Origin of the sequence: Streptomyces sp. S.PNR 29, assembly GCF_030386795.1 — a bacterium.
GTDB lineage: Bacteria > Actinomycetota > Actinomycetes > Streptomycetales > Streptomycetaceae > Streptomyces.
Genome location: NZ_JANUQM010000002.1, coordinates 288225 through 400665, shown reverse-complemented (window position 1 = coordinate 400665; position 112441 = coordinate 288225). Strand labels below are relative to the sequence as shown.

106 protein-coding genes and 2 pseudogenes (2 of these 108 only partly in view) are annotated in these 112441 nt (G+C 71.0%); 68 read left to right on the top strand and 40 right to left on the bottom strand.

The window, feature by feature from the left end:
• The 7 genes from lpdA to NW895_RS06480 form a co-directional block, all read left to right on the top strand.
• Positions 1 to 231: the 3' portion of a dihydrolipoyl dehydrogenase gene (gene lpdA / locus NW895_RS06510; RefSeq protein WP_289934347.1), read on the top strand. Its footprint begins 1158 nt before the window's first position; the window shows 231 of its 1389 coding nt (coding positions 1159-1389); its start codon lies off the left edge, out of view; the stop codon is at positions 229 to 231.
• Positions 232 to 288: 57 nt separating this feature from the next.
• On the top strand, positions 289 to 2124 hold the full coding sequence (gene sucB, locus NW895_RS06505) for a 2-oxoglutarate dehydrogenase, E2 component, dihydrolipoamide succinyltransferase (protein ID WP_289934346.1): 1836 nt from the start codon (positions 289 to 291) through the stop codon (positions 2122 to 2124).
• A gap of 211 nt (positions 2125 to 2335) precedes the next feature.
• Positions 2336 to 2986: a GntR family transcriptional regulator gene (locus tag NW895_RS06500; protein WP_289934345.1), complete on the top strand. Its 651-nt coding sequence runs from the start codon at positions 2336 to 2338 to the stop codon at positions 2984 to 2986.
• Between the two features lie 124 nt (positions 2987 to 3110).
• Positions 3111 to 3551 (top strand): hypothetical protein, encoded by a 441-nt coding sequence (locus tag NW895_RS06495; RefSeq protein WP_289934344.1) that lies wholly within the window; start codon positions 3111 to 3113, stop codon positions 3549 to 3551.
• 372 nt (positions 3552 to 3923) lie between these two features.
• Positions 3924 to 6626, top strand: a complete 2703-nt coding sequence (gene aceE / locus NW895_RS06490; protein ID WP_289934343.1) for a pyruvate dehydrogenase (acetyl-transferring), homodimeric type — start codon at positions 3924 to 3926, stop codon at positions 6624 to 6626.
• A 55-nt stretch (positions 6627 to 6681) separates the two neighbouring features.
• Positions 6682 to 7668 carry a YafY family protein gene (locus NW895_RS06485; RefSeq protein WP_289934342.1) on the top strand — a complete coding sequence of 329 codons (987 nt, stop codon included), beginning with the start codon at positions 6682 to 6684 and terminating at the stop codon, positions 7666 to 7668.
• A gap of 56 nt (positions 7669 to 7724) precedes the next feature.
• Positions 7725 to 8243 carry a DUF4240 domain-containing protein gene (locus tag NW895_RS06480; protein ID WP_289934812.1) on the top strand — a complete coding sequence of 173 codons (519 nt, stop codon included), beginning with the start codon at positions 7725 to 7727 and terminating at the stop codon, positions 8241 to 8243.
• Between the two features lie 4 nt (positions 8244 to 8247).
• Here the strand turns inward: NW895_RS06480 and NW895_RS06475 are convergent, their stop codons facing one another.
• Both NW895_RS06475 and NW895_RS06470 read right to left on the bottom strand, forming a co-directional pair.
• Positions 8248 to 8478, bottom strand: a complete 231-nt coding sequence (locus NW895_RS06475) for a hypothetical protein (protein ID WP_289934341.1) — start codon at positions 8476 to 8478, stop codon at positions 8248 to 8250.
• Positions 8479 to 8625: 147 nt separating this feature from the next.
• Complete coding sequence (locus NW895_RS06470; protein WP_289934811.1) at positions 8626 to 9375, bottom strand: peptidoglycan recognition protein; 750 nt, start codon at positions 9373 to 9375, stop codon at positions 8626 to 8628.
• Between the two features lie 259 nt (positions 9376 to 9634).
• On the opposite strand from NW895_RS06470, the gene NW895_RS06465 reads away from it, so the two are divergent.
• On the top strand, positions 9635 to 10819 hold the full coding sequence (locus NW895_RS06465; RefSeq protein WP_289934340.1) for a MarP family serine protease: 1185 nt from the start codon (positions 9635 to 9637) through the stop codon (positions 10817 to 10819).
• 22 nt (positions 10820 to 10841) lie between these two features.
• On the opposite strand, the gene NW895_RS06460 is transcribed toward NW895_RS06465, so the two are convergent.
• Positions 10842 to 11330 (bottom strand): GNAT family N-acetyltransferase, encoded by a 489-nt coding sequence (locus tag NW895_RS06460; RefSeq protein ID WP_289934339.1) that lies wholly within the window; start codon positions 11328 to 11330, stop codon positions 10842 to 10844.
• A 72-nt stretch (positions 11331 to 11402) separates the two neighbouring features.
• Here NW895_RS06460 and NW895_RS06455 point away from each other — a divergent pair, with 72 nt between their 5' ends.
• Both NW895_RS06455 and NW895_RS06450 read left to right on the top strand, forming a co-directional pair.
• The gene (locus NW895_RS06455; protein WP_289934338.1) at positions 11403 to 12305 is read left to right on the top strand and encodes a TIGR01777 family oxidoreductase; all 903 of its coding nucleotides are present in this window, start codon (positions 11403 to 11405) and stop codon (positions 12303 to 12305) included.
• 152 nt (positions 12306 to 12457) lie between these two features.
• Positions 12458 to 13828, top strand: coding sequence for an NAD(P)/FAD-dependent oxidoreductase (locus tag NW895_RS06450; protein WP_289934337.1), 1371 nt, complete (start codon positions 12458 to 12460; stop codon positions 13826 to 13828).
• On the opposite strand, the gene NW895_RS06445 is transcribed toward NW895_RS06450, so the two are convergent.
• Positions 13825 to 15300 (bottom strand): regulator, encoded by a 1476-nt coding sequence (locus tag NW895_RS06445; protein WP_289934336.1) that lies wholly within the window; start codon positions 15298 to 15300, stop codon positions 13825 to 13827. The genes NW895_RS06450 and NW895_RS06445 overlap by 4 nt on opposite strands.
• Positions 15301 to 15553: 253 nt before the next feature.
• On the opposite strand from NW895_RS06445, the gene lipB reads away from it, so the two are divergent.
• The 6 genes from lipB to NW895_RS06415 all read left to right on the top strand — a co-directional run bounded on the left by lipB (position 15554) and on the right by NW895_RS06415 (position 20647).
• The gene (gene lipB, locus NW895_RS06440) at positions 15554 to 16375 is read left to right on the top strand and encodes a lipoyl(octanoyl) transferase LipB (RefSeq protein WP_289934335.1); all 822 of its coding nucleotides are present in this window, start codon (positions 15554 to 15556) and stop codon (positions 16373 to 16375) included.
• A gap of 394 nt (positions 16376 to 16769) precedes the next feature.
• The gene (lipA, locus tag NW895_RS06435) at positions 16770 to 17759 is read left to right on the top strand and encodes a lipoyl synthase (protein ID WP_289934334.1); all 990 of its coding nucleotides are present in this window, start codon (positions 16770 to 16772) and stop codon (positions 17757 to 17759) included.
• A 265-nt stretch (positions 17760 to 18024) separates the two neighbouring features.
• Positions 18025 to 18225, top strand: a complete 201-nt coding sequence (locus NW895_RS06430) for a hypothetical protein (RefSeq protein WP_289934333.1) — start codon at positions 18025 to 18027, stop codon at positions 18223 to 18225.
• A 68-nt stretch (positions 18226 to 18293) separates the two neighbouring features.
• On the top strand, positions 18294 to 18995 hold the full coding sequence (locus NW895_RS06425) for a DUF4191 domain-containing protein (RefSeq protein WP_289934332.1): 702 nt from the start codon (positions 18294 to 18296) through the stop codon (positions 18993 to 18995).
• 252 nt (positions 18996 to 19247) lie between these two features.
• On the top strand, positions 19248 to 19811 hold the full coding sequence (locus tag NW895_RS06420) for a DUF2243 domain-containing protein (protein ID WP_289934331.1): 564 nt from the start codon (positions 19248 to 19250) through the stop codon (positions 19809 to 19811).
• A gap of 11 nt (positions 19812 to 19822) precedes the next feature.
• The gene (locus NW895_RS06415) at positions 19823 to 20647 is read left to right on the top strand and encodes a cytochrome c oxidase assembly protein (RefSeq protein ID WP_289934330.1); all 825 of its coding nucleotides are present in this window, start codon (positions 19823 to 19825) and stop codon (positions 20645 to 20647) included.
• Positions 20648 to 20699: 52 nt separating this feature from the next.
• Here the strand turns inward: NW895_RS06415 and NW895_RS06410 are convergent, their stop codons facing one another.
• Complete coding sequence (locus NW895_RS06410) at positions 20700 to 21167, bottom strand: RDD family protein (protein WP_289934329.1); 468 nt, start codon at positions 21165 to 21167, stop codon at positions 20700 to 20702.
• Positions 21168 to 21386: 219 nt separating this feature from the next.
• Between NW895_RS06410 and glnA (NW895_RS06405) the strand changes: the two genes are divergently transcribed.
• The 4 genes from glnA (NW895_RS06405) (at position 21387) to NW895_RS06390 (ending at position 24798) form a co-directional block, all read left to right on the top strand.
• Complete coding sequence (gene glnA, locus NW895_RS06405) at positions 21387 to 22796, top strand: type I glutamate--ammonia ligase (RefSeq protein WP_289934328.1); 1410 nt, start codon at positions 21387 to 21389, stop codon at positions 22794 to 22796.
• Positions 22797 to 22932: 136 nt separating this feature from the next.
• A complete protein-coding gene (locus NW895_RS06400) occupies positions 22933 to 23193 on the top strand; it encodes a hypothetical protein (RefSeq protein WP_289934327.1) in 261 nt (86 codons plus the stop codon).
• 100 nt (positions 23194 to 23293) lie between these two features.
• On the top strand, positions 23294 to 24211 hold the full coding sequence (gene htpX, locus NW895_RS06395; protein ID WP_289934326.1) for a zinc metalloprotease HtpX: 918 nt from the start codon (positions 23294 to 23296) through the stop codon (positions 24209 to 24211).
• Positions 24212 to 24213: 2 nt separating this feature from the next.
• On the top strand, positions 24214 to 24798 hold the full coding sequence (locus NW895_RS06390; protein WP_289934325.1) for a hypothetical protein: 585 nt from the start codon (positions 24214 to 24216) through the stop codon (positions 24796 to 24798).
• A 10-nt stretch (positions 24799 to 24808) separates the two neighbouring features.
• Here NW895_RS06390 and NW895_RS06385 read toward each other — a convergent pair whose 3' ends face one another.
• Complete coding sequence (locus NW895_RS06385) at positions 24809 to 25090, bottom strand: hypothetical protein (protein WP_289934324.1); 282 nt, start codon at positions 25088 to 25090, stop codon at positions 24809 to 24811.
• A gap of 133 nt (positions 25091 to 25223) precedes the next feature.
• Between NW895_RS06385 and NW895_RS06380 the strand changes: the two genes are divergently transcribed.
• Positions 25224 to 26858 carry an alpha/beta fold hydrolase gene (locus NW895_RS06380; RefSeq protein ID WP_289934323.1) on the top strand — a complete coding sequence of 545 codons (1635 nt, stop codon included), beginning with the start codon at positions 25224 to 25226 and terminating at the stop codon, positions 26856 to 26858.
• A 73-nt stretch (positions 26859 to 26931) separates the two neighbouring features.
• On the top strand, positions 26932 to 28116 hold the full coding sequence (locus NW895_RS06375) for a winged helix DNA-binding domain-containing protein (protein ID WP_289934322.1): 1185 nt from the start codon (positions 26932 to 26934) through the stop codon (positions 28114 to 28116).
• Between the two features lie 244 nt (positions 28117 to 28360).
• Here NW895_RS06375 and NW895_RS06370 read toward each other — a convergent pair whose 3' ends face one another.
• Complete coding sequence (locus NW895_RS06370) at positions 28361 to 28675, bottom strand: hypothetical protein (RefSeq protein ID WP_289934321.1); 315 nt, start codon at positions 28673 to 28675, stop codon at positions 28361 to 28363.
• 175 nt (positions 28676 to 28850) lie between these two features.
• Between NW895_RS06370 and NW895_RS06365 the strand changes: the two genes are divergently transcribed.
• From NW895_RS06365 to NW895_RS06355, 3 genes are all read left to right on the top strand, one after another.
• The gene (locus NW895_RS06365) at positions 28851 to 29210 is read left to right on the top strand and encodes an arsenate reductase family protein (RefSeq protein ID WP_289934320.1); all 360 of its coding nucleotides are present in this window, start codon (positions 28851 to 28853) and stop codon (positions 29208 to 29210) included.
• Between the two features lie 58 nt (positions 29211 to 29268).
• Entirely contained in the window at positions 29269 to 30156 is an 888-nt protein-coding gene (locus tag NW895_RS06360) for a hypothetical protein (RefSeq protein ID WP_289934319.1), read from the top strand.
• A 140-nt stretch (positions 30157 to 30296) separates the two neighbouring features.
• Positions 30297 to 30989, top strand: a complete 693-nt coding sequence (locus tag NW895_RS06355) for a hypothetical protein (protein WP_289934318.1) — start codon at positions 30297 to 30299, stop codon at positions 30987 to 30989.
• A 3-nt stretch (positions 30990 to 30992) separates the two neighbouring features.
• Here NW895_RS06355 and NW895_RS06350 read toward each other — a convergent pair.
• Positions 30993 to 31223 (bottom strand): annotated as a pseudogene (locus NW895_RS06350) (alpha/beta hydrolase); the annotation flags it as partial.
• Here NW895_RS06350 and NW895_RS06345 point away from each other — a divergent pair.
• From NW895_RS06345 to NW895_RS06315, 7 genes are all read left to right on the top strand, one after another.
• Positions 31219 to 31620, top strand: a complete 402-nt coding sequence (locus tag NW895_RS06345) for a helix-turn-helix domain-containing protein (protein ID WP_289934317.1) — start codon at positions 31219 to 31221, stop codon at positions 31618 to 31620. The pseudogene NW895_RS06350 and the gene NW895_RS06345 sit on opposite strands and share 5 nt — an antisense overlap.
• 336 nt (positions 31621 to 31956) lie before the next feature.
• Complete coding sequence (gene glnII / locus NW895_RS06340) at positions 31957 to 32985, top strand: glutamine synthetase (RefSeq protein ID WP_289934316.1); 1029 nt, start codon at positions 31957 to 31959, stop codon at positions 32983 to 32985.
• Positions 32986 to 33322: 337 nt separating this feature from the next.
• On the top strand, positions 33323 to 33862 hold the full coding sequence (locus NW895_RS06335; RefSeq protein WP_289934315.1) for a winged helix-turn-helix domain-containing protein: 540 nt from the start codon (positions 33323 to 33325) through the stop codon (positions 33860 to 33862).
• Between the two features lie 60 nt (positions 33863 to 33922).
• The gene (locus tag NW895_RS06330; protein ID WP_289934314.1) at positions 33923 to 34939 is read left to right on the top strand and encodes an SDR family oxidoreductase; all 1017 of its coding nucleotides are present in this window, start codon (positions 33923 to 33925) and stop codon (positions 34937 to 34939) included.
• 52 nt (positions 34940 to 34991) lie between these two features.
• Positions 34992 to 36257, top strand: a complete 1266-nt coding sequence (locus tag NW895_RS06325; protein ID WP_289934313.1) for a sensor domain-containing protein — start codon at positions 34992 to 34994, stop codon at positions 36255 to 36257.
• Positions 36242 to 36895, top strand: coding sequence for a response regulator transcription factor (locus NW895_RS06320; protein WP_289934312.1), 654 nt, complete (start codon positions 36242 to 36244; stop codon positions 36893 to 36895). The genes NW895_RS06325 and NW895_RS06320 overlap by 16 nt, the downstream gene beginning before the upstream one ends.
• Positions 36896 to 37097: 202 nt before the next feature.
• Positions 37098 to 38648, top strand: a complete 1551-nt coding sequence (locus tag NW895_RS06315; RefSeq protein WP_289934311.1) for a DUF1996 domain-containing protein — start codon at positions 37098 to 37100, stop codon at positions 38646 to 38648.
• Between the two features lie 73 nt (positions 38649 to 38721).
• On the opposite strand, the gene NW895_RS06310 is transcribed toward NW895_RS06315, so the two are convergent.
• Positions 38722 to 39153 (bottom strand): hypothetical protein, encoded by a 432-nt coding sequence (locus NW895_RS06310; RefSeq protein WP_289934310.1) that lies wholly within the window; start codon positions 39151 to 39153, stop codon positions 38722 to 38724.
• Between the two features lie 135 nt (positions 39154 to 39288).
• Here NW895_RS06310 and NW895_RS06305 point away from each other — a divergent pair, with 135 nt between their 5' ends.
• The 3 genes from NW895_RS06305 to NW895_RS06295 all read left to right on the top strand — a co-directional run bounded on the left by NW895_RS06305 (position 39289) and on the right by NW895_RS06295 (position 42585).
• Entirely contained in the window at positions 39289 to 39789 is a 501-nt protein-coding gene (locus NW895_RS06305; protein ID WP_289934309.1) for a tetratricopeptide repeat protein, read from the top strand.
• Positions 39790 to 39862: 73 nt separating this feature from the next.
• Positions 39863 to 41788: a hypothetical protein gene (locus tag NW895_RS06300; protein WP_289934308.1), complete on the top strand. Its 1926-nt coding sequence runs from the start codon at positions 39863 to 39865 to the stop codon at positions 41786 to 41788.
• A 131-nt stretch (positions 41789 to 41919) separates the two neighbouring features.
• Positions 41920 to 42585, top strand: a complete 666-nt coding sequence (locus tag NW895_RS06295) for a TetR/AcrR family transcriptional regulator (RefSeq protein ID WP_289934810.1) — start codon at positions 41920 to 41922, stop codon at positions 42583 to 42585.
• Positions 42586 to 42591: 6 nt separating this feature from the next.
• On the opposite strand, the gene NW895_RS06290 is transcribed toward NW895_RS06295, so the two are convergent.
• The 8 genes from NW895_RS06290 to NW895_RS06255 form a co-directional block, all read right to left on the bottom strand.
• Positions 42592 to 42948, bottom strand: a complete 357-nt coding sequence (locus NW895_RS06290; protein WP_289934307.1) for a 5-carboxymethyl-2-hydroxymuconate Delta-isomerase — start codon at positions 42946 to 42948, stop codon at positions 42592 to 42594.
• A gap of 28 nt (positions 42949 to 42976) precedes the next feature.
• Positions 42977 to 48373 (bottom strand): pullulanase-type alpha-1,6-glucosidase, encoded by a 5397-nt coding sequence (gene pulA, locus NW895_RS06285; protein ID WP_289934306.1) that lies wholly within the window; start codon positions 48371 to 48373, stop codon positions 42977 to 42979.
• Positions 48374 to 48593: 220 nt separating this feature from the next.
• On the bottom strand, positions 48594 to 49964 hold the full coding sequence (locus NW895_RS06280; RefSeq protein WP_289934305.1) for a glycoside hydrolase family 30 beta sandwich domain-containing protein: 1371 nt from the start codon (positions 49962 to 49964) through the stop codon (positions 48594 to 48596).
• 201 nt (positions 49965 to 50165) lie between these two features.
• Positions 50166 to 51539 carry an alpha-amylase family protein gene (locus tag NW895_RS06275; RefSeq protein WP_289934304.1) on the bottom strand — a complete coding sequence of 458 codons (1374 nt, stop codon included), beginning with the start codon at positions 51537 to 51539 and terminating at the stop codon, positions 50166 to 50168.
• A 155-nt stretch (positions 51540 to 51694) separates the two neighbouring features.
• On the bottom strand, positions 51695 to 53386 hold the full coding sequence (locus NW895_RS06270) for a glycoside hydrolase family 13 protein (protein WP_289934303.1): 1692 nt from the start codon (positions 53384 to 53386) through the stop codon (positions 51695 to 51697).
• 147 nt (positions 53387 to 53533) lie between these two features.
• Positions 53534 to 54445 (bottom strand): ABC transporter permease subunit, encoded by a 912-nt coding sequence (locus tag NW895_RS06265; protein ID WP_289934302.1) that lies wholly within the window; start codon positions 54443 to 54445, stop codon positions 53534 to 53536.
• A gap of 13 nt (positions 54446 to 54458) precedes the next feature.
• The gene (locus NW895_RS06260) at positions 54459 to 55463 is read right to left on the bottom strand and encodes a sugar ABC transporter permease (RefSeq protein WP_289934301.1); all 1005 of its coding nucleotides are present in this window, start codon (positions 55461 to 55463) and stop codon (positions 54459 to 54461) included.
• Positions 55464 to 55584: 121 nt separating this feature from the next.
• A complete protein-coding gene (locus NW895_RS06255) occupies positions 55585 to 56856 on the bottom strand; it encodes an extracellular solute-binding protein (RefSeq protein ID WP_289934300.1) in 1272 nt (423 codons plus the stop codon).
• A 339-nt stretch (positions 56857 to 57195) separates the two neighbouring features.
• Between NW895_RS06255 and NW895_RS06250 the strand changes: the two genes are divergently transcribed.
• Together NW895_RS06250 and NW895_RS06245 are read left to right on the top strand one after the other, a co-directional pair.
• On the top strand, positions 57196 to 58230 hold the full coding sequence (locus NW895_RS06250) for a LacI family DNA-binding transcriptional regulator (protein WP_289934299.1): 1035 nt from the start codon (positions 57196 to 57198) through the stop codon (positions 58228 to 58230).
• A gap of 179 nt (positions 58231 to 58409) precedes the next feature.
• Complete coding sequence (locus NW895_RS06245; RefSeq protein WP_289934298.1) at positions 58410 to 59273, top strand: phosphatase PAP2 family protein; 864 nt, start codon at positions 58410 to 58412, stop codon at positions 59271 to 59273.
• A gap of 51 nt (positions 59274 to 59324) precedes the next feature.
• Here the strand turns inward: NW895_RS06245 and NW895_RS06240 are convergent, their stop codons facing one another.
• Positions 59325 to 62333, bottom strand: a complete 3009-nt coding sequence (locus tag NW895_RS06240) for a bifunctional [glutamine synthetase] adenylyltransferase/[glutamine synthetase]-adenylyl-L-tyrosine phosphorylase (protein ID WP_289934297.1) — start codon at positions 62331 to 62333, stop codon at positions 59325 to 59327.
• Positions 62334 to 62491: 158 nt separating this feature from the next.
• Here NW895_RS06240 and NW895_RS06235 point away from each other — a divergent pair, with 158 nt between their 5' ends.
• Positions 62492 to 63004: a pyridoxamine 5'-phosphate oxidase family protein gene (locus tag NW895_RS06235; protein WP_289934809.1), complete on the top strand. Its 513-nt coding sequence runs from the start codon at positions 62492 to 62494 to the stop codon at positions 63002 to 63004.
• Positions 63005 to 63052: 48 nt separating this feature from the next.
• On the top strand, positions 63053 to 63499 hold the full coding sequence (locus NW895_RS06230; protein WP_289934296.1) for a VOC family protein: 447 nt from the start codon (positions 63053 to 63055) through the stop codon (positions 63497 to 63499).
• A gap of 56 nt (positions 63500 to 63555) precedes the next feature.
• Here NW895_RS06230 and glnA (NW895_RS06225) read toward each other — a convergent pair whose 3' ends face one another.
• A complete protein-coding gene (glnA, locus tag NW895_RS06225; protein WP_289934295.1) occupies positions 63556 to 64917 on the bottom strand; it encodes a type I glutamate--ammonia ligase in 1362 nt (453 codons plus the stop codon).
• A 322-nt stretch (positions 64918 to 65239) separates the two neighbouring features.
• On the opposite strand from glnA (NW895_RS06225), the gene NW895_RS06220 reads away from it, so the two are divergent.
• From NW895_RS06220 to NW895_RS06210, 3 genes are all read left to right on the top strand, one after another.
• Positions 65240 to 65905, top strand: coding sequence for a DUF3105 domain-containing protein (locus NW895_RS06220; RefSeq protein WP_289934294.1), 666 nt, complete (start codon positions 65240 to 65242; stop codon positions 65903 to 65905).
• Positions 65902 to 66525: a DUF305 domain-containing protein gene (locus tag NW895_RS06215; protein WP_289934293.1), complete on the top strand. Its 624-nt coding sequence runs from the start codon at positions 65902 to 65904 to the stop codon at positions 66523 to 66525. The genes NW895_RS06220 and NW895_RS06215 overlap by 4 nt, the downstream gene beginning before the upstream one ends.
• A 164-nt stretch (positions 66526 to 66689) precedes the next feature.
• Positions 66690 to 68630 carry a S53 family peptidase gene (locus tag NW895_RS06210; protein WP_289934292.1) on the top strand — a complete coding sequence of 647 codons (1941 nt, stop codon included), beginning with the start codon at positions 66690 to 66692 and terminating at the stop codon, positions 68628 to 68630.
• A gap of 39 nt (positions 68631 to 68669) precedes the next feature.
• On the opposite strand, the gene NW895_RS06205 is transcribed toward NW895_RS06210, so the two are convergent.
• The gene (locus NW895_RS06205) at positions 68670 to 68822 is read right to left on the bottom strand and encodes a hypothetical protein (protein WP_289934291.1); all 153 of its coding nucleotides are present in this window, start codon (positions 68820 to 68822) and stop codon (positions 68670 to 68672) included.
• Between the two features lie 148 nt (positions 68823 to 68970).
• Between NW895_RS06205 and NW895_RS06200 the strand changes: the two genes are divergently transcribed.
• Positions 68971 to 70731: an NAD+ synthase gene (locus NW895_RS06200; RefSeq protein ID WP_289934290.1), complete on the top strand. Its 1761-nt coding sequence runs from the start codon at positions 68971 to 68973 to the stop codon at positions 70729 to 70731.
• A 91-nt stretch (positions 70732 to 70822) separates the two neighbouring features.
• Positions 70823 to 71209: a peptidoglycan-binding domain-containing protein gene (locus tag NW895_RS06195; RefSeq protein ID WP_289934289.1), complete on the top strand. Its 387-nt coding sequence runs from the start codon at positions 70823 to 70825 to the stop codon at positions 71207 to 71209.
• A gap of 180 nt (positions 71210 to 71389) precedes the next feature.
• On the opposite strand, the gene NW895_RS06190 is transcribed toward NW895_RS06195, so the two are convergent.
• The 4 genes from NW895_RS06190 to NW895_RS06175 all read right to left on the bottom strand — a co-directional run bounded on the left by NW895_RS06190 (position 71390) and on the right by NW895_RS06175 (position 76262).
• Positions 71390 to 72610: an MFS transporter gene (locus tag NW895_RS06190; RefSeq protein WP_289934288.1), complete on the bottom strand. Its 1221-nt coding sequence runs from the start codon at positions 72608 to 72610 to the stop codon at positions 71390 to 71392.
• 146 nt (positions 72611 to 72756) lie between these two features.
• Complete coding sequence (locus NW895_RS06185) at positions 72757 to 73809, bottom strand: endonuclease/exonuclease/phosphatase family protein (RefSeq protein ID WP_289934287.1); 1053 nt, start codon at positions 73807 to 73809, stop codon at positions 72757 to 72759.
• 182 nt (positions 73810 to 73991) lie between these two features.
• Positions 73992 to 74627, bottom strand: a complete 636-nt coding sequence (locus tag NW895_RS06180; protein WP_289934286.1) for a TetR/AcrR family transcriptional regulator — start codon at positions 74625 to 74627, stop codon at positions 73992 to 73994.
• A gap of 48 nt (positions 74628 to 74675) precedes the next feature.
• The gene (locus tag NW895_RS06175) at positions 74676 to 76262 is read right to left on the bottom strand and encodes an MFS transporter (protein WP_289934285.1); all 1587 of its coding nucleotides are present in this window, start codon (positions 76260 to 76262) and stop codon (positions 74676 to 74678) included.
• A 211-nt stretch (positions 76263 to 76473) separates the two neighbouring features.
• On the opposite strand from NW895_RS06175, the gene panB reads away from it, so the two are divergent.
• From panB to NW895_RS06145, 6 genes are all read left to right on the top strand, one after another.
• Positions 76474 to 77349 (top strand): 3-methyl-2-oxobutanoate hydroxymethyltransferase, encoded by an 876-nt coding sequence (panB, locus tag NW895_RS06170; protein ID WP_289934284.1) that lies wholly within the window; start codon positions 76474 to 76476, stop codon positions 77347 to 77349.
• 180 nt (positions 77350 to 77529) lie between these two features.
• The gene (locus tag NW895_RS06165; protein WP_289934283.1) at positions 77530 to 78546 is read left to right on the top strand and encodes an ATP-binding cassette domain-containing protein; all 1017 of its coding nucleotides are present in this window, start codon (positions 77530 to 77532) and stop codon (positions 78544 to 78546) included.
• Positions 78543 to 79349 carry an ABC transporter permease gene (locus NW895_RS06160; RefSeq protein WP_289934282.1) on the top strand — a complete coding sequence of 269 codons (807 nt, stop codon included), beginning with the start codon at positions 78543 to 78545 and terminating at the stop codon, positions 79347 to 79349. Before NW895_RS06165 ends, NW895_RS06160 begins: the two co-directional genes overlap by 4 nt.
• 514 nt (positions 79350 to 79863) lie before the next feature.
• Positions 79864 to 80268, top strand: coding sequence for a hypothetical protein (locus NW895_RS06155; RefSeq protein ID WP_289934281.1), 405 nt, complete (start codon positions 79864 to 79866; stop codon positions 80266 to 80268).
• Between the two features lie 81 nt (positions 80269 to 80349).
• Positions 80350 to 81327, top strand: coding sequence for a hypothetical protein (locus tag NW895_RS06150; protein ID WP_289934280.1), 978 nt, complete (start codon positions 80350 to 80352; stop codon positions 81325 to 81327).
• 104 nt (positions 81328 to 81431) lie between these two features.
• Entirely contained in the window at positions 81432 to 82232 is an 801-nt protein-coding gene (locus NW895_RS06145) for a site-2 protease family protein (RefSeq protein ID WP_289934279.1), read from the top strand.
• On the opposite strand, the gene NW895_RS06140 is transcribed toward NW895_RS06145, so the two are convergent.
• Positions 82222 to 82401, bottom strand: coding sequence for a hypothetical protein (locus tag NW895_RS06140; RefSeq protein WP_354670073.1), 180 nt, complete (start codon positions 82399 to 82401; stop codon positions 82222 to 82224). The genes NW895_RS06145 and NW895_RS06140 overlap by 11 nt on opposite strands.
• A gap of 52 nt (positions 82402 to 82453) precedes the next feature.
• Positions 82454 to 83158, bottom strand: coding sequence for an NADPH-dependent F420 reductase (gene npdG, locus NW895_RS06135; protein ID WP_289934277.1), 705 nt, complete (start codon positions 83156 to 83158; stop codon positions 82454 to 82456).
• 289 nt (positions 83159 to 83447) lie between these two features.
• Between npdG and NW895_RS06130 the strand changes: the two genes are divergently transcribed.
• The gene (locus NW895_RS06130) at positions 83448 to 84050 is read left to right on the top strand and encodes a hypothetical protein (protein ID WP_289934276.1); all 603 of its coding nucleotides are present in this window, start codon (positions 83448 to 83450) and stop codon (positions 84048 to 84050) included.
• 57 nt (positions 84051 to 84107) lie between these two features.
• Entirely contained in the window at positions 84108 to 85406 is a 1299-nt protein-coding gene (locus tag NW895_RS06125) for an MFS transporter (protein ID WP_289934275.1), read from the top strand.
• Between the two features lie 18 nt (positions 85407 to 85424).
• Here NW895_RS06125 and NW895_RS06120 read toward each other — a convergent pair whose 3' ends face one another.
• Positions 85425 to 85655, bottom strand: a complete 231-nt coding sequence (locus NW895_RS06120; protein ID WP_289934274.1) for a hypothetical protein — start codon at positions 85653 to 85655, stop codon at positions 85425 to 85427.
• A gap of 58 nt (positions 85656 to 85713) precedes the next feature.
• On the opposite strand from NW895_RS06120, the gene map reads away from it, so the two are divergent.
• Together map and NW895_RS06110 are read left to right on the top strand one after the other, a co-directional pair.
• Positions 85714 to 86571: a type I methionyl aminopeptidase gene (map, locus tag NW895_RS06115; RefSeq protein WP_289934273.1), complete on the top strand. Its 858-nt coding sequence runs from the start codon at positions 85714 to 85716 to the stop codon at positions 86569 to 86571.
• A 116-nt stretch (positions 86572 to 86687) separates the two neighbouring features.
• Positions 86688 to 87335, top strand: coding sequence for a biliverdin-producing heme oxygenase (locus tag NW895_RS06110; protein WP_289934272.1), 648 nt, complete (start codon positions 86688 to 86690; stop codon positions 87333 to 87335).
• Positions 87336 to 87431: 96 nt separating this feature from the next.
• Here the strand turns inward: NW895_RS06110 and NW895_RS06105 are convergent, their stop codons facing one another.
• Positions 87432 to 88076, bottom strand: a complete 645-nt coding sequence (locus NW895_RS06105) for a PhzF family phenazine biosynthesis protein (RefSeq protein WP_289934271.1) — start codon at positions 88074 to 88076, stop codon at positions 87432 to 87434.
• A 257-nt stretch (positions 88077 to 88333) separates the two neighbouring features.
• On the opposite strand from NW895_RS06105, the gene efeO reads away from it, so the two are divergent.
• The 4 genes from efeO to NW895_RS06085 are packed head-to-tail and all read left to right on the top strand — an operon-like array spanning position 88334 to position 92576.
• Entirely contained in the window at positions 88334 to 89485 is a 1152-nt protein-coding gene (gene efeO / locus NW895_RS06100; protein WP_289934270.1) for an iron uptake system protein EfeO, read from the top strand.
• 11 nt (positions 89486 to 89496) lie between these two features.
• Positions 89497 to 90744 carry an iron uptake transporter deferrochelatase/peroxidase subunit gene (gene efeB / locus NW895_RS06095; protein ID WP_289934269.1) on the top strand — a complete coding sequence of 416 codons (1248 nt, stop codon included), beginning with the start codon at positions 89497 to 89499 and terminating at the stop codon, positions 90742 to 90744.
• A 4-nt stretch (positions 90745 to 90748) separates the two neighbouring features.
• Positions 90749 to 91621, top strand: coding sequence for an iron uptake transporter permease EfeU (gene efeU / locus NW895_RS06090; protein WP_289934268.1), 873 nt, complete (start codon positions 90749 to 90751; stop codon positions 91619 to 91621).
• Positions 91581 to 92576 (top strand): hypothetical protein, encoded by a 996-nt coding sequence (locus NW895_RS06085; RefSeq protein WP_289934267.1) that lies wholly within the window; start codon positions 91581 to 91583, stop codon positions 92574 to 92576. Before efeU ends, NW895_RS06085 begins: the two co-directional genes overlap by 41 nt.
• Positions 92577 to 92588: 12 nt before the next feature.
• On the opposite strand, the gene NW895_RS06080 is transcribed toward NW895_RS06085, so the two are convergent.
• Positions 92589 to 93326, bottom strand: a complete 738-nt coding sequence (locus NW895_RS06080; RefSeq protein WP_289934266.1) for a bifunctional DNA primase/polymerase — start codon at positions 93324 to 93326, stop codon at positions 92589 to 92591.
• A 169-nt stretch (positions 93327 to 93495) separates the two neighbouring features.
• Here NW895_RS06080 and NW895_RS06075 point away from each other — a divergent pair, with 169 nt between their 5' ends.
• Positions 93496 to 94371 carry a glycerophosphodiester phosphodiesterase gene (locus tag NW895_RS06075; RefSeq protein WP_289934265.1) on the top strand — a complete coding sequence of 292 codons (876 nt, stop codon included), beginning with the start codon at positions 93496 to 93498 and terminating at the stop codon, positions 94369 to 94371.
• On the opposite strand, the gene NW895_RS06070 is transcribed toward NW895_RS06075, so the two are convergent.
• The 3 genes from NW895_RS06070 to NW895_RS06060 all read right to left on the bottom strand — a co-directional run bounded on the left by NW895_RS06070 (position 94341) and on the right by NW895_RS06060 (position 96693).
• Positions 94341 to 94955 (bottom strand): TetR/AcrR family transcriptional regulator, encoded by a 615-nt coding sequence (locus tag NW895_RS06070; protein WP_289934264.1) that lies wholly within the window; start codon positions 94953 to 94955, stop codon positions 94341 to 94343. The two genes, NW895_RS06075 and NW895_RS06070, sit on opposite strands and share 31 nt — an antisense overlap.
• A gap of 133 nt (positions 94956 to 95088) precedes the next feature.
• The gene (locus tag NW895_RS06065) at positions 95089 to 95502 is read right to left on the bottom strand and encodes a VOC family protein (protein ID WP_289934262.1); all 414 of its coding nucleotides are present in this window, start codon (positions 95500 to 95502) and stop codon (positions 95089 to 95091) included.
• A gap of 198 nt (positions 95503 to 95700) precedes the next feature.
• Positions 95701 to 96693, bottom strand: a complete 993-nt coding sequence (locus NW895_RS06060) for a small ribosomal subunit Rsm22 family protein (protein WP_289934261.1) — start codon at positions 96691 to 96693, stop codon at positions 95701 to 95703.
• Positions 96694 to 96957: 264 nt separating this feature from the next.
• On the opposite strand from NW895_RS06060, the gene NW895_RS06055 reads away from it, so the two are divergent.
• On the top strand, positions 96958 to 98055 hold the full coding sequence (locus NW895_RS06055; RefSeq protein WP_289934260.1) for a hypothetical protein: 1098 nt from the start codon (positions 96958 to 96960) through the stop codon (positions 98053 to 98055).
• 55 nt (positions 98056 to 98110) lie between these two features.
• Here NW895_RS06055 and NW895_RS06050 read toward each other — a convergent pair whose 3' ends face one another.
• Both NW895_RS06050 and NW895_RS06045 read right to left on the bottom strand, forming a co-directional pair.
• Positions 98111 to 99289: a serine hydrolase domain-containing protein gene (locus tag NW895_RS06050; protein ID WP_289934259.1), complete on the bottom strand. Its 1179-nt coding sequence runs from the start codon at positions 99287 to 99289 to the stop codon at positions 98111 to 98113.
• Complete coding sequence (locus NW895_RS06045; protein WP_289934258.1) at positions 99238 to 100545, bottom strand: multidrug effflux MFS transporter; 1308 nt, start codon at positions 100543 to 100545, stop codon at positions 99238 to 99240. Before NW895_RS06045 ends, NW895_RS06050 begins: the two co-directional genes overlap by 52 nt.
• 86 nt (positions 100546 to 100631) lie before the next feature.
• Between NW895_RS06045 and NW895_RS06040 the strand changes: the two genes are divergently transcribed.
• From NW895_RS06040 to NW895_RS06025, 4 genes are all read left to right on the top strand, one after another.
• A complete protein-coding gene (locus NW895_RS06040) occupies positions 100632 to 101663 on the top strand; it encodes a Gfo/Idh/MocA family oxidoreductase (protein ID WP_289934257.1) in 1032 nt (343 codons plus the stop codon).
• Positions 101664 to 101922: 259 nt separating this feature from the next.
• On the top strand, positions 101923 to 102243 hold the full coding sequence (locus NW895_RS06035) for a hypothetical protein (RefSeq protein ID WP_289934256.1): 321 nt from the start codon (positions 101923 to 101925) through the stop codon (positions 102241 to 102243).
• A gap of 33 nt (positions 102244 to 102276) precedes the next feature.
• Positions 102277 to 103227, top strand: coding sequence for a MerR family transcriptional regulator (locus NW895_RS06030; protein WP_289934255.1), 951 nt, complete (start codon positions 102277 to 102279; stop codon positions 103225 to 103227).
• Between the two features lie 17 nt (positions 103228 to 103244).
• Entirely contained in the window at positions 103245 to 103466 is a 222-nt protein-coding gene (locus tag NW895_RS06025; RefSeq protein ID WP_289934254.1) for a hypothetical protein, read from the top strand.
• Positions 103467 to 103608: 142 nt separating this feature from the next.
• On the opposite strand, the gene NW895_RS06020 is transcribed toward NW895_RS06025, so the two are convergent.
• On the bottom strand, positions 103609 to 104496 hold the full coding sequence (locus NW895_RS06020) for an MBL fold metallo-hydrolase (protein ID WP_289934253.1): 888 nt from the start codon (positions 104494 to 104496) through the stop codon (positions 103609 to 103611).
• On the opposite strand from NW895_RS06020, the pseudogene NW895_RS06015 reads away from it, so the two are divergent.
• Positions 104486 to 104724: pseudogene (locus NW895_RS06015) on the top strand (IS5/IS1182 family transposase); the annotation flags it as partial. The gene NW895_RS06020 and the pseudogene NW895_RS06015 sit on opposite strands and share 11 nt — an antisense overlap.
• 66 nt (positions 104725 to 104790) lie before the next feature.
• Positions 104791 to 105561, top strand: a complete 771-nt coding sequence (locus NW895_RS06010; RefSeq protein ID WP_289934252.1) for an SDR family oxidoreductase — start codon at positions 104791 to 104793, stop codon at positions 105559 to 105561.
• 262 nt (positions 105562 to 105823) lie between these two features.
• Here the strand turns inward: NW895_RS06010 and NW895_RS06005 are convergent, their stop codons facing one another.
• Positions 105824 to 106810 carry an aldo/keto reductase gene (locus tag NW895_RS06005; protein ID WP_289934251.1) on the bottom strand — a complete coding sequence of 329 codons (987 nt, stop codon included), beginning with the start codon at positions 106808 to 106810 and terminating at the stop codon, positions 105824 to 105826.
• 59 nt (positions 106811 to 106869) lie between these two features.
• Positions 106870 to 107196, bottom strand: coding sequence for a nuclear transport factor 2 family protein (locus NW895_RS06000; RefSeq protein ID WP_289934250.1), 327 nt, complete (start codon positions 107194 to 107196; stop codon positions 106870 to 106872).
• A gap of 156 nt (positions 107197 to 107352) precedes the next feature.
• On the opposite strand from NW895_RS06000, the gene NW895_RS05995 reads away from it, so the two are divergent.
• On the top strand, positions 107353 to 107898 hold the full coding sequence (locus NW895_RS05995; RefSeq protein WP_289934249.1) for a DoxX family membrane protein: 546 nt from the start codon (positions 107353 to 107355) through the stop codon (positions 107896 to 107898).
• A 57-nt stretch (positions 107899 to 107955) separates the two neighbouring features.
• Entirely contained in the window at positions 107956 to 108330 is a 375-nt protein-coding gene (locus NW895_RS05990) for a MazG-like family protein (protein WP_289934248.1), read from the top strand.
• Between the two features lie 61 nt (positions 108331 to 108391).
• Here NW895_RS05990 and NW895_RS05985 read toward each other — a convergent pair whose 3' ends face one another.
• The 3 genes in view from NW895_RS05985 to NW895_RS05975 are tightly spaced (each overlapping or abutting the next) and all read right to left on the bottom strand, a layout consistent with a single transcriptional unit that may run on beyond the window.
• Positions 108392 to 110734: a discoidin domain-containing protein gene (locus NW895_RS05985; RefSeq protein ID WP_289934246.1), complete on the bottom strand. Its 2343-nt coding sequence runs from the start codon at positions 110732 to 110734 to the stop codon at positions 108392 to 108394.
• Complete coding sequence (locus tag NW895_RS05980) at positions 110731 to 111879, bottom strand: hypothetical protein (protein WP_289934245.1); 1149 nt, start codon at positions 111877 to 111879, stop codon at positions 110731 to 110733. The genes NW895_RS05985 and NW895_RS05980 overlap by 4 nt, the downstream gene beginning before the upstream one ends.
• A protein-coding gene (locus NW895_RS05975) for an alpha-L-fucosidase (RefSeq protein ID WP_289934244.1) crosses the window boundary here: on the bottom strand, positions 111876 to 112441 show its end. 856 nt of this gene lie beyond the right edge of the window; the window shows 566 of its 1422 coding nt (coding positions 857-1422); the start codon falls outside the window, past its right edge; the stop codon is at positions 111876 to 111878. The genes NW895_RS05980 and NW895_RS05975 overlap by 4 nt, the downstream gene beginning before the upstream one ends.

The window sequence follows — 112441 nt, the reverse complement described above, 5'->3', positions numbered from 1 at the left end:
AAGACCGCGGGCGAGATCAAGCTCGTCCAGGTCAAGGACGGTGCCGTGGTCGGCGTCCACATGGTCGGCGACCGCATGGGCGAGCAGGTCGGCGAGGCCCAGCTGATCTACAACTGGGAAGCGCTGCCGGCCGAGGTCGCCCAGCTCGTCCACGCCCACCCGACGCAGAACGAGGCGCTCGGCGAGGCCCACCTGGCGCTGGCGGGCAAGCCGCTGCACTCGCACGACTGAACAGCCCTCGGGCGCGACGACACAGACTTCCGCACTTTGTAAGGAGCAACCGAAACCATGGCGGTTTCCGTAACCCTTCCGGCGCTCGGCGAGAGCGTCACCGAGGGCACTGTCACCCGCTGGCTGAAGGCCGAGGGGGAGCGCGTCGAGGCCGACGAGCCGCTGCTCGAGGTCTCCACCGACAAGGTCGACACCGAGATCCCGGCCCCCGCGGCCGGTGTGCTTTCCTCCATCAAGGTCGCCGAGGACGAGACGGTCGAGGTCGGCGCCGAGCTGGCCGTGATCGACGACGGCACCGGCGCCCCGGCTGCCGCCCCGGCGCCCGCCGCCGAGGCCGCCCCGGCTCCGGCCCCCGCCGCCGAGGCCCCGGCCCCGGCCGCCCCGTCCACCGAGCAGGCCGCCCCCGCTCCGGCCCCGACCGCCGAGGCCGCCGCCGGCGCCGGCACCGCCGAGGGCACGGACGTGGTGCTGCCCGCGCTCGGCGAGTCCGTCACCGAGGGCACCGTCACCCGCTGGCTGAAGTCGGTCGGCGACAGCGTCGAGGCCGACGAGCCGCTGCTCGAGGTCTCCACCGACAAGGTCGACACCGAGATCCCGGCGCCCACCTCCGGTGTGCTGCTGGAGATCACCGTCGGCGAGGACGAGACCGCCGAGGTCGGCGCCAAGCTGGCCGTCATCGGCGCCCCGGGTGCCGCTCCGGCCGCCGCCGAGGCCCCGGCCGCTCCGGCTCCGGCCCCCGCCGCCGAGGCCCCGGCCGCTCCGGCTCCGGCTCCCGCGGCTCCGGCGCCCGCGCCGACTCCGGCTCCGGCTCCGGCTCCGGCTCCGCAGGCGCCCACGGCTCCGGCCCCGCAGCAGCAGGTCACCCCGGCTCCCGAGCCGGCCCCTGCCGCTCCGGCGCCCGCGCCGACCCCGGCTCCGGCTCCGGCCGCCGCCGCTCCGGCCGCCGCCAAGCCGACCGACGAGGGCGCCTACGTCACCCCGCTGGTGCGCAAGCTCGCCGCCGAGAACGGCGTCGACCTGTCCACCGTCACCGGCACCGGTGTCGGCGGCCGCATCCGCAAGCAGGACGTCCTCGCCGCCGCCGAGGCCGCGAAGGCCGCCGCCGCTGCCCCGGCTCCGGCCGCCGCCGCCCCGTCGGCCGCGAAGAAGGCCCCGGTGCTGGAGGCGTCGCCGCTGCGCGGCCAGACCGTCAAGATGCCGCGCATCCGCAAGGTCATCGGCGACAACATGGTCAAGGCCCTGCACGAGCAGGCCCAGCTGTCCTCGGTCGTCGAGGTCGACGTCACCCGCCTGATGAAGCTGCGCGAGCGGGCCAAGGCCTCCTTCCAGGCCCGTGAGGGCGTCAAGCTCTCCCCGATGCCGTTCTTCGTCAAGGCGGCCGCGCAGGCGCTGAAGGCCCACCCGGTCATCAACGCCAAGATCAACGAGGCCGAGGGGACCATCACCTACTTCGACACCGAGAACATCGGTATCGCGGTGGACTCCGAGAAGGGCCTGATGACCCCGGTCATCAAGAACGCCGGTGACCTCAACATCGCCGGCATCTCCAAGGCCACGGCCGACCTGGCGGGCAAGGTCCGCGCCAGCAAGATCACCCCGGACGAGCTGTCCGGCGCGACCTTCACCATCTCCAACACCGGGTCGCGTGGCGCGCTGTTCGACACGATCATCGTGCCGCCGGGCCAGGTGGCGATCCTCGGCATCGGTGCCACGGTCAAGCGCCCGGCCGTGATCGAGACCGAGGAGGGCACGGTCATCGGCGTCCGCGACATGACGTACCTGACCCTCTCCTACGACCACCGCCTGGTGGACGGCGCCGACGCGGCCCGTTACCTGACGGCGGTCAAGGCGATCCTGGAGGCGGGCGAGTTCGAGGTCGAGCTCGGGCTGTAATCGCTGATCCGCTGCAACGCACTGATGCCCTTGCCCGGAAGCTCCGGGCAAGGGCATCAACCTTTGGGCAGGGCGCCGCGGTCAACGTGTAAGTCTCGTCTCACCTGCACCAAAGCGCCCCCACGCGCCCCTCCCGCGGAGCGAACCGGCCTTATTGTCTAAACGTCAAACGCCCTCAGGGGGCCACTGGGCCCCTCCCTAAGGAGCCCTCATGACCGCGCCCGTCGTCCACTCGCTGCGCGAACAGATCCGCGTGCACATCCTGGAAGGGATCATCAGCGGGCGCTGGCAGCCGGGCGAGCGGATCGTGGAGCGGCGGATCGCCGTGGAGCTGGAGGTCAGCCAGACGCCCGTACGGGAGGCCCTGCGGGAGCTGGAGGCGCTGCGACTGATCGAATCCGCGCCGAACAAGGGTGTGCGGGTCAGGAATCTCACCGCCATGGACCTGGAGGAGATCTACCCGGTCCGGGCCGGTCTGGAGCAGATCGCCGCCGAGCTGGCGGCGCAGCGGCTGGCCGGGGACACCTCGGCGCTGGAGCCCGAGGTCGCGGCGCTGTACGAGGCGGACCGCATGGCCGACGGTGAGGCGCAGGTGCGGCACACCGTGGCCTTCCACCGGGAGATGGTGCGCGCCGCCGGGAACAGCGTGCTGCTGCACACCTGGGAGGGGCTGGGCATCGAGGTGTTCACGGCGCTGTCGATCCGGTGGCTGGGTACGGCGCAGCAGTCGTACGCGGAGGAGCACGAGGCGCTGGTGGAGGCGTTCAAGCGGCGGGATCCGGACATCGGCCGCCTGGTGAAGGAGCACGTACTGGGCTGCGCTCCACGCGCCACCGACGAACGCGCCCAGGAGCCTGCCTGACGCGTACCGCCCCATCGATCCTGACTGCTTTTACCGATTTAGGTGGCTTGTTGGCGTTTCGGGCAGGAAGGTAGGAGGAGGGGGGACTTCTTCCACTCACGCTCCCCACCACGGGAGGACGGAGATGACTTCCCCACAGATGCGGCAAGAGCCGATCCAGGACGAGACGCCCCGGACCGCCCCCTCGGCCGAGGAGGCGCGCGGCCGGGAGGAAGCCAGGGGCGGCAAGGTGGTGCACCTGCACACCGCGCATCCCCGGGTGCCCATCCCCTATGTGACACCGGGCGACATGTTCCGGAGCACCCAGGGCGCCACCGGCGCGGTCATGGGCCTGCTCCCCTCACCCCGCAAGCTGGCCTTCTACGGGATCCTCGGCGGCATGGCCGCGGCCGGAGCCCTGGCGTGGCCGGTCGCGGTCACCGTCGGTGCCGCCACCGAGGTGATCACCCGGGAGCAGGCCGCACGGGAACGCGGCGAGCGGGAGAGGGAGCAGAGCCGGCAGTCCGCCGAAGAGCCCTCCATCCGGCCGGATCCCGCCGTGCCCGGGCAGACGGTCACAGGATGACGCGTCCGCGTCGCGCACGCGGGTGGGGCCGGACGGCGGACGGCCGACCGTCCGCCCCCACCTGCGTGCCGCACTCCAGGACCATCCCGGCAGGCGCGCACGTTAGCCCGCCGCAGCTCAGGTGAGCAGGTAAAAAGCGGCACCGCGTGCCCGGATCCACGGCACGCCATGCCAATTTCTCGGTACCAAGAGATTTTGGGCTTCAACCCTTTGATCGATCATCGATCAGGGAGTTACAGTCGCCGACGGGCCACGCGGCGGAGCCGCACAACGACTCCGCGCCAAAGCCTCACGCCCTGTCCTGCCAAAGACCAAGGGCACCCCCGAACCCTTACCGATGAGGGAACCCCTTCGACTGAGGAAGGCGGCGACATGACCGACCCCAACGCCATCCAGCCGAGCGAGCTCGACCAGCTCCCGGACCGGGACCCGGAGGAGACCGCCGAATGGCAGGCCTCCCTGGACGCGGTCGCCGAAGCGGCCGGGCCGCACCGTGCCGCATACCTGATGCGCCGCACGCTGGAGCGCGCCGAGGGGACCGGCGTCCCGCTGCCGAAGCTGCTGGAGACCGACTACGTCAACACCATCCCCACCGCCGCCGAGCCGGCCGTGCCCGGTGACGAGGCGATGGAGCAGCGGATCACCGCGTGGAACCGCTGGAACGCGGCCGCGATGGTCACCCGCGGCAGCAAGTACGGCGTCGGCGGCCACATCGCCACCTTCGCCTCCGCGGCCTGGCTGTACGAGACCGGCTTCAACCACTTCTTCAAAGGCAAGGAGACCGACGGTTCGGGCGACCAGCTCTACATCCAGGGCCACGCCTCCCCCGGTATCTACGCCCGCGCCTTCCTCGACGGCCGGCTGAACGAGACGCACCTCGACAACTTCCGCCGCGAGGCCGGCGGCGAGGGCCTCCCGTCGTACCCGCACCCGCGCCGCCTGCCCTGGCTGTGGGAGTTCCCCACCGTCTCCATGGGTCTGGGCCCGCTCTCCGCCATCTACCAGGCGCGGTTCAACCGCTACCTCGCCAACCGCGGGATCAAGGACACCTCCGGCTCGCACGTCTGGGCCTTCCTCGGCGACGGCGAGATGGACGAGCCCGAGTCGACGGCGGCCCTCGCGCTCGCCGCCCGCGAGGAGCTGGACAACCTCACCTTCGTCATCAACTGCAACCTGCAGCGCCTCGACGGACCGGTCCGCGCCAACTTCAAGATCGTGCAGGAGCTGGAGGCCCAGTTCCGCGGCGCCGGCTGGAACGTGATCAAGACGCTCTGGGGCTCCGCCTGGGACGAGCTGTTCCAGCTCGACACCACCGGCGCGCTCGTACGCCGCCTGCGCCAGGTGCCGGACGCGCAGATCCAGACGTACCAGACCCGTGACGCCGCCTACATCCGCCAGGACTTCTTCGGCGCCGACCCGGCGCTGGTGGACATGGCGAAGCTGCTGAGCGACGACAAGATCCTCGACTGTTTCCACCTCTCCCGTGGCGGTCACGAGCCACGCAAGGTGTACGCCGCGTACAAGGCCGCCGTGGAGCACAAGGGCGCGCCGACCGTGATCCTGGCGCAGACCGTCAAGGGCCACACCCTCGGCGAGGGCTTCGCGTCGAAGAACGCCAACCACCAGATGAAGAAGCTGACGGTGGACGAGTTCAAGGCGATGCGTGACCTGCTTGAACTGCCCATCCCGGACAGCCGGTTCGTGGACGGGGTCGTCCCCTACGCCCACCCGGGCGCCGACTCCCCCGAGGTCCGCTACCTCCAGGAGCGCCGCGCCGCCCTCGGCGGCCCCGCCCCGGCCCGCCGCGTCCACCCGGTGGCCCCGCTGCCGGCGCCCGCCGAGAAGGCGTTCGCGGCCTTCGACAAGGGCTCCGGCTCGCAGAACGTCGCCACCACCATGGCGTTCGTCCGCCTGGTCAAGGACCTGGTCCGCGACAAGGAGACCGGCAAGCGCTGGGTGCCGATCGTCCCCGACGAGGCGCGCACCTTCGGCATGGAGTCGCTGTTCCCGTCCCTCGGCATCTACTCCCCCAAGGGCCAGACGTACGAGCCGGTCGACCGCGACCAGCTGATGTACTACAAGGAGGCCGTCAGCGGTCAGATCCTCAACGAGGGGATCACCGAGGCGGGTTCGATGGCCGACTTCATCGCCGCGTCGACGTCGTACGCGACGCACGGCGAGCCGATGATCCCGTTCTACATCTTCTACTCGATGTTCGGCTGGCAGCGCACGGCCGACCAGATGTGGCAGCTCGGCGACCAGCTCGGCCGTGGCTTCCTGATCGGCGCGACGGCGGGCCGGACCACCCTGACCGGCGAGGGTCTGCAGCACGCCGACGGCCACTCCCCCGTGATCGCCGCGACCAACCCGGCCGCGCTGACCTACGACCCGGCGTTCGCGTACGAGATCGCGGTGATCGTCCGCGACGGCCTGCGCCGTATGTACGGCGAGGCGGCCCCGGGCGAGGACCAGAACGTCTTCTACTACCTCACCGTCTACAACGAGCCGCTGCCGCAGCCCGCGAAGCCGTCCGCCGACGGCGTCGACGAGGGCATCGTCAAGGGCCTGTACCGCTTCAACACGGCGGAGTCGGCGGGCGTGACCGTGCCGGCCAACGCCCCCCGGATCCAGTTGCTGGGCTCCGGTACGGCGATCCACTGGGCGCTGAAGGCCCAGGCGCTGCTCGCCGAGGAGTGGGGCGTGGCGGCGGACGTGTGGTCGGCGACGTCCTGGAGCGAGCTGCGCCGGGACGCCCTGGAGGCCGACGCGGCGCTGCTGCGGGGCGAGGAGCGGGTGCCGTACGTCCGCCAGGCGCTCCAGGGTGCCGAGGGCCCGGTGCTGGCGGTGTCCGACTACATGCGTCAGGTCCCGGACCAGATCGCGCAGTGGGTCGACCAGGACTGGTCCTCGCTCGGCGCCGACGGCTTCGGCCTGTCGGACACCCGCGAGGCCGCCCGCCGCCACTTCGGCGTCGACGCCGAGTCCATCGTGGTCGCGGCCCTGGCCCAGCTCGCCAAGCGCGGCGAGGTCAAGGCGACGGCGGTGAAGGAAGCGCGCGAGAAGTACGGCCTGTAAGGCCCCATCGCCGGCAGGCCCCCGCTTCGGTGGGGGCCTCCTGCATGATTGCTGCATGCGCGCTGCCCGGCTGATCAGAATGGTGCTGCTGCTCCAGTCCCGGCCCTCCATGACCGCCGCCGAACTCGCCCGGGAGCTGGAGGTGTCGGAGCGGACGGTGACCCGGGACGCGCAGGCGCTGAGCGAGGCCGGGGTTCCGGTGTACGCGGACCGGGGGCGGGCCGGCGGGTACCGGCTGATCGGCGGATACCGGACGCGGCTGACCGGGCTGCACCGCAGCGAGGCCGAGGCGCTGTTCCTGTCCGGCGTGCCGGGGGCGCTGCGCGAGATGGGGCTTCAGGACGCGGCCTCCGCGGCGCGGCTGAAGGTGTCCGCCGCTCTCCTGCCCTCCCTCCGCGACGCCTCCCGTACGGCGGCCCAGCGGTTCCACCTGGACGCGCCGAACTGGTTCAGGGAGCCCGAGACGCCCGAGCTGCTGCCGGCGGTCGCGGACGCGGTGTGGGACGACCGGCGGATCACCGCGCGCTACCGGCGCGGTGCGGAGGAGGTCGACCGGGAGCTGGAGCCGTACGGGCTGGTGCTGAAGGCCGGCGTCTGGTACCTGTGCGCGCGGGTGGCGGGCAACGGGGCGTTCCGGGTGTACCGGATCGACCGGTTCACGGCGGTGGAGCCCGGCCAGGAGCGCTTCGAACGCTCCGAGGAGTTCGATCTGCACGCCTTCTGGGAGGAGCGGGCCGAGCAGTTCGCGCGGTCGATCCTGCGCGCCGAGGTCAGGGTGCGGCTGTCGGAGGAGGGCGTGCGGCGGCTGCCGTACGCCCTCGGTCCGCAGTCCGCGCGGGAGGCGCTGGCGGCCGCGGGCGCGCCGGATGACGACGGGTGGGTGACGCTGACCCTCCCGGTGGAGTCCGAGGAGGTCGCCCACGCCCAGCTCACGGGACTCGGGCCCGAGGTCGAGGTGCTGGCACCCGAGGAGCTCCGGGCCCGGTTCGCGGCTGACGCGCGGCGGCTCGCCGGGCTGTACGGATCCCTGCCGGGGACATAACGATCCGCACTGCTCCACGTGCGTCCCATCCGCCCAGGGCCGATGCTTGACCCGTGATGGACGAGACGGAGTTCTGGGAGCTGATCGACGCCACCCGGGAAGCCGCCGACGGCGACCCGGAGGAGCAGGCCGACCTGCTCGTGGAGCGACTGCTGCGGCTGGACCCGGAGATGGTCCTGGACTTCGCCCGTCACTTCGAGGCCCGCTACAACCGCGCGTACACCTGGGAGCTGTGGGGCGCCGCCTGGGTGCTGCTGGACGGGGCGAGCGACGACGCCTTCGACTTCTTCCGGTGCTGGCTGATCGGCCAGGGCCGCGAGGTGTACGAGGGCGCCGTGCACGACCCCGACGCGCTCGCCGGCCTGCTGGACACGTTCGACGAGGAGCTCGACGGCGACGGCGAGGAGCTCGGCTACGCGGCCGACGAGGCCTACGAGCAGCTCACCGGCACGGTCGCCCCCGACCTGGGCATCCCGCCCGCGCCCCCGGAACCGGAGGGCACCCCGATCGACTTCGAGGACCGGCGGGCGCTCGCCGAGCGGTTTCCCCGGCTGTGGGAGCGGTTCGGCGGCTGACCTCTCAGGCCGCCGTCCGCCTGCGGCTCGTGTCCGACGGGATGTACGCCTGCGTCTGGTCCGCCTGCACCGCGTGGTGCATCGGCGCCGCGTTGGCCTGGTCGAGGGCGGACGCGGTGACCGCGGCCGGCCCCAGGACGACGGCCAGGGCCGCGCACAGCGCCGTCCAGGGACGGCCGGCCGTCTCCGCCCAGGTGCCGGTCTTCGTGCGCTGCGCAGGACTGCTGTTCCTCATGATCCCCACCTCCGGTCGGCTTCTGCCGGAACCGTAGGACGCGGGGATCTGAGGACCCTGCGCTCCCGCTGTGACGTTCCTGTGCACCTGGGCCCCCGAGCGGCACACCTAGGCCCTGTCGTTTGGATCATCCCGGCGTCGCAGGGCCTAGCCCGCTTCTGCCGGCGTCCTGCCCTGCAGCCCGGCCGCACGCTGTCTGATCTCGGGGAGGCGGGCGCTCAGGGACGCGCCGGGGCAGCTCGTCATGAAGGCGTCGTCGTGGCCCGCGACGGCGGGCATGGTGGCGGCGGTGCCGGCCGCGTACCGGCTGCGGTCGTTGCTGGAGACCAGGCGGACCTGTGCGCGCGGATCGGTGTCGGACAGGCCGAGTTTCCAGGCGGCCAGTGCGGCGATCGCCTCGGTCAGCTCGCGCGGCACGGGCACGCCCGCGGTGAAGGTGCCCAGGGCTGCGATGCCGGTGGTGCGGTGGTTGAAGCCCTGGGTGTGGGCGCCGGTGACGGGGCGGTCGACGCCGCCGGCCCGGCCCTCGTAGATGGTGCCGCAGCGGTCGACGAGGAAGTTGTAGCCGATGTCGTCCCAGTCGCGGGCGCCGGTCTGGCCCATGTACAGGGCGCGGATGATGCGGGGCGTGTCGGCGCAGTCGTAGCTGTTGGGCGAGTCGGTGTGGTGGACGAAGACGGCGGCGACCGTGTCGTCGTAGCGCGGGAGCGGCTGCCGGCGGGCGGCGGCGCCCAGCCAGGAGGACCTGGGCACGATGTGCGGTCTGGCGGCGAGGTGCCGGGGGTCGGAGCGGACCGCGGTGGACCGGGCCTGCGTCGCGACCGTGCGTTCGACGCCGTGCGCGCACAGCACCAGCGCGACGGCGGCGGCGAGGCCGGGCAGGCAGCCGAGCAGCACCAGGGCGGCGCCGGGCAGGCGGCCCCCGCGCCGTTCCCGTCTCCCCCGCCGCCCTCGGAAGACACGCATGGTCCCACTGTCCGCCCGATCCGGTCCGCCCGCGATGTGTGCTGTGCCACCCGGTGGAACCATCGTCCTGGTCCATGACGTTTTTCCGGATGCATGCGCGCGTGTGGCCGGTTTTCGGCCGCCACGCCGACGTAGCTGATCACCGGGCCCGTCCCCCACGTACTAAGGGTCCGAGAGAAAGGCGGCTTGTGTGGACCTGCTCGACATCCTGTTGGCGCTGGCGGTACTGGCCTACGCGGCGTCCGGCTACCGCCGCGGGCTGGTGGCCGGCTGCGTCTCGTTCGCCGGTTTCGTGGGCGGTGCGGTCGTGGGCGTGTGGGTCCTGCCCTGGATGATGAACCTGGTGGAGCCGGGGACGACGGCGGCGACGGTGACGGCCGTGTTCACGGTGCTGCTCCCGGCGGTGGTGGGCCACGAGCTGGCGGGGCGGCTGGCCCTCAGACTGCGCCGGGAGCTGGACCGGGGACCGCTGCGGGTGGTCGACGGGGTCGGCGGGGCGGTGGCCAACTCGGTGGCGGTGCTGATCGTGGCGTGGGTGGCGGCGAGCGTCCTGGCCGCGTCCTCCTCGCCGCTGCTGACATCGGCGATCCGGGACTCCCGGCTGCTCGGCGCGGTGCAGCAGGCCATGCCGGACACCACCCCCGCGTGGTTCTCGCGGGCCACGTCGGCGCTGACCCAGGCCGGCTTCCCGCAGGTCTTCAACCCGTTCGAGAACGAGTCGACCGCCCGGGTCGCCCGCCCCTCCGGCGACAGCGTCACACCGGCCGCCACCAACGCCGCCAAGCTCAGCACGGTGAAGATCGAGGGCGTCGCCGGCACCCAGGGCCGCGAGGGCTCCGGCTTCGTCTACGCCCCGCAGCACGTGATGACCAACGCCCATGTGGTGGCCGGCATCGACGAGCCGACCGTCAGGATCGGCGGGGTGGGACGCTCGTACGAGGCTCGGGTGGTGCTGTTCGACCCCGACAAGGACGTGGCCGTGCTGTACGTCCCCGAACTGCGCGCCCCCGTTCTGCGCTTCGACGACGGCGCCGAGCGCGGCGACTCGGCGGTGGTCGCGGGCTATCCGGAGGACGGCGACCTGAACCTGCAGGCGGCGACGGTGGCGAACCGGGTGCGGGCGAACGGCCAGAACATCTACAACGACGAGGTCGTCACCCGCGAGATCTACTCGATCCGCTCCACCGTCCGCCCCGGCAACTCCGGTGGCCCGCTGCTGACCACCGACGGCCGGGTGTACGGCGTGGTCTTCGCCCGCTCCACCTCGGACGCCGAGACCGGCTACGTCCTGACGGCCGCGGAGGTCGCCTCCGACGCCGCACGCGCGGCGGACGCGACGACGCCGGTGGACACGGGGGATCTGGTGACGTCGTAGGTCCCTCGGACTCGTAGGTCCCTCAGACCAGGGACTGGCCCATCAGCACGTCGTCGACGTACGTACCGTCGAGGCAGAACTCCTCCGGCTGGACGCCCTCGACGACGAAACCCTCGGACTCGTAGAGCTTGCGGGCCGCCGTGTTGTGGCCGAGGACGCGCAGGGTGATACGGCGGGCGCCCCGCTCCCGAGCCTCGTCGACGGCGGCACGGACCAGGGCGCGGCCGACGCCCCTGCCGCGCGCCTCGTCGGCGACGGCGAGACCACGGATCTGCCGTACATGCGCGTTGGAGGCGAGCTCCGTGGGGAAGCCGAGGCGGACGTAGCCCACGAGGCGGCCGGCGAGTTCGGCGACCAGATGGTCGAGCGGGCCCGCACGGTCCCTGAAGAAGGGGTCCTCCGGTCGTGGCGGAGGCGTGACCGCGTGCAGGTACGACCAGGTGTCCCGGTCGAGCCGCCGCAGCGCCTCCTCGTCCTCGGACCTGGCCTGACGTATGTACGGAACCGGCATGACGATCACTGTACGACGCGGGTACGACACCCGGTCCGGAGTTTTCCGGCCGGTACGCGGCAGGATGGGCGCATGGAACGTTCCCGCATCGCGGTGGCCGGCGCGTCCGGTCTCATCGGCAGCGCACTGGTGCGGTCCCTGACCGCCGACGGGCACGAGGTGGTGCGCCTGGTGCGCCGTGCGCCCCGGACGGCGGACGAGGTCCGGTGGGACCCCGAGCGGAAGCACGTGGACGCGGCCGGGCTGGCCGGGTGCGACGCGGTGGTCAACCTGGCGGGGGCCGGGGTCGGCAACCGCCGCTGGACCGAGGCGTACAAGGCGCGGATCCGTGCCGGCCGCGTCCTCGGCACGGCGGCGCTCGCCGAGGCCGTCGCCGCGCTGGAGAAGCGGCCGAGGGTCTTCGTGAACGGCAGCGCGATCGGCATCTACGGGGAGACCGGGGACCGGCCCGTCGACGAGAGCGCGCCCCCGGGTGAGGGCTTCCTGCCCCGGCTGTGCGTGGAGTGGGAGGCGGCCGCGGCACCCGCCCGGGAGGCCGGCGTACGGACCGTGTTCACCCGCACCGGGCTGGTGGTGTCCCGCGAGGGCGGGGCCTGGGGGCGGCTGTTCCCGCTCTTCCGGGCGGGACTCGGCGGACGGATGGGCGACGGGCGGCAGTACTGGTCGTTCGTCGCGCTGCACGACGAGGTGGCCGCGATCCGGCATCTCCTCGACCGTGACGACCTGTCCGGGCCGTTCAACCTCACCGCCCCGCAGCCGCTGACGAACCGTGAGATCACCGAGGCGATGGGCCGCGTACTGCACCGGCCGACGCCGTTCGCGGTGCCCGCGCCGGTGCTGCGGGCCGTGCTCGGCGAGATGGCCGGGGAGGTGCTGGGCAGCGCGCGGGTGCTGCCGGCACGGCTGCTGGAGTCGGGATTCGCGTTCGCCTTCCCGGGGATCGACGACGCGATCAGGGCGGCTTTGCGGCCCTGAAGGTCCGTATGCGACCGTCGTGCGACCGTGCCCTGTCGATGCGCGACTCCCTCTGACCGATCAGCCCCCTACCCTCGTGCCGGACTCGGGCATCCCTGGAGCCGGTTGGGGGCATGACGTCTCCAGCGCCCGCGCAACTTCGAGGAGGGCACGTGTTGGAGCCCACGTACCAGGCGGACGTCGTCGTCGTGGGAGCCGGAATCGCCGGACTCTCGGCGGCGCACCGGCTGACCAGCGCAGGAGTGACGACCACGGTCCTGGAGGCCGCCCATGGGGTGGGGGGCCGGATGGCGACGGAGAAGGTCGACGGCTTCCGGCTCGACAGAATCGGACAGCTGCTGTCCACGGCGTATCCCGACCTACGGCGCACCCCCGGCCTGGACAGGCTGGTGCTGCGCCCCTTCGCGCCCGGGGTCCTGTTGCACAGCGACGGACGCCATCACCGCGCGGGCGCCCTGACGAGCACGGGGCGTGCCCGGGGCGCACTCCACGCGGTGCGCGCTTTGGCCGCGCCCACCCCCCGGACGTCCCGGAGGCCGGTGCCGGTCCCCAGGAGCCGGGCGGGCGCCCCGCTGGGCACGGCCGTCGACCAGGCCCGGCTCGGCGCGGCGCTGACCCGGCTCGCGGGGACGCCCGTCGACCGGCTGCTGGCCCGTCCGGAGGTGCCCGCCGCCGAGGCCCTCGTGGCGCGTGGCCTGCCCGCCCGGACGATCGACGGCTTCCTGCGTCCGCTGCTGGCCGCGCTGCTGTGCGACCCGGACCTGACCACGTCCAGCCGGTGCGCGGATCTCGCGCTGCGGGCCTTCGCGAGCGGGCGGCTGTGTCTGCCGGAGGGCGGCGCGGAGGTCCTGCCGGAGCTGCTGGCGCGGACGCTGCCGCCGGGCACCGTACGGACCGGTGTGCGGGTCACCTCCGTGTCCACGACCTCGGTGACGACCGCCGAGCACGGCGAGATCCGCTGCCGTGCCGTGCTGCTGGCGACCGACGCCCGGGCCGCCGCCGAGCTGCTGCCCGGGCTGCGCGTCCCGGACTTCCACCCGGTGACCGTGCTCCATCACACGGCGGACGAGCCGCCGGTGGCCACCGGCGCGTCCCTGCTGCTCGACGCGGACCGCGGCGGCCCGGTCGCGCACACGGCGGTCGTCAGCCAGGTGGACCCGTCCCGCGCGCCCGCGGGCCGGAGCCTCGTCTCCTCGACGGTGCTCGGCCCGCCCCCGCCCGACGTCGACACCGCCGTACGCATCCATCTGTCCCGCCTGTACGGCACGTCCACCGCGCGCTGGGAGACGCTGGCCGTGCACCACACCGCCGAGGCCGTGCCCGCGATGCGGCCGCCGCACGACCTGCGCCGGCCGGTACGGCTGCTCGCCGGTCTGTACGTGTGCGGCGACCACCGCGACACCAGTACCGTCCAGGGGGCCCTGCACTCGGGGCACCGGGCGTCGGCGGCGATCCTGGCGGACCTGGGCGCCGACCGCCCGATGCACACGGCGGACCCCCTGCCGACGGCACGGGCGGCCTAGCCGAGGGCGGCGACCTTGTCCCGGTAACCCCGTACCGGTGCCGCGTCCTTGTACGGCTCCAGCCTGCGTTCGAAGTCCCTGACGTACTCCACCGCCCGCACCGACCGCATCTCGGCCGCCTGCCCGGCCGCCTCGGCGCCCAGCTGGCAGGCCTGGTCGAGTTCGCCGAGGCCGAGGCGGGCGGTGGCGAGGACGACCCGGCAGAACAGGCGGCTGCGGGCGTAGGAGGGCGCGCGCAGTTGCAGGGAGCGCTCGGCGTGCTGGGCGGCGGCGCGGAACTGCTGCAGGTCCCGGTGGCAGTGCCCGAACTCGTCGGCGAGCTGCGCCTCGTCGAAGCACCGCGCCCAGTGCGGCACCTCGTCCCCGGGCCGGGCGTTCTCCAGGGCGCGCTCGGCCCGCACCAGCGCGGCCGTGCAGGCCCGCACCTCGCCGAGCACACCGTGTCCGCGCGCCTCGGCCGCGTGCAGCAGCGCCTGCACGATGGGCGGCGCGGAGCCGCCCACACCCTGCTGCGCCACCCGCGCGAGCTGCACGGCCTCCCGGCCATGGCCGAGGTAGACGGCCTGCCGGCTCATGGTGACCAGCACATACGCCCCGTAGGCCCGGTCCCCTGCGGCCTGCGCGAGCCTCAGTGCCTGCACGAAGTAGCGCTGGGCGAGACCGTGCGCGGCGATGTCGTACGACGTCCAGCCCGCGAGCCGGGTCAGGTCGGCGGCGGCCGCGAACAGGCGGCGGCCGGTCTGCTCGCCGTAGGTGCCGCGCAGCATGGGCTCCAGCTCGTGTTCCAGATAGCGCACGAGGGCCTGACGGGCGTGGCCGCCGCCGTAGGCGTCGTCGAGGGTGCGGAACAGCTCGCCGACCGAGCGCAGGGCGGCGATGTCTCCGGCGGTGACCCTCTGGCCGGGGCCGCGTTCGGCCTGACCGCGCCGGCGGGGCGAGGCTCCCGCCTGCTCCGGCGGCACCGGGAGCCTGGGGGTCGGGGGGCGGCCCTGCGCCGGGACGCGGGCGGGCGCCTCGCCGCGGGCGACCTTCTCGTCGGCGCGGCCGATCAGCCAGTCCCGGCTGGGCACGACGAGGCCGGCCGGGGTGAAGGCGATCTTGCGCAGCTCGGCGTGGCTGCCGGAGTCCTTGCGCCACAGCCCGCTGACGATGTCGATGGCCTCCTCGGGGGTGGCCGCGAACTCCAGCCCCGCATAGACCGGGGCACAGGCGTCCAGGCCCAGGTCCTGGGCGGTGAGACGGCGGCCGAGGCGCCGGGTGAAGACCTCGGCGATCAGGGCTGGGGTGGTCCCGCGCGGCTGCTGGCCGCGCAGCCATCGGGTGACGGATGTCTTGTCGTATCTGAGATCCAGCCCGTGTTCGAGCCCGAGCTGGTCGACGCGACGGGCGAGACCCGCGTTGGAGAACCCGGCTTCTGCGATGAGCGCGGCGAGCTGGCGGTTGGGGGTGCGCTGCGCGGGTCGTTCCGTCATCTGCGGTGCGGTCTCCTGCCTTCCGGGCGTTGACGTGCCGGGATTGCCTGTGAGCAGCCCTTATGGCCGCGTGGACGGCGCGAATGTAGCGGAGAGTAAGCGGCCGATCGCATATTTCGTATGGCATTCATCCGATCGTGTGAGGATCGGCCATCTGGCTGACAGGGTCGGCCGGACGACTGACGGGCATCGACCGGACGTACAGTGGCGTGGGCACGCTATGTGCCTTACGACGTCCAGGGAGGCGCTTGCCGTGAGTGAGCTGCGGTTCGTCCGCATGGGATTCGGCGCTCAGATGGTCGAGTACCAGGAGGCGTGGGAGGAGCAGCGCCGGGTGCACGCGGCGCGGTTCGCCGACGAGGTTCCCGACACCGTGCTGATGCTGGAACACCCGCCGGTGTACACGGCCGGCCGGCGCACGGCGGACGACGAGCGGCCCCTCGACGGCACGCCGGTCGTCGACGTGGACCGCGGCGGCAAGATCACCTGGCACGGTCCGGGGCAGCTGGTGGGCTACCCGATCCAGAAGCTGCCGCGCCCGGTGGACGTGGTGGCGCACCTGCGCCGCCTCGAAGAGGCGATGATCCGGGTCTGCGCGGAGTTCGGCGTCGAGACCAGCCGTGTGGAGGGCCGGGCCGGCGTCTGGGTCCTGGGCGACCCGGTGGAGCAGCGGCCCGCCCTGGGCGGACTCGCCCTGGACTTCGACCCGCGGCTGACCGACGAGGAGTTCGACCCCCGCCTCAACGGCCCCGAGTACGCCCCCTCCAACGCCGGCCAGCGCCGCGAGGACCGCAAGATCTGCGCCATGGGCATCAGGGTCGCCAAGGGCGTCACCATGCACGGCTTCGCCCTGAACGTGAACCCGGACACCTCCAACTTCGACAAGATCATCCCCTGTGGCATCCGTGACGCGGGCGTGACCTCCCTCGCACACGAACTGGGCCGCGACGTGACGATCGAGGAGGTCCTGCCGGTGGCGGAACGGCACCTGCGGGACGTACTGGAGAACGCGGAGCTCAAGCCACGCGAGACCGGCGAGCACCGCACCGACGACCTCAGCCCGTCCGGCGTCTGAGGACGAGACCAGGTTCAGCCCGAACCGGAGGCCTGGGGTCGCGCGCGGTGCCTGGCGAGGGCGCGGCCCCAGCGGGGGTTCGGGGGTTCGGGGGCGCGGCCCCAGCGGGGGCCCGGGGCACGGCCACAGCGGGGTCCAGGGGCAAGCCCCGGCGAAGGCCCGAAGGCAATGGCCCCAGGGCACAGCCCAGGCAAGCCCCACGGGCTCAGCCCTCCGGGGTCCGGGGCGGCGCCCCGGGATGGGACGGGTAGGGGCGGCGGGGGCGAGAAACTCCCCGCCCCCCCCCCCGCACGCGGGAATGCCCGCCCGAAAGCCGAAGGTTGCCCACATCGGAGGCCGAGAACCCACGGGCGTACCCTGGTGTACGCCGAAGAATCGAAGCTAGGGAGCCGACGTGTCCGCAGTCGCACCCGACGGACGCAAGATGCTGCGCCTGGAGGTCCGCAACAGCCAGACCCCCATCGAGCGCAAGCCCGAGTGGATCAAGACCCGGGCGAAAATGGGTCCCGAGTACACGAAGATGCAGAACCTCGTCAAGAGCGAGGGCCTGCACACGGTCTGCCAGGAAGCCGGCTGCCCCAACATCTACGAGTGCTGGGAGGACCGCGAGGCGACCTTCCTCATCGGCGGCGACCAGTGCACCCGTCGCTGCGACTTCTGCCAGATCGACACCGGCAAGCCCGAGGCACTCGACCGCGACGAGCCCCGCCGGGTCGGCGAGTCCGTGGTCACCATGGACCTGAACTACGCCACCATCACCGGCGTCGCCCGCGACGACCTGGAGGACGGCGGCGCCTGGCTGTACGCGGAGACGGTCCGCCAGATCCACGCGCAGACGGCCGACCGCGAGGCCGGCCGGACCAAGGTCGAACTGCTCGCCCCCGACTTCAACGCGGTCCCGGAGCAGCTGGAGGAGGTCTTCTCCTCCCGTCCCGAGGTCTTCGCGCACAACGTCGAGACCGTCCCCCGGATCTTCAAGCGGATCCGCCCCGGCTTCCGCTACGACCGCTCCCTGAAGGTCATCACCGCCGCCCGCGACTACGGCCTGGTCACCAAGTCCAACCTCATCCTCGGCATGGGCGAGACCCGCGAGGAGGTCAGCGAGGCGCTCAAGCAGCTGCACGACGCCGGCTGCGAGCTGGTGACCATCACGCAGTACCTGCGTCCGTCCGTGCGCCACCACCCCGTGGAGCGCTGGGTCAAGCCGCAGGAGTTCGTGGAGCTGAAGGACGAGGCCGAGCAGATCGGCTTCTCCGGCGTCATGTCCGGCCCGCTGGTGCGGTCCTCCTACCGCGCCGGGCGGCTCTATCAGATGGCCATCGAACAGCGCCATTCAGCCGCTCCGCAGCGGGGCGAAACGTACGTGGCCGCCCAGGCCGGCTGACCCGCGGCCACCCGCCCGTTCCCCTGACCGGCGGGGACAAGCGTGTGAATTCGCGCACAAGAACCTACTCGCCGGTAGTGACCGATATGACGCGGTCCTGACCGTCCTCGCAGATGAGGGCATGTGTCAGGGCCGCGTCGGCTTTTCCGGCAGCGGAATCGAGGCTTCATGGGTGTTTGACCGGTCGGTCACGTCCTGGTAACACCAATCAGTGACTCTGGACTCACGCCACGTACAACAGCCATATCGAGGGGGGACCTCCACGATGCAGGCCGCGCCCGTCCGCGCCACCGCCATCCCGTCGTTCACCACCGCACTGCGCGCCGTCGAGTCGCTGCTCCTGAGCAGCGGCCAGCGCACCGCCCGCCGCAACGCCTGGACCTCCGTCCTGGAGGACCGCCGCCGCGCCAAGGACCGCGTCGAGGCGCAGCGCGTCCTGGAGCAGCGCCTGTCCGCCCGCCCCTGACCCGGCCCCGAGCCTTCCGCCGGACACTGCCGTCGTCCGCGCCTCGGGGGCCACGTAGACTTCGTGGCATGGCGAGGAAGGAAACCGCAGCGGACGCTGCGAACCCCGGGCGACTGAAGCAGATCGCCCTGACCTACAAGATGACCCGCAAGGCCGACAAGAAGATCGGCCTTGTGCTCGCGGCAGTCGGAATCGTCACCTTCGGTGTCTTCCTCGCGATCGGTTTCTTGATCGGTCACCCCATCTATCTCGGCATCCTGGGCCTGCTGCTCGCCTTCCTCGCGACGGCGATCGTCTTCGGGCGCCGCGCCGAGCGGGCCGCCTTCGGGCAGATGGAGGGCCAGCCGGGCGCCGCCGCGGCCGTGCTCGACAACGTCGGCCGGGGCTGGACGACGACCCCCGCGGTGGCGATGAACCGCAGCCAGGACGTGGTGCACCGCGCGGTCGGCAAGGCCGGCATCGTGCTGGTCGCCGAGGGCAACCCGAACCGGGTGAAGTCGCTGCTCGCCGCCGAGAAGAAGAAGATGAACCGCATCGTCGCGGACGTCCCGGTGCACGACCTGATCGTCGGCACCGGCGAGGGCCAGGTCGAGCTGAAGAAGCTGCGCACCACCATGCTGAAGCTGCCGCGCGTCCTGACCGGCCCGCAGGTGACGGCGACCAACGACCGGCTGCGCGCCATGGGCGACCTGATGAGCAACATGCCTCTGCCGAAGGGCCCGATGCCGAAGGGGATGCGGCTGCCGAAGGGCGGCCCGAAGGCCCGCTGATTCCCCGCGTACGGAAGAGGGGGCGACCGGTCACTCCGGTCGCCCCCTCTCTCGTACCAGCCTGGTGCCGTAGCGGCCTGAATCCATGCACAGGCCCCCTTGTGGCAAGAATCCTCATGTACAGGTCGAGTCGTGGTCTGAGAGCGTGACGGGGCTGGATGGAGGACATGGACGCGGGGTGAGCGCCACCGGGCAGGGAACCTGCTCTTGAGCATTCCCGGTGCACCCAGGGCGCAGGAGCGGAGACGAGCGATGGCCACCACGACGGGCGAGGCCCGGGCCGGCACCTCACAACCGGCGAGTATCCAGTTGCCGGGCATCGTGCTCGGGGTAGGGATGGGCGGGTTCGCCGACGGCATCCTGCTGCACCAGCTGCTGCAGTGGCACCACATGCTCAGCAGCACCAACGAGGACCACATCGGTGTGCGTTACTACAACCCCGACACGGTCTCCGGTCTGGAGATGAACACCGTGTGGGACGGCGTCTTCCACACCGTCTGCTGGCTCTCGGTGCTGCTGGGACTGGCCGTCCTGTACTCGCGGGTCACGCACAGCCGGCTCCGGGTATGGACCTCCCGAGTGCTGTGGGGCTGGATGCTCGTCGGCTGGGGCCTGTTCAACCTCGTCGAGGGCGTCCTGGACCACCACATCCTCGGCATCCACCACGTCTACGCCGGGGACGGCCAGGTCTGGTGGGACATCGGCTTCCTCGTCCTGGGCGCCCTGCTGGTCGCCGGTGGCTACCTGCTCCAACGCGGCGGCCGGCCCTTCGACCCCGATGCCCTGACCGGTCGGCGTGAGAGCCGGCGCCCCTGATGAACCACGACATGCCCGCACACGAGCACACGGCCGGCGGCGGGGCCCTGGAGGCGCTGCTGCCGGCGCTCGCCCTGTCGGCCGCCGTCGGCGCCTACCTGCTGCTGGCACACCGGGCACGCCGCCGCAACCCGGCCCTGGGCTGGAGCCGCCGGCGGACGACATGGTTCCTGACCGGGACTCTTCTGCTCGGCATGGCGCTGCTGCCGCCCGTGGCCCCCCTGGCCCATGAGGACTTCCGCGGTCACATGGTCCAGCACATGCTCATCGGCATGTACGCACCGCTCGCGCTGGTCCTGGCCGCCCCCGTCACCCTCCTGCTGCGTACGCTGCCCGCGGCCCGGGGACGGCAGCTGACCGCCGTGCTGCACAGCCCGGCCGCACGTGTGATCGCCCATCCCTGGGTCGCGCTCATGCTGTCCACGGGCAGCCTCGCGGTGCTCTACTTCACCCCCCTGTACAACGCGACCACGGGCAGCCCGGCGGCCCATTGGCTGCTGCACGCGCACTTCCTGCTGTCGGGATGGCTGTTCGCCCACGCCATCGCCGGCCCCGACCCCGCCCCCTCCCGGCCGGGCGTTCGCGCCCGGCTCGTCTGTCTCGGTGTCGCAATCGCGGCGCACGCGGTGATCTCACAGCTGATGTACGGCGGTTTCTGGGTCGACATCCACGCGCCCATCAGCGAGGTCAAGGGAGGCGCGGAGATCATGTACTACGGTGGCGACATCGCCGAACTGCTGCTGGCCGCGGCTCTGGTCGCCACCTGGCGCACCGACCGTCCTCGCCGGACGCCCCGCAGCCCTGTTGCTCCCCAGGAAATGTCGGCATCTGCCTGAGAACGGATGGGGACCCCGGCGTGGGGCGAGCATGTCGTAACCAGGCCAGAACCTAGATCCGCACCTCCACCGTGCGCGCCAGCCGGTCGTGCAGGCCCCGGCCGTCGCGGTCCCAGATCAGGGGCGGAATGGCGAGGAAGAGCAGGACCGTGCGCAGCAGGGCGCGCAGCGGGTTGACCTGGCCGGTGTCCAGAGCGACCACCCTGAGACCGAACAGGCGCTTGCCCGGGGTGAAACCGACCGTGCCGACCGTGAGGACGATCAGCGCGAAGAGGATGAGCGGCGCCCAGGTCTGGGCCGCGTCGTTATAGCTGTGCGTGATCAGGCCGTATGCGATCAAGAGGCTCAGGCCCCAGTCCACGGCGAGGGCGCCGAGCCGGCGGCCGGGGCGGGCGATCGAGCCCGGCCCCTCCTCGGGCAGACCGAGCTGCTGACCCCGGTATCCGAAGTCGGCACCGGCCTCTTCCATGGCCGCGCGGGGCCCGGAGAGCCACGATCCGATTGCTTGCCTGTTGTCCACCCGTCCACGGTACTGCGCCCGCATATGCCCGCCCGACGGAGGGGTGCGTACGAGCCGTCGCGGACTACTGTGGGATCTGGGCCGGTTAACTTCTGCGAAACAAATGGGTCACGCCCGAGAAATCAGCCGTCCCTAGGGTCGGGGTCAGCGTGTGCCACCGCACTGGCCGCACGAACGAACTACCACCCCGGCGGGATGGTCGGGAGTAGGAGGAGCTGGATGTTCCAGAACGCCGACGAGGCCAAGAAGTTCATCGCGGACGAGGACGTCAAGTTCATCGACGTCCGCTTCTGCGACCTCCCGGGCGTGATGCAGCACTTCACGGTGCCTGCTGAGGCGTTCGACCCGGACGACGAGCTCGCCTTCGACGGATCCTCGATCCGTGGTTTCCAGGCCATTCACGAGTCCGACATGGCGCTGCGCGCGGACCTGTCGACCGCCCGGGTCGACCCGTTCCGCCGGGACAAGACGCTGAACATCAACTTCTTCATCCACGACCCGATCACCGGCGAGCAGTACTCCCGTGACCCGCGGAACGTGGCCAAGAAGGCCGAGGCCTACCTCGCCTCCACCGGCATCGCGGACACCGCGTACTTCGGCCCCGAGGCCGAGTTCTACGTCTTCGACAGCGTCCGCTTCGCGACCAGCGCGAACGAGTCCTTCTACCACATCGACTCCGAGGCCGGCGCCTGGAACACCGGCGCCCTGGAGGACAACCGTGGTTACAAGGTCCGCTACAAGGGCGGCTACTTCCCGGTCCCGCCGGTCGACCACTTCGCCGACCTGCGCGCCGAGATCACCCTGGAGCTGAACCGGGCCGGCCTGAAGGTCGAGCGCCAGCACCACGAGGTGGGCACCGCCGGCCAGGCGGAGATCAACTACAAGTTCAACACGCTGCTCGCCGCCGCCGACGACCTCCAGCTCTTCAAGTACATCGTGAAGAACGTCGCCTGGCGCAACGGCAAGACCGCGACCTTCATGCCGAAGCCGATCTTCGGCGACAACGGCTCGGGCATGCACGTCCACCAGTCGCTGTGGAACAACGGCGACCCGCTGTTCTACGACGAGGCCGGTTACGCGGGCCTGTCGGACACCGCCCGCTACTACATCGGCGGCATCCTCAAGCACGCCCCGTCGCTGCTGGCCTTCACCAACCCGACGGTGAACTCGTACCACCGTCTGGTGCCGGGCTTCGAGGCCCCGGTGAACCTCGTCTACTCGCAGCGCAACCGCTCCGCGGCCATGCGTATCCCGATCACGGGCTCGAACCCGAAGGCCAAGCGCGTCGAGTTCCGCGCGCCCGACTCCTCCGGCAACCCGTACCTGGCGTTCTCCGCCCTGCTGCTGGCGGGCCTGGACGGCATCAAGAACAAGATCGAGCCGGCCGAGCCGATCGACAAGGACCTGTACGAGCTGGCTCCCGAGGAGCACGCGGGCGTCCCGCAGGTCCCGACCTCCCTCCCGGCCGTCCTCGACTCCCTTGAGGCCGACCACGAGTTCCTCCTCCAGGGCGACGTCTTCACGCCGGACCTGATCGAGACGTGGATCGACTACAAGCGCGCGAACGAGATCGCTCCGCTGCAGCTGCGTCCGCACCCGCACGAGTTCGAGCTCTACTTCGACGTGTGATCGACGCGCCTCACCAGCGCTTCGGGGCCGCCTCCCAGCAGGGGGGCGGCCCCGCCGCGTTGGGAACGCGCTTCACAGAGCGGGCACGGACGCGGGATATTGGTCCTGACACTGTTGTTCGAGAAAGGTAACGGGGATGCCCGAACAGGACGAGAACGAGCGGGAGTTCGACCTCAGATGGGCGGACAGCGCCGAGCACAAGGAGCCCTCCGCGCGGGCCCGGATGCTCGCGGCGCGCTGGAAGGACAACCCGCCCGGACCGGTCCCGTTCCGCGCCGACCCGGAACACGTGGGCTCCGGCCGCCGGTCGTCGTGGATATCGACGGCCGTGGTGCTCGGCTGTGTGGCGGCGGTGATCGTGCTGCTCGGGTACATCAACTTCCGGGCGCCGTACTAGACCGGTCTTTGCTGCCCCTAGGGCCGATCAAGGCCCGTTCATGGGAGTGGCCGGGTGCACACTGGCAGTGGGGCGATTGCCTGACTGCGGGGTGATGCAGATGCAGAGCCGTTTCCGGAGTGACCGGCGTCTGACCGTGCGGATGGCGGTCACGCTGTTCCTGCTCGGGCTTGTGTACGTGGCCTTCGTCGCCGCGTTGATCGTGTTGCTGAAGTCCTGGATCCTGGTCGTCGTCGTGGCGGCGGGGGTGCTCGGCGCGCAGTACTGGTTCTCCGACCGGATCGCGCTGTTCGCGATGCGCGGGCGGGTCGTGGAGCGTGAGGAGTATCCGGAGCTGCACGCGGTGGTCGACCGGCTGTGCGCGATCGCGGACATGCCGAGGCCGGTGGTCGCCGTGTCGGAGATGGACATGCCGAACGCGTTCGCGACCGGCCGGAACCCCGACAACGCCGTCGTCTGTGTGACGACCGGCCTGCTGCGGCGGCTGGAGCCGGCGGAGCTGGAGGGCGTGCTCGCGCACGAGCTGTCGCACGTCGCGCACAAGGACGTCGCCGTGATCACGATCGCGTCCTTCCTCGGTGTGATCGCGGGGCTGATCGTGCGGTTCGCCTTCTACTCCCAGCTGTTCGGCGGGGGGCGGCGGGACCAGAACACCGCCGTCGTCTTCGCCGCCGTACTGGGAGTGTCGGCGGCCGTGTACGCGCTGAGCTTCCTGCTGATCCGGGCCCTGTCCCGCTACCGCGAGCTGGCGGCGGACCGGGCGGCCGCGCTGCTCACCGGCCGGCCCTCGGCACTGGCGTCGGCGCTCACCAAGGTCACCGGCGACATCGCCCGGATCCCGACGAAGGACCTGCGCACGGCCCAGGCCTTCAACGCCTTCTACTTCACCCCGGCGCTCGGTGCCGAGCCCGGCCTCGCGAACCTCTTCTCGACCCACCCGAGCCTGGAACAGCGGCTCGACCAACTGGGCCGGATCTCCGCCGAGCTGGGTGAGGCGGCGACCCCCGGAAAGGCGTGAGCATGGGGCTGCTGGACATCCTGCTCGGCCGTACGAGGCCGGTGGCGCCCGACCTCGACCGGCTCTTCGCACTGCCCTCGGCGGCCGTGGCCCTTCAGGCCGCGACCGGCTTCACCCCGACCGGGCACGGGGCGGTGTGCTTCGCGACGGTCGAGGGCGCGGCGTTCGAGCAGACCCACCGCGAGGTCCAGGCCCTGCTGGACGCGGACGCCGACCGCGACGGGCCCCCGGTCCAGCTGCGGCAGGACGACTACGGCTACTCCTGGCTGGTCTCGCACCGCGCCCCCGACCAGCTGCCGCTCCTGGTCAACGACCTGCACGCGGTGAACGCCTCCATGGAGGTCAACGGATTCGGCCCGCAACTGCTGTGCTCACTGGCCGGTTTCCAGGGCGAGGGCGGACGGCGGCTGGCGCTGGTCTACCTCTACAAGAGGGGCACCTTCTACCCGTTCGCGCCGCTGCCCGGTGAGGGGCAGCGGCGCGACAACGCACTCGAACTGCGGGTGAAGGCGGCGCTCGGCGACGACCTGCGCATGGAGCAGGACCTCGGCCGCTGGTTCCCCGTGTGGGGAGCGCCCGGCCTGTGACCGGGGCGGACTACCTGCTCTTCTCCCGCTCCTGACGGCGGGCCTCGAAGGGGCGCTCGCGACGGTAGCGGCGCTCCCACCTGGCCTGCTGGTCACGGCGCTCGCGGTACGCCCGGTACGTCGTGGGCGCCGCCCCGGACGGGGCCGCCCCGGCCGACGAGGACGTCGAGGTCGCGTCCCGGCCGTACCGCACGTAGAGGGAGAGCAGGGCGACGGCGGCGAGCCACCAGATGTGGTTTTCGAATCCTAGGACCACCAGGACGGCGGTCCCGGAGAGGACGATGGTGCCCATCACGGACCTCCTCCGTTGGCGTGGGTTCGGCTTCGGGTTGGGTTCGGGTTCTGTCCGAGCGTAGGGATCCGGTCACACGACGTGCATCTGCTTTTCCACCCGCGGTGTCCAAGTGACATGAGTGAATGACCGTATGAGTGAGGGGATCTTCACGTACGAACACGGCGGTGAGCGGCTCAGCGGGGTGTACGGCGGTGGCGACGACGATCCGGGCCGGGTCACCGTCGTTCTGCTGCACGGTGCCGGCAAAGGCAGCAAGGAGCGGCTGCTGCCGTTGCTGGCGGAGTTCACCGCCCGCGGCTGCCGCGGCATCGCCTTCGACTTCTCGGGCCACGGCGACAGCACGGGCGCGCTGCGGGAGTTGAGTCTGCGGCGCCGGTTCGAGCAGGCGGTCGGCGTGATCGACGCTCAGGTGCCCGCCGGTGGTCCGCTGGTGCTGGTCGGGTTCAGCATGAGCGGCCAGACGGTGGCCGATCTCGCCCGGCACTACGGGCGCCGGGTCACGGCGCTGGGGCTGTGTGCGCCCGCCGTGTACGCGGCCGAGGCATGGGATGAGCCGTTCGGGACGGGGAACGGCCGGTTCAGCGAGATCATCCGCACCCCCGGCAGCTGGCGTGCGGCGCCCGCGCTCGGCGTGCTGCGGGCGTTCGAGGGCCGGGCGGTGCTCGCGGTGCCGGGCACGGACGCGGTGATCCCGCCGGAGGTGACCGAGGCCGTGCAGGACGCGCTGACCGCCCGGTCCCAGTACACGCGGTTCGAACTCCCCGACGCAAGCCATCAGTTGGGTCTGTGGTTCCGCGACCACGCCGACGCCCGGCGGGAGTTCGTCACCGCGCTCCTGACCGGCCTCGACGACCGCGGCTGGACGGCCACCCGGAGCTGGCTGGCCAAGCAGCTCCCTCAGGCCCGCACGATCACCGGCACCCGCTTCCTGGCCGGCGGCTGGAGCTCGCAGGTGCGCGGCCTCACCCTCGACGACGGCACCGGCCTGGTCCTGCGCTCCTTCGTGAAACCCTTCTTCCGGCACCACGCTCCCGGCCTGCTGACCCGCGAGGCGTCCGTGCTGACGCTGCTCGCCGGACAGGACGGCATCCCGGCCCCCGCGCTTCTCGCCGTCGACGCGACGGCCGAGCAGTGCGATCACCCGTCCCTGCTGATGTCCGCGCTCCCCGGCCGGGTGCGGGTGGACGAGGAGGACCTCGACCGGCGCCTGGACCTGCTGGCGGGCCTGCTCGCCCGGATCCACCGGGTCGTACCGGACGAGCGGCCGCGCCCCTACCAGGCGTGGACGTCCCCGGAGCGCGTGCGCACCCCGGCGGGTGCCCTGTGGGAGCGGGCCGTGGACGTCATCCGCCGTGACCCGCCGCCGTACGAGGGCTGCTTCCTGCACCGGGACTTCCACCCCGGGAACGTACTGTTCACGGGTGACGGCCCGGGGCTGCGCGTCAGCGGGGTCGTCGACTGGGTCGAGACCTCCTGGGGCCCCGCCGACCTCGACGTCGCCCACTGCTCGACCGCGCTCGCGCTGCTGCACGGGCCGGAGTACGGGCTCGGCTTCCGGGACCGTTACGAGGCCCACGGCGGCCGCCGCCCGGCCGACGGCCCGGACCACCTGTACTGGCGCCTCCTCGACGCCCTGGCCTACTCCCCCGACGCGGCCAGGCTGGCCGGCCCGTGGCGCGAGCTGGGGCGGACGGATCTGACGGCAGAGGTGCTGGGGGCACGGCTGGAGGCGTACGTGAGCGGGTTGGTGGAGCGGTACGGCTGAGGCAGGCCGGGCCCGATTGTCAGTGGTGTCGGAGAGGATGGCCGCAGGCAGGTCGTGACGGGTGGAGGCCGGTATGGGTGACGGGCGGCGGCACATCGGCGTGGCGGAGCGGCGGGCCCGCCTCGCGCTGCGACAGCGGCTGGCGGGTACGGCACGGGCGGCGAGCCCGGAAGAGATCGCCGGCTCACTGGTCGCGCTGCACGGCTCGGACCCGGCGACGGTGTACCTGGCCGTGGGCGCGCGCCTCACGGATCCGGCGCAGACGGTGGCGGCGACCGAGCGGGCGCTGTACGAGGACCGCACCCTGGTCCGGATGCACGGCATGCGGCACACGGTGTTCGTGTTCCCCACGGACCTGACGGCGGTGGTGCACGCCTCCACCGGTCTCGCGGTCGCCGCCCGGGAGCGGACCGCACTGCTGAAGGCCATGGCGGCGGCCGGGGCGCCGGACGCGACCTGGCTGAAGGAGGTCGAGGAGTCGGCCCTGGCCGCGCTGGCCCGGCGCGGGCAGGCGACGGCGGCCGAACTGGCCCGGGACGAGCCGCGCCTGCGGGAGCGGTTCGTGTACGCGGCCGGGAAGAGCTACGAGGGCGTCCACACCGTCTCGACCCGGCTGCTGAAGGTGCTGGGCCTCGAGGGAAAGGTCGTCCGGGGCCGTCCGCTGGGCTCCTGGACGTCCACCCAGTTCCGCTGGGCCCTGGCACCGGAGCATCCCGAACTTGAGCCCGCCGGGGCCCAGGCGGACCTGCTGCGGCGCTGGCTGGCTGCCTGCGGCCCGGCGACCGAGGCCGACCTGAAGTGGTGGACGGGATGGCCGGTGACGGCGGTGCGCAGAGCGCTCGCCGCGATCGGGGCGGAGCCGGTGTCCCTGGACGAGGGCACGGGGTACGTCGCAGCGGGCGACGCCGATCCGGTGGCCGGGCCCGCCGAGCCGTGGGCCGCGCTGCTGCCCGGCCTCGATCCGACGGCCATGGGATGGCAGCAGCGGGACTGGTTCCTCGCGCCGGAACTGCGGCCCCTGCTCTTCGACCGCAGCGGCAATGTGGGGCCGACGGTGTGGTGGGACGGGCGTGTGGTGGGCGGCTGGGCGCAGCGGGCCGACGGGGAGATCGTCTGGCGGATCCTCGACGGCGCGGGCGTCGGCCGTGAGGCGGAGGCGGCGATCGCGGTGGAGGCGGAGCGCCTGCGGGGGTGGGTGGGGACGGCGCGTGTGACGCCGCGTTTCCGGACGCCGCTGGAGCGGGAGTTGGCGGGGTAGGTCCTGCCCGCCCGACGGAGACCGCCGCCTGCCCTCGGCGCCGCCCAGCCCCGCGGCCCGCTCGGCCGGAACGCGCTGCCGAGGGCGCCGGCGGCCAAGCCGGACGACCCGCGGGCGACACTTCCCCGGCGGCCTCAGGTTGTCGGCGGCCGCAGCAGGTGCGGGCGGCCATGAGCCCCCCCCCCGGGGACGGCAACGACAGCGCCGGGCGCCCTCCGCAACGGAGGGCGCCCGGCGCCACGGTTCAGCGTGAGTACCGCATGAACGCCCGCACCATGTGGCATGTCGTGTCCGACGGCGGATGCACACCGATCGTCTCCGCCGTGCTCCGGATGGTCTCGTTGCGCGCCTGGTCGGGCACGTAGACCCCCGAGTCGAGCAGGGCGATCGCAAGGCGCATGGCCTTGAGGCGGCGGTTGTGCGTGACGTACCACTCGCGAGGACGCCCCGGCGGCAACGGCCGCTTCTCAAGGGGCGCGTACGGCAGGTCGAGCAGTACGGGCCGCTGGGCGGTCGACTGCGTGGGCAACGGCTTCGGCTTCAGTGCGGCAGCGGGCACAGGCATCCTCCTGTCGCGGTCAGGGCGTCGCACCGGAGACTTCGGCGACCCCGGCAACACCCTCGAACACTGCTTCTATTCTACTGCCCGGCACTGACAAAAGCCCCTGGCCACAAGGGCTTTCGGGGGTGCAGTGACGCAGGTGGAGAACGGGTTTTCGCGTACCGTGGGCGGCATGGAAATCTGGATCAACCCGGCCTGCTCCAAGTGCCGCAGCGCCATCAGCCTGCTCGACGCCGAGGGCGCCGACTACACCGTCCGCCGCTACTTGGAGGACGTACCGAGCGAGGACGAGATCCGGGACGTGCTGGAACGCCTCGGCCTCGAACCGTGGGACATCACCCGCACCCAGGAGGCGGCCGCCAAGGAGCTCGGCCTGAAGGAGTGGCCCCGGGACGACACGGCACGCGACCGCTGGATCACGGCCCTCGCCGAGCACCCCAAGCTGATCCAGCGCCCGATCATCACGGCGGACGACGGCACGGCGGTGGTGGCCCGCACCGAAGAGTCGGTCCGGGACGCCTTGTCCCGCTAGCCGACGGTTTGTCGAGCGGCGGGATGTCGAGGGGTTCCCCCTGGTACGTTCCGCCGCCATGACCTTTGGTGATCAAGGAACGCCGTACGGACCGTCCGACCCGCACGCCGGGTGGGCGCCCGACCCGCACGCCCAGTGGGCCGCCGAACAGCAGGCCAGGTGGGCGGCGGAGCAACACGCCCGGTGGGTGGCCGAGCAGGAGCACATACGCAGAAGACGGCGCGTGCGGCTGGCGGTCGGCGGCGGGGTCGGGCTCGTGCTGGTCGCGGCCACCGCCGCGGGGATACTGATGGCCGTGGGCGGCTCGGGCGGCGGCTCCGGCACGGCCGCCGCCCCCGCCACGGCGGCCACCTCCGGCTCACCGGCCCCCTCCGTCTCCGTCGGCATGCCCTCCAACGCCCCCACGGCGCTGCCCTCCCTGCTGGCCCGTCCTGTCATCCGGCCGGAGCAGGCGTTCCCGGAGAAGAGCGTGCGCGCGGCGGACGGCTCCCGGTACGAGCGCGTCGACCTGGCCACGACCACCGACTGCGCCCGTGGCATGTCGCCGGAGCTCGCCGAGCTGATCGAGCAGGGCGAGAAGTGCGCCCGGCTGACCTCGGCCCTGTTCACCGACGCCGGGCGGCGGTCGCAGGTGACGGTCACGGTGCTGAGCTTCCGGCGCGCCGAGGACGCCGGGCGGGTCTTCGCCATGGCATCGATGGACCCGGTGACGTATCAGGTCGTCTCCCTCGATCCGCCGCCCGAGGCGGGGATGCCGACCGTGCCGCCCGGCTCGCCGGGCATCTTCCAGCGCCTGATGACGGTCCGCTCGGTGGTGTTCGCCAACGGCCAGTGGGGGGACGGTGCGGAGACCGAGGAGGCGGCGCTCACGAAGCAGACGAAGAACCTGCTGGCGTACGTCAACGACAAGGTGGTGGCGTACGAACAGGGAGACGACGAGGACTGAGTCACCCGACGGGGACTGCGGTCCGGCTCAACTCCCCTGTGACGCACGTTACTCGAATTGACACCAGCAACTGCTGAGTAACCTCGTTCGGTATCTCGTACATAGCGGCGTACGCTCCCCTACCTCTTCAGGAGGCGCGCATGTCGCGTAGGAGAAGTCTCAGTACGAAGAAGAAGGTCGCGCTGTTCGTCAGTGCCGCGGCGGTGGCGGGCGGCGGGGCCTTCGCGATGGCGAGCACCTCGAACGCCTCGCAGACCCCCCGGGCCCTGTCCGCCCAGGACTCGGCCGTCTGCCAGGGGCTCGCCACCGCCCTCGCCAACAACCAGAAGTTCATCGAGGGTCAGCGGGCGGATCCGGACGCGCAGTCCGAGGCGCGGATCGCCAACCGCGAGGCGGTCATCGCCGAGATCGAGCGCAAGCAGGAGGCGTCCGGTTGCGCGGCCGGGGAGTCGGCTCAGGACTCCCAGGCCACGCAGCCGGCGCAGAACGGCCAGGCCACGCAGCCGCCGGAGACCGGGCAGCAGACCACGCCGCCCTCGCAGGCCGCCCCTGAGGGAAACGCCGGCGATGGCGCTGCGGCCTCCGGGCAGCAGGTGTGCAACGGCTCCACCGTCACCCTCTCCGGCGAGGGTGGCGCGCCTGCGGCGTCCAGCAACCAGTTCCCCGCGGGCACCAAGCTGAAGGTCACCAACCTGGACAACGACAAGTCCACGACGGTCGAGGTCACATCCGTCTCGGGCAGCTGCGTTCTGCTCAACAACGCGGCGTTCGAGCAGGTCCGGGAGCCCGGCAAGTTCCTGATCCGCCGGGCGCTGATCGAGAAGGTGGGGTGACGCTCAGGGAACCAGGCAATCGCTGAGGCGGCGGCCCAGTTCGGGGGGCGCGACGTGCGGCAGCGCGTGATGGGACACGTCCGGCAGGACGCAGGTCTCCACGTGCGGCAGTATCGCCGCGACCCGGGTCGCCACCTCGTACGTGTCATGGGTCCTGCTGTTCCCGGCCAGGAACAGCAGGACCGGCAGGTCCAGGTCGCGCAGCGCCCGCGGTGCCGGGCGCGGTCCGGTGACGGTCGAACTCGGGTTGCACAGCGCCCGGTTCGCGCAGCGCAACGGCATGCACCCCACCGACGTACGCGCCCTGATCGCCCTCATGGACGCCGCGCGGGCGGGCGAGGAGATGACGGCGGGGCGGCTGGGCGCGGCGCTCGGACTGAACTCGGCGGGGACGACGGCCCTGGTCGACCGGCTGGAACGGCTGGGGCATGTGCGGCGGACGCGGAGCGAACGGGACCGGCGCAAGGTGGTCGTCGAGGTGAGCGAGCGGGCCGTCGGGCTCGGCCGGGACTTCTTCGGGCCGCTGATCGACCGGTCGGTGGAACTGCTCCGGGGCTACGACGAGCGGGAGCTGGCGGCGGTCAGAGGCTTCCTCGCCGGAGTGCGGGACGCGGCCGCCGAGAGTTCCTGACCGCCCGTGCGCCTTCCCCTCCCCTCACAGACGAGTCCCATCGCATACGAGTCCCCTCGCATACGAGTCCCTTCGCATACGAGCCAGGGCACCGCCACGCCGCACCGCAGGACACGATGTCTCCGAGTTGACTTTTCGTGTCCGTTTCCGCACCTCAGACGCCCTCACAGCGTGAAATGCGCCACAGCACCGCCAGGTAACACGGGGTTCACATTCGAGCAATGGCCGGGAAATCGCCTGTTGACAGGCTGCCGGGCATTACCGCGGCGCCCCAGTGCCGCAGCGCCGCAAGCACCCGCAATACGCGCCTAGACCCACCCCCGAAGGATGTGGCCCGTGAGCTTCAAGGCTGAGTACATCTGGATCGACGGCACCGAGCCGACGGCCAAGCTGCGTTCCAAGACCAAGATTCTGGCCGACGACGCCAAGGGTGCCGAGCTGCCGATCTGGGGCTTCGACGGGTCCTCCACCAACCAGGCCGAGGGCCACGCCTCGGACTGTGTGCTCAAGCCGGTCTTCTCCTGCCCGGACCCGATCCGCGGCGGCGACGACGTGCTGGTGCTGTGCGAGGTCCTGAACATCGACTTCACCCCGCACGCCTCCAACACCCGTGCCGCGCTCGCCGAGGTCGCCGAGAAGTTCGCCGCCCAGGAGCCGATCTTCGGCATCGAGCAGGAGTACACCTTCTTCAAGGACGGCTACCCCCTCGGCTTCCCCAAGGGCGGCTTCCCGGCCCCGCAGGGCGGCTACTACTGCGGCGTCGGCGCCGACGAGATCTTCGGCCGTGACGTCGTCGAGGCCCACCTGGAGAACTGCCTGAAGGCCGGCCTCGGCATCTCCGGCATCAACGCCGAGGTCATGCCCGGCCAGTGGGAGTTCCAGGTCGGCCCGCTGTCCCCGCTGGAGGTCTCCGACCAGCTGTGGGTGGCCCGCTGGCTGCTCTACCGCACCGCCGAGGACTTCGGCGTCTCCGCCACCCTCGACCCGAAGCCGGTCAAGGGCGACTGGAACGGCGCGGGCGCGCACACCAACTTCTCCACGAAGGCGATGCGCGAGGGCTACGACGCGATCATCACCGCGTGCGAGGCGCTCGGTGAGGGCTCCAAGCCGCTCGACCACGTCAAGAACTACGGCGCCGGCATCGACGACCGCCTGACCGGTCTGCACGAGACGGCCCCGTGGGACAAGTTCTCCTACGGCGTCTCCAACCGCGGTGCCTCGGTCCGCATCCCGTGGCAGGTCGAGAAGGACGGCAAGGGCTACATCGAGGACCGCCGTCCGAACGCCAACGTCGACCCGTACGTCGTGACGCGTCTGCTGGTCGACACCTGCTGCTCGGCGCTGGAGAAGGCCGGCCAGGTCTGATCCACCCCCGCTCACGCCGAGGGGCGCCCACCGTGCGGTGGGCGCCCCTCGGCGTTGCCGCGTGAAGAGACGTCCACACAGTGAGAGAAGGGCTGCTGCCGGCGGTGGGTGTCTGCTTCAATGGGCCCATGGCCGGCTTCCAGAAGTACTCCGCGACGGGTCGCCATGACCTCGAGCCCTTCTGGCCTTCCCGTCAGCACCACGACTTCGACCGGGTGTGTTGCCGCGCGACGAACGCGCCGGCCCTCTGAAGCCGTACATCCACCCGGCCTTCGGCCAGCGCGCAACGGCGTACGTCCCTTCCGACGAACCTCTCGCGCGAAAGAGCTGACCTCTCATGGCGACCCCTGGTCCTCTGTCCTCCGTCTCCGCCCCCTCCCCCGCCCGGCAGCGGCTGCGCGCCGTCGACCCCGACGAGATGATCGACGTCCCGGAGTTCCTGCCGCCGGGCGCCACCTGGCTGCCCGCGCCGCAGCACACGCTGCCCACCCTGCCGGGGCAGCCGCCGATGATCGGCTACCTGGTGCTCGTCCCGGCCGACCGGCACGCACCGGGCGCGGTTCCGACCGGTGACGCCGAGGGCGGTCCCCTCGTCCGCGTCGACACCGTGCGGCGCACGGCCGAGGTGGACGGGCGCGCACTCGACCTCACCTACCTGGAGTTCGAGCTGCTCGCCCACCTCGTCGCGCACCCGCACCGGGTGCACACCCGCGACCAGCTGGTCTCCACGGTGTGGGGGTACGGCCACGTGGGCGACGGCCGCACCGTCGACGTCCACATCGCCCGTCTGCGCCGCAAGCTGGGCGCCGAGCACCGGGACGCGATCCGGACGGTCCGGCGCGTCGGCTACAAGTACGCTCCGCCGACCGGGCGCTGACCCTCTGCCGAGGGCAGATTCGCGTTCCGTCCCGCGGCCGCACCGGGCACAGTCAGCCGCATGAGGCTTCTGCTGCTGGGTGGTACGGAGTTCGTGGGACGGGCCGTCACGGAGGCGGCCCTCGGGCGCGGCTGGGACGTGACCGTCTTCCACCGGGGCCGGCACGACCCGCCGCCCGGTGTGCGCGCGCTGCGCGGCGACCGCACCGCGCCCGGCGGGCTCGCCGCCCTGGCCGAGGGCGAGTGGGACGCCGTCGTCGACACCTGGTCGGCGGCGCCCCGCGCGGTACGGGACACGGCGCGGCTGCTGCGGGGCCGCGCCGGACGGTACGTGTACGTGTCGAGCTGCTCGGTGTACGCGGACACCCCGCCCGCCGGGTACACCGAGGACGCACCCCTGGTGGAGGGCGCCTCGGCCGACGCCGGACACACCGACTACGAGCGGGACAAGCGGGGCGGTGAACTGGCCGCCGTCGACGCCTTCGGCGCGGACCACTCGGTCCTCGTACGGGCCGGGCTGATCCTCGGCCCGTACGAGAACGTCGGCCGCCTGCCGTGGTGGCTGACCCGGATGGCCCGCGGCGGCCCGGTCCTGGCGCCCGGGCCGCGGGACCTCCCCCTGCAGTACGTCGACGTCCGCGACCTGGCCGAGTGGATCCTCGGGGCGGTGGAGCGGAAGCTGAGCGGGCCGTACCACCTGATCGGTCCGCAGGGGCACGCCACGATGGGGTCGCTCCTCGACGCCTGTGTACGTGTCACGGGCGGTGCCGCCGAGCTCTGCTGGACCGAGCCCGAGGTGATCCTGGGCGCGGGCATCGCCCCGTGGGTCCAGCTGCCGGTGTGGGTGCCGCCGGGCAGCGATCTGCACGACGCCGTGCACAGCGCCGACGTCTCCCGGGCGCTCGCGACCGGCCTGAGCTGCCGGCCCGTCGAGGAGACCGTGGCCGACACCTGGAGCTGGCTGCGGAGCATCGGCGGCGTCGCGCCCCAGCGGACGGACCGCACCCGCAAGGGCCTGGATCCGGAGGTGGAGGCGAAGGTGCTCGCCCTGCGGGGTGTACCTGGCACCACCCCCTGACCGGGGGTCCCGGCCCCGTGACCGCCGACCGGCCCTGCACGAGACTGTCGCCATGACCACGGACACGAAGAACGGCAACGGGCGTACGAAAGGGCGGGGCCTCGCGCTCGCCGCGGTGCGGGGGCTGGCGCTGGCGCTCGTGTCCCTGCCGGGGGCGGTGCTGTGCTTATGCCTGTCCCTCGTCTCCCTCGCGCTCATCCCGATCGGGGTGGGGCTCCTCACCACGCCGTACGTGCTGACGGGGGTACGGGCGTTCGCGAACGGGCGGCGGGTGCTCGCCGCGCAGTGGGGCGGGGTGCGGATACCACCGGCGTACCGGCCGCTGCCGGAGAACGCCACCCCGTGGTCGCGCACGTTCGCGCTGCTGCGCGATCCGGCGACCTGGCGGGATCTGCGGTGGCTGCCGGTCGACATGACCGCGGGGTTCATCACCGCCCTGCTCCCGGCCGTGCTGCTCTTCTATCCGCTGGAGGGGTTGGCGATCGCGGCCGGGCTGTGGCGGGTCCTGCCCGACGGGTACTGGTACGGCTTCGTGCCGGTCACCGAGCAGACGTCCGCGCTCGCTGCGGGGGCCCTGGGCCTCGTCCTCCTGTTCTTGGCGCACTTCCTCACCCCGCGCCTGCTGGACGTCCACTTCCGGCTCACCCGGGCCGTCCTCGCCTCCGACCAGGCCCAGCTGTCCGAGCGGGTCCGCGTCCTGACCGAGACCCGCCGCGACGCCGTCGACACCTCCGCCGCCGAACTGCGGCGCATCGAGCGGGACCTGCACGACGGGGCGCAGGCCCGGCTGGTCGCGATGGGCATGGACCTGGGGACCGTCGAGGTGCTGCTCGACAAGGACCCGGGCAAGGCCAGGGAACTGCTCGCGCAGACCCGGAAGGCCTCCGCCGACGCGCTCGCCGAACTGCGGGACCTGGTACGCGGCATCCACCCCCCGGTGCTCGCCGAGCGCGGACTGGGCGACGCCGTACGGGCGTTGGCGCTCCGGATGCCGGTCGCCACCGAGGTGAGCGTGGATCTGCCGGGCCGGGCGGAGGCGCCGGTCGAGTCGGCCGTGTACTTCGCCGTCAGCGAGATCCTCACCAACGCCGTGAAGCACTCGGGCGCCGACCGCATCTGGGTCGACCTGCACCACACCGACGGCCATCTGCGGGTGTCCGTCACGGACAACGGCGGGGGCGGCGCGGTGGTGGGGGCCGGTTCGGGGCTGGCCGGGGTCGAGCGGCGACTGGGTACATTCGACGGCGTCCTGGCCGTCGGCAGTCCCGCAGGCGGTCCCACCATGGTCACCATGGAGATCCCTTGCGCGTTGTCCTAGCCGAAGACCTGTTCCTGCTGCGCGACGGACTCGTCCGGCTCCTCCAGGCCCACGACTTCGAGATCGCCGCGGCCGTCGAGTCCGGCCCCGAGCTGACCAGGGCCCTGTCCGAGGAGCGACCCGACGTGGCGGTGGTGGACGTCCGCTTACCGCCCACGCACACCGACGAGGGTCTGCAGTGCGCGCTCCAAGCCCGCCGCGAGCGGCCCGGGCTGCCGGTGCTGGTGCTCTCCCAGCACGTGGAGCAGCTGTACGCGCGGGAGCTGCTGGCCGACGGCAGCGGCGGGGTGGGATACCTGCTGAAGGACCGGGTGTTCGACGCGGAGCAGTTCGTGGACGCCGTACGGCGCGTGGCGGCGGGCGGCACGGCGATGGACCCGCAGGTCATCCAGCAGTTGCTCAGCCGGCGCGCGGGCGGTGACCGGCCGCTGGGCCGGCTGACGCCACGGGAGCTGGAGGTGCTGGAACTGATGGCGCAGGGACGGTCCAACGCGGCGATCGCCGCCAAACTGGTCGTCACGGAACGGGCGATCGCCAAGCACACGGCGAACATATTCGCCAAACTGGGACTGGAGGTCTCGGACGACGACAACCGCCGCGTGCTGGCGGTTCTCGCGTATCTCGACCGCGGCCGGTGATAACGGACCCTCTCGTTCACCCCCCGTGGACGATCAACAACTCCCGGTACTCCAGGGGCTGTTGAGAGCGCACGTGCCGCACTGGATTCTCATCAATTTCCGAGACGTCTGAACACCCGTGGGACACCGTCCGTATGGAAGGGAGCCGCTTCACTCCTGACGGGCGCCTCGATGCCCCGAAAAAGGAAGTCAGAGGAGTTCCATGGGACGCAACACAAGAAAACGCCGTACGCCGCTGGCCACCAAGGCCATAGCCGCATCGGCGGCCCTAGCGCTCGGTGGGGGCGGGCTTATCTGGGCGAACTTCTACGCATCGGCACACGAGGAGAACTCGGCGCAGAGCCAGACCAAGGCCGCCGGTGCGCAGATCGCGACGATCGACTGCCCTGACGTCGGCCAGCAGCTCACCGATGTGCCGGACGGTGCTCGGTCGGGCGTCGACCAGGAGTTGGCGAAGCTCGACCAGCAGGTCACCGAGGCCTACAAGCGTCTCGCGGACACGCGCCGGGATCAGGCAGCGGACCCCGGTTATGTCGACAACGCCATCCTCGCCCCGCTGAAGTCCAAGCGGACGGCCACCATCGACCGGATCGGTATCAACATCAACCGTGCCGGCGGCAAGGCCCCGCAGGGAATCGACCAGCTCGCCGGGTGTGAGGGCGTCCCGGCCGACACCAACGCCGGTGAGGGCCAGGACCAGAACCAGGGAGACGGTCAGGACCAGGGCCAGAACAACGACGGTCAGGACCAGAACCAGGGAGACGGTCAGGACCAGGGCCAGGACCAGGGTCAGGACCAGGGCAACGGCGGCCAGGCCGGCAACGGCCCGGTGGCGGCCGACTTCCAGGACATCACCCAGGTCCAGCCGAACGGCGGCCCGAAGGGAGTGAACGGAAACGGCCTCCCCGCGAACGGGGACAGCGGTTCGACGGGCACCTTCACCACGAGCTGCGGCACCAACGAGAACGAGAACCGCAACTCGGACAACGTGATCGTCGCCCCCGGCGTCAGCAACGGTGCGCAGCACCAGCACGACTACGTCGGCAACCAGGCCAACAACGCGTTCGCGAGCGACGAGGACCTGGCGAACGGCGACACCACCTGCCAGAACCAGGGCGACAAGTCGACGTACTTCTGGCCGGTGCTCCGTATCCAGGACGGTTCGCAGGACATCGACGCGAACCAGCCCGGTGGCGGTCAGGACGGCAACGTCGGCAAGATCGTCGAGCCCAGCGAGGCCCAGCTGAAGTTCGTCGGCAACAAGACGAGCGATGTCGTCGCGATGCCGAAGGCCCTGCGCATCATCACCGGTGACGCCAAGTCCTTCGTCAACGGCCTCGGGAACGCCAACACCAACTGGAGCTGCACCGGCTTCGAGGACCGGCAGCTGACGGACAAGTACCCGATCTGCCCCGAGGGCAGCTCCGTGGTGCGCACGTCCTTCTTCCAGAGCTGCTGGGACGGCCAGAACACCGACAGCGCCAACCACCGTACCCACGTGGACTTCGTCCAGGAGGACGGCAGCTGCGCGAACGGTTTCAAGGCGATCCCCCAGCTGCAGGTCCGCCTGGTCTACGACATCCAGGCCCCGCAGATCCAGAACGGGCAGGTCCAGAACGCCTTCGCGGTCGACTCCTTCCCGGACCAGCTGCACAAGCCGATCACCGACCACAACGACTTCATCAACTTCTTCGACGAGAACGTGATGAACCAGATGGTCCAGTGCATCAACAGCGGCCAGGACTGCCAGTAGTCCTGAACCAGTAGGAAGCCGGCGGTGGGATCTCCCACCGCCGGCTTTCGTTCGCCCCCCGAAACCCGCGCGGTCAACCGTGGTGGCCGCCACTGTTGTGACTGCCACCGGGATTCATGTGAGCGGAGCCCTCCTCCATGGTCCCGCCGAGCGTGCCGCGCAGCGCCGTGACCGTCTTCTCCTCGCCGACGGCGACCCACTTGCGGCCCACGAGGTAGTAACCGCCGTAGTCCTTGGCCCCGTTCAGCCACTCGCGCTGGCCGCGGTCGGTGGCGAAGGTGGCGAGGACGTACTTCTCCTTGCCCTTCTTGCAGATGGCCTGGCGGATGGTGTCGGCGTCGGTCTGGATGTTCGGCTTGCACTTGGCCTCGGCGGCCAGGTGCTCCAGACTGCCGGTCGCCGTCTCCGGTACGGCCGCCTTGCCGTCTCCGCCGGACCCGCAGCCCGCCAGCGCCAGTACCGTCACCGCGCCGGTCAGCGCGAGCATCGGTCGGGTCAACCTCATCTGTTCCTCCGGTCCCTTCCGGCGACATGCCGCACGGAGCCCCGGCGAGGGGCTCTCCTCTTCGATACGGCTCCGGAGCAGCGAGCGCTCAAAATACCGGTGCCGCCGTCAGTCCGCCTGTGCGAAGGTGACCCGGTGAACCAGGACTGGGAAGATCGCGTGGCCGCCGCCTGGGCCACCTTCGACAGCTACGGCGAACAGGACGCGGCGGACTTCCGCGCGGTGATCGACGCGCTCGTCGCCGAGTTGCCGGACGACAGCCCGCTCGGCCCGTTCGAGCAGGCCTGCGCCTGGGACTCGACCGGCCACTCGGACCGGGCGGTCCCGCTGTACCGGGAGGCGCTGGCCCGAGGCCTCACCGGATACAAGGCCCGCCGGGCCAAGATCCAGATGTCCAGCTCGCTGAGGAACATCGGGCAACCGGAGGAGGGCGTCAAGCTGCTGACGCCCGAACTGGACGCGCCCTCCGACGAGCTGGACGACGCCGTCCGTGCGACGCTCGCCCTCTGCCTGTCCGGTCTGGGCCGCGACCGTGAGGGCCTGTCGCTGGTGCTCGGTGCGCTCGCCCGCCATCTGCCGCGCTACCAGCGGTCGATGGCGAACTACGCGCGGCTCCTCGTTGCGCCGGACGGATGAGCGCCGAGTCGTGACGCCGCACGGTCGGTGACCATCCCCCCATTCGCTCGTTCTGCTGAACGTGCAGTCAAACGTGCAGTCACCGTCACAGGATGCAGCTCCACAGCCCGCACCGTCCGCCACCGACCCGGTCGTCGACGTCGAGCAGGCCGAGGCCGCGCTCGTCGAGCACTACCCACGGCTGGTCCGGCTCGCCTACCTGGTACTCCCGCCGGGCCTGGGCCGCAACCGCCGTGTCCTGACCGCGCACTCCCTCACCCAGCGCGCACTGCCCCGGGGCCGGACGCCGTCGACCGTGATCCCGGCCCAGTCGACCGGCCGCGAGGGCGACGCGGGCTACGCCTTCGTCCGCCTCCGGGTGGTGCGCGCGGCGCTGGAGGCCGGCCTGCCGCTCAGGCGCCGGGCGTGGCCCAAGCGGTCCCAGCTGCCGCCGCTGCTGCCCCAGGTGTGGGGTCTCAGGCTCTTCCCGCGTTCCGGCGGCGCCGACGAACTCGCCCTGGACCAGCAGCTGTCCGCCCTGTCCGGCGCGGGCCGGGCGGCCTACGTGCTGCGCGGCCTGGAGAAGCTCCAGGACGGCGACGCACGCGAGGTACTCACGGCCGCGGGCGTCGCCGACGTGGACGCCGCGCTGAAGGAGGCCGACGGCGTCCCCGCCCGGTACGCACTGCTCGACTCCCCCGAGTTCGACCCCTGCTCGCTGCAGGCCCGGCCCACCGACCTGGTGCGGCGCAGGCAGCGCGGGAAGGCCGCGCTGGCCGCCGGGGCGGCCGTCGTGGTGTGCGGGGCGCTGCTCGCCCTGCCCGGGGACGGCTGGGGCCCCGACGGCGCCGCCGCCCCGCCGTACGCGCAGAACCCGGCGGCCCGGGACGCCCTCGATCCGGGCAAGCTGACCAGGGTCTCCCCCGCCGCGTGGAAGACCTCCGCCCGCACCGACTTCTCCGTGTGGCCGGCCCGCGGCGGCCTCACCGGCGACAAGGCGCTGCTGCGCCGTGCGCTGGCCGTCTGGGCCCGCCCCGGCAAGACCGTGCGGGTCTCGGCGACGCCGGGCACCCCGTCCGGCGGCCCGGCCGGCCCCCCGCAGCTGTTGTACGCCGGGACCGTCGACGCCGCGCGCGTGGTGATCCTCCACGACGGTCTGCGCATCGCCCGGTACGCCGAGCCGAAGGACGGCACGGGAGGCGCGGCCCTCGACTTCGCTCGGGTCGACGGTGCCCGCCGGGCCGAGGCGACGGCGGTGGTCCTGGGCCGGGCCGACGGCAACGTCCGGTATCTGACGGCGCCCTGGGTGACGAAGGTGGCCGAGCGGGACCTGCTGAAGCCGGGGTCCGGCGCGATGGAGCTCCCCCTGACCGACGGCGTGACCGCGCCGCTGGCCAGCCCCGCCCAGCGGTCCGGCGCGTGCACGTCGTGGAACGTGCTGCAGCTGACCGACGGTTCCGGCAAGCGGCTGATGACCGACCTCGGCGAGCTGGTCCCCGCCCGCCTCACCACCGGGCGGCCCGGCTCGGCCGGCGAGGTGGACGGCTCGCAGGACTTGCGCACCTGGGCGCCGTTCGCCTGCTCCCTCAGCGCCGTGCGCGGGCAGGGCGTGCGGTCGGTGAACGCCTGGCGGTACGCCGAGCAGCCGCTGCCCGACGCGAGCGGGTCGGCGTCGTGGGTGTGCACGCGCGCCGAGACCTGGCGCGGCGGCGGCACCCGCGCGCTGGCGCAGTTCCACACGCCGGGCGTGCGGTACGGCGCGGTCGTGGCGAAGGCCGAGGACGCGCCGGCGTGCGGCGAGCGTGACCCGCATGTGCTGGCCGGGGTGCTGTGGAGGTCGGAGGCGGGGCGCTGGTACCTGCTGGCCGCCGGCAGCCGCGGGACGTCGTCGGTCAGCGCGACGGGCGGGGTGCGGGCGAGCGCGCCGGGCCACCTGCTGGCCGTACCGGCACGGCGAGGGGCTCGGGCGGAGCTGAAGGGCACCCTGCCCGATGGCCGAACCATCAGTGGGCTCCGATGAGTTCGCCGTCTACGGTCTGACCGACTGAGCTGGACTGTGCCGGTTCAGGTGAACACCGTGATCAAATCGGTCCGTTCGAGGCTGGAATCGATCGGTAAGGTGTTCGCATGACTACCGGGGTACGCCGCAGAATGGGAGTCGAGGAGCGGCGGCAGCAGTTGATCGGCGTCGCCCTCGAACTGTTCAGCCGCCGCTCGCCCGACGAGGTCTCCATCGACGAGATAGCGTCGGCCGCGGGCATTTCGCGCCCGTTGGTCTACCACTACTTCCCCGGCAAACTCAGCCTGTACGAGGCCGCGTTGCAGCGTGCCTCGGACGATCTGGCGGCCCGGTTCGTCGAGCCGCGCGAGGGTCCCCTGGGAGCCCGGCTGCTGCGGGTGATGGGCCGGTACTTCGACTTCGTGGACGAACACGGCCCCGGTTTCTACGCCCTCATGCGCGGCGGCCCGGCCGTCGGCTCCTCCACCACCAACGCGCTCATCGACTCCGTACGGCAGGCCGCGTATGTCCAGATCCTTTCGCATCTGGACGTGATGGATCCGCCCGCGCGACTGGAACTGGTCATCCGTTCCTGGATCTCGCTCGCCGAGTCGACGGCGCTGCTCTGGCTGGACGGCCGGCGCATCCCGCGTGCGGAGCTGGAGACCCAGCTCGTGCACGACTTCGCGGCCCTCACCGCCGTCAGCGCCGCCCACGACGAGGAGATGGGCACCCTGCTGCGCCGCATCCTCAAGGACGAGCCGGCCGACGGCCCGTTCGGCGACCTGCTCGGCCGGCTCATGACCCTGGCGTCCTAAGGACCCCTAACGGTCGAACTTCTGGTACGACGGATCCAGGTCCCGTACCTCGGCCGAGGCGTGCAGGGCGAGCCCCTCCGCGGGCTTCACGTGCTGCCGCAGCAGTTCCAGGACCGCCCCGGTGAGCCGGGACTTGGTCTCGTCGGTGCGGCCGGCGAGCAGGCCGATGTGGACGTGCACGACGGCGTGTCCCTCGGTGTCCGGGCCGACCGTCGTGTCCTCGGTCCGGCGGAACTGCGTCTTGCACGCCGGCGGCTTGGCGGCCGCGATGTCGACCACTGCGGCGTGCAGAGCCTTCGCGAACCCCGGCCGGTCGAAGCCGTCCGCGAGCCGCTCGGAGTAGTCGACGGTGATCTGCGGCATGAGCACTCCTGTTCTACGGCAACGGGGATCACCTTAGTTCGCGGAAGACCGCGACCGTACGGGCCGGGACGGCGAACGTGCCGGTTCCCACCTCGTACGACGACGCCTTGACCACCGGGTCCGCGCCCTCCGCCTGCACCGGATGCAGCCGGTAGCCGTGCCCGGCGAGCCCGGCGACCCGCTGCTCCTGCCGCTTGGGCGTCGCGTTGAACACCACGACGAGGTCGCCGAGCCGCATGGTGATCACGCCGGGTGTCTCGTCCTTCCCGGACAGCGGGAAGGAGAGCCGCGACTGCACCTGCTCGGCCGTGGCGAGGGAGAAGGCCCCCTCGCTCGTACGGATCCGCAGCAGGTCCCGGTACGCGGCCGAGGCTCCCTCGATCTGCGCGCAGCCGACCCTGACCGTGCTCAACAGGGGCTTGACGTAAGGCCACTTGGACGCGTTGTCCGCCGCCATCGGCAGTCCCCGGCCGAAGCCGTTGCCGTCGGCGCACCGCCAGTGCACGGCGTTGAACCAGTCGCCGCTGTCGTAGGAGTTGCGGTCCAGGGACTTGGAACGCAGCAGGTCGGTGCCGGCCTGGGACAGGGACGGGCCCTGCGAGAGGGTGGCCGTGGCCATGGCGAGGACCTGCATACGGGCCCGGTCGGACGCGCTCACCGAAGCGGGCAGCTTGTAGGCGAGCGCGTCGAACAGCGACTCGTTGTCGTGCGCGTCGGCGTAGGCGAGGGCGTCGCCCGGTGCCCGCGCGTAACCGGCGGGGGCGCTGTTGTAGTCGACCTCGGCGCCGGTGACCTCCCTGCCGTCGGTGCCGGTGAAGCGGTAGCCGGCGAGGTTGCCGGACAGACCCACCTTGATCAGGTCCTGGTAGTGCAACAGGCGGGCCTTCTGTTCGGCCGGAGTGCCGTTGTTCTCGGAAGAGTTGGGTTCGGTGTACAGCCCGGACGCGAAGCCCTGGACACCGGGGTCCTCGTCGAAGGGGCCGCCGCCGCGGACGGCGTCACGGGCGCGGTCGGAGAAGGTCGCGATGCCGGTGCCGGCCATGTTCTTCTGCGTGGCCTGCACGAACCGGGCGTCGTCGGCGACCTCGCCGAAGTTCCAGCCCTCGCCGTACAGGATGACCTTCTTGCCGTCGACGCCGTCCTTCTCGGGCGTGAGCGCGTCCAGGGCCTTCCTGACGGCGAGGATGTTGGCCTTCGGGTGGTGGCCCATGAGGTCGAAGCGGAAGCCGTCGACCTTGTACTCCCTGGCCCAGGTGACGACCGAGTCGACGACCAGCTTGCCCATCATGGCGTTCTCGGTGGCGGTGTTCGCGCAGCAGGTGCTGTTCGCGACCGAGCCGTCGGCGAGAAGCCGCTGGTAGTAGCCGGGCACGACCCGGTCGAGGACGCTGGTGGGAGCCTGCCCACTGGCCGCGGTGTGGTTGTAGACGACGTCCATGACGACCCTCAGGCCGTCCTCGTTCAGCGCCTTGACCATCTCGCGGAACTCGACGGTACGGGCGGTGCCGTCCGGGTCGGTGGCGTACGAGCCCTCGGGGACCGTGTAGTGGTACGGGTCGTAGCCCCAGTTGTAGGCGTCCTTCGCGGCGACCTTCGCCACGCACTCCTGCTGCTTGTCGGAGTCGGCGGGGTAGGCGGCGAGGTCGCAGTCGACGGTCGCCTGGTCGGCCTTCTTCTCGGGGATGGTGGCGATGTCGAAGGCGGGCAGGAGGTGGATGTACGAGGTGCCCGCCTCGGCCAGCTCGCGCAGGTGCCTGGAGCCGTCGCTGTCCCTGTCGGTGAAGGCGAGGTAGGTCCCGGGGTGCTTCGCCGTCCGGTCCTCGACGGAGAAGTCCCGGATGTGCAGCTCCTGGATCTGGGCGTCCCGCAGCGGCACGGCGTCGGGCTTGTCCAGGGTCGCCCAGCCGTTCGGCGCGAGGGACCTGTCGTCGAGGTCGGCCACCAGGCTGCGCTCGGAGTCGGCGGTCAGGGCGACCGAGTACGGGTCGGTGACCTTGTTGGTGACGATCTTCCGGACGCCGGGCGCCCAGACCCGCACGACGTACCGGTAGGGCTCGCCCTTCCACGAGCCGGGCCCGGTGACGGACCAGACGCCGGTGGTGGCGTCGCGCTTCATGGCGACGGTGTCGTCACCGAGCTCCAGTGCCACCTGCTGTGCCGTCGGCGCCCACACGGCCAGCGTCACCCGGCCGTCGCGGAACACCGGCCCGAGGTGGGCCTTCGTCGCGCCGGCGTACAGGTCGTCCAGGACCCCGGCGATCTGGACGCCCGTCGCCGCGAGCACCGCGCCGTTCGTGGCCCGCTGGGAGGCGACGACCTGGCCGCGCAGGGCCTCGCGCACCCGGTCGCGGTCCCGTGGGTCGACGGACCAGGCGGTGTAGTCCTTCAGGTGCGGGAACCTGGCCTTCTGGGCGTCGGTGAGCGCGGTCTTCGTCAGGCGGAGCCAGCGCTCGTCGTCGCTGGTCAGCGCGCCGTTCTCGACCTCGATCGAGCCGCCCCGCGAGTACAGCAGCTGGGTGGAGGCGGCCGCGTCGGAGCCGTTCCAGGCGACGGTGTCCCGGTCGATCCAGATCGCCTTGGAGGTGGTCAGGTCGAGGGCGGCCGCCGAGCCCGCGGGCTGCGGCAGCAGGTACTTCTCCCGGCCGCTCAACAGCCACACCTCGTGGCCGTTCGCCCTGAGGTCGAGGGACTGGTCGGCGGGCAGGTCCTTCTCGTCGCCCTTGTGGATGATGTAGCTGAGGCTGGTGGCACCGTCGGTGAGCGGTACCTCGAAGACCGCGCCATAGGAATCAGTCTTCACCGGCTCCAGGGGGTTCGACCAGTCGGTGGGGTGTGCGGCGCCGGCCCAGACGTGCAGGCCCCAGCCGTCGTAGTTCCCGTCGGCGCGGTGGTAGTGCAGGACGGCTTTCGTCCTGTCCTGGTCCGGGTACTCGGGCCGTTCGGTCCGTACGTCCTCCTTGCCCTGCTCGATCCAGACCTCGCCGGTCCTGGTGACGTCGATCGTGCGGTCGACGGCGACGTCCTTGTCGCCCTGCTTGTCGATGACCAGGAAGCCGACGTTCGAGGCGCCGGGCTTCAGTTTGACGTGGGCGAAGGCACCGTAGGCGTCCCGGCCGGTGAAGGGGTGGCTGTCCGGCCAGTTCGTCGACTCGCCGTCGGCGAGGTCGCCCCAGGCGTACAGGCCCCAGTCGTCGTAGTCGCCGTCGGTGCGCTTGTAGTGGACGATCGCGTAGTCGCGGGAGGAGGCGGTGGGCGGCTGGTCGGCGGGCGGGGTGCCGGTGGTGGAGGCGGCCGTGGCACTCGCGGTGCGTCCCGCCGAGTCGATCACGACGGCCTTGTAGCGCAGGGCGGTCCCGGCCGGTACGTCTTTGCCGATGGTCTGCGTGACCTTGTAGGGGGCGTGGTCGGCGGAGCCGAGGGTCCGCCACGGGCCGTTGCCGACCTGGGCGGCGAAGACGACCCGGTTCAGCCGGCCGCCGTCGGTGTCGGCGCTCAGCTCGACGGTGCCGGTGGCGCCGGTGGCCGGGGCGCCGAGGGTGATCGTCGGCTTGGTCACGGGTGCGGCGAGCCTGCCGGCCGCCTTCAGCACGATCGCCTTACCCGCCGGGACGGTGACGGTGATCTCCCTGTCGGCGTCGGTCCTGACGGTGTCGCGCGTGCCGTGGATCCCCCGGAACGTCATCCGGGCCGAGCCGGTCGGGAAGGTCGCCGTCCTCGCCTCGCCGGCGTTGTTGAAGGCGACGACGTACTCGGTGCCGGTCCTGACGTCCGTACGGGAGAAGGCGTAGACGCCGGGGCCGTCGGCCGCGTAGCGCTCGGTCTGGACCCCGTCGGTGAGGGCCGGGTTGGCCTTGCGGAGCGACGCGAGGGCGCTGATCTGCCGGTAGAGCGGGGCCGAGGTGTCGTAGGCGTCCCGGGCGTGGGTGCGGTCGGTGCCGAGCTGGTCGTCGTCCAGGTAGTCGGCCGTGCGGGAGGCGAACATCGGCTGGCGGGCGTCCTTGTCGCCGCCGGAGCCGGTGAAGCCCTGCTCGTCGCCGTAGTAGACGACGGGGTTGCCGCGGCTGAGGAACATCAGCTCGTTGGCGAGCCGGTCCTTGCGCAGCAGCTCGGCGTCGGTCGCCCCGGGATCGTCCTGCTTCAGGAAGGAGCCGATGCGGCCCATGTCGTGGTTGCCGAGGAAGGTGACCTGCTCGTACGCGTTGGCCTTGTCGGTCGTGTACTTGTAGTCGTCGCCGAAGACCGACGCCAGCTTCCTCGCGCTGCCGCCCTGGGAGGCGTAGCTGCGTGCCGCCTCCTGGAAGGGGAAGTCGAGCGTGGCGTCGAGGCGGCCCTGGGTGACGTACGGGGAGGTGATGGACGTGTCGGCGGAGTACACCTCTCCGAACATGAAGAAGTCCTCGCGCCCGTGCCTGGCCGCGTAGGCGTCGAGGGCCGTGGCCCACTGGGTCCAGAACTCCATGCCGACGTGCTTCACGGTGTCGATCCGGAAGCCGTCGATGTCGAAGTCCCGCACCCAGCGCTGGTAGATCCTCTCCATGCCCCGTACGACCTCGGGGCGCTCGGTCCACAGGTCGTCCAGGCCGGAGAAGTCGCCGTACGTCGTCGACTCGCCCGCGTACGTCGAGTCGCCGCGGTTGTGGTACATCGTCGGGTCGTTGAGCCACGACGGGACCTTGGTGTTCCGGGTGACCTTCGGGGTGCGCGGGAAGGAGTCGGCGCCGACCCGGGGGAACTTCCTGCTCCCGTCCGCGTAGTCGGCGTCGTCGAAGGGCTCGCCGTTCTCGGTGAGGTACGGGAAGGCGCCCTTGGAGAGGTAGTCGTACGACTTCTCCTCGTAGTCGACGACGTCCGCGGTGTGGTTGGTGATGACGTCGAAGAAGACCTTCATGCCCTTGGCGTGGGCCTTGTCGATGAGGGTTTCCAGGTCCTCGTTGGTGCCGAAATGCGGGTCGACCCGGGTGAAGTCGGTGATCCAGTAGCCGTGGTAGCCGGCGGAGGCGTTGCTGCCGGTGCCCTGCACGGGCTGGTTCTTGAAGATGGGCGCCATCCAGATCGCGGTGGTGCCCAGGCCCTTGATGTAGTCGAGCTTCCTGGTCAGGCCCTTGAGGTCGCCGCCCTGGTAGAAGCCCTTGTCGGTGGGGTCGTAGCCGGTGGCGAGGCGGGAGCCGGTCAGCCCGCCCCTGTCGTTGCTCGCGTCACCGTTGGCGAAACGATCCGGCAGGACGAAGTAGAACTGCTCGCGGGTGGCGTCGTGCCGGGCGGGCTCGGCGGCGAGCCTCGCGTCGGACGGGGGCGCGGGCGGGGTGTCGGCCCTGGCGGCGAGGGGCTGGACGAGTGCCGCGGCGAGCGCGGCCACGGTGACCGCGGCGACTCGGCCGGCATGGGCGGTACGGCGCCTGGACGGCACCGGCCATCTCGGTATCACGGACGTGGACTCCTTGCGATGACGGCTCAGTTGGGTCCGACCCCGCGCGACCGTATCGCCGCCGAAACACTTACAGCAAGAGCACTGAAACCATCGGCAAGAACTTTCACGGCGACGGAGGACGCCCCGGCGTACGGGTTTCAGCAGGTGGAGTTGGTCCGGGTCAGCAAACCCAGGCGCCAGGGCAGGGTGTTCCGTTTCGTCACCCGCATGACGCCTCCTATCGCTTGATGGTGTAGGTGACCAGCGACCGGGCCGGGACCGTCGCGGTCAACGAGCCACCGCTGACCGCGATGGGCGCTTGCCGGGCGGTGCTGTTCGATCCGTTGGTCAGATACGGGGTCGCCGTCCCGGTGGTGAACCCGGTGTTCCGCAGACTGAACGACACCGGCGTCGCGCTGGTGGACGCGTTGAGCGCCACCACCGTCAGGGACCCGTCGGTGTTGTGGTACGCCGACAGCTTCAGGGCGGCGTCGGACGTGGTGGCGCCGATGCGGGTGGATCCGGGGCGGATGAAGCGGCTGTAGTTGGCGATCGCCCACAGCCGCTTGGAGACCCGGTAGTTGTCGCCGTCCAGCTGGATCAGTCCGCGGGTGGCGCCGACCGAGGCCCCGTACCAGTAGATGTAGCCGTTGGTGTTGCCCTTGGTGAGGGCGTCGTGGACGGCGGAGGCGACGGTGAAGCCGTCGTAGCCGCTGCCGTCGTCCCAGTTCTCGTTCCAGGTCGTGCCGTTCGGCGACCACTCCGACATCCAGGTCCGCCTGCCGGTCGGCAGGGGCCCGTCGACGGGGCTGGCGTAGGTGTGGCCGGCGTGGGTGGCGACGAGGTTCCGGGCCGTCGGGTCGGCCTCGATGGCGCTGGTGTAGTTCTTCTGCTGGTTCCAGCCGAAGGAGTCACAGCAGACCACCTTGTGCCCGGCCGCGTTCGCCACGGGACCGAAGACCTTGGTGAACTCCACCGCCTGGGCGGGCGTGAGCCGCATGGAGTCGTAGGTGGCCGTGTAGTCCGGCTCGTTGACGAACCCGAGGTCGGTGATCCGGATGCCCTCCTGGGCGTAGAACCTCGCCCACTGGACCAGGTAGTCGGCGTACGCCCTGCGCCAGTCGCCGCTCGCGCAGCCGGCACCCGCGAGGCCGCACAGCGTGCCGCCGTTCGCGCTGCTGCCGTTGGTCTTCATGTAGCCGGGCGCGCTCCACGCGTCGCCGTAGAAGCGGTTCACGCCGTACGCCTTGGCCTGCTGGGCGAGCCAGACCTGGCCGTTGTCGTCGCGGTCCCACACGTACCTGGGGGTCGCGTTCGGACCGCCGGGGTCGGTCGGCTGAATGCCCGAGTCGATGCCCAGCCGCAGGATGCTCATCCCGGCGCCGGTGCTGCGGCTGAGCAGCAGATCCAGCACCTCGCGCTGCTTCTGGGCGGACAGGCCCTGTGAACCGCGCATGATGTCGGCCCGCCAGTGCTCGGAGAACCCGAAGCCGTCGATCGGCTGGAGCCTGGTCGACGCGTTGATCGTGGCCGAGGTGGCCGCCCACGCGTCCGACTGGCTGCCGACGGTGACACCGGCGGCCATGGTCAGCAAGGCCAGGGACGTCACCGTCCACCTTCTGAGTCTGCGCAGCATGTACCGTCCCCTCGCGGGAGGCTCATGGGAGCGCTCCCCTACTCATACGGTCGCCCCTCGGTGGACCCGAGGGGCGATCGTTCGACATCGTGAACAGCGTTCAGGGAGGTGCCAGCGGGAACGTAGGGCAGCGTTCCGCGCCCGTCAATCCCCCACGCATCACCTCCGGTGCGCTCAGCAGTCCGGCTTGCCGGCGTGGATCGCCAGCGCCGTGTTCGAGCCGAGGGTCGCCGTGAACCGGCCCGAGCCGTTCACGGTCACCGTGGTGTTGTTCTGCACGTTGCAGTACGTCCCCGCGGGCAGCGACGTCTGGTAGGTGCGGGTCAGCGGGCCCGGCTCGTGGTTGATGGCGACGTAGCCCTTGCCGCCCCGCCCGAAGGCGATCGCGTCGCCCCCGTTGTCCCACCAGTCGGTGACCGGCTCGCCGCGCGTGGCGTTGCGGAAGGCGACCATGCGGATGATCTCCGGCCAGGCGTGCTGGCACTTCCAGCCGTCCTGCCAGCAGGCGTTCACCTGCCCCCCGCGCGGCGGTCCGGCGTCCGCGTCGGACCACTCGTAGCCGGAGTTGACGTCCGGGGCGCCGTACGGCCAGGCCAGCATGAAGACGTTGGCCAGCGTGTAGGTGGCGTTGTCCTTGTAGCTGAGGGTGCTCCCGTTGCGCTCGGTGTCGTGGTTGTCGACGAAGACTCCGGCGACGGAGTTGCTCAGGTAGCCCCAGCCCTCGCCGTAGTTCTTCAGGTAGGCGAGGTTCTCGTTGTGGAAGACGCGCTTGAGATCGTAGGCGTACCGGAACTCCTGCACATCCCCGTTGCCGGTGTACTCGGCGGGCTGGACGGCCTCTCCGCTGCCCTGGATGACCTCCTGCTTCCAGTAGGCGTTCGGGTCGGTCAGGCGGGACTTGATGTTCGCGAGGTCGGCCGTGTCGATGTGCTTGGCGGCGTCGATGCGGAAGCCGTCGACGCCGAGCGAGAGCAGGTCGTTCAGGTAACCGGCGACGGTCCGGCGGACGTACTCCTCGCCGGTGTCGAGGTCGGCGAGGCCGACCAGTTCGCAGTGCTGGACGTTCCAGCGGTCGGCGTAGTTCGTGATCGGGCTCGTACAGTCGTCGAAGTCGTAGGACGAGTACAGCCCGGGGTAGGCGTACTTCGTGTACGACGAGCCGCCGGTGCCGGTGCCCCTGCCCGCCGACATGTGGTTGACGACCGTGTCGACGACGACCTTCACGCCGGCCGCGTGGCAGGCGTTCACCATGTTCCGGAAGGCCGTACGGTCGCCGAGCCGCCCCGCGATCCTGTAACTGACCGGCTGGTACGACGTCCACCACTGCGCGCCCTGTATGTGCTCCGCGGGTGGGGAGACCTGGACGTAGCCGTAGCCTGCGCGGCCGAGGGTGGTGGTGCACTCGCGGGCGACGGAGGCGAAGTTCCACTCGAAGAGGACGGCGGTGACGTCCTTGGTTCCGGGCGGGGAAGCCTGCACGGCAGTCGGGGTCATGACAAGAGCGGCGGCCGCGAGGGCGAGGGTGCCGGAGAGGAATCTGCGTGCCATGTGGGGGTTCCTTCGTCGTTGAAGGCGCTTGCTGAAACATTCAGCAAGAATTTCGTGCCGCAGATGCTAGAGGCCCGCCGCCCGAAAGGGCAGCGGGCCGTGCGAAGTTGAACGAAAAATCTTGCGGGGAGGCCCTCAGTGGCGGCGGCCGGCCCTCAGGCGGTCGTCCACCACACCGTGGTGTCGGCCGGCACCTTCGCCTCGCCGTCCGCCTCGGTCACGTCACCGCTGGCGAGCAGTACCCGGCCGTAGGCGGGAAGCGCCACCGACTCGCCGGTGGTGTTGGCGACACAGACGAACTCCCCGCGCCGGAAGGCGAGGACGCCCTCGGGCGCCCGCAGCCACTGCACACCGTCGCCGGCGCCCAGGTCGGGCTGTGAGCGGCGGACGGCGAGCGCGCAGCGGTACAGCTCCAGGGTCGAGCCGGGCACGCCGGTCTGCGCCTCGACGCTCAGCTCGCCCCAGCCCTCGGGCTGCGGCAGCCAGCTGCCGCCGCTGCCGAAGCCGTACGACGATCCGGTGCGCGTCCAGGGGATCGGCACCCGGCAGCCGTCACGGAAACCGTCCTGGCCGGCGCCACGGAAGTACGCCGGGTCCTGGCGCACCTCGTCCGGCAGGTCGACGACGTCCGGGAGGCCGAGCTCCTCGCCCTGGTAGATGTAGGCGGATCCGGGCAGCGCCAGCATCAGCAGCGTCGCCGCCCTCGCCCGCTTCAGCCCCAGTTCCCGGTCACCGGCGAGGCGGATCTGGGTGCCGAGGCCGGGCGGGTTGGCGAAGCGGGTGGCGTGCCGGGTGACGTCGTGGTTGGACAGGACCCAGGTGGAGGGGGCGCCGACCGGGCGCATGGCCTCCAGGGTGCGGTCGATGACCTCACGCAGTTCCTCGGCGTCCCAGTGGGTGCTCAGGTACTGGAAGTTGAAGGCCTGGTGCAGCTCGTCGGGGCGGACGTAGTGGGCGGTGCGCTCGATGGTGGGAGTCCAGGCCTCCGCCACGAAGATGCGCTCCCCGGCGTACTCGTCGAGGATGCGACGCCACTGCCGGTAGATCTCGTGCACACCGTCCTGATCGAAGAACGGCATGACATCGTTGCCCAGCAGCTTCACCTGATCGTGAGATCCAAGGTCAGGAAGGCCCTCCGCCTTCACCAGGCCGTGCGCGACATCGATGCGGAAGCCGTCGACGCCCATGTCGAGCCAGAAGCGCAGGATCGAGCGGAACTCGTCGCCGACGGCCGGGTGCTCCCAGTTGAAGTCGGGCTGCTCGGGGGCGAAGAGGTGCAGGTACCACTCGCCGTCCGGCACCCTCGTCCAGGCGGGCCCGCCGAAGATCGACTCCCAGTCGTTGGGCGGCAGCTCACCGTTGTCTCCCCTGCCCGGACGGAAGTAGTAGCGCTCCCGCAGCGGCGAACCCGGCCCCTCCGCCACCGCTCGTCTGAACCATTCGTGCTGGTCGGAGGAGTGGTTGGGGACCAGGTCGACGATGATCCTGAGTCCCAGCCGGTGGGCGTCGCGGATCAGCGCGTCGGCGTCCAGGAGGGTGCCGAACATGGGGTCGACGGCCCGGTAGTCGGCGACGTCGTACCCGGCGTCGGCCTGCGGCGAGGCGTAGAAGGGGCTGAGCCACACCGCGTCCACGCCGAGGTCGCGCAGGTACGGCAGGCGGGAGCGTACGCCCTCCAGGTCGCCCATGCCGTCGCCGTTGCTGTCGGCGAAGCTGCGCGGATAGACCTGGTAGATCACCGCGTCCCGCCACCAGTCGCGGCGCTTGGCGACGGCGGCCGGGGCTGAGGGTCCCCCCTGCTCGAAGAGCTTGGGGGAGGGTGCCGGGGCGGCGGAGTGCTGGCTCATGGCGTCCTTGGTACGTGACGGATGCTGGTCATGGGGCATGGGTGTCGGTCCGGGCGTGGTGACGAGGCGGCCGCGGTGCAGCGGGGTCGGAGGGCACCGCGGCCGCCACCCGCGCGGCGAGGCGCGCGGGAGTCCGGGGCCGGGGCGTCAGCCCTTGGTGCCGCCCGCGGTGAGGCCGGTCACCAGGTTCTTCTGCACGAGGTAGAAGAACGCGGACGCGGGAATCGCGACCAGCACGGCGGTGGCGGCCATGAGGTTGCGCTGCGCGTCGTGCTCGCTGATGAAGCTCTGCAGGCCGACGGCGAAGGAGTACTTCGTGTCGTCCAGCATGAACGTCGTGGCGAAGGCGACCTCACCGAACGCGGTGATGAAGTTGTAGAAGGCGGCGACTGCCAGCCCGGGTTTGGCCAGCGGCAGGATCAGCCGTGCGAACGTGCCGAAGGGGGTCAGCCCGTCGACGCGTCCCGCCTCGTCGATCTCGAACGGGATGGTGTCGAAGTAGCCCTTGAGCAGCCAGGCGCTGTACGGCACCGCGGTCGAGCAGTAGACGAGGATGAGCCCAAGGTAACTGTCGATGAGCTGTAGATCCGACAGAATCTGGTACATGGGCACGATCAGTACGGCAATAGGGAACATCTGGGTGACCAAAAGCACCCACATGAGCTTCCTGTAACCCGGAAAGCGCATCCGGGAGACCGCGTAGCCGGTGGTGGCCGCCGCCAGGACCCCGATGAGCGTGGCGCCGAGCGAGACGATCAGCGTGCTCTTCAGCCAGTCGAAGAAGGGCGTGTGCAGCAGGACGAACGTGTAGTTGTCGAAGGACATCTTCCCCCAGATGCGCCCGGGGTGCAGATAGTCGTCCTTGTCCGGGCCGAGGGAGAGGAAGGCCAGCCAGCCGATCGGGAAGAGCGCGGCGAGACTCGCGGCGATCAGGACGCCGTGGGAGGCCAGGGAGGCGAGGAGACCGCGCTCGTCGCGGCGGCGCGCCCTGCGCGGCGACGCGGCGGACGGGTCCTGCCCGGTCACCGCGGCGGAGGTCTCGACAGTGGGCGTACTCATGGGAACTCCTGCCTCAGATCGCGAGCTGCTGCTCATTGCGGTTCAGCCAGCGGCGGTAGAAGGAGGTGAAGACGATCAGGATGCCCAGCAGGAGGATGCCGTAGGCCGCGGACTGCGCGTAGTCGCGTGGCTGCTGTCCGAAGCCCAGGCGGTAGGCCCAGGTGACGAGGATCTGGGCCTCGTCGGCGGTGTTGCCGAACAGCAGGAAGATCACGGCGAACTGGTTGAAGGTCCAGATGACGCCGAGCAGGACGACGGTGGAGCTGACGGAGCTCAGGCCCGGCAGGGTGACGTACCGGAACCGCTGCCAGGCGTTCGCGCCGTCCATCTCGGCGGCCTCGTACAGGCTGGTGTCGATGGACTGCAGGCCGCCGAGCAGCGAGACCATCATGAACGGCACCCCGCACCAGGTGTTGACCATGATCGCGGCGAACCGCTGCCAGAAGGTGTCCTCCAGCCACAGCGGCGCCGGCAGGTGCAGGGCTTCGAGCCCGGAGTTGATGATGCCGCCGTCGGCGAGCATGAAGCGCCAGCCGAACACGGTGACGAAGGTCGGCACCGCCCACGGCAGGATCAGGATCAGCCGGTACAGGGTCCGGCCGCGCAGCTTCTGGTTGAGCAGCAGCGCGAGGCCCAGACCGATGCCGTAGTGCAGGGCGACGCACAGCGCCGTCCAGACGATCGTCCAGAGGACGTGTGACCAGAAGCGGTCGTAGGCGGTCGGGCCCCACAGGATGTCGGCGTAGTTGTCGAAGCCGATGAACCGGTACGTGGCGTCGATGTGGTTGACGCCGATGGTGCGTGCGGTGTTGAGGCTGTCGGCGTCGGTGAGGGTGAGGTAGAAGCCGTACACCAGCGGATACACCACGAGGACGCCGAGCACGACGACCACGGGCGCGATCATGGCGTAGGCGTACCAGTACTTCCGGTAGCCGTGCTGGAGACGTTGGACCGGCCCGGGGCGTGGAGCGCGGCCACCGCGGCGCTTGCCGGTCGCGCGATCGATGGCGACTGTCATGGTTCGACAACCTTTTCGAAGGTCTGCGGAGCGGGAAGATCGAGAAGATCAAGGAGTGCGGCGCACGGGCCGGTGGCCGCCGCATCCCTCCCCCGAGGGGAACGCGGCGGCCACCCGGGGCTCACTTGCTGAAGTCCGGCACCAGCTTGGCGATCGCGAGCTCGGCATTGCTCAGCCCCTTGTCCAGGGACTCCTTGCCGCCGGCGACCTTGAGCAGTTCGTCGTCGAGCGGGCCCCACAGGGAGCTGTACTCGGGCAGCGCCGGGCGCGGCTGGGCGGCGGCGAGGACGCCCTGGTAGCCGGCGATGCCCGGGTCGGCCTTGACCTCGGCGGTGTAGGCGTCGTCACGCGTGGGCAGCGTGGAGTTCTTCAGGGCGATGGTCTCCTGGGACTTCGCCGAGGTCATGAACTTCACGAACTTCAGCGCGGCCTTCTGGTGCGCCTCGTCGGAACCGGCGTAGACGGAGAGGTTGTGGCCGCCGGTCGGGGCGCCCGCCTTGCCGGTGGAACCGGCCGGGACGGTGGCGATGCCGAGGTTGTCCCTGTCCTTGAAGGCGGAGCCCTTGTAGAAGTTCGTGATCTCCCACGGGCCCTGGATGATCGAGGCGACCTTGCCGCTGACGAACGCCTCCTGGATGTGGGCGTAGGCGTCGGCGGTGGTGTCGGCCTTGTGCAGTCCCTTGCCGGAGAACAGGCTCAGCCAGGTGCCGTACGCCTTCTTCGCCTCGGGCGAGGTGACGGTGATCTTCTTGGCGTCGGCGTCGACGGTGTCGGTGCCCTCACCGTGGAGGAAGCTCTGCGCGTAGTAGGCCTGGGTGGAGCCCCAGTAGCCGTCGACGCCGGTCCTGTCCTTGATGGTGGCGGCGGCCTTCTTCAGGTCGTCCCAGGTCCTCGGGGCCTCGACGCCGGCCTTCTCGAAGAGCTCCTTGTTGTAGACGAGCGCGAGGGTGTCCGTGGTGAACGGCACGCCGTACGTCTTGCCCTCGTACCTGGCCTGCTCGATCAGGTTGGACTTGAACTTGCCCTCGTCGGCGAGCGCCTCGGTGTCGTCCAGCGGCAGGAAGTAGCCCTTCTTGGCGAAGGCGGGGGTCCAGCCGACCTCGGAGCGCAGCACGTCGGGGGCGCCCTTGGAGCCGGCGGCCGTGTCGAACTTGTTCTCCGCCTGGTCGAAGGGGACGTTGACGTACTTGACCTCGACGTCCTTGTTGGCGGCCTCGAACTCCTTGATCAGCGCCTTGTACGTCGGCGCCTCATTGGTGGCGTTGGAGGTGTCCCACCAGGTGATGGTGACCGGACCGCCGGCCTTGTCGCCGCTGTCGCTGCCTGAGCCGCAGGCCGTCGCCGCGAGGGCGAGGGACGCCACGAGCGCGGTGGCCGCTATGCCACGCCGCATGAGTTCTCCTTGAGGGTGAAGGCCCGTGTGGTGCTGCCGACTGCGCCGTTGGCCGCCGGGCGTCGGTGAGAGTAGCGGCGCCTGTAAGACTTGCGAAAGACCTTGCAGCAAAAAAGTGAAAGGAGGGGTGAGAGTTACCGCGCCGTGATCTCCCTTCCGGGCCCGTGAGGCCACGGAAGGCCAAGGCTTACGGCCGGTCAGTGACCCCAGGGGCGCTTGTGCAAGACTCTGCAAGCACTTGCCACAGGCTGGGGCAGCGGGGAATCATCCGTTGCGAACCGGACGCCTACCAGGACATGAGGGACCGCGATGACGCCACGGCCGCTACAGTCCAGTGCTGTGACCACACGGCTTGCCGACATCGCTGCTCAGGCGGGGGTGAGCGAAGCGACCGTCAGCCGCGTCCTCAACGGGAAGCCGGGCGTCGCCGCCACCACCCGCCAGTCCGTGCTGGCCGCCCTGGACGTGCTGGGCTACGAACGCCCGGTGCGGCTGCGGCAGCGCAGCGAGGGGCTGGTGGGCCTGATCACCCCGGAGCTGGAGAACCCGATATTCCCGGCGCTGGCCCAGGTCATCGGCCAGGCGCTGACCCGGCAGGGCTACACCCCGGTGCTGGCCACGCAGACACCGGGCGGGTCGACGGAGGACGAGCTGACGGAGATGCTCGTGGACCGCGGGGTCGCCGGGATCATCTATGTCTCCGGACTGCACGCGGACACCACCGCCGACATGACGCGCTACGACCGGCTGCGCGCCCAGGGCGTGCCGTACGTGCTGGTCGACGGCTTCTCGGCGAAGGTGCAGGCGCCGTTCATCTCCCCCGACGACCGGGCGGCGATGACACTGGCGGTCACGCACCTGGTGTCGCTGGGCCACACACGGATCGGTCTGGCCCTCGGCCCGAAGCGGTTCGTGCCCGTGCAGCGCAAGATCGAGGGCTTCGTCCGCACCATGCAGGACCAGCTGGGTCTGACCGCCCAGGCCGTGGAGTCGGAACTGGTCCAGCACTCCCTCTACACCCTGGAGGGCGGCCAGGCCGCCGCCACCGCGCTCATCGACCGCGGCTGTACGGCCGTGGTGTGCGCCAGCGACATGATGGCGCTGGGCGCGATACGGGCGGCGCGGCAGCACGGCCTGGACGTGCCGAAGGACATCTCGGTCGTCGGCTTCGACGACTCGCCGCTGATCGCCTTCACCGACCCGCCCCTGACGACGATCCGCAAGCCGGTTCCGGCCATGGGACAGGCCGCCGTGCGCACGCTCCTGGAGGAGATCGGCGGGACGCCGGCCCCCCACAGCGAGTTCGTGTTCATGCCGGAGCTGGTGGTGCGCGGCTCGACCGCTTCGGCGCCCGGGGAGCGGAACCGTTCCTGAGGCGGAGGCCCGTCCTCGAGCCCCGTCCTCGAGCCCCGTTTTCGAGCCGTTTTCGAACAATGCGCAGGTGGTAGCCGCGCACAGTCTCTCCTCCGTGTCTTCCCGCCGTAGAACATGCGCCCCTGACCCGACCGGGGGATCATCGGAGTGAGAAGGCCTTTCTGGCAGACTTTGTGCCTATGCGTGACCTGACCGTGACGGAGCCGGAAGACCGCGAGGAAGCGGCCGTCCCGCACCCCCCTACGGTCCAGAACCAGCCAGTTCCGGGACGCCGGCTGCGCAGTCCGCGGCGCCCTCGTCTGTGGTTCGAGATCCTGCTGATCGGGCTCAGTTACTGGACGTACTCCCTCATCCGCAACGCCGTTCCCGAACAGCGGGCGGAGGCGTTGCGCAACGCCGACTGGATCTGGGGGCTGGAGCACCACCTCGGCATCGCCGTCGAGGAGTCGGTCAACCGGGTCGTGAACTCGGTGACTTGGCTGATCGTCGGGATGAACTACTACTACGCCACGCTGCACTTCGTGGTGACGCTGGGTGTGCTGGTGTGGCTCTACCGCAGCCATCCCGGGCGGTACGCGGCGACGCGGCTGGTGCTGTTCTCGACCACGGGGGTCGCCCTGGTCGGTTACTACCTGTACCCGCTCGCCCCGCCCCGTCTGATGAACGGCAGCCAGTTCGTCGACACCGTCATGGTCCATCAGACCTGGGGGTCGATGGCGTCCGGCGACCTGAAGAACATGTCCAACCAGTACGCCGCGATGCCGTCGATGCACATCGGCTGGTCCCTGTGGTGCGGCCTGACGATCTTCGCCCTCGCCACCATCCCGTGGGTCCGCGTCCTGGGCCTGGTCTACCCGGCGGTCACGCTGGTGGTCATCGTCGCCACCGCCAACCACTTCTGGCTGGACGCGGTGGGCGGCATCCTGTGCCTGGCCTTCGGGTTCGCAGTGGCGGGGGTGTGGTACGGAAGCCTGCCGTACGCCCTGCCGAAGGTGGTGCCGAAGCGGGGGGCGGGCGGAACGCTGGTGCCGTCGAAGGCGTAGCCCTGCCGGCCCCGGAGGGGGATCGCGGCCGGGCTCGGCACCGGCGGCCGGCTATCGTTCCGCCGACCCGTAGAACAGCTCGTTCACCACGCCGCGTGCGCGGCGGGTCGTGCGGCGGTAGGCGTCCAGCATGTCGCCGACGCGTCCCGGGCCGTATCCCAGGTAGCGGCCGACGGCCGCCAGTTCGCGGGCGTCGGAGGGGAAGGTGTCCCCGGCCCGTCCGCGCACCAGCATCACCGCGTTCCGTACGCGGCTCGCCAGCACCCACGCCTCGTCCAGGATCGCGGCGTCCTCCTCCGGGATGAGCCCGGCCGTGCGCGCGGCGGCGAGGGCCTCCCGGGTGCGGGTGGTGCGCAGGCCCGGCTCCTCCGCCCCGTGCCGCAGCTGCAGCAGCTGCACGGTCCACTCGACGTCGGACAGGCCGCCGGGCCCCAGCTTGGCGTGCAGCTTCGGGTCGGCGCCGCGCGGCAGCCGCTCGGTCTCCATGCGGGCCTTCAGCCGCCGGATCTCGCGCACGGCGTCGTCGCCGAGTCCGTCCGCCGGGTACCGCAGCGGGTCGATGAGCTCGATGAAACGGCGGCCCAGCTCCTCGTCCCCGGCGACGCACTCGGCCCGCAGCAGCGCGTGCGACTCCCAGGTGAGGGACCAGCGGCGGTAGTAGGCCTCGTACGACTTCAGCGTCCGTACGAGCGGCCCGGACTTGCCCTCCGGACGCAGGTCCGCGTCGATGAGGAGGGGCGGGTCCAGGCTGGGGATCTGCAGCAGGCGGCGCATCTCGGAGACGACCTTGGCCGCGGCCTGACCGGCCTCCCGCTCGTCGACGCCGTCCCGCGGCTCGTGCACGAACAGCACGTCCGCGTCGGAGCCGTAGCCCAGTTCGTGGCCGCCGAAGCGGCCCATGCCGATGATGGCGAACCGCGTGGGCAGGGTGTCGCCCCAGCCCGCACGGACCACCGCGCGGAGGGTGCCCGCGAGGGTCGCGGCGGTCAGGTCCGACACCGCGCTGCCGACCAGGTCGACCAGGGCGCCCTGGTCGGCCTCGGCGGGCTGGGTCTCGGTGCCGTAGGAGCCGACGATGTCGGCGGCGGCCGTACGGAACAGTTCCCGGCGCCGTACGCCCCGCGCCGCGGTGACCGCCTGCGCGGCGTCGCCGGCCCGGCCGACGGCGGCGAGGATCTCCTGCTCCAGCTGAGCGCGGCCCCGGGGCTCCAGCCCACCGCCGTCCCCGTCGCCGAGCAGCGCCACGGCTTCCGGGGCGCGCATGAGCAGGTCGGGCGCGAGCCGCCCGGCGGACAGCACCCGGGCGAGGTTCTCGGCCGCCGCTCCCTCGTCCCTGAGCAGCCGCAGGTACCAGGGCGTCTTGCCGAGCGCGTCCGAGACCTTGCGGAAGTTGAGCAGACCCGCGTCCGGGTCGGCGGAGTCGGCGAACCAGCCCAGCAGAACGGGCAGCAGGGTGCGCTGGATGGCGGCCTTGCGGGAGACCCCTGAGGCCAGTGCCTCCAGGTGCCGCAGCGCGGAGGCCGGGTCGGCGTACCCGAGCGCGACGAACCGCTCCCGCGCCGCCTCGGCGCTCAGCCGGGCCTCACCCGGGGCGAGCTGGGCCACGGCGTCGAGCAGCGGACGGTAGAAGAGCTTCTCGTGCAGCCGGCGTACGACGGTGGCGTGCCGTTTCCACTCGCGCTTCAGCTCGGCGACCGGGTCGACGCGCAGACCGAGGGAGCGGCCGATGCGGCGCAGGTCGGCGTCGTCCTCGGGGACCAGGTGGGTGCGGCGCAGCCGGTAGAGCTGGATGCGGTGCTCCATGGAGCGCAGGAAGCGGTAGGCGTCGTCGAGCTGGGCCGCGTCGGCGCGGCCGACGTACCCGCCCGCCGCCAGGGCGCCCAGCGCGGCCAGCGTGGTACCGCTCCGCAGGGAAGCGTCGGCGCGCCCGTGCACGAGCTGCAGCAGCTGCACGGCGAACTCGACGTCCCTGAGGCCGCCCGGCCCCAGCTTGAGCTGCCGTTCGACCTCGGCGGCGGGGATGGTCTCCACCACGCGGCGGCGCATCTTCTGCACGTCGGCGACGAAGTTCTCGCGCTCGGCGGCCTGCCACACCAGGGGTTCCAGGGCGGCGACGTACTCGGCGCCGAGCCGGAGGTCGCCGGCCACCGGGCGGGCCTTGAGCAGCGCCTGGAACTCCCAGGTCTTGGCCCAGCGCTGGTAGTAGGCGAGGTGGCTGCTGAGCGTGCGCACGAGAGGACCGTTTCTGCCCTCGGGACGCAGGTTGGCGTCCACGGGCCAGATGGACCCCTCCACGGTGGTCTCGGAGCAGATCCGCATCATGTGCGAGGCGAGCTTGGTCGCGGCCCGCAGCGCCTTGCCCTCGTCGGCGCCGTCGACGGCCTCGCCGACGAAGATCACGTCGACGTCGGAGACGTAGTTCAGCTCGTTCCCGCCGCACTTGCCCATCGCGATCACCGCGAGCCGGCACAGCGCGGCGTCCTGCGGTGCGGCGGCCTCGGCGATGCGGAGGGCGGCACGCAGGGTGGCGGTCGCGAGGTCGGCGAGCTCGGCGGCGGTCTCGGAGACGTCGATGGTGCCGCACACGTCACGGGCGGCGATGGACAGCAGACAGCGCCGGTAGGCGACGCGGAGCCGGACGGGGTCGGTGGCCTCGTCCAGGCAGCGCTCGAACTCCTCCACGCCGGGGTGCAGGTCCTCCGGCTCGTACGTGACCAGCGCCTGCCAGTCGCTGGGGTGCCGGGCGAGGTGCTCGGCGAGCGCGGACGAGGCGCCGAGCACGCCGAGGAGGCGGTCGCGCAGGGGCTTGGCCGCGATCAGCGTGTCGAGCAGCTCACGGCGGGCGGTGGGGGCGGGCTGGGCTTCGAGCAGCCGTACGAGACCGCGCAGGGCGAGGTCGGGGTCGGCGGTGGCGCCGAGCGCTTCGAGCAGGACGGGGTCGTTGCGGACCGGCGCGAGCTCCGCGCTCTCCAGCAGCCGCTCGGCGGCCGTGGCATCGGTGAAGCCGTGCCGCAGCAGTCGCGAGAAGGTACTGCTTCTGCGCCCCGGCGCCGCCGTCATCCCCGGCCTCCCGTCGGATCAAGGTCGTACGGGCTTGAGCCTAACCGGAGCGGCTCGCGGAAGGGCCGATGAGTTCCGCTTGCGCGCAGGGTCTGCACTGCAGGGCCGCACTGTCGAGGGAAACGTCTGGAGGCCCGGCGATGACCGAGATGACCGAGATGACCGAGAAGCAACCCGAGACCCGCCTCGACCCGCGCTACAGCGACGGAACGGCCGACGCGACCCCCTGGCCCGAAGCGGAGGCGCTGCTCTCCGACGCGGAACTGTTCTGGATCTCCACGGTACGGCAGGACGGACGGCCGCACGTGACCCCGCTGCTCGCGGTGTGGGCGCACGGGGCGCTGCATTTCTGCACCGGCCCCGGGGAACGCAAGGCGAAGAACCTCGCCGGGAACCCGCACGTCGTGCTGACGACCGGCACCAACGCCTGGGACGAGGGCTACGACCTGGTGGTCGAGGGTGAGGCGGTGCGGGTGTCCGACGACGGCCGGCTGCGTGAGCTGGCGGCGGCGTGGGAGGCGAAGTACGGCGACTTCTGGCACTTCGAGGTACGGGAGGGGGCCTTCCATCACGGTTCCGGCCACGCTCTCGTCTTCGCGGTGGCGCCCCGCACGGTTTTCGGCTTCGGTAAGGGGGAGCCGTTCAGCCAGACGCGGTGGCGGTTCCACTGACGTGCCACCTTGGACGTACGCACGGCATCCGGCAAAGGAGCCCCGCCCATGGACATGACCCTCGAAGTGATCCCGCTGCCCGTCACCGACATCGACCGGGCCCGCGACTTCTACCGCGACAAGCTCGGCTTCCATGTCGACATCGACCAGGAGGTCATGCCGGGCATGCGGATCGTCCAGCTGACCCCTCCGGGCTCCGGCTGCTCGATCGCCCTCGGCGACACGATCTGGGAGATGGCCCCGGGCCCCAAGCCGGCCCCCGGCTCCTACCAGGGCCTCCAACTGTGCGTCGCCGACATCGAGGCGGCCCGCGCCGAACTGGTCGAACGCGGCCTCGACGTCTCGGAGCCGGTGCGGTACGCCCCGGACGACGGCGCCACGTTCATGTACTTCAAGGACCCCGACGGCAACGGGTGGGCGGTACAGGAGTACCGGCGCAGGGCCACGGAGCCGTTGCATCGGGTGCTGGCGCAGCCGGCGGCGCGACAGCAGTAGACCGGGGCCACCGGGCCGACGGTCCGCGACCGTCGGCCTCAGGCAGCGCACCCGCCTTACAGCGCCGGAAGGTTCTTCCGCAGCTCGAACGCCGTGACCTCCGAGCGGTACTCCTCCCACTCCTGCCGCTTGTTGCGCAGGAAGAAGTCGAAGACGTGCTCGCCCAGGGTCTCCGCGACCAGGTCGCTGCGCTCCATCAGGGTCAGGGCCTCGCCGAGGTTCTGCGGCAGCGGCTCGATGCCCATCGCGCGGCGCTCGGCGTCGGAGAGGGCCCAGACGTCGTCCTCGGCGCCCGGCGGGAGCTCGTAGCTCTCCTCGATGCCCTTCAGGCCGGCGGCGAGGAGGACGGCGTAGGCCAGGTAGGGGTTCGCGCCGGAGTCGAGGGAGCGGACCTCCACCCGGGCCGAGCCCGTCTTGCCGGGCTTGTACATGGGCACGCGAACCAGGGCCGAGCGGTTGTTGTGGCCCCAGCAGATGTACGAGGGGGCCTCGCCGCCGGCGCCCGCGGTGCGCTCGGTGCCGCCCCAGATGCGCTTGTAGGAGTTGACCCACTGGTTGGTGACCGCGGAGATCTCCGCCGCGTGCCGCAGCAGGCCCGCGATGAACGAGCGGCCGACCTTGGAGAGCTGGTACTCCGAGCCCGACTCGTAGAAGGCGTTCCGGTCGCCCTCGAAGAGGGAGAGGTGGGTGTGCATGCCGCTGCCCGGATGCTCGGAGAACGGCTTGGGCATGAAGGTCGCCTGGACCCCCTGCTCCAGCGCCACCTGCTTCATGACCAGGCGGAACGTCATGATGTTGTCGGCCGTGGACAGCGCGTCCGCGTACCTGAGATCGATTTCCTGCTGGCCCGGGGCGCCCTCGTGGTGGGAGAACTCCACCGAGATGCCCATCGACTCCAGCATGGTGATCGCCTGGCGGCGGAAGTCCATGCCGACGTTGGTCGGGGTGTGGTCGAAGTAGCCGGAGTTGTCCGCGGGCGTCGGACGGCTGCCGTCGAGCGGCCTGTCCTTCAGCAGGAAGAACTCGATCTCCGGGTGCGTGTAGAAGGTGAAGCCGAGGTCGCTCGCGCGGGCCAGGGCGCGCTTGAGGACATAGCGCGGGTCGGCGAAGGACGGGGAGCCGTCCGGCATGAGGATGTCGCAGAACATACGGGCCGTGCCGGGGGCCTCCGCACGCCACGGCAGGACCTGGAAGGTCGACGGGTCCGGCTTGGCGATCATGTCGGACTCGTAGACCCGGGCGAAGCCCTCGATGGCCGAGCCGTCGAAGCCGATGCCCTCGTCGAAGGCCTGCTCCAGCTCGGCCGGGGCCACGGCCACGGACTTGAGGAAGCCCAGCACGTCCGTGAACCACAGGCGTACGAACCGGATGTCGCGCTCCTCCAACGTCCGGAGCACGAACTCCTGCTGCTTGTCCATCTTCCGCTTCCCCATCCTTGCTGGTCAGGCCGCCTGTCTCCCACACCACGGGAGGCGGTAGGGCACCTGAGCATCCCACCACAACACCATTTCATGCGCGTTGCGGACCTTGATCGGCCGGGCGGCCCCGGCCTGAACGCCTCACCAACGGCAGGTGTGCTGCTCACCGCCCATCTTGCCTGCTCGGACCGACATCCGTAATGGGCGTCCCATCGGAAGGCCGCGTCCGAGGCGCCTTTCCCGTGCCGGCCCTACGAAACGTCACTCCTTCACCATTACGATCAGCGGACCCGACCGTCCCTTTCCCCAGAAGGACTCACGCATGGGATCCGCCAAGAAGAGCAGCACCGGCGCGCGCCAGGAGCGCATACAGGAGATGCGGCGTGCCGAGCAGGCCCGTGAGCGGCGCAACCGGATCCTGGTGATCGGGGCCAGTGTCGTGGTGGTGGCCGCTCTCGTGGCCGGCGGTGTCGTCCTCGTCCGGTCGCAGTCCGACGACTCCGACAGCGTGGCGAGCGACTCCAAGTCCTCCGGGCGGTTCGTCACGGGTGCCGACGGCGTGAAGACCTGGAAGGGGAAGCTGTCCCGCACCCACGTCACCAAGAGCGTGAAGTACCCGGTCGAGCCCCCGGTCGGCGGCGACCACAACCCGGTCTGGATGAACTGCAACGGCGACGTCTACACCAAGGCGGTCAAGGACGAGAACGCCGTGCACTCGCTGGAGCACGGCGCGGTGTGGGTGACGTACACCAGCAAGGCCGCGAAGGCCGACGTGGACGCGCTGGCGGCGAAGGTGAGGAAGACGCCGTACACGCTGATGAGCCCGGACGAGGAGCAGCAGGACCCGATCATGCTCTCGGCCTGGGGCCACCAGCGCACGGTGACGGGCGCGAAGGACCCGAACGTCGACAAGTTCTTCGAGAAGTACGTCCAGGGCGAGCAGACGCCCGAGCCGGGCGCCGCGTGCACGGGAGGGCTGTCGCAGTGAGGCGGCACGTCGGCTGGATCGCGGGGGCCGCCGCGGCGGCTCTCGTCGCGGCCGGCGCGATCACCTACGCGGTCGCCGAGGACGGCGGCACCGGTGAGACGCCGTCCGCCGGCTCCGCGGACGCCGGATTCGCGCGCGACATGGCGGTGCACCACCAGCAGGCCGTGGAGATGTCGTACATCGTGCGCGACCGCACGAAGGACGAGGAGGTGCGGCGGCTCGCGTACGACATCGCGCAGACGCAGGCGAACCAGCGGGGCATGCTGCTCGGCTGGCTCGACCTGTGGGGGCTGCCGAAGGTGTCGTCGGACCCGCCGATGACCTGGATGGACATGGGCGGCATGGCCTCCGGCAAGGACGGCGCGCTGATGCCGGGGATGGCCACCAACAGTGAGCTGGAGAAGCTCCGGACGCTCAGCGGGAAGCAGGCGGAGATCTTCTACCTCCAGCTCATGACGGACCATCACAAGGGCGGCGTGCACATGGCCGAGGGCTGTGTCGACCGGTGCGCGGTCGGCGTGGAGAAGCGGCTCGCGCAGGGGATGGTGGAGGCGCAGGAGTCGGAGATCCAGCTGATGGCGGACATGCTCAAGGAGCGGGGCGCGAAGCCACGGGACTAGTCCCGCCCGGCTCCGCCGGCTTCGCGGACGTAACGCCCAAATCCCCTTGTTTCGCGAGTCCTTGGGGGCTTCTTGGCCTCCGCATTCCCCTGGCATGAACGGTTCATCGCAAGAGTGGCCAGCGTCGAGTGATCCACTCGCGAACGAACCGCACAGGGGGTTCCATGAGATCCAACCGCGCCACGGTGCGCGCCGGGGTCAGCATGGCGGCGACACTGCCCATGCTCGCCGGCGCGCTGGCGCTCGGTATTCCCGCGGCCCACGCCGCGGACCACCCGCTCCGGGACATACTCGCCGGCACCAAGCCCGCGTGGGCCACGACCAAGGCCGACAAGGGCACGACCTCCGACAGCGCCCCGGTCTCGGCCCGGGTCTACCTCGCCGGCCGGGACGCGTCCGGCCTCGCCGCGTACGCCAGAGCGGTGTCCGACCCGGGCTCGGCCTCGTACGGCGAGTACCTGAGCGCCAAGCAGGCACAGGCGCGCTTCGGGGCGACCAGGGCCCAGGTGGCCGCCGTGCGGGCCTGGCTCACCTCGGCGGGCCTGAAGGTCGCGTCCGTCACGCCGCACTACATCGCCGTCACCGGTGACGTGGCCGCCGCCGAGAAGGCCTTCGGCACCCAGCTGCACAACTTCGCCAAGGGTGCCCACACCTACCGGGCCCCGGCGCGGTCGGCCTCGGTGCCGCAGAGCCTGAACGGCGCCGTTCTGACGGTCACCGGCCTGGACAACGCGCCCCACAAGGCGGACCACCAGGACCAGCTGCCGCCGCCGGAGACCGTGTTCCGCAACGCCGGGCCGTTCTCCTCCTCCTACGGCTCGAACATCGCGAGCACGCTGCCGGACGCGTACGGCACGAAGATCCCGTACGCGGTCAAGGGGTACACGGGCAAGCAGTTGCGGGCGGCGTACGGCGCGGGCACGCACACGGGCAAGGGGGTGCGCGTCGCCATCACCGACGCCTACGCCTCGCCGACCATCGCCTATGACGCGGCCACCTACGCGAAGAAGCACGGCGACGCGGCCTACACCAGCGGCCAGCTGAACCAGGTCCTGCCCAAGCACTACGTCCACACCAAGGAGTGTTCGGCGGCCGGCTGGTACGGCGAGGAGACCCTCGACGTCGAGGCCGTGCACGCGGTCGCGCCGGCCGCGCACATCACGTACGTGGGTGCCGCCTCCTGCTACGACGACGACCTGCTCGACTCGCTGAGCAAGATCGTCGACAAGCACCTGGCCGACATCGTCTCCAACTCGTGGGGCGACATCGAGGCCAACCAGACGCCGGACCTGGCCGCCGCCTACGACCAGGTGTTCCAGCTCGGCGCGGTGCAGGGCATCGGCTTCTACTTCTCCTCCGGCGACAACGGCGACGAGGTCGCCAACACCGGTACCAAGCAGGTCGACACCCCGGCCAACTCGGCGTGGGTGACGGCGGTCGGCGGCACCTCGCTGGCGGTCGGCAAGGACGACACGTACCTGTGGGAGACCGGCTGGGGCACCGAGAAGGCGCTTCTCTCCTCCGACGGCAAGAGCTGGGTGGACTTCCCCGGCGCCTTCACCTCGGGCGCGGGCGGCGGCACCAGCAGGACGGTGGCCGAGCCGTACTACCAGAAGGGCGTCGTCCCGGACTCGCTCGCCAAGGCCAACAGCGCCGCGGGCAACCGTGTCGTCCCGGACATCTCGGCGATCGCCGATCCGAACACCGGGTTCCTGGTCGGCCAGACCCAGACCCTTCCCGAGGGCGGGCAGGCCTACAGCGAGTACCGCATCGGCGGCACCTCGCTCGCCTCGCCGGTGATCGCGGCCGTCCAGGCCCTCGCCCAGGAGGCGCGCGGCGGCAAGCCGATCGGCTTCGCCAACCCGCAGATCTACGCGAAGTACGGTTCGAAGGTCTACCACGACGTCACCGACAACCCGACGGGCTCCGGCCTCGCGGTCGCCCGCGTCGACTTCGTGAACGGCTACGACGCGACGGGCGGTCTGGCGACCTCCGTCCGCAGCCTCGGCAAGGACAGCTCGCTGAAGGCCGTGAAGGGCTATGACGACGTCACCGGCGTGGGCACGCCCGCGAACGGTTACGTCGAGTCGTACCGGCGGCGCTGACCCCTGCCGGGAGCAGCAGGAACAGGATCAGGAGCAGGATCATGAGGAGGACGGAGGGCTCGGCTCTCCGTCCTCCTCGCGGTACGTCCTGGTCCACGTGGCCCCGCACCGGCAGCGGGACCGCTCGACCAGCTCCCCGTTCTCCGAGACGCCCAGGAACTCGCTGAACCGGACGTGCACGTGCTCACCCATGGCGCCCCTTTCCCTTGTCGGACATGGGGCCCCATAGTCACCGTTGCCGCCCGTCCTGGCAGTACCGCAGGTCACACCCGCGGGACGCGTGGGCTGGACCACACCCCATTGTGTCGCTTTGACGATTAGTGGCGTCTAGACTGGGCCCGTGCCTCAACTACGCCTCGCCCTGAACCAGATCGACTCCAGCGTCGGCGACCTCGCCGGAAACGCCGAGTCGATCGTCCGCTGGACCCGGCACTCCGCCGAGCAGGGAGCGCATCTGGTGGCGTTCCCGGAGATGGCGCTGACCGGGTATCCCGTCGAGGACCTGGCCCTCAGGCCGTCCTTCGTGGAGGCGTCCCGCGCGGCTCTGAGAAACCTGGCCGCCCGCCTGGCCGACGAGGGCTTCGGCGAGCTGCCGGTGATCGTCGGCTACCTCGACCGCTGCGAGACCGCCCAGCCGAAGTACGGCCAGCCGGCGGGGGCCCCGCAGAACGCGGGCGCGGTGCTGTACGGGGGCGAGGTGGTGCTGACCTTCGCCAAGCACCACCTTCCCAACTACGGCGTCTTCGACGAGTTCCGCTACTTCGTGCCCGGCGACTCGATGCCGGTCCTGCGGGTGCGCGGCATCGACGTGGCCCTCGCCATCTGCGAGGACCTGTGGCAGGACGGCGGCCGTGTCCCGGCGGCGCGCTCGGCCAGGGCCGGCCTCCTGGTCTCCGTCAACGCCTCGCCGTACGAGCGCAACAAGGACGACACGCGCCTGGAGCTGGTCCGCAAGCGGGCCCAGGAGGCCGGCTGCACCACCGCCTACCTCGCCATGATCGGCGGCCAGGACGAACTGGTCTTCGACGGCGACTCGATCGTGGTGGACGCCGACGGTGAGGTCGTCGCCCGTGCCCCGCAGTTCGCGGAGGGCTGTGTGGTGCTGGACCTCGACCTTCCGGCCGCGGCGGCGGACGCGCCGGCGACGGGCGTGGTCGTCGACGACGGCCTGCGCATCGACCGCGTGATCCTGTCCGAGGACCCGCTCCCCGCCTACGAGCCGGAGCTGACCGGCGGCTACGCGGACCGGCTGGACGACGACGAGGAGGTCTACTCGGCGCTGGTCGTGGGCCTGCGGGCCTATGTGGCGAAGAACGGCTTCAAGTCCGTCCTCATCGGCCTGTCCGGCGGCATCGACTCGTCCCTGGTCGCGGCGATCGCCTGCGACGCGCTGGGCGCGCAGAACGTGTACGGCGTGTCGATGCCGTCGAAGTACTCCTCCGACCACTCCCGGGACGACGCGGCGGAGCTGGCCCGGCGTACGGGCCTGAACTACCGCACCGTCGCCATCGAGCCGATGTTCGACGCGTACATGGGGTCGCTGGGCCTGACGGGCCTGGCGGAGGAGAACCTCCAGTCGCGCCTGCGGGGAACGCTGTTGATGGCGATCTCCAACCAGGAGGGCCACATCGTCCTCGCCCCCGGCAACAAGTCGGAACTGGCGGTGGGCTACTCGACGCTGTACGGCGACTCGGTGGGCGCGTACGGCCCCATCAAGGACGTCTACAAGACGTCGATCTTCCGCCTCGCCGAGTGGCGCAACCGCGCGGCGCGGGAGCGGGGCCAGACCCCGCCGATCCCGGAGAACTCCATCACCAAGCCGCCGAGCGCTGAGCTGCGCCCCGGCCAGGTCGACACGGACTCGCTCCCCGACTACCCGGTGCTGGACGCGATCCTTGAGCTGTACGTCGACCGGGACAAGGGCGCCGACGAGATCGTCGCCGCCGGCTTCGACCGCGCGCTCGTCACCAAGACGCTGCGCATGGTCGACACGGCCGAGTACAAGCGCCGCCAGTACCCGCCGGGCACGAAGATCTCGGCGAAGGGCTTCGGGAAGGACCGGCGGCTGCCGATCACCAACGGGTGGCGGGAGACCGCGTAGGCCTCCGCCCCCGGGTGCGACCTCCGAGCCGGGAGCGCACCATGTGAAAGAAGTGCACTGTGAGAGAAGTGCCCTTCTGGGGGTGAGCATCATGCGGTGTGCACTCGCATCGGCAGCGGTGGCCGCCTCCCTGCTCTTCGCGGGGAGTACGGCCATCGCGGCGCCGCAGAACCGTCCGACCGCAACCGCCGAGGCCGTCCGCACCGTCGGCCCGGACGACGTCTGCGGCTTCACGAAGTCCCGTCCCGCACTGCAGCGCGGCTCCTCCGGCCCCGCGGTCCAGCAGGCACAGTGCTATCTGAACTTCGCGATCGACGCGGGCCTGGACGAGGACGGTGACTTCGGCCGGCTCACGGAAACCGCGACAACGCAGTTCCAGCGGTGCGCCCGGATCGTCGTGGACGGCCGCATCGGTGCCCAGACCTGGTCGTTCCTCTCCTTCTGGGCCAACTCGCCGGGCGCGCCCTTCGCCTGCTAGGCCCTGTCGTTTGGATCATCCCGGCGTCGCGGGGCAGGAGGGACTTTGCGGACACGACCTAGCGCCCAGCGTCGGGCTGGTGGCCGGTGAGTCGGTGGCCGGCCCGGACACAGCCCGGTCGCAGAAGGGGGCGCCCGGTGGAGTCACCGGGCGCCCCCTTCGCGGTGGAGGTACGGCGGGTCAGTGCCGGACCGTCTCGGTCCGCTGCGGTATGTGCGTGGCGACCACGCGCTCGCGGCCGGGCGTCGGAACGACCCGGCGCCGGTCCACCGCGTACGCCGTGCCGGCCACCGCCAGCCCCAGCGCTGCCAGGCCCGCCCCGGCGACCGCCGGAGACGTGGCGCCGAAGCCGGCCGCCAGGGTCAGGCCGCCGATCCACGCGCCGCCGGCGTTGGCCAGGTTGAACGCGGCCTGGTTGGCGGAGGAGGCGAGGGACGGAGCGGCCGAGGCCTTCTCCATGACCATCAGCTGGAGCGGGGAGCCGGTGGCGAAGGCGGCCGTGCCGAGCAGCATCACCGCCAGGGCCGCGCTGACCTCCGTACGCATCAGCAGCGGGAAGAGGGACAGCACCACCACCAGCGAGATCAGGCCGCCGAACAGCGTGCCCCGCAGCGAGTGGTCGGCGAGTCGGCCGCCGAGCAGGTTGCCGGCCGTCGCGCCGACACCGAACAGGGCCAGCAGCAGCGTCACGCTGCCCTCGGCGTACCCGGCGGACTCCGTGAGCATCGGCGCGATGTAGCTGTACGCCGAGAACAGGGCTCCGAAGCCGGCGACCGTCGTGCCGAGCGCCAGCCAGACCGGCAGGGGACGCAGGGCGGCCAGTTCGCCGCGCAGGCCGGCCGCGGTGGCGTGGGTGTGGTCGTGCGGGATCAGCAGCGCCAGCGACGCTATCGCCGCCAGGCCGATCGCGCTCACGCCGAGGAACGTCACCCGCCAGCCCAGGTTCTGGCCCATGAGCGTGGCGACGGGCACGCCCGCCACGTTGGCGACCGTCAGGCCGAGGAACATCAGCGACACGGAGCGGGCCTTGCGCTCCGGCGCGACCATGTTCGTGGCGACCACGGCGCCCACGCCGAAGAAGGCACCGTGCGGCAGACCGCTCAGGAAGCGGGCGGCCAGCAGCCAGTGCTCGTCCGGGGCGAGGGCCGACAGGGCGTTGCCCGCGACGAACAGGGCCATCAGGCCGATCAGGACCGTCCGGCGGGACAGCCGTGCGGTCACCGCGGCCAGCAGCGGGGCGCCGATGACGACGCCCAGCGCGTACGCCGAGACCAGATGCCCGGCGCTGGGGATCGAGATGTGCAGGTCGTCCGCGACATCGGGCAGCAGCCCCATCATCACGAACTCGGTCGTACCGATGCCGAAGGCACCCACGGCAAGGGCTAGCAGGGCCAGGGGCATGAAGGGTCTTGCCTTTCGAAAGCGAATGTGTCCGTACGTCTGCGATTCGTATGTTCAAGTACGGAACAAAGCCTCTCGGCCCGCGTATTCCGCGAGGTGGAGCCTCGGTTGCCGGAATCCGCCGAAACGCCTTTGACCAGGCGTTTTCACGACCCCGATGTGGCCACCTTCACACGGGCCGCGATCGGCAGGTGGTCGCTGCCCGTCTCCGGCAGGGTCCAGGAGCTCTCCGGCTCGATCCCCTTGACCAGGATCTGGTCGATCCGGGCCATCGGGAACGACGCCGGCCAGCTGAACCCGAAGCCGTCGCCCGCGGCGCCCTGCGTGGAGCGCATCTGGGAGGTCACGGCGTTGAGCGCGCGGTCGTTCATGGTGCCGTTGAGGTCGCCGAGCAGTGCGGCCTTCGGCAGCTTCTCGTCGGCGATGGCCTCGCCGAGCGCGTCGGCGCTCTTGTCCCGCTGCCGGGCCGTGAACCCGGCCTCCATCTTCACCCGCACCGACGGCAGATGGGCCACGTACACCGCGACCTGCCCGGCCGGCGTGGTCACCGTGGCCCGCATCGCGCGCGTCCAGCCCAGCTTGATGTCGACGGCCTTCACATCGCTCAGCGGGTACTTGCTCCACAGCCCGACGGTCCCCTGTACCGAGTGGTACTTGTACGTCGCCGCCAGCGCCCTCTCGTACGTCGGCACCGCCGAGGCCGTCAGCTCCTCCAGGGCCAGCACGTCCGCGCCGGACGCGGCCACGTCCCGGGCGGTGCCGGACGGGTCGGTGTTGTCCGCGTTGACGTTGTGCGTGGCCATCGTCAGGTCGCCGCCGGCGCCGGCCTTGTCGGTGAGCAGCCCGCCGAAGAGGTTCAGCCACACGATGGCCGGGAGCAGCACCGCGATCAGTGCGGTCGCCGACCTGCGGACGACGGCGACGGCGAGCAGCACCGGCACCAACAGGCCCAGCCAGGGCAGGAAGGTCTCCGTGAGGCTGCCCAGGTTGCCGATGGCGTTGGGAATCTGCGCGTGCGCCAGCATGACCAGCGCCAGCAGCACCGCGAGCAGGGCCGTGATCACCCCGCGGCGCCAGATCCGCGCGTCACCGCGGAAGCTGTTCCTCAGCCGGTCGAGCAGGCGCCGAAGCCGGGCTCCCCGGTGCTCGGGCCCCGAGCCGCCGTCCGCCGTCTCCGTCATGTACGCCTGTTGCGCCATACCGTCGCCTCACCACCTGCTGTGCACACCGTCTCCCCCGCGTCTTACGACCCTAGGGGATGATCAGGTCCGTTCCGTCCCGCCGTCCCGTGACGGCCGTACGGGCACGAGGACGAACAAGCCGCTGTTCGGAGTTCCGAACAGGCGGGGCGCAAGCGGTCTCTGTGACGAAACGCGCACATTCACCGGGGCGCGGACGGTGAACTGACGGGCCGTAGCCCTTCCAGCAGCGTGTCGACGATCTGTTCGGCGAGGCCTTCGGGGAGTTCGGCGTCCGGCCGCAGGACGGCCCGGACCAGCATGGGGCCGACGACGATGTCGCTCAGCAGCTCCACGTCGACGTCGGCGCGGAGTTCGCCGTTCTCCTGTCCGCGCCGCAGCACCTCGATCCCGAGCCGGCGGCGGGGCGCGACGACGGTGTTGTGGTACGCGGCCCAGATCTTCGGGCTGCTCTTCATCTGGGCGTGCACGCTGTGCAGGATCGCCGACGAGCGGTTCGCCAGGCCGCGGCGCCGCACCTGCTCCAGCAGGACGACCAGGTCGTCCCGCACGGAGGTGCCGGGGAGTTCGGGGTCGGGGGGCTCGGCGGCGCGCAGGACGTCGACGAAGAGCTCCTCCTTGCCGCTCCAGCGGCGGTAGATGGCGGCCTTGCCGACGCCCGCGGTGCGGGCCACCCGCTCGATGGAGAGTTCGCCGAGCGAGACGCCCTCCTCCAGCAGCTTCATCACGCCCTCGATGATGGCGCGTTCGACGGCCTCGCTGCGGGGGCGGCCCCGTGGGGGGCCGTCGTGCCGGGGGCGCATGTCGGCGAGGCTCACGTCGTGTTCGTCCTTTCCGTGGGCTGGGGCGATTATGGCCCCGGGGGACTACTCCGCCGCCACCAACTCCTGCTCCTGGTCACCCGCCTGACGGGCGGGTGCCTTGCCGGGCAGGAAGAGGGCCACGACGATCGCGCCGATCACGGCGATGCCCGCGCCCCACAGGGCGGTGATGTGCATCGCGTGCAGGAAGGCGTCGTGGGCCGGGTGGACCAGCGCCCTGCCCTGCGGGCCGAGCTTCTCGGCGACGCCGAGCGTGGCCTCGATGGACTCGCCGGCGGTGTGGCGCACGTCGGCGGGCAGCGGGCCGAGCTTGTCCTCGATACCGGTGCGGTACGAGGTGGACAGCACCGAGCCGAGGACGGCGATGCCGAGGGCGCCGCCGACCTGGCGGAAGGTGTTGCTGAGCGCGGACGCCGAGCCGGCCTTCTCGCGGGGCAGGGCCTGCATGATGACGACGCTGACCGGGGTCATGATGTGCGCCATGCCGGTACCCATGAGGAAGAAGATCACTTCCAGGAGCCAGATCGGCGTGTCCGCCTCCAGCGTGGCGAACGCGGCGAGCATCGCGGCGATCAGGACCATGCCGCCCGTGGTCGTGGCCTTGTTGCCGAAGCGGTCGACGAGCAGCCGGGCCCGCGGGGCGAAGATCATCTGCGCGGCGGCCAGCGGCAGCATCAGCAGGCCGGTCTGCAGGGGCGAGTAGCCGCGCACGCTCTGGGTGTAGAAGACCGAGAAGAAGGTCACGCCCATCAGCGCGAAGAAGACCAGCGCGATGGCGGCGATCGCGGCCGAGAAGACCTTGTTCTTGAAGTACCTGACGTCGATGGACGGGTGGTCGCTGCGCTTCTCGAACACGACGAAGGCGACGAGGACGGCGAGACCGGCGCCGATCGTCGACAGCACGGTGGCGTCGGTGAAGTCGGCGAGCTGACCGCCCTTGATGATGCCGTACACCAGCAGGACGAGGCCGACGACGGACAGGAGGACGCCGACGGGGTCGATGCGGCCGGGGTTCGGGTCGCGGGAGTCGGGCACCAGCCACAGCATCAGCCCGAGCGCGAGGACGACGATGGGGACGTTGATGAGGAAGACGGAGCCCCACCAGAAGTGGTCCAGCAGCACTCCGCCGGTGATCGGCCCGATGGCGATGGCGAGACCGACGCCGCCGGCCCAGATGCCGATGGCCTTGGGCTGCTCGTCCCGCTCGAAGACGTTCATGAGGACGGCGAGGGTGGCGGGCATGACGAAGGCGGCACCGAGGCCCATCACGGCCCGGAAGCCGATGAGTTCGCCCGGCGAGCCGGAGAAGGCGGCGAGCGCCGAGCCGATGCCGAACACCGCGAGGCCGCCGAGCAGGACCTTCTTGCGGCCCAGCCGGTCGCCGAGGAGGCCCGCCGTGAACAGCAGGCCCGCGAAGACGAGGGTGTAGGCGTTGATCGCCCACTCCAACTCGCTCTGGGTGGCGCCCAGACCGGTCGGGGCCGGGGTCGAGATCGTCTTGATCGCGACGTTCAGGATCGAGTTGTCCAGCACCACGATCAGCAGGCTCAGCATGAGGACGCCGAGGATCGCCCAGCGGCGCCGGTGCACCGCCTCCGGTATCCGGGAGGCAGGGGCGGCGGGAGTAGTCATGCGGGCGAGCGTAGGCTCCTTACGATACGAGACGGTGCCGTATCGTAAATCTTTTACCCGGCCCTTACGTGAGGGGGCCCTTACGTGAGGTCTCCCACGGTTGGGGCTCTCTGCCCGGGCCCCCTGGCCCTCTCTGGCACGAGGTGCCACCATGGAGACGATCCGGGGACGCCGTCAGGGCGCCTCGAGATGACCTGAAGGAGCCGTTGCAATGACGCAGCTTTCGGCTGCCCAGACTGCGCAGCACAAGTCCTCCGACGGCAGCAAGGCGCTGTACGGGGGGAAGGGCACCCGCCGTATCACCGTCCGCGACATCGCCGCCGCCAAGGAGCGCGGCGAGAAGTGGCCCATGCTCACCGCGTACGACGCGATGACCGCGTCCGTGTTCGACGAGGCCGGGATCCCGGTGATGCTCGTGGGCGACTCGGCCGGCAACTGTCACCTCGGGTACGACACGACCGTGCCCGTCACGCTCGACGAGATGACCATGCTGTCGGCGGCGGTGGTACGCGGCACGAGCCGTGCGCTCATCGTCGGCGACCTGCCCTTCGGCTCGTACCAGGAGGGCCCGGTGCAGGCGCTGCGCTCGGCGACCCGGCTGGTGAAGGAGGCCGGGGTCGGGGCCGTCAAGCTGGAGGGCGGCGAGCGGTCGCACGAACAGATCCGGCTGCTGGTGGAGTCGGGCATTCCGGTGATGGCCCACATCGGTCTCACCCCGCAGTCCGTGAACGCCATGGGCTACCGCGTGCAGGGGCGGGGCGAGGAGGCGGCGCAGCAGCTGCTGCGGGACGCGAAGGCGGTGCAGGACGCGGGGGCGTTCGCGGTCGTGCTGGAGCTGGTTCCGGCGGAGCTGGCGGCCGAGGTGACGCGTGTGCTGCACATCCCGACGGTCGGGATCGGCGCCGGGCCGGAGACGGACGCGCAGGTGCTGGTGTGGACCGACATGCTGGGGCTGACCGGCGGCCGGATGCCGAAGTTCGTGAAGCAGTACGCCAACCTGCGTGAGGTCATGGGCGACGCGGTGAAGGCGTTCGCCGAGGACGTCGTCGGCGGAACGTTCCCCCAGGAGGAGCACTCCGTCCACTGAGCCATAGCGGCACCACGGGCAGCCCGCCGATCTTCCCCCGTCGGCGGGCTGCTGCCTTTCCTCCCCCGCGCCTCCGCGCTGCCCGCCCCGGGCGGATCCCGGGTCCGTCGTCGGTGGGCTGTCGGTGGGTGTCGGGTGGCTGTCGGTGGTTTGTCGGTGGGGGGTGACAGCGTCGTCGGCATGACGCGAATCGACAAGCAACCCTCCGTGGCCGTCAGTGTGCGGGGGCTGGTGAAGCGCTACGGCGAGACCAAGGCGTTGGACGGGGTCGACCTGGAGGTGCGGGAGGGGACGGTGATGGGGGTGCTCGGGCCGAACGGGGCCGGGAAGACCACCCTCGTCCGGATCCTGTCCACCCTGATCGCACCCGACGCCGGGCAGGCGGTCGTCGCCGGCTACGACGTCGTACGGCAGCCGCGGCAGCTGCGGCGGGCGATCGGACTGACCGGCCAGTACGCCTCCGTGGACGAGAAGCTCCCGGGCTGGCAGAACCTCTACATGATCGGGCGGCTGCTCGACCTGTCCCGCAAGGAGGCCCGCGCGCGTGCCGACGCGCTGCTGGAGCGGTTCTCGCTGACGGAGGCCGCGAAGCGGCCGGCGGGGACGTACTCCGGCGGTATGCGGCGGCGGCTGGACCTGGCCGCTTCCATGATCGGGCGGCCGGTCGTGCTGTACCTGGACGAGCCGACGACGGGGCTCGACCCGCGCACCCGCAACGAGGTGTGGGACGAGGTCAAGCGCATGGTCGGGGACGGGGTCACCGTCCTGCTGACCACCCAGTACATGGAGGAGGCCGAGCAGCTCGCCTCCGAGCTGACCGTCGTGGACCGCGGCAAGGTCGTCGCGAGCGGCGGCACAGAGGAGCTGAAGGCCAAGGTCGGGGGACGTACGCTGCGGGTCCGTCCGGCCGATCCGCAGCAGTTGCGGCCGCTCGCCGCCGCCCTCGACGACCTGGGCATCACCGGGCTCGCCCACACCACCCTGGACGTCGAGCGCGGCGCCGTGCTCGTGCCGATCCTCAGTGACGAGCAGCTCACCGCCGTCGTCGCCGCCGTGACCGCGCGCGGTGTCACGCTCGCCTCCCTCACCACCGAACTGCCCAGCCTGGACGAGGTGTTCCTGTCCCTCACCGGCCACCGTGCCGGTGCCCCGCAGGATGCCGAGCCCGCCGACACCCGCGAAGAGGTCGCCGCATGAGTGCCACCGCCATCACCGCCGACGCCCGGATACCGCTGCGCGGGCATCTGCGTCACACCGGTGCGCTCGTACGGCGCAACCTGCTGTGGATCCGGCAGGACCCGGAGTCGATGTTCGACGCCGTCCTGATGCCGATCATCTTCACGCTGCTGTTCGTGTACGTCTTCGGCGGTTCGATCGGCCAGACGCTCGGCGGCGGTCAGCAGGCGTATGTGCAGTACGCGGTGCCCGGTCTGCTGGCCATGACGAGCATGACCATGTCCCAGGGAGTCGGCACGGGAGTCCACCAGGACTTCACCAGCGGCGTCATGGACCGCTTCCGGTCCCTGCCCATCGGCCGCGGCTCGGTGCTGTTCGCCAAGATCGCCGTAGAGCTGCTGCGGATGCTGTTCGCGACGGTCGTCCTGCTGGTCGTCGGCGTCCTGGTCGGCTTCGACATCACCGACTGGCCCGGCCTGTTCGCCGCCGTGGGGTTGTCCGTCCTGTTCGGCTCGGCCCTGATGTGGGTGTTCCTGGTGCTCGGCCTGACGTTGCGGACCGCCCAGTCCGTCCAGGCGATGGGCTTTCTGATCCTGATGCCGCTGCAGTTCGGCTCGTCGATCTTCGCGCCGCCGCGCTCCATGCCGGGCTGGCTGCAGGCGTTCACCGACTACAACCCCCTGTCCAACCTGGCCGACGCGTGCCGGGGTCTGATGACGCACGGGCCGGTCGCTTTCGACCTGTGGATGACCCTGCTCTGGACCGCGGCCATCACCGCCGCGGCGGCTCCGGTCGCCGTTCGCAGGTTCCGCTCCGCCCGCTGACCGGTCTGCGGGACGAAAATCCGCACTGATCAGCATGATGGGCAAAATGACCGATTCCCGACCGGGCGCATCTGAAATCTGAGCTTCATCTGAGCTCATCAGCGTTGATCGCTGGCGTGAACTCGCGCATAATGGAGCTCGAAGCAACCGCTCCAACATTGGGGGAATACGGGGAAGGGCGCGGTCGCACGAGCAGACCACTCGTGCCAATGACCCGCCAACACATCAACGCGCACCATCTGACCGATCACTGCATTCGCAGAGACTTCACCTTTCATCCGCGCACTGCATGCCCCACGGCATGCTCCATGTGCCGCACCCGGCCTTTCGTTCCGACCTATGGCCACACTGCCGGTGCTGCGTCACACCTCTGCGTCCTGACGCGCTTTTGCGTCGCAGAGCCTTCTGACTGTCCACATTTCCCAGAGACCGCTCTGTTCTGGACAGTCCTGCGTGCGCGGAATTGCCGCCACTAAATCGTGGCCGGGCGGCAACAATCAACGAGGGAGATGAAATGCGTACCACTCTTCGCAAGGCCAGCCTCGCGTTCGTCGGCGCCGCCGCCGCGGCGACTCTCGCGTTCGGCGCCGGAACCGCCTCCGCCAGCCAGGACGGCCCTTACGTGGAGAATGCCAACGGCTCGGCATCCGCCTGGTTCCAGGCGAACGGCGACACCTTCTGGGTCGGCGACTGGAAGAAGGACGGCTACTCCACCGCCGCCGTCTGGGCCGTGATGACGCCGTGTGGCGGCTTCAACCCGCCGTGCCCGAACTTCGCGCCGAACAAGAAGGGCGCGAACACCGGCGTTCCGGTCAAGTACGACCTGAGCGAGAACCTGCCGCTGCGCTACCGCGCCTGCACGCTCGACAGCCACAACAACCTGAAGTCGTGCTCTGACCTCAAGTCCGCCATCTCGTAACGGGCGACGCGCCACTCAGGGGGGCCCGCTCCCGCAGCGAGCGGGCCCCTGCCCGGAGCAAGCAGGGAAGGGACCGAGCGAGTGAGAAAGCGTATAGGCGTCGGAATAACGGTCGGCTTCTTTTCTTTGGCGGCCGTTTCCGGATGTTCCAGCCACGAGGACGGGCCGGCATCCGAGCCGGGGCAAGAGATTCCACGGCTCTCCTCGCTCAGTGAGGTCCAGGCGCCGATCAACAGGTATGTCCAGACCGAGCAGGAGGATTCCATCATCCTCAAAGCCCGGTCGAAGCTGGCAGCGCAGTGCCTGAAGCGCTACGGGCTCCCGCCGCAGAGCGAGCTGACGGATCCCCTCACCGGAATGGTCCGGAACCCCGCCCCCTTCTACCTCTCCGAACAGGACGCCGCCCGATATGGGTACCGGGCGCCTTCCGGACAGCCTTCGACACCGCCCGCAACGAGCAACAGCACCAAGCGTCCGGCATTGTCGGCGAGCGAGCGCGAGACGATCGACGCGGTGATGAACGGCTGGGGGAACACGCCCAAGGAAGAGGCGCTGCACAGTTACCGGGGCCGCCCGGTCACCCGCACCGGCTGCATCGGAGAATCCGATGCCCGGCTCATGGCGAACACGACACGCCCTCGTATCAACGGTGGTCAGCAGATCACGTCGTCGACCCAGATTCTCAATCTGATCCTGGATCTGAAATCCCGGGCGTCCGACAAGGTGGAAGGCGATCCGCGCTACAAGTCCATGATTTCTTCCTGGGCTTCCTGCATGCGGAATTCCGGTCATGCGTACGCGACACCTTCGGACGCGCAGTCCGCGGCCGCGGAAATGGCCCCGACGGCTTCCGGGGGCCCGTCCGGGAAGGAGCTGCGGCTCGCCCGCCAGGACGCCGTCTGCCAGCAGAAGGTGAACTATCTGGGAGTCGTCGGCCATCTCACCGGGCACTACCAGAAGGGTGTCGTGCAGGAGTACCGGGAGACACTGGCCGATGTGCGCGAGAACATCGACCAGCGGGTGGCCATGGCGAAGAAGATCAACGCCGCCGGAGGCTGACGGCCGAGGGTGACAGTCCCGAGGGCCGCGGTTCACACTTACGTGGCCGCGACGGTGCGGCTTCGCATGGTCACCGCCCTCTCATCCCCTCAGGAGCCCTCCCCATGACCACCGCCACCACCCGCGCCGGCGACCGGCGGATCAGCCCCGTCTTCGTCGGGATCCTGGCCATCACGGCGGTCACCGGATGGGCCACCTGGACCGGGTTCGCCGAGCAGCCCGGTCTGGCCGTGTTCCTGTTCGTGACGGCGGCATGGATCGTCTCCCTGTGCCTGCACGAGTACGCGCACGCGCGTACCGCCCTGCACAGCGGCGACATCTCGGTCGGCGCGAAGGGCTACCTCACGCTGAACCCGATGAAGTACACGCATGCCCTGCTGAGCATCGTGCTCCCCGTGATCTTCGTGATCATGGGTGGGATCGGGCTTCCCGGCGGTGCCGTGTTCATCGAGCGGGGCCGCATCCGGGGACGGTGGCGGCACAGCCTCATCTCGGCGGCCGGCCCGCTGACGAACGTCCTGTTCGCCGTCGTCTGCACGGCCCCGTTCTGGCTCGACGCGCTGGACGGCGTGCCGGCCGACTTCCGGTTCGCCCTGGCCTTCCTCGCCCTGCTCCAGGTCACGGCCGCGATCCTGAACTTCCTGCCGGTGCCGGGTCTGGACGGCTACGGAGTGATCGAGCCCTGGCTGTCGTACGGCATCCGGCGGCAGGTGGAGCCGTTCGCGCCCTTCGGCCTGCTGTTCGTGTTCGCGCTGCTGTGGGTGCCGTCGGTCAACGGGGCGTTCTTCGACGTGATCGACGCGATACTGCGCGCTCTGGGGATCGACGAGTTCTCGACGTACTGCGGTCAGGAGCTGTACCGCTTCTGGCAGGGCACGAACGACTTCTGCTCGGTCAGCCCGTGACGGACTTCCGCGCCTTGGCCCGCTTCAGGTAGTACCAGCACATGTTGGACGACAGCCCGGCCAGCAGCACCCAGACGATCCCCAGCAGGCTTCCCCGCACGAAGGAGACCACGGCCGCGGTCACCGCGAGGACGCAGACGATCAGGGAGTAGACGGCAAGGCGGGGCATGGGGTCGGCTCCTGTCGGGGGACACTGCTTGCCACCAGTGTCCCCCATCGCCTCATACGTCGGTGACGCGGAGCCCCGCGTGCGCCTTGTACCGGCGGTTGACGGAGATCAGGTTGGCGACCAGCGACTCCACCTGGTGGGCGTTGCGCAGCCGCCCGGCGAAGATGCCGCGCATGCCGGGGATACGGCCGGCCAGCGCCTGCACGATCTCCACGTCGGCGCGCACCTCGCCCAGCACCATGACGTCGGTGTCGATCTCCTCGATCTCCGGGTCCTGGAGCAGGACCGCCGACAGGTGGTGGAAGGCCGCGGTGACCCGGGAGTCCGGCAGCAGGGCCGCGGCCTGCTCGGCGGCGCTGCCCTCCTCCGGCTTCAGCGCGTAGGCGCCCTTCTTGTCGAAGCCGAGCGGGTTGACGCAGTCGACGACGAGCTTGCCCGTCAGCTCCTCGCGCAGCGATTGAAGGGTCTTGCCATGGCCCTCCCACGGCACGGCGACGATGACGATGTCGCTGCGGCGCGCGCACTCGGCGTTGTCGGCGCCCTCGATGCCGTACCCGAGTTCCCCGGCGGCCTCCTGGGCGCGTTCCGCGGCGCGGGAACCGATGATCACCTTCTGGCCGGCCCGGGCGAGCCGGTAGGCGAGGCCCTTGCCCTGCGGCCCGGTCCCGCCGAGCACGCCGACGACGAGCCCGGAGACGTCCGGGAGGTCCCAGGGGTCCTTGGCGGGGGCCTTGTGTGCACTGTCGGTAGAGGTCATGGGCCGACCTTACGTCCGCTCCGGCACTCCCCGAGGATCAGGGAGGATCAGGTGAGCTCCGTCACGGGCACCCGGCGGCCAGGGTCTGCCCGCCGTCCTCGGAGTGGGCGTGCGCGGTGGCCCGGCCTCGGCGAGCAACCCTCGCGGCCGGCGTGGAAGCGGACGCCGGTCTCTGTCGTGGGCGGGATCCTCGGATGAAGCTGCGGATGGTCCGGCCCTGTGCCCAAGTCGGGCGAATCCGGGGTGAACTCCGGGTTACAGCCGGCCGATTGCGGCAGGATGCGGCCACATGGACGCCGTACGGGTCGCGTTGCTGCGTGAAGTGCTCGCCGGGACCGAGTGGCTGGGGGCCACGCGGAGGTTCGCCGGTGTGCTGCGGGGCTCGGTGGTGTCGCACGGCGGCGGGCTGCTGCTGGTGGGCACCCCGGAGTACGAGCCGTGGCATCTGGCGGCGCATCTGGTGGACGAGGCCGCGTGGTCGGGGACGCCGGAGCTGGCCCCGACGCTGGTACGGCACGACCCGCGCCCGTCGGATCCGGCGCACCTGGCGGTGGGGCTGGGGCGGCTGGCGGCGGCGCGGCGGGGGGAGACGCTGCTCGTGGTGGCGCCCGAGGACCCCGCCGCACCGCTGCTTGAGCGGGTGTGCGACGCCCGGCGGGCCGGTGCGACGGTCCTGGCTCTCGGCGCGGGCGAGGGGGAGTTGACCTCCATGGCGCATGACGCGCTGGCCGTGGCGGAGGGGGCCGAACTGGACCTGGACACCGTGCAGCACCTGGTGAGCGCGGCGGCCGGCGAGAACGCGGTGCCGGTTCCCCGGGGGCGGCGGCGTTTCCGGGACCGGCTGGCGAGGCTGGCGGAACAGCTGACGGGGCCGCCGCCGGCCCGCTGGTAGCCGACCGGCTCGAAAAGCGGTTGTGCGGGGCGGGGCATCCGCCCACCATGACGGATCGTGACCGACGGCATCCCCGACGAACCCCCCTCCGGCCTCCGCGCCCTCCTCCCCGACCTCGCTCCCTGGCGGGCCTCCCTCGACTTCCGGCGGCTGTGGGTGTCGGGCACGGTCTCCAACTTCGGGAGTTTCCTGACCTTCGTGGCGCTGCCGGTGCAGTTGAAGGAGCTGACCGGGTCGGCGGCGGCGGTCGGGGCGATCGGGGCCGTGGAGCTGCTGCCGCTGCTGGTGTTCGGGCTGTACGGCGGTGCGCTGGCCGACGCCTGGGACAAGCGGAAGCTGATCATCTACACCGAGGCCGGGCAAGGGCTGCTCTCCGCCGTCCTGCTGCTCAACGCGCTGCTCCCGCGGCCCGCCGTCTGGCCGCTGTACGTCGTCGCCGCCCTGTCCTCCGCCCTCGTCTCCGTGCAGCGGCCCGCACTGGACTCGCTGTGGCCGCGGATCGTGGCTCACGAGCATCTGCCCGCCGCCGCCTCGCTCAACTCGCTGCGCTGGACGGTCGGCGGCGTCGCGGGCCCGGCGCTGGCGGGTGTGGTCGTCGCCTACGCGGGACTCGGCTGGGCCTACGCGGCGGACCTCGTCACCTTCGTCGTGTCCGTCGCCCTCATCCTCCGTATCGCCCCCTCCCCCGCCGCCCACGAGGCCGCGAAACCGTCGCTCAGGGCCATTCTCGAAGGCGCCCGGTACGCCTGGAGCCGCAAGGAACTCCTCGGCACCTACGCAGTCGACCTCGCCGCGATGTTCCTGGCGATGCCGCTGGCCGTGCTGCCCTTCCTCGCGGACGAGCTGGACGCCGAGTGGTCGCTGGGCCTGATGTACGCGACCGTCCCGGCCGGGGCGCTGCTGGTGAGCCTGACCAGCGGCTGGACCTCGCGGATCCACCGGCACGGACGGATGGTGGTGCTGGCGGCCGCGCTGTGGGGCCTGGCCATCGCGGCCGCGGGCGTCGTCGGCGACGTATGGCTGGTGCTGCTGTTCCTGACCCTCGCGGGCGGCTGCGACATGGTCAGCGGCATCTTCCGGTCGGCGATGTGGAACCAGACGATCCCGGACGAGCTGCGGGGCCGGCTCGCCGGGATCGAGCTGCTGTCGTACTCGGTGGGGCCGACGCTCGGCCAGGTCCGCACGGGCGGCTTCGCCGCGTGGTGGGGAGTGCGGGCGTCCGTCTGGTCCGGCGGGCTGCTGTGCGTGGGCGCGGTGGGGCTGCTGGCGCTGTGCCTGCCGAAGCTGATGACGTACGACGTGCGGACGAACGAGCACGCCGTGCGGCTGCGCGAACAGCGCACGGCGCCTGCCTGATCAGTCGGTCCGGTCTGCTCAGTCGTCGTCCCTGCCGCCCGCCGGGGCGTCGTGCCACCTGGGGTCGTTCTCCCACTGGAGGTTGCGCTCGCGGGCGGTCGCCATCGCGTGCTCGGCCTCACGGCGGGACGCGTACGGCCCGAAACGGTCCTTGCCGGGGCACTCCGGCCCCTCCTCGACCTTCCTGTGTTCCAGGCAGTAGTACCACTCGCCCGGCTTCCCGACCGTGCGCTTCCTGAACAAGGCCATGACCGGCTCCTCTCGCCATCGACATGTTCCCCCATGGCCGCTGGTTAGACTCGCTGGCATGTCTGGCCAGTCGCTGCTCGTACCAGGGGAGCTGTCTCCCACCCGTTCCGTGCCCGGAAACATCCGCCGTCCCGAGTACGTCGGCAAGCCCGGGCCGACGCCGTACACCGGTCCGGAGGTGCAGACGCCCGAGACGATCGAGGCGATGCGCGTGGCCGGCCGGATCGCGGCGCAGGCGATGGCCGAGGCGGCCAAGCACATCGCGCCGGGCGTGACCACGGACGAGCTGGACCGGGTGGCGCACGAGTTCATGTGCGACCACGGCGCCTATCCCTCGACGCTCGGCTACCGCGGCTTCCCCAAGTCCCTGTGCACCTCGGTCAACGAGGTGATCTGCCACGGCATCCCGGACTCCACGGTGCTGCGCGACGGCGACATCGTCAACCTGGACGTGACGGCGTACATCGGCGGGGTGCACGGCGACAACAACGCGACGTACCTGGTGGGTGACGTCGACGAGGAGAGCCGCCTGCTGGTCGAACGCACCCGCGAGTCGCTGAACCGTGCGATCAAGGCGGTCAGGCCGGGCCGCCAGATCAACGTCATCGGCCGGGTCATCGAGTCGTACGCCAAGCGTTTCGGCTACGGCGTGGTCCGTGACTTCACCGGCCACGGGATCAACAGCTCGTTCCACTCCGGGCTGATCATCCCGCACTACGACAGCCCGCACGCGACGACGGTGATGCAGCCCGGGATGACGTTCACGATCGAGCCGATGCTGACGCTCGGGACGCACGAGTACGACATGTGGGACGACGGCTGGACGGTCGTGACCAAGGACCGGAAGCGGACGGCCCAGTTCGAGCACACGCTGGTGGTGACGGAGACGGGGGCGGAGATCCTCACGCTGCCGTAGCCGTCCGGCAGGAGAACCCGTCCCCCTGCGGGGGCGGGTTTTTTCTTCTACGCTTTTACCGACATGGCGTCGGCAAAGGCCTTGCCTTAGGTAAGCCTTACCTCAAGGATGTGCTCATGGACTCCTTCTCGACCGTCATCCGCGCGGCCTCCCACGAGCAGCACAAGGAAGCCAACACCTCGACGTTCATGAGCGACCTGCTGGGCGGCCGGCTCGGCGTCGACGCGTACGCGCGCTACACCGAGCAACTGTGGTTCGTCTACGAGGCCCTGGAGGCCGGCGCCGAACGGCTGGCGGCGGACCCGGTGGCGGGACCGTTCGTCCGGCCGGAGCTGTTCCGGCTGCCCTCCCTGGAACGGGACCTGGCGCACCTGCGGGGGCCGGGGTGGCGGGCCGGCCTGTCCGCGCTGCCGGCCACCGAGGCGTACGCCGCCAGGGTGCGGGAGTGCGCCGAGCGCTGGCCCGGTGGCTACGTCGCCCACCACTACACGCGCTACCTCGGCGACCTCTCCGGCGGTCAGATCATCCGGGACAGGGCCGAGCGGACCTGGGGCCTGGCGAAGAAGGGCGACGGGGTCCGCTTCTACGTCTTCGAGGCGATCGCCAACCCGGCCGCGTTCAAGCGGAGTTACCGGGAGTTGCTGGACTCCGTCCGGGCGGACGAGCTGGAGCGGCAGCGGGTCGTGGCGGAGTGCAAGCGGGCGTACGCGCTGAACATCGCGGTCCTGCGGGCACTGGGCGAGGAGTTCCCGCTCTCGGCGTGAGCGGGGCGCCGGACACCCCGGCGACCGGCCCGCCGACGAGGGCCCGGCGGACGTACGGGCGCCGAGGAGAACCCGTACGTCGACCTGAAGGGCGAGTCACCGCTCCAGCCGCACCCGCCCCCCGACCTCGATCCACCCACCCGGCTGCGGTGCGGTCAGGATCTGGGAACCCGCGCCCTGGGTGATGTTGAGGGCCCGGCCCAGCTGGTCGGTCAGCAGCAGTGCGGCCGCGCCCGTCGCCTCGTCCTCCTCGATGCCGTCGTCGCGGCCCGGGAAGGCGCGGGCGCGGACACGGCCGGCCGGCTCGTCCTCCCAGGCCCAGGCGTAGATCCACTCCCCCGGCGGCGGCACGGGCAGGTCGTCCACCTCGGCCGCGCTGCCGTACTGCCGGAGCGTGCGCGGCGGCGCCCACTCCGCCCGGGCCTCGATCCAGCTGAACTCCCCGTCCAGCCGGGCGCCCACCACTCCGGCGGGCGTGACGAGTTCGGGCACGTCGAGCAGCCAGGCCGTGCCGACGCAGGGGTGGCCGGCGAAGGGCAGCCGCAGAGTGGGCGTGTAGATGTCGATGACGCCGCGCTCGGGGTCGTCGACGAACACGGTCTCACTGAAGCCGAGTTTCGCGGCGAGCTCCTGCCGGTCGCTCCCCTCGGGCAGGACGGAACCGTCGCGGACGACGCCGAGCTCGTTGCCGTATCCGCCGGTCGGCCCACAGAAGACGCGCAGCACGTCGTAGTCAGTCACGGGGGCATTGAAGCATCACACGGGCCCGCGCGACCGCACGGACTCGTCACCCCGCGACGCACTCCTTGACCCGCCTTTGACCTCCCTATGGCAGTTGTTTTGAGGCAGCGTAATCGGCTCGTGCTCATACACCGTCCATGAGAGACGGATCACCGCATGGGCGGGCGCTACTTAGGAAAACCTTAGGTACGTTAGGCGAGCCTCACCTTGCTTGTGAGGCCCGTCACGCGTACTTTCGGCCATTCCTTGGAGCCCCCATGCGAGCCGCCAGACTCTCCGTCGTCACCGCCGTCGCCACCGCGGCGGCCCTGACCGCCGTCACCGGCTGCACCGAGAAGAGCAGCGCGAACGACGGCGACCACGTCATCAACGTGACGGCCACGGACGACACATGCGAAGTGTCGAAGAAGGAGTTCCCGGCCGGGCACGTCGAACTCGCCGTCGAGAACAAGGGCTCGAAGGTCACCGAGGTCTACATCCTCTTCCCCGACGACCGCGTGGTCACCGAGCGGGAGAACATCGGCCCCGGCACCAAGCAGCGGGTGACCGCCGAGGTGAAGGCGGGCGACTACCAGATCGCCTGCAAGCCCGGCATGAAGGGCAAGGGCATACGGCAGGCCGTCAAGGCCACCGGCGGCAAGGCGGTCAAGCGCGACCCGCGCCTGGACCAGGCCGTCGCCGACTACCGCGCCTACGTCCAGCAGCAGGCCGACGAGACGCTGCCGCTCGCCGAGACCTTCGCCAAGGCCGTCAAGGACGGCGACATCGAGGCCGCGAAGAAGGCGTACGCGCCCTCCCGCATCGGCTGGGAGCGCACCGAGCCGGTCGCCGAGTCCTTCGGCGACATCGACCCGAAGGTCGACGTCCGCGAGGACGGCCTGGAGGACGGCCAGGACCCGGCCACGGACTGGACCGGCTGGCACCGCCTGGAGAAGGCCCTCTGGCAGGACAAGAAGATCGGCGACCGGGAGAAGGAACTCGCCGACCAGCTGATCACCGACCTGAAGGACTGGCAGGAGCGGGTCGGCAAGGCCGAGATCACCCCGACCTCCATGGCCAACGGCGCCAAGGAACTCCTCGACGAGGTCGCCACCGGCAAGGTCACCGGCGAGGAGGAGCGCTACTCGCACACCGACCTGGTCGACTTCAAGGCCAACGTCGAGGGCGCGCAGAAGTCCTACGAGCTGCTGAAGCCCGTCGCGAAGGAGAACGACGCGGCGCTGGCCACGGAACTCGACAAGCAGTTCGCCGCGCTGAACACGCTGCTCGACAAGTACCGCTCCGACAAGTCGTCGTACGACTTCGTGTCGTACGACAAGGTCGGCAAGGCCGACCAGAAGGAGCTGTCGGACGCGGTCAACGCCCTCGCGGAGCCGCTGTCGAAGCTCGCCGCCGCAGTCGTGAAGTAGGGGACCCGACCATGACGGACGACACCAACGCTCCGGCTCCCACCCGTCGTGCGCTGCTCGGCTGGGGCGGCGCGGGGCTCGCGCTCGGCGCCGCCGCGGCCGGCGGCGCGGTGGCGGTGGCCCGTACCGGGGACGACCCGGACCCGGCCGCCGGGGCGGGCGCCGCGGTCGCGTTCCACGGCGCCCACCAGGCGGGCATCGCCACGCCGGTGCAGGACCGGCTGCACTTCGCCGCCTTCGACGTGACGACCGACGACCGCGCCGAGTTCGTGCGGATGCTGAAGGACTGGACTCAGGCCGCGCGGCGGATGACCGCGGGCAGGGCGGTCGGCGAGGGCGCGTACGGCGGTCTGGCGGAGGCGCCGCCGGACGACACCGGTGAGGCCCTCGGCCTCAAGCCGTCGCGGCTGACGCTGACGATCGGCTTCGGACCGTCCCTGTTCGAGAAGTTCGGCCTGCGCGAGCACCGCCCGGAGGCCCTCGTGGACCTGCCGAAGTTCGCGGGCGACAACCTCGACGCGAACCGCAGCGGCGGCGACCTGTGCATCCAGGCCTGCGCCGACGACCCGCAGGTCGCGGTGCACGCCGTGCGCAACCTGGCCCGCATCGGCTTCGGCAAGGTCGTCATCCGCTGGTCGCAGCTCGGCTTCGGCAAGACCTCGTCGACGACGCCCGAGGCGCAGACCCCGCGCAACCTGATGGGCTTCAAGGACGGCACCCGCAACATCTCGGGCACCGACACGGCGAAGCTGAAGAAGTTCGTGTGGGTGGACGCCGCCGACGGTCCCGAGTGGATGACCGGCGGCTCGTACCTGGTCGCCCGGCGCATCCGCATGCACATCGAGACCTGGGACCGCACCTCCCTGCAGGAGCAGGAGGACATCTTCGGCCGCGACAAGGGCGAGGGCGCCCCGGTCGGCAAGGCGCACGAGCGCGACGAGCCGTTCCTGAAGGCGATGAAGCCCGACGCGCACGTGCGGCTCGCCCACCCCGACTCCAACCAGGGGGCGACGATCCTGCGCCGCGGCTACTCCTTCACCGACGGCACCGACGGGCTCGGCCGCCTGGACGCGGGCCTGTTCTTCCTCGCCTACCAGCGCGACGTCCGCAAGGGCTTCATCCCCGTCCAGCGGAACCTGGCGACGGACGCGCTCAACGAGTACATCCAGCACGTGGGTTCGGCGGTGTTCGCCGTCCCGCCCGGCGTCCGCGACAAGGACGACTGGTGGGGCAGCACGCTGTTCTCCGAGGAGGCGTGACGCCGTGTTCTCCAACTACCTGATCGGCCTGCGCGAGGGTCTGGAAGCCAGCCTCGTCGTCTGCATCCTCATCGCCTACCTGGTCAAGACCGGCCGCAGGGACGCCCTGAAGCCCATCTGGATCGGCATCGGCATCGCGGTCGCCATCGCGCTGGGCTTCGGCTGCGTCCTCGAATTCGGCTCGCAGGAGCTGACGTTCCAGGCGCAGGAGGCGCTCGGCGGCTCCCTGTCGATCCTCGCCGTCGGCCTGGTGACGTGGATGGTGTTCTGGATGCGGCGCACCGCCCGGCACCTGAAGTCCGAACTGCACGGCAAGCTGGACGCGGCCCTCGCGATGGGCACCGGCGCGCTGGTCGCCACCGCGTTCCTCGCGGTGGGCCGCGAGGGCCTGGAGACCGCCCTGTTCGTGTGGGCGTCGGTGCACGCGGCGAGCGACGGCACCCCGCGTCCGCTGCTCGGCGTGGCCCTGGGCCTGGTGACGGCGGTGTTCCTCGGCTGGCTGTTCTACCGCGGGGCGCTGCGCATCAACCTCGCCAAGTTCTTCACCTGGACCGGCGGCATGCTCGTCGTCGTGGCCGCGGGCGTGCTGGCGTACGGCTTCCACGACCTGCAGGAGGCCGACTTCCTGCCGGGCCTGGCCGACAAGGCCTTCGACATCTCCGACACCATCCCGCCGGACAGCTGGTACGGCACCCTCCTGAAGGGCGTGTTCAACTTCCAGCCCGACCCGACCGTCCTCCAGGTCACGGTGTGGCTGCTGTACCTGATCCCGACGCTCGCGCTTTTCCTCGCCCCGGTAGGGTTCGCCTCCGGAAAGGGGAAGGTGAAGGTACCCGATGAGCAGGGATCGCGGCCCTCGAAGGCTCCGCAGGCTTGACCGGAGCGCCCTCATAGCGGCCTCGGTGACCGCTTTGTCGTTGACGGCGAGCGGATGCGTGGTGGTCCACGGAGAGCGCGAGGTGCTCCCCGCGACCACCCGGGCCGAGGCCGCGAAGGCGCTCCAGCAGTTCACGACCGCGTACAACAAGGCGGACAAGGAGTACGACAGTTCCCTGGACGCCGGCCACACGACCGGCGCCCTCGCCGACATCGACTCGGCGCGGCTGAAGGCCGGCCGTGCCAACAACCCGGACGGCAATCCGCAGCACACTCCGCTGAAACTGACGGACGCGAAGTTCACGATTCCCAAGAAGGCGGGCTGGCCGCGCTGGTTCGTCGCCGACGCGGCGGGCAACAAGGGCGGCGACGCGCGCTGGCTGCTGGTGTTCACCCGGAACGGCCTGGACGAGACCTGGCAGGCGGCGTATCTGACGCTGGTCGCCCCCGACGACGTACCCGAGTTCAAGACGGACAAGGACGGCTGGGCGGAGGCCGTCCCCGCGAACTCCGCCGAACTGGCCGTGCCGCCCGGGGAGTTGAGCAAGGACTACGCGACCTATCTGAAGGACGGCGGGGACACCTTCGCGGACGGCAGTCACACCAGCGGGTGGCGCGCGGACCGGAAGAAGAACGCCATCAGGCCGGGCCTGGTCACGCAGTGGATCGACGAGCCGGTGACCGGCGGCGACTACGCCCCGCTGGCGCTGCGCACGGCGGACGGCGGTGCGCTGGTCTTCTTCACCACGCGCCACTACGAGAAGCAGACGGCCCACACCGGTACCTCCGTGCCCACCCCGAACGACTCCGTGCTGGCGCTGACGGAGGGTGAGGTCAAGCAGTCGCTGACGATGGAGCTCGTCTCGAACGAGGTGGCGCTGGACCCGCGGAAGGGCTCCGGGAAGGTGTCGGTCCTCGGGCGCATCCAGGGGCTGACGTCGGCGAAGGGCGAGTAGCCCGCGCCGGTTTCAGTGGTGCAGGGGCCAGGCCGTACCCGCGCGGTCGGGCTCCTCGCCGACGTACCGGGCGCACGAGTCGGTGAGGACCTCCAGCAGGCTCAGCGGGTCCGGCAGCGGATGCTCGGGCCCGCGGACCCAGTGCACCGACTGGCCCTCGCCGGGCAGCCGGGCGGGCGGTACGAGGACGTAGGAACCGCGGCAGTGCCAGCGCAGGCCGGGGTGCTCGTCCATCGTCTCGGGGTGGCAGTCCAGTTCGCACGGCCACCACTCGTCCTCGTCCTCGGGGGTGCCGCGGGTGAGGGTGAAGAACAGCATGCGGCCGTCGTCGCTCTCGGCGACGGGACCGACGTCGACCCCGGCGGCGAGCAGCCGCTGAAGCGCCTCGCGCCCGGCGTCGAGGGGCACGTCGAGGACGTCGTGCACCATGCCGGTCGCGGTGATGAAGTTGGCCTGCGGCTGGTGCCGGGCCCAGCGTTCGATCTGGGCGCGGTCGGTGGTGGACTGGGTCTGCCAGGCGAACGACACCGGGTGCCGGGCCGGGGTGGGGCAGCCGACGCGGTCGCAGGAACACCGGTAGCCGGGGGCGGGGTACGCGGCGGGCGCGAGCGGCAGACCCGCCCCGGCGGCGGCGAGCAGCAGGGCTTCCCGGCCGCCGTCGTCGGCGGTGGTCTCCTTCGGACGGCGTCCCCGCAGCCACTGGGAGAGTCTGCCCTGCCGGCCGGTCCGGCCGCCGAACTCCGCGCTCATCTATCCCCTCGCCTCGCTGTCGTGCGGAACAGCATGCCCTATGGTCCCATCATCCTCCGCTTCGGGGGGCCGATGCCCCATTCGGGTGAGGCGGGACGAGGCGTACCCGGCCCCTGGATCGAGTGTCATTGCGCGCTTTGGCGGGATTTACCGACCTACCGTGGTCGTCATGGTCACATGGAGCGCGCTGACGAGCCTGGCCTCCGCGGCGTCGGTGGTCTCGCTGGCCCTCGCGGGGCAGGGCGGCGCGCCGACCCCCCTGGAGTGGGGCGCGGGACCGCTGACGGTCGACGCGCTCCCCCGCATCACGTACGTCGCCCATCGCGGCGGCGCCCGCGAGGTGCCCGAGAACAGCATGTCGGGCCTGATGGCCGCGTACGAGCGCGGTACGGCACAGGTGCTGGACGCCGACACGCGGATGCTGCGGGACGGCACGGTGGTGGTGATGCACGACGCGACCCTGGACCGGACGACGCACCTGGGCGGCGAGGTGCGCGAGCTGGATCTGGCGCGGTGGCGGGGCGTACGGCTGCGGCCGAGGGCGTCGCTGCCCGGCAGTTGGCGTGCGGAGCGGCCGCCGACGGTGGCCGAGGTGCTGGACCGTCTCGGCGGGCGGATCGTGCTGATGCTGGAGGTGAAGGACCCGCGCAGCCTGCGGCGGCTGGCCCGGCTGATCCGGGACCGGGGCCTGACCCGTTCGGTCTTCGTGAACTCCAACGATCCCGCGGTGGCCCGCCGCGTCCACCGCCTCGGCCTGCTCTCCCAGTTGTGGCGCTCGGCCCGCCAACTGCGCACCGACCGGCCCGAGCGCTGGCGGTCCTTCGTGGATCTGCTGGACGTCGACGTCAACGCCCGGAACAGGGACCTGGTAAGGGCCGTACGCTCCGGAATCCCCCGAGTGTGGGCCCACACAGTCCTCACCCCCGCCCAGCGCGACCGCGCACTGGCACTCGGCTGCGACGGCATCATCACCGACGCCCCCGGACGGCTGACACGGCACCCCACCGGGCGGTCTCAGCGCGGCGCGAGGCCGTGGAGGGCGTAGTCGACGAGGGCGTCGGTGTACTCGTGGGTGATCGGGGCCGTGCGCTGCAGCCAGCGCTGGGCGAGCGGGGAGACGAAGAGTTCGAGGGCGATGCGCGGGTCCACCTCGGGGCGGACGTGGCCGGCCTCCTGCGCGGCGCGCAGCCGGTCGGCGTAGAGCTGGAGCGACGGTTCCAGCACCTTGGCCACGACCTGCCTGCACAGCGGCTCGTTGACGACGCTCTCCGCGGCCAGCGCCCGGGAGGGTGCCTCGAACGTCGGGTCCTTCAGCTCGTCGACGGTGGCCCGCAGGGCGGCCTTGAGGTCGGCGGCGAGGTCACCGGTGTCCGGGAGGGCGTACGTCGCCTCCCCCGCGGCCTCGGCGGCCTGCTCGCCGAGGTCGAGGAATGCCTCCATCAGGACGTCCGCCTTCGACGGCCACCACCGGTAGATCGTCTGCTTCCCGACGCCGGCGCGGGCGGCGATGCCCTCGATGGTGGTCTTGGGGTATCCGACCTCCGCGACGAGGGCGAGGGCGGCGTCGTAGATCGCGCGCCGGGACTTCTCGCTGCGGCGGGTGGCGTCGGGGGTGGGCTTCGTGACCATGGGTCCGACGGTAGCAGGGAGGTGAGACGGTGCGTCTCGTCGGGCGCCGGCACCGCGCGGCACAAGCCCGTGCGCCGCGCGGTGCGGTCAGGACGCCGTCGGTGACGCCCATCGGGCGGTGATCGGGCCGTGCTCAGGGGCGGACGTACGGCCGGGTCATGATCTCCATGTTGTGGCCGTCCGGGTCCTCGAAGTACGCGCCGCGGCCGCCGAACAGCCGGTTGATCCGGCCGGGTTCGGTGTGGCCGGGGTCGGCGTAGTAGGTGACCCCGACGGTCTCCAGACGGGCGATCATCCCGTCGAACCGGTCCTCCGGGACGAGGAAGGCGTAGTGCTGCGACTGGATCGGCTCGTCCCGCTTCTCGTAGTAGTCGAGCGTCACGCCGTTGCCGAGGTCGACGGGCAGGAACGGGCCGAACGGAGCGCCGACCTCCAGCCCGAGGACGGCGGCGAGGAACTCGGCGGACAGGCGCCGGTCACTGGCGTAGACGGCGGTGTGGTCGAGCCGGACGGCGGTGGCCGACGGCTCGGGGTGGGGGTACGGCATGAGTGGCTGCCTCCGGGTCTTCGGATGTGCTGGGCGTGGATGCGAAGACGCGGAGAAGGGGCGGGCCTCTCGCCCGCCTCCGGCTCACGCCGAGGCCGGGACCCTCACTCGTGCGTGGCCCATGGCCGACCCGGCAGTCACGCGGCCGACTCTAGTGATCATCGGAGGGCGGGGCAACGGCGTTTCCCGGCCGGAGGGTCAGCCCTGCGCGGGAGGCCAGGCGTCCCCCCAGTCCGCGTCGCGGGCGGCCTTGTACAGGTCGCCGTGGCGCTTGGTGACCGTCCGCCGGGGCAGCTGCGCGTCGGGCTCGCACAGGTCGAGCAGGACCTGGCCCTTGCGGATCTGCGGCCTGCGTACGACGCGGGAGGCGGCCGGGGTCACCGGAAAACGGGCGGCGGCGACGTAGCCGAACTTCTCGTCCTCGTAGGCGAGGGAGCCGCCCTTCACCTGACGGTGGAGGGAGGAGCGGCTGACCCGGGCCGAGAAGTGGCACCAGTCCGTGCCGGGAGTGATGGGGCAGGCGGCGCTGTGCGGGCAGGGCGCGGCCACCTGGAACCCGGCGGCGACGAGACGGTCACGGGCCTCGATGACGCGGGCGTAGCCGTCCGGGGTGCCGGGTTCGACGATCACGACGGCCTGCGCGGCGGCCGCGGCGGCGTCGACGAGGGCGGCGCGGTCGGGGGCGGTGAGTTCGTTGAGGACGTAGGAGACGGTGACAAGGTCCGTGCTCTCCAGGGTCAGCGCCGCCCCGATCCGGGAGCGCTGCCAGCGGACGTCCCGCAGGGCAGGATGGGCGGCGGCGATCTCCCGGCCGAGGGCGAGCGCGGGCTCGGCCCAGTCGAGGACGGTGACGGGCCGGGTGCCGTCCCAGGTGTCGGCCGCGGCCCAGGTCGCCGCGCCGGTGCCACCGCCGACGTCCACATGGCTGCCGGGCACCCACTCGGGCACCGCTTCCGCGAACGCCCCCAGCGCCGACCGGACGGCCTCGAAGGTCGCGGGCATCCGGTAGGCGGCGTACGCGGCCACGTCCGCGCGGTCCCGCAGGATCGGCGCGTCGGTCGGGGTGTCTCCCCGGTAGCTGGCGATGAGCCGCTCCACGGCCTGCGCGGCCTGCCGGGGCGGCAGCCCGTCGAGCAGACCGGCGAGGGCGGCGCGCAGAGTATCGGCGGCCGGGAGTGCGGGGGCGTTCACCCGGTGATTCTACGAGGATGAGGGATGGGGTACGGCGCTCGCCTCCGGTCACCGGGCCGAGCGGCATCACCGGATGGCTCGGCGCGATCGCGGACAGCAGGGTGCCGGCGCGATGAGCCCACTCGGCATCCGGACGGTGGTCGCGTGACGTCCCCGGCCCCGGCCCCGGCATCACCCAGCCACGTCGAGCAGCTCGCTGTGTGATGATGCACCGCACAACGAGCGGCCCTGGGGAGGGGCCTAGGAGAGGGGCGGGAGCTCACCGTGGGCAAGGACGGGGCGTCCATACCGGACGAGGAATGGGAGCGCTTCCTGCGGGAGGCCGAGGCCGGCACGCGGGGTGCGCCCGAGGAGCCGTCGGCGCGGGCCCGGATGGTGTCGCGCCGGCTGCGGGAGGAGACCGGCCCGCCGGAGGGCTGGCGGACCCACCGACCGGCCCGGCGGCAACGGGGCAAGGGCTGGTACGTGGTCGGTCTGCTGGTCGCGGTCGGCTTGCTGGTCGTGGCGCTGGATCCGGGGCGGGTGGTCGGATGGTTCGCGGGCGGAGACGGCGAGAGCACGCCGCTCGCCGCGGAGTCGGAACGTCCGGATCAGCCGCCCGCGACGGAGGCCGCAGCCCAGCAGCCCACGGTGGAACGGCCGTTCAGGGGCTCGCCCGCGGCGCGGTGGGCCGACGGGACGGCGGGGATCCACCTGCCCGCGGCACGGGCGACCGGCTGGATGAGCAAGGAGCAGGTCGCGCAGGCACTCGATCGCACCCGGGACTTCCTCGCCGCGTCCAGTCTGGATCCCGGTGTGCTGCGTGGGGAGCGGCCGAAGAAGGCGATCGCGCTGCTCAACCCGCATCAGCAGGATGTCCAGGACTACCTGGCGACCGCGTTCACCGCACCCAGCCGGGAGAACGACCCTCTGCTGCTGTTCAGCCGGTTCGAGAAGGCGAAGGTGCGGCTGGTCGGCGACGTGGTCAAGGCCCGCGGGCGGATCACGTACCGGGAGGGTTCGCGCGGTGCGGTCGAGGTGAGCACCGATGTCACGTACGTCTATCCGGTCGTGCGCGCCGCGGCGGGAAGCGACGAGGTCGCGCGCACCGTCGTGCGCCGCGAGGTCGTGATGAGCTGGGACGACCCGGCGAAGGTGGTGATCGAGCCGGGGACGTTCTCCCTCGTCTCGTACAAGGTGGACACCACCAACGGCGGCTGCGACAGCTTCACCGGCTACTTCACTCCCGAGTTCACCGCCGAGCGCGCGGCCACGGGCTCGGGGAACGGCCCCGAGGTCGACCCGTACGACCGGAGCAAGTCGATGGACGAGCGCATGCGCGAGGCCGGCGACGCGGGGTGCGGTACCGCCACACGGTCGTGAGCGGCACGGGCGGTTCGCGCGGCTTCTCGCGGGCGGCCGGTGTGCTCGCCGTCCCTCACCTCCCCCGCACCGCCCGGGCCACCCGTGTCCCCGCCGCCGCTCTCGGCCCGTTGGCCGGGCCCCGGCGGCGGGGGTGGACCGTGTTCGCCAGAAGGACCAGGAAGGTGTCCGTGGCCGGGTCGAAGGTCAGCATCGTTCCCGTGAAGCCCGTGTGACCCGCGGCTCCCCGGCCCGCCATCCCCCCCATGAACGACGGCTCGTCGAGGGCGAAGCCCAGTCCCGGCGGAGTCAGCATCAGCTCGACGAAGTCGGTGCCGAGGATGCGAGCCTGGCCGTACGAGCCGCCCGCCAGCAGGGCGCGGCACAGGACCGCCAGGTCCCGTCCCGTGGAGAACAGGCCGGCGTGACCCGCCACCCCGCCGAGCGCCCACGCGTTCTCGTCGTGGACCTCTCCGCGCAGCATCCCCCGGTCCGCCTTGGCCCACGGCCGCCGCTGGTCCTCCGTCGCGGCCGCCTCGGGGCACGGCCCGAAGTGGGTCGCCGTCATGCCCAGCGGGCGGGTGATGCCGTCGCGGAAGAGGACGTCGAGCGGGCGGCCGGTGACGCGTTCCAGCACGTGCTGGAGGAGCAGCATGTTCAGGTCGGAGTAGCAGAAGGCGCCGGGCACCCCGACCGGCGGCTCGGCGCGCAGCCGCTCCAGCCGCTCGGCGTCGTCCACGCAGTCGTACAGCGGCAGTTCGGGCCGCAGCCCGGAGGTGTGGGTGAGCAGCTGCCGCACGGTGATGCCGTGGCGGGCCGCCGCGAGGAAGTCCGGCAGGTACGCGCCGACCTGGGCGTCGATGCCGAGCGTGCCCCGCTCGATCTGCTGCACGGCCGCGACCGACGTGAACAGCTTGGTCAGCGAGGCGAGGTCGAAGGGCGTGTCGACGGTCATCGGCACCCGGGAGGCGGCGGGCAGTTCCACGCCCGCGTCCGTCTCCGGGTCGTACGACGCGTACCGGACGGCCCAGCCCGCCGCCTCCTCCACGGCGATCACCGGGCCGCGCCCGACGACCACGACGGCGCCCGCCGCCCAGGGGCGTTCCCCGGCGGTGGCGTCGTGGACCTCCTGGACGAGCCGGCCGAGTTCGCCGGTGTCGAGTCCGGCTCGTTCCGGTGTGCCCTTGCGCAGTTTCGGCGCGCTCAGCTGTCTTCCCCCGAGTTCTCGGCCGCACGTGTGGTCCAGGGGCGGCACATTCCCACGAAGCAGGCCAGCGCCACCAGTGCGGCGACCAGTTGGACGACCGCCATCGGGACGGCGGTGCCCTCCCCGGCGACGCCGACCAGGGGGGAGGCTACCGCGCCGATGAGGAAGGAGGACGTGCCGAGCAGGGCGGACGCGGAGCCGGCGGCCTGCTTCACCCGCATCAGGGCGAGCGCCTGGGTGTTGGGCAGGGTGATGCCCATCGCGGACATCAGCACGAACAGGGCGACGGCGACGGGCGCGAGGCCCACCTCGCCGAAGGCGCCCAGCGCCATCAGCAGCAGCGCGGTCGCCGCGGTGATGACGACCACGAGTCCCACGCCCAGCACCCGGTCCAGGCTGACCCGCCCGACCAGCACCTTGCCGTTGATCTGGCCGACGAGGACCAGGCCGACGGAGTTGACGCCGAACAGCAGGCTGAACGTCTGCGGGGAGGCGCCGTAGATCTCCTGGACGACGAACGGCGAGGCCGAGACGTAGGCGAACAGCGCGGCGAAGGCGAATCCGCCCGCGAGCATGTACCCGGCGAAGGGGGCGTCCGCGAGCAGGGCGCGCATGGCGCGCAGTGCCTCGCCGGCACCGCCGCTGTGGCGTTCGGCGGGCGGCAGCGTCTCGGGGAGTTTGGCCCAGACGAGCCCGGCCAGCAGCGCCCCGACGGCCGTGAGGACCACGAACACGCCCCGCCAGTCCGTCACCCGCAGGATCTGGCCGCCGATGAGCGGCGCGACGATCGGGGCGACGCCGCCGATCAGCATGAGCGTGGAGAAGAAGCGGGCCATGGCCACGCCGTCGTACAGGTCTCGGACGACGGCCCGCGCGATGACGATTCCGGCCGCGCCCGCGAGGCCCTGCGCCAGCCGGAAGGCGACCAGCAGTTCGACGGTGGGCGCGAGCGCGCACAGTGCGGTGGCGAGGACGTACACGGCGAGCCCGGCCAGCAGCGGGCGCCTGCGGCCCCACCGGTCGCTCATCGGCCCGACGGCCAGCTGGCCGAGCGCCATGCCGGCCAGGCAGGCGGTGAGCGTGAGCTGGACGGTCGCGGCGGGGGCGTGCAGGGACTCGGTGACCTCCGGCAGCGAGGGGAGGTACATGTCCATCGCCAGCGGGGGTGTGGCGGTCAGTCCGCCGAGGATCAGGGTCACGAGCAGGCTGGTGCGGCCGGTGCCGGGGTGTGCGCGGGCGGCCGCTCCGGTGTCCGGTACGGCCGCCTGCGACGGGTTCGGTATGGACGCCCCACGCTCGGGCATGTGCCCCTCCCTCTCGATCGGTCCGCCCCCTATGCTCTCAGCTCGTACACGGTGCCGGGTGTCATGGAGCGAGGGTGAGGGCCGGGATGACGGCGGAGAGCGTGCGCTGGGGGATCCTGGCGACCGGCGGGATCGCGGCGGCGTTCACGGCGGACCTGGTCGACCTGCCGGACGCGGAGGTCGTGGCGGTGGCCTCGCGGAGCGAGGCTTCGGCGAAGGCGTTCGCGGAGCGGTTCGGGATACCGCGGGCGTACGGCGACTGGGGTGCCCTGGCCGAGGACGAGGACGTCGACGTGGTGTACGTCGCCACCCCGCACTCGGCGCACCGGGCGGCCGCCGGGCTGTGCCTTGGGGCCGGGCGGAACGTGCTGTGCGAGAAGGCGTTCACGCTGAACGCGCGCGAGGCGGAGGAGCTGGTCGCGCTGGCGCGGGAGCGCGGGAGCTTCCTGATGGAAGCGATGTGGATGTACTGCAATCCGCTCGTCCGGCGCCTGGCGGAGCTGGTGCGGGACGGCGCGATCGGCGAAGTCCGCAGTGTGCACGCCGACTTCGGGCTGGCGGGACCCTTCCCGCCCTCGCACCGGCTGCGGGACCCGGCGCAGGGCGGGGGCGCGCTGCTCGATCTGGGCGTGTATCCGGTGTCGTTCGCGCAGCTGCTGCTCGGGGAGCCGTCGGACATCGTGGCGCGAGCCGTGCTGTCGGAGGAGGGCGTCGATCTCCAGACGGGTGCCCTGCTCTCCTGGGACAGCGGCGCGCTCGCCTCGCTGCACTGCTCCCTCATCGGGGGTACGGCGACCTCCGCGTCGGTCACCGGCTCGGCCGGCCGCATCGACGTGCCGTACGGCTTCTTCTTCCCGGACCGTTTCGTGCTGCACCGCGACGGCCGCGACCCGCAGGAGTTCGCCGCCGACCCGGCCGACGGTCCCCGCAACAGCCTCAAGCACGAGGCCCGTGAGGTGATGCGCGCCCTGCGCGCCGGGGAGACCGAGTCCCCGCTGGTCCCTCTCGACGGAACGCTCGCCGTGATGCGGACGCTCGACGCGATACGGGACCGCGTCGGCGTCCGCTACCCCGGCGAAGCCGGCGCAACGGGCGAGCCGGAACTCACGCCGGCCTGAGGGGTCCTTTCACTGTGAGCGTCCGATCAGGTCGCGTGGTCAGGTGCGGTGCCAGGCCGCGCGACCCGGACGGGCATAGTCCCGTTGACTGAACCAAAGCCTACGTATTCGCAGGTCAGAGACCATTCCTGCTAGTTTGGTGAGCTTCAGGCGTGTGGACGGCCGGCGTCGACGATCCGCTCGTACGGGACGAGCTCGCCGACGTCCCGGCCACCATCGTCCGCCGGGTCCGCGACCCGCGTACCGGCGCCATCCCGCTGTGGCCGCCTACGACTACGAAGAACGCCTCTGGAACCCACCCGCACCCCTGCTGTTCCAGTGGGACCGCGCCGGAGAGCCCTCCCGCATGACCGGCGAATTCATCCGCCGCGCCCTGGCCGAGGTCCTCGCCTTCATCGGCGTCACCGACACAACCGGCCGACCCATGGACTTCGCGCCGCACGACTTCCGGCGCATGTTCATCCCCACCGAAGCCGAGTGGGAGGACTTCCTCGGCCACTTCGAACGCCGGAAACTCTCCGTCGAATCCGCGGGGTATCCCCAGCCCAGCGTGCCGTTCACCTCGGAATGCCCCAGTTGAGTCTCCCGTGGGGGGAGAGGCCAAGCTGAGGGCATGGACAGCGACACGCTCTATTCCATCGGAGAACTATCCCGCCGGACCGGTCTGACGGTAAAGACCATCCGGTACTACTCCGACCAGGGCATCGTCCCGCCGACCGACCGCAGCCCGGCGGGCTACCGGCTTTACGGCCTCGACGCACTCGCACGCCTGGAGCTGGCCCGCACGCTGCGCGATCTCGGGCTCGACCTGGCGACCGTGCGCAAGGTGCTGGACCGGGAGGCATCCATACCGGAAGTCGCCGAAGCACACGCCGACGCCCTGGACGTACAGATCCAGACCCTGCGCCTGCGCCGGGCAGTACTACGAGCAGTCGCCAGACACGGCCCCAACACCATGGAGATGGACCTCATGCATCGACTCGCCACGCTGTCCCAGTCCGAACAACGCCGCCTCGTGACCGACTTCATCGACGACGCCTTCAAAGGGTTCGACGCCAACCCCGAGTTCGTTGCCCTGATGCGATCCGCACTGCCCGAGCTCCCCGACGATCCAACGCCTGAACAGGTCAGGGCTTGGGTGGAACTCGCCGAACTCTGCAAGAACCCAGACTTCCGTACCGCGGTACGGCGCATAGCTGAGGAGCAGGCGAAAGAGCCTTCCCAGCAGGACGTCATGGGCCTGCACGACGGTCTCAATCAAGCGATGCGTGAACGCATCGACGAAGCCGTATCCGCTGGCATCCTCCCAGCCTCCGCCAAAGCCGCACCCCTTGCCGAATCACTGGGCGGCCTCTACGGCCACGCATTCGAGCGCGCTGGCGACGGCGATCTGCGCCGCTGGGTCGTCGCCCGCCTGCAGATGACCGTTGACCCACACGCCAAGCGCTATTGGCAGCTCCTGGCGACGATCAATGGATGGCCTGCACCACCAACACTCGCTCCCGTTTACACGTGGTTCACTACCGTTCTTCGCGGTGATTCCACCACGGCAGCGACCTCTTGAGCTCCGGAGGGCATCACGTGAAGTACGACGTCTTACAGATCCTCGGTGTGGCGCTCCTCGTCCTTGGGGGCCAGGGAGCGATCCGCCAGCTTGTCGACCACGACAACGCCGGCCTACTCGGCGGGCTGCCAGGCGGATTCGCGGCCGGCATCACCGTCTACCTCGTCGCCGTCGCCATCGGCGCGGTTGTTGCGGGCTGGGCGCGCGGCAAAGCGAAGGCAGTCGGGCGCAGGAGCTGACGGGGCGACGGGGTGACGGGAAAGCGCACTCGGTCGTCATTCGTTCATCAGTGGAGCAGCTTCCCGCGCGGCGCGGGGACCAAGCCTTAGACGTCGTGTCATTTGGAACACGGCATGGTCATGGGAGTTTTCAGCGTCCGCGTCACTCGGTGCTAGGAGCCGTATGACTGCTTCCACGGGCGAGGTTGGTGACGAGCCCGGGGGTGGCGACATCGATGGGGCGCTGGAAGGTCTGCGCGGCTGTTTCGTGTGCGGCTTTCGGATCTGTCCCTGGCCACAGGTGGGTGAGCATGAGTCTGGCAGCGCCCGCCTGGCTCGCGTACTGGCCGGCCAGTCGTGCCGTCAGCAGATACGGTGCGTCAGCGGCCGGTACCTCGTGGACATACGTGGCTTCCGACAACAGCAGGTCAGCGCCTTCAGCGAGGCGCAGGATGTCGCGGCTTGGACCGGTGTCGCCGGTGTAGGCGAGCACGGCATCCGGCGTGGTCAGCCGGATGCCGGCGTTGGGCACGAAGTGCGGCAGGAGCCAGGTGTCGGTTCTGAACGGGCCGATGTCGAACCGGTCGCCGGGCTGGAACTCGCGAAGGCGGTACGCCTCGGCGAGCATGCTCGGTTTGTCGAGCGCGAGAACGGCATCGACCGCGCCGCGGGGTGCGTACACCGACAGTGCCGGCGGTGGCGTGTCACTCAGGCCTCGGGCGCGCAGGAGAGGGTTGAGGTCAGCGCAGTGGTCAGGGTGTCCGTGGCTGATCAGCACGGCGTCAATGGAGTCGACGGTGTTGTGGTCGAGCAGGCGTGGAAGTGTGGCGTACCCGGGGTCGATGAGCAGGCGGAAACCGGCGTACTCGATGAGGTAGCCGCTGCATGCTTGAACTGCGGTGGGCCACGCCCCGCAGCCGCCGAGAACGGTCAGTTGCATACCAAGGAACACTAGCTGGCATGCCGTAGTCGTGAGCAGGCATTTTCGGGGCATGGGGGCGGAGGTGATCGAGACGTTGGCGCGGTCGACCCCGACGGGCCGACGCTTCACCGAGTGGTCCGCCGCCCGGGCCTGGGCGAAGCTGCACCGCCTCGTCCTCGACGAACTCGGCTCGCGCGGCGAGTTGGACTGGTCACGCTGCGCGATCGACTCGGCGAAGATGCGGGGCTGGGCGGTTGCCGCCGCCTACACCGCCGCCATGAACGCAAGGCCGAGCATTTCCTGGCCTTCACCGCGATCGCCAGCAGCCTCATCTGCTACCGCGGACTCGCCAAATGAGACGACGTCTTGGTTCAGAGAAGTGAATGGGCCCCTGAGCCCCGGCCCTCGCTACGCTGCGGGTCCATGAACGCCATGCGAACTGCCGAGGATTCGAGGGTCGCGGTGGTGACCGGCGCGGGGTCCGGCATCGGCCGCGCGGTCGCCGTGGAGCTGTTGCGCGCGGGCTGGTCGGTGGCCCTGGCGGGGCGGCGGCCGGAGAGGCTCCAGGAGACGGCGGCCCTGGTGCCCGAGGGCGCCTCCGTCGCCGTACGGACGGACGTGTCGCAACCCGAGGATGTGGACCGGCTGTTCACCGCCGCCGTCGAGCGCTTCGGGCGGGTCGATCTGCTGTTCAACAACGCGGGGACCTTCGGGCCGGGCGGGGTGCCGGTCGAGGAGCTGCCGTACGACGCCTGGCGGCACGTGGTGGACACCAATCTCAACGGGGCGTTCCTGTGCGCGCAGGCGGCGTACCGGCAGATGAAGGAGCAGGATCCGCAGGGCGGCCGGATCATCAACAACGGCTCGGTCTCCGCGCACACGCCCCGCCCGCAGTCGGTCGCCTACACCGCGACCAAGCACGCACTGACCGGCCTGACCAAGTCGCTGTCGCTGGACGGGCGGCCGTACCGCATCGCCGTCGGGCAGATCGACATCGGCAACGCGGCGACCGACATGACCGCGCGGATGCGGACCGGCGCCCTGCAGGCGAGCGGGGAGATGGCGCCCGAGCCGGTGATGGACGTCGCCGACGTGGCGCGCACGGTGCGGCACATGGCGGAGCTGCCGCTGGAGGCGAACGTGCAGTTCGCGACGGTGCTGGCGACGGCGATGCCGTACATCGGGCGGGGCTGAGCGCACATCCGCCCGATCGTCAATTCCTCAACCTGCACAAGCGGAATGTAAGGATCCGGCATGTATCCGCCGGTAGCGGGCTTATGCTCATCACTGTCTCCACCAGAACTTCACACTTGGAGCAGCGAGCTTCCGCAGTCCACTCCCGGGGGGAAGCGGCAGCCGTTCCACGGCACCGGGTGGGGGTGGACCCCGCGTGGGACCGCGGGGTGCGCACCGGTGCGTGCAACGGCTGCCGCGTACGTGGGCCGCTCACCGTCACTCATCGGCCGAGGATCCGCTCAACCTCGGCCATCTGAGCGGCAGTGAGCGGCCCCTTCGCCATCGCGCCCGCGTTCTCCTCCGCCTGGGCGACCGAACGGAACCCCGGGATCGGGACCGTCCGGGGGCTGCGCGCCCACAGCCAGGCGAGGGCGCCCTGGGCGGGCGTACGGCCTTCGCTGGTGAGGATGTCCCGCAGCGCGTCGACGCGGGCGAGCCACTCCGGGTCGGCGCCGGACCCGTCACCGAAACCCTGCAGCCAGGCCGGCGGCCGGCTGCGGATGTCGCCGGTGTCCAACGGCTGGTGCGCCCTGCGCTTCCCGGTGAGCAGGCCCATGGCGAGCGGGCTGCGGTTGATGCCGGCGAGGTCCGACTCCTCGCACAGCGCGATCATCGCGGGCGCGTCCTGCAGCACGTTGATCGCGAACTGTACGGCCGTACAGTGCTCCCCTGCCGCGAACAGGGCGGCCCGGTCCGGGTCGTCGGTGCTCCAGGCGTACGCGCGGACCAGCCCTTCCCGTACGAACTCCTCGCAGGTGTCGCGCAGTGCGGCGGCGCGCTCCGGGTCCGCGTCGGAGAGGTGGAGCTGGTAGAGGTCGATGTAGTCGGTGCCCAGGCGCTTGAGGGACGCGGTCAGTGCGCGGCGGGCGTGCGCCGGGGAGTCGTCCTTGCCGGTGAGGGTGCGGGTCTCCTCGTCGAAGACGTTGCCCCACTTGGTGGCGACGACCACGTCGGCCCGGTGGCTGCCGAGGGCACGGCCGAGGACGCGTTCGCTGTGGCCGGTGCCGTAGACGTCGGCCGTGTCGAAGAAGGTGACGCCGAGGTCGAGGGCGCGCCGGATCGCCCGTACGGACTCCTCGTCGTCGACCTTCCCCCAGCCCAGGGGCTGTCCGTCGGGGGCCTGCCACTCCCCGCCGATCGCCCAGCAACCGAAACCGAGGGGGCTGACCTCGATACCGCTACGGCCCAGTGTTCGTGTGCTCTCCATGACCGGGGACGCTAGAAGTTGGAGCGCACACGAAGGCAAGACCCCTGCGAGGCGTTTCTTCAGGCCTGCCCGGTCTCGAAGCGCGCGATCTTTCCGTCCTCGTCGACGGTGAAGCTCCACCGGGTGCGCATCTCGCCCCATGTGTCGTTGCTGTAGCGGGCGAGGAGGGCACGTCCGCCCCTGGACTCGTTGTCGACCTCCATATGGCCGTGGGAGGAGAAGATCTCCCGGTCGATCCAGTCCATGAGGTCGCGGTCGGCGCCGTCGTCGGACATGGTCGCGCCGGGCGCGAGCAGCTCCAGAAAGCCCTCGCGGTCGTGGGCGTTGACGGCGGCGACGAAGGCACGGACGGCCGGGTCGCTGAGCCGGGCTGTCTGAATCGTCATGCCGGCCAGCCTCACACCGCCCCCCGGGCCCCGCCACCCGAACGACGCCCCCGCTGGACCCGCCGGGGGCGTCGCGAGGTGTCGGAGGTACGACGGTGGAAAGGCGCACAGGGGGTACTCCAGGGGACTGTCACTGCTGTCTGGTGAGGAGTCGACGTGACCTCTTTCGACCGACGTGATCTCGGCCTGCTGCTGCTCCGTCTGGGGGCCGGCGGCGTGCTCGCGGCGCACGGCGCGCAGAAGCTGTTCGGCTGGTTCGGTGGTGGCGGTATCGAGGGGACCGGCCGGTTCATGGAGTCCGTCGGTTACGCGCCGGGCAAGGAGAGCGCGACGGCGGCGGGCCTGGCCGAGGCCGGCGGCGGCACGCTGCTGGCGCTGGGCCTGGCCACCCCTGCCGCCGGTGCGGCGGCGGCCGGCGCGATGGCCGGCGCGGCCGCGGTGCACACGCCGAACGGGTTCTTCAACCAGAGCGGCGGCTACGAGTACGCCGCCACCCTGGGCCTGACGGCCGCCGGCCTCGCGGTCACCGGCCCCGGCCGCCTCTCCCTGGACCACGCCCTCGGCCACGCGGTCAACCGCGGCTGGATGGTACCGGCGGCCTTCGCGGCCACGGCGGCGGCCACGGCACTGGTCGTCGGGGCGCGCACCAGGAGGGTGCGGCAGGAGAAGGAGGGCGAGCAGGAACCGGTGTTCGAGGACTAGCCGGTGTGCGCGGGGCGCCCTGTCGGCGGTGCCGGTGCCCGTGGCAGGCTGCCCCGCATGAGCGAGCACGGCACGCCCGGGCAGGCCCCCGCGGACCTCTGGGACTCCATCGACGACCTGTGGACATGGCTGGACGCGAACCGGCCGGCCGACGGCAGCGAGGGCCTGCTGCTGCGCATGCTGAAGTTGTCGGAGGAGGTCGGCGAGGTCGCCGAGGCGGTGATCGGCGCGACCGGCCAGAACCCGCGCAAGGGCGTCACCCACACCTGGGACGACGTCCAGGCCGAACTGTGCGACGTCGTGATCACGGCCCTGGTGGCGCTGCGCACGCTCACCCCGGACACCCGCGAGGTCTTCAGCCGTCATCTGGCACGGGTCCGGGACCGGTCGCTGGGCGGGGAACGTCCGCCCGCCGTCGGGCAGCCGGGCTGAGCCGCGGCCATCGCACCGGGCAGGGCGGGTGGACGCCGTGGCATCCACCCGCCGGCGGTCGTCAGGAGTGGTAGACGGCGATCTCGGTCAGTGTCGGGGTGTACTGCTCTGTCGCGATCTGCTGGGTGAGCGCCACGCGGAGCCGGGAGGCCGTGACGCTGCCGAAGCCGCTCACGGTGCGGTCGTGCCCGATGCCGTCGTCGTAGTGCGCGAAGGTCACCCACTGGCCGGTTCCGGGGTCCCAGCGCTGCAGGGCGAAGGACTGCACCCTCGGGTTGGTGCCCGAGTCGGTGTACTCGTCGAGGTAGACCTGGTCGAACGTGGTGTCCGCGCCGAAGTCGAGGTCGAGCGTGATCGGGTAGGCCGCGTCGTCGGCCGCGGCCCAGCGCGTCGTGAGGTCGCCGTCGGTCAGTTTGTCCGCGGTGAGCGTCCCGTTCGCGCCGGGGTGGGTCGAGCTCGCGGTGACCGGTTTGCCGAGCGCCAGGTCGACCCGGTTGTCCGTCTCCTCCTCGATCGGGTCGGTGTCCACCGGGTCGGTGACCTGCGGGCCGATCCGCGTCTCGGCCATGCCTATGTCGGGTGCCTTGCCGTAGTAGATGTGCGTGCCGAGGAAGTCCTCGGTGCCCAGGTGCGGGTTGTACCGCCCGGCGTCGATGAGCGGCGAGTCCTTGCGCAGGGCGAAGTGCGCCGCGGCCTTCCGGATACGCTCCACGCCCGCCCCGGTGACGTGGTCGGCGGGGTCACCGACGAACCGCGGATCGGCCCGCAGCCCCTTCGGATCGGCCGGTTCCTGCGGGGAGTGGGTGCCGCTCGCCTCGTAGTAGTCGTTGTGGGAGAACACGGCCTGCCGCAGGGCGCCGGTGCGGCGATACCACGGTGTCGCCGTCGTCTTCGAGGTGTTGTAGAAGATGTTGTTCAGGAAGTAGACGCGGCTCAGGAACGTCTCGTCGTGGACGTAGTCGAGATCCGCGCCGTCGTAGACGAAGGTGTTGTTCGTGAAATAGGTCGGCGAGTAGTTCGTCGACAGCATGTTCTTCACGAGTACGCCGTTGTCGTCGACACTCAGGTTGTAGCGGGCCACCGAGTTGGAGCTGTTGCCCATGTAGGCCATCCAGCCCGCCGCGTTGTCGTGCGAGTAGTTGTACTGGTACGTGACGTTGAAATTCGTGTACTCCAGGTCCCACGGGGTGCCGTCGAACTCGTCACTGGGGCCGCCGTACACCTCGTTGTACTGCATGACGGAATCGGCGCCCGCCCACAGATAGAGCGCGCAGGACACCGCGTCATAGCGCTTGAGATAGCCATTGACCTCGTTGTACTCGACCGTCATGTTCTTGGTGTCAGCGAGCTGGATCGCGCCCTGGCCGATGCTCTCGGCGTAGTTGTGACCGATGTAGACGTCACGGCTGTACAAATCCCGGGTGCGCACCCACAGCTGTTCCCAGCCCTCGTGCCACTTCCCCTTCTCGTCGTACTGACCGGCGTCCGCCCCGTCCGCAGCGAACCAGTTGAACGCGAACTGGACGGCGTGCAGTTCGACGTTCTCGAAGGTGTTGTCCTCGATCCGGACGTCCTTGAAGTGATAGCCGCCGGTGCCGTATTCCTTGTAGCTCTTGCTGCCGAAGACCTGGAAGTCGACGGCGCCGTAGTGGATTTTCTGCCAGTAGCTCGGACCGTCGATGTTGTGGACGTGTATGTCGGAGATACGGAAGTGGTCCATGATGGTGTCCGCGCCGGGCTTCAGCAGATCGGCGTTGATCGACACCATGATTCCGTCACGGACGTAGGGTGTTGCGGCCGTCCCCTTGGTGATATTGGTCGCGAAGTCGTCGTCGTTGGACAACTCGACGTTGTCGATGTCCCAGTACTGCTGGTTGCGCAGCACGATGGCGCCGGTCAGACCGACGGTGGCGGGATTCTTCGTGCCGTCCGCGTTGAACGGGCTCGGCACCTTGCCGTTCGTGGCGATGTACGGCCGCCCCGCGCCCGGGTCGCCGTACGCCGAGATGGTGATCGGCTTGCCCGCGCTGCCCGAGCCCTTCGGCCACAACTGCTCGTCCTGCCACTGCTCACCGGCCTTGAGCAGGATGCGGTCGCCGGGCCGGAACGTCGTCGCGTTGGCCTTGGCCAGGGTGCGCCAGGCGGTCTTCGGCGAGGTCCCGGCCGCGCCGTCGTGACCGTGCGTGGCGTCGATGAAGTAGTCGGTGCCGCCGGTCGTGTTCGGTGTGTTGCCCGGCCAGCTCGGCAGGGTGGCGGTACGGGCGGGGTCCGGGGCCGCGGCGGCATGCGCGGGTGATACGAACGATCCGACGAGCAGCGCGGCGAGCAGGGCGGTGAGGACCGCGCGGAGCGCCCGCGCCGGCCTGCTGACCGGGGGTGGTGGTTCGGGATCGAAAGGTCTCATTGCTGCACATCCTTTGCCTTGATGGCGTCCACCGCCGAGGCGTCGACATCGAAGTCGCCCTTGTCGACCCGGCGTTGGAGGAACGTGGTGAACTTCTCCTCGACGAGCGACTGCCGGATCCGCCCGCGGTATTCGGCGAACGCCTTGTCCTCGTCGACCTTCTTGCTGCCGAGCTGGTAGTAGGTGATCTGGCCGGTGCCCCTGACGGGGGCGGAGACCTGGCCCGGTGCGAGCCGGCCGAGCACCGCCATGAGGTCCTGGTCGTGGGCGTTCAGCCCGGTGGAGCCGCTGCCGTCGTACGTGCCGGTCGTGAGCTTGGCCCCCCTCTCCCCGGCGGCGACGGCCGCGAGGCGCCCCGCCGCGCTCACCCGGCGCTGCAGGCGGGCGGCGAAGTCCGCGGAGGCTCCGGCCGGCACCGGCACCACGAGCCGCGCGTACCGGTACGTCGTCGCGTTGGCGCTCCAGGCGTCCCGGTCGGCGTCGAACGCGTGCCGGACCTCGGTGTCGGTGACGTGGAGCGGGTCGCCGTCGTCCGCGCCGAGCCGCTTCTCCAGGCTCGTGGTGAGCTCGGTGAGCCGGTGCGTGTAGTACTCCTCGGGGGTGAACTCCGCGACGCCGTAGACGGTCCGGCCCGACGCGATGGCGTCGGCTCGGGACTGGTTCTCCTGGGCCAGATCGGCGAGGAAGTCCGTGTAGTCCACGGAGTCCACGAGCCCCTGCTCCTTCGCGAGGACGAGCGTGGTCTTGTCCCGCCGGATCTCGTCGAGCGCACGCGCCTCCAGCCGCTGGAGCGCGGTCCTGTCGCCGGCCTTCGCGTTCCAGTCGAACGCGTCTCGCAGGTGGTACTTGTTGCGCAGCTCGTTCTGCACGGTCGGCGCGAGCCGCCGCATGTGGAAGAGCAGTTCGTCACGGGTCACGGGGTGCCCGTCGAGGGAGGCGACCTCGTCACCGGTGCGGTGGCCGAGCAGCGTCACGCCGGTGATCAGCAGCGCGGCGAGGGCGACGCACACGCCGGTGACGAGGAGGACGGCCCGGCGCGACGGTCGGCGGGAGGCGGCCGGTTCGCGCGGGGCGCTCGCCTTGCGGGGAGCGCCGGGCTTGCGCGAGCTGCTCGGCCTGGCCTGCCGGGGCAGCGTGCCCTTCATGAGGCCGCCCCGATCGCAGCCACCCGGGCGACGACGGGCGTGTCCCGAGTTTCGGACATGTCGACCCGTACGGCGTCGACCTCGGCCGGCGCGAACCGCAGGATGCGCTGGTAGCCCACCGCGTTCGCCTCGGCGAGCACCGTCCACCGGCCGCCCCGGCGGCCCCGGACGACGACGTGCTCGATGCGCTGCCCCTGCGTGATGTCCTCGCCCAGGACGACCGCCTCGACCGGGCAGGGCCGTCCGAACGCGAGCGTCACGCCGGGCAGCGGGTCCGCGTCGTCCGGTCGCCACGGCGTACGCCCCGCGCCGGGCCACGCGGTCGCGGCATCGCCCGGGGCCCCCGACGAGACAGTCGCGGTCGCCTCGATCCGCCGCGCCCGGAAGTCCGCGATGCGCCGCCCAAGTCGCTCCAGCACCGCCACATCGGTGTCGGCCATGCGCCCGTCCCGGGCCGGCGGGACGTTGAGCAGGAAGCAGGAGTTGCCGCCGACGGCCCGCAGGTAGACGGTGAACAGCTCGTCCACGCAACGCACCGCGCCGTCCTCGGCCGGGTGGTGGA

Excerpts from the sequence above, each read along its gene's own strand:
- sucB (WP_289934346.1), top strand. The coding sequence starts at position 289 with ATGGCGGTTTCCGTAACCCTTCCGGCGCTCGGCGAGAGCGTCACCGAG.
- NW895_RS06500 (WP_289934345.1), top strand. The coding sequence starts at position 2,336 with ATGACCGCGCCCGTCGTCCACTCGCTGCGCGAACAGATCCGCGTGCAC.
- NW895_RS06495 (WP_289934344.1), top strand. The coding sequence starts at position 3,111 with ATGACTTCCCCACAGATGCGGCAAGAGCCGATCCAGGACGAGACGCCC.
- aceE (WP_289934343.1), top strand. The coding sequence starts at position 3,924 with ATGACCGACCCCAACGCCATCCAGCCGAGCGAGCTCGACCAGCTCCCG.
- NW895_RS06485 (WP_289934342.1), top strand. The coding sequence starts at position 6,682 with ATGCGCGCTGCCCGGCTGATCAGAATGGTGCTGCTGCTCCAGTCCCGG.
- NW895_RS06480 (WP_289934812.1), top strand. The coding sequence starts at position 7,725 with ATGGACGAGACGGAGTTCTGGGAGCTGATCGACGCCACCCGGGAAGCC.
- NW895_RS06475 (WP_289934341.1), bottom strand. The coding sequence starts at position 8,478 with ATGAGGAACAGCAGTCCTGCGCAGCGCACGAAGACCGGCACCTGGGCG.
- NW895_RS06460 (WP_289934339.1), bottom strand. The coding sequence starts at position 11,330 with ATGCCGGTTCCGTACATACGTCAGGCCAGGTCCGAGGACGAGGAGGCG.
- NW895_RS06455 (WP_289934338.1), top strand. The coding sequence starts at position 11,403 with ATGGAACGTTCCCGCATCGCGGTGGCCGGCGCGTCCGGTCTCATCGGC.
- NW895_RS06445 (WP_289934336.1), bottom strand. The coding sequence starts at position 15,300 with ATGACGGAACGACCCGCGCAGCGCACCCCCAACCGCCAGCTCGCCGCG.
- NW895_RS06430 (WP_289934333.1), top strand. The coding sequence starts at position 18,025 with ATGCAGGCCGCGCCCGTCCGCGCCACCGCCATCCCGTCGTTCACCACC.
- NW895_RS06425 (WP_289934332.1), top strand. The coding sequence starts at position 18,294 with ATGGCGAGGAAGGAAACCGCAGCGGACGCTGCGAACCCCGGGCGACTG.
- NW895_RS06420 (WP_289934331.1), top strand. The coding sequence starts at position 19,248 with ATGGCCACCACGACGGGCGAGGCCCGGGCCGGCACCTCACAACCGGCG.
- NW895_RS06415 (WP_289934330.1), top strand. The coding sequence starts at position 19,823 with ATGCCCGCACACGAGCACACGGCCGGCGGCGGGGCCCTGGAGGCGCTG.
- glnA (WP_289934328.1), top strand. The coding sequence starts at position 21,387 with ATGTTCCAGAACGCCGACGAGGCCAAGAAGTTCATCGCGGACGAGGAC.
- NW895_RS06400 (WP_289934327.1), top strand. The coding sequence starts at position 22,933 with ATGCCCGAACAGGACGAGAACGAGCGGGAGTTCGACCTCAGATGGGCG.
- htpX (WP_289934326.1), top strand. The coding sequence starts at position 23,294 with ATGCAGAGCCGTTTCCGGAGTGACCGGCGTCTGACCGTGCGGATGGCG.
- NW895_RS06390 (WP_289934325.1), top strand. The coding sequence starts at position 24,214 with ATGGGGCTGCTGGACATCCTGCTCGGCCGTACGAGGCCGGTGGCGCCC.
- NW895_RS06385 (WP_289934324.1), bottom strand. The coding sequence starts at position 25,090 with ATGGGCACCATCGTCCTCTCCGGGACCGCCGTCCTGGTGGTCCTAGGA.
- NW895_RS06380 (WP_289934323.1), top strand. The coding sequence starts at position 25,224 with ATGAGTGAGGGGATCTTCACGTACGAACACGGCGGTGAGCGGCTCAGC.
- NW895_RS06375 (WP_289934322.1), top strand. The coding sequence starts at position 26,932 with ATGGGTGACGGGCGGCGGCACATCGGCGTGGCGGAGCGGCGGGCCCGC.
- NW895_RS06365 (WP_289934320.1), top strand. The coding sequence starts at position 28,851 with ATGGAAATCTGGATCAACCCGGCCTGCTCCAAGTGCCGCAGCGCCATC.
- NW895_RS06360 (WP_289934319.1), top strand. The coding sequence starts at position 29,269 with ATGACCTTTGGTGATCAAGGAACGCCGTACGGACCGTCCGACCCGCAC.
- NW895_RS06355 (WP_289934318.1), top strand. The coding sequence starts at position 30,297 with ATGTCGCGTAGGAGAAGTCTCAGTACGAAGAAGAAGGTCGCGCTGTTC.
- NW895_RS06335 (WP_289934315.1), top strand. The coding sequence starts at position 33,323 with ATGGCGACCCCTGGTCCTCTGTCCTCCGTCTCCGCCCCCTCCCCCGCC.
- NW895_RS06330 (WP_289934314.1), top strand. The coding sequence starts at position 33,923 with ATGAGGCTTCTGCTGCTGGGTGGTACGGAGTTCGTGGGACGGGCCGTC.
- NW895_RS06325 (WP_289934313.1), top strand. The coding sequence starts at position 34,992 with ATGACCACGGACACGAAGAACGGCAACGGGCGTACGAAAGGGCGGGGC.
- NW895_RS06315 (WP_289934311.1), top strand. The coding sequence starts at position 37,098 with ATGGGACGCAACACAAGAAAACGCCGTACGCCGCTGGCCACCAAGGCC.
- NW895_RS06310 (WP_289934310.1), bottom strand. The coding sequence starts at position 39,153 with ATGAGGTTGACCCGACCGATGCTCGCGCTGACCGGCGCGGTGACGGTA.
- NW895_RS06295 (WP_289934810.1), top strand. The coding sequence starts at position 41,920 with ATGGGAGTCGAGGAGCGGCGGCAGCAGTTGATCGGCGTCGCCCTCGAA.
- NW895_RS06290 (WP_289934307.1), bottom strand. The coding sequence starts at position 42,948 with ATGCCGCAGATCACCGTCGACTACTCCGAGCGGCTCGCGGACGGCTTC.
- NW895_RS06275 (WP_289934304.1), bottom strand. The coding sequence starts at position 51,539 with ATGGCACGCAGATTCCTCTCCGGCACCCTCGCCCTCGCGGCCGCCGCT.
- NW895_RS06270 (WP_289934303.1), bottom strand. The coding sequence starts at position 53,386 with ATGAGCCAGCACTCCGCCGCCCCGGCACCCTCCCCCAAGCTCTTCGAG.
- NW895_RS06265 (WP_289934302.1), bottom strand. The coding sequence starts at position 54,445 with ATGAGTACGCCCACTGTCGAGACCTCCGCCGCGGTGACCGGGCAGGAC.
- NW895_RS06260 (WP_289934301.1), bottom strand. The coding sequence starts at position 55,463 with ATGACAGTCGCCATCGATCGCGCGACCGGCAAGCGCCGCGGTGGCCGC.
- NW895_RS06255 (WP_289934300.1), bottom strand. The coding sequence starts at position 56,856 with ATGCGGCGTGGCATAGCGGCCACCGCGCTCGTGGCGTCCCTCGCCCTC.
- NW895_RS06245 (WP_289934298.1), top strand. The coding sequence starts at position 58,410 with ATGCGTGACCTGACCGTGACGGAGCCGGAAGACCGCGAGGAAGCGGCC.
- NW895_RS06240 (WP_289934297.1), bottom strand. The coding sequence starts at position 62,333 with ATGACGGCGGCGCCGGGGCGCAGAAGCAGTACCTTCTCGCGACTGCTG.
- NW895_RS06235 (WP_289934809.1), top strand. The coding sequence starts at position 62,492 with ATGACCGAGAAGCAACCCGAGACCCGCCTCGACCCGCGCTACAGCGAC.
- NW895_RS06230 (WP_289934296.1), top strand. The coding sequence starts at position 63,053 with ATGGACATGACCCTCGAAGTGATCCCGCTGCCCGTCACCGACATCGAC.
- glnA (WP_289934295.1), bottom strand. The coding sequence starts at position 64,917 with ATGGACAAGCAGCAGGAGTTCGTGCTCCGGACGTTGGAGGAGCGCGAC.
- NW895_RS06220 (WP_289934294.1), top strand. The coding sequence starts at position 65,240 with ATGGGATCCGCCAAGAAGAGCAGCACCGGCGCGCGCCAGGAGCGCATA.
- NW895_RS06210 (WP_289934292.1), top strand. The coding sequence starts at position 66,690 with ATGAGATCCAACCGCGCCACGGTGCGCGCCGGGGTCAGCATGGCGGCG.
- NW895_RS06205 (WP_289934291.1), bottom strand. The coding sequence starts at position 68,822 with ATGGGTGAGCACGTGCACGTCCGGTTCAGCGAGTTCCTGGGCGTCTCG.
- NW895_RS06195 (WP_289934289.1), top strand. The coding sequence starts at position 70,823 with ATGCGGTGTGCACTCGCATCGGCAGCGGTGGCCGCCTCCCTGCTCTTC.
- NW895_RS06190 (WP_289934288.1), bottom strand. The coding sequence starts at position 72,610 with ATGCCCCTGGCCCTGCTAGCCCTTGCCGTGGGTGCCTTCGGCATCGGT.
- NW895_RS06185 (WP_289934287.1), bottom strand. The coding sequence starts at position 73,809 with ATGGCGCAACAGGCGTACATGACGGAGACGGCGGACGGCGGCTCGGGG.
- NW895_RS06175 (WP_289934285.1), bottom strand. The coding sequence starts at position 76,262 with ATGACTACTCCCGCCGCCCCTGCCTCCCGGATACCGGAGGCGGTGCAC.
- panB (WP_289934284.1), top strand. The coding sequence starts at position 76,474 with ATGACGCAGCTTTCGGCTGCCCAGACTGCGCAGCACAAGTCCTCCGAC.
- NW895_RS06165 (WP_289934283.1), top strand. The coding sequence starts at position 77,530 with ATGACGCGAATCGACAAGCAACCCTCCGTGGCCGTCAGTGTGCGGGGG.
- NW895_RS06160 (WP_289934282.1), top strand. The coding sequence starts at position 78,543 with ATGAGTGCCACCGCCATCACCGCCGACGCCCGGATACCGCTGCGCGGG.
- NW895_RS06155 (WP_289934281.1), top strand. The coding sequence starts at position 79,864 with ATGCGTACCACTCTTCGCAAGGCCAGCCTCGCGTTCGTCGGCGCCGCC.
- NW895_RS06145 (WP_289934279.1), top strand. The coding sequence starts at position 81,432 with ATGACCACCGCCACCACCCGCGCCGGCGACCGGCGGATCAGCCCCGTC.
- NW895_RS06140 (WP_354670073.1), bottom strand. The coding sequence starts at position 82,401 with ATGCCCCGCCTTGCCGTCTACTCCCTGATCGTCTGCGTCCTCGCGGTG.
- npdG (WP_289934277.1), bottom strand. The coding sequence starts at position 83,158 with ATGACCTCTACCGACAGTGCACACAAGGCCCCCGCCAAGGACCCCTGG.
- NW895_RS06130 (WP_289934276.1), top strand. The coding sequence starts at position 83,448 with ATGGACGCCGTACGGGTCGCGTTGCTGCGTGAAGTGCTCGCCGGGACC.
- NW895_RS06120 (WP_289934274.1), bottom strand. The coding sequence starts at position 85,655 with ATGGCCTTGTTCAGGAAGCGCACGGTCGGGAAGCCGGGCGAGTGGTAC.
- map (WP_289934273.1), top strand. The coding sequence starts at position 85,714 with ATGTCTGGCCAGTCGCTGCTCGTACCAGGGGAGCTGTCTCCCACCCGT.
- NW895_RS06110 (WP_289934272.1), top strand. The coding sequence starts at position 86,688 with ATGGACTCCTTCTCGACCGTCATCCGCGCGGCCTCCCACGAGCAGCAC.
- efeO (WP_289934270.1), top strand. The coding sequence starts at position 88,334 with ATGCGAGCCGCCAGACTCTCCGTCGTCACCGCCGTCGCCACCGCGGCG.
- efeB (WP_289934269.1), top strand. The coding sequence starts at position 89,497 with ATGACGGACGACACCAACGCTCCGGCTCCCACCCGTCGTGCGCTGCTC.
- NW895_RS06085 (WP_289934267.1), top strand. The coding sequence starts at position 91,581 with ATGAGCAGGGATCGCGGCCCTCGAAGGCTCCGCAGGCTTGACCGGAGC.
- NW895_RS06080 (WP_289934266.1), bottom strand. The coding sequence starts at position 93,326 with ATGAGCGCGGAGTTCGGCGGCCGGACCGGCCGGCAGGGCAGACTCTCC.
- NW895_RS06075 (WP_289934265.1), top strand. The coding sequence starts at position 93,496 with ATGGTCACATGGAGCGCGCTGACGAGCCTGGCCTCCGCGGCGTCGGTG.
- NW895_RS06070 (WP_289934264.1), bottom strand. The coding sequence starts at position 94,955 with ATGGTCACGAAGCCCACCCCCGACGCCACCCGCCGCAGCGAGAAGTCC.
- NW895_RS06065 (WP_289934262.1), bottom strand. The coding sequence starts at position 95,502 with ATGCCGTACCCCCACCCCGAGCCGTCGGCCACCGCCGTCCGGCTCGAC.
- NW895_RS06045 (WP_289934258.1), bottom strand. The coding sequence starts at position 100,545 with ATGCCCGAGCGTGGGGCGTCCATACCGAACCCGTCGCAGGCGGCCGTA.
- NW895_RS06040 (WP_289934257.1), top strand. The coding sequence starts at position 100,632 with ATGACGGCGGAGAGCGTGCGCTGGGGGATCCTGGCGACCGGCGGGATC.
- NW895_RS06030 (WP_289934255.1), top strand. The coding sequence starts at position 102,277 with ATGGACAGCGACACGCTCTATTCCATCGGAGAACTATCCCGCCGGACC.
- NW895_RS06010 (WP_289934252.1), top strand. The coding sequence starts at position 104,791 with ATGAACGCCATGCGAACTGCCGAGGATTCGAGGGTCGCGGTGGTGACC.
- NW895_RS06005 (WP_289934251.1), bottom strand. The coding sequence starts at position 106,810 with ATGGAGAGCACACGAACACTGGGCCGTAGCGGTATCGAGGTCAGCCCC.
- NW895_RS06000 (WP_289934250.1), bottom strand. The coding sequence starts at position 107,196 with ATGACGATTCAGACAGCCCGGCTCAGCGACCCGGCCGTCCGTGCCTTC.
- NW895_RS05990 (WP_289934248.1), top strand. The coding sequence starts at position 107,956 with ATGAGCGAGCACGGCACGCCCGGGCAGGCCCCCGCGGACCTCTGGGAC.
- NW895_RS05985 (WP_289934246.1), bottom strand. The coding sequence starts at position 110,734 with ATGAGACCTTTCGATCCCGAACCACCACCCCCGGTCAGCAGGCCGGCG.
- NW895_RS05980 (WP_289934245.1), bottom strand. The coding sequence starts at position 111,879 with ATGAAGGGCACGCTGCCCCGGCAGGCCAGGCCGAGCAGCTCGCGCAAG.